At 37.2% G+C, this 115,343-nt stretch carries 110 protein-coding genes and 1 pseudogene (1 of these 111 only partly in view); 36 read left to right on the top strand and 75 right to left on the bottom strand.

From position 1 onward, the window contains the following. Positions 1–1,054, bottom strand: the 5' portion of a protein-coding gene (locus Q0794_RS00850; RefSeq protein ID WP_298939485.1) for a diguanylate cyclase. 1,223 nt of this gene lie to the left of the window's left edge; 1,054 of the gene's 2,277 nt are visible here — the first part of the coding sequence; the start codon lies at positions 1,052–1,054; its stop codon lies beyond the left edge, outside the window. 124 nt (positions 1,055–1,178) lie between these two features. Here Q0794_RS00850 and lpxL point away from each other — a divergent pair, with 124 nt between their 5' ends. Further along, on the top strand, positions 1,179–2,111 hold the full coding sequence (gene lpxL, locus Q0794_RS00845; protein WP_298939484.1) for an LpxL/LpxP family Kdo(2)-lipid IV(A) lauroyl/palmitoleoyl acyltransferase: 933 nt from the start codon (positions 1,179–1,181) through the stop codon (positions 2,109–2,111). Positions 2,112–2,222: 111 nt separating this feature from the next. Here lpxL and glnE read toward each other — a convergent pair whose 3' ends face one another. Continuing rightward, positions 2,223–5,078, bottom strand: coding sequence for a bifunctional [glutamate--ammonia ligase]-adenylyl-L-tyrosine phosphorylase/[glutamate--ammonia-ligase] adenylyltransferase (gene glnE, locus Q0794_RS00840; RefSeq protein WP_298939483.1), 2,856 nt, complete (start codon positions 5,076–5,078; stop codon positions 2,223–2,225). 306 nt (positions 5,079–5,384) lie between these two features. On the opposite strand from glnE, the gene Q0794_RS00835 reads away from it, so the two are divergent. From Q0794_RS00835 to Q0794_RS00820, 4 genes are all read left to right on the top strand, one after another. Further along, positions 5,385–5,798, top strand: a complete 414-nt coding sequence (locus Q0794_RS00835) for a YjfI family protein (RefSeq protein WP_160064548.1) — start codon at positions 5,385–5,387, stop codon at positions 5,796–5,798. 13 nt (positions 5,799–5,811) lie between these two features. After that, positions 5,812–6,495: a PspA/IM30 family protein gene (locus Q0794_RS00830; protein WP_298939482.1), complete on the top strand. Its 684-nt coding sequence runs from the start codon at positions 5,812–5,814 to the stop codon at positions 6,493–6,495. A gap of 190 nt (positions 6,496–6,685) precedes the next feature. Continuing rightward, on the top strand, positions 6,686–7,333 hold the full coding sequence (locus Q0794_RS00825) for a hypothetical protein (RefSeq protein WP_298939481.1): 648 nt from the start codon (positions 6,686–6,688) through the stop codon (positions 7,331–7,333). A gap of 2 nt (positions 7,334–7,335) precedes the next feature. Then, positions 7,336–7,677, top strand: coding sequence for a hypothetical protein (locus Q0794_RS00820; RefSeq protein ID WP_201288131.1), 342 nt, complete (start codon positions 7,336–7,338; stop codon positions 7,675–7,677). Between the two features lie 137 nt (positions 7,678–7,814). On the opposite strand, the gene Q0794_RS00815 is transcribed toward Q0794_RS00820, so the two are convergent. Next, positions 7,815–8,963: a methyl-accepting chemotaxis protein gene (locus Q0794_RS00815; protein WP_298939480.1), complete on the bottom strand. Its 1,149-nt coding sequence runs from the start codon at positions 8,961–8,963 to the stop codon at positions 7,815–7,817. 204 nt (positions 8,964–9,167) lie between these two features. Continuing rightward, positions 9,168–10,679: a CYTH and CHAD domain-containing protein gene (locus Q0794_RS00810; RefSeq protein ID WP_298939479.1), complete on the bottom strand. Its 1,512-nt coding sequence runs from the start codon at positions 10,677–10,679 to the stop codon at positions 9,168–9,170. A gap of 179 nt (positions 10,680–10,858) precedes the next feature. Between Q0794_RS00810 and Q0794_RS00805 the strand changes: the two genes are divergently transcribed. The 3 genes from Q0794_RS00805 (at position 10,859) to Q0794_RS00795 (ending at position 13,534) form a co-directional block, all read left to right on the top strand. After that, on the top strand, positions 10,859–11,539 hold the full coding sequence (locus Q0794_RS00805) for a TIGR00153 family protein (RefSeq protein WP_298939478.1): 681 nt from the start codon (positions 10,859–10,861) through the stop codon (positions 11,537–11,539). Positions 11,540–11,555: 16 nt separating this feature from the next. Beyond that, the gene (locus Q0794_RS00800; protein ID WP_298939477.1) at positions 11,556–12,821 is read left to right on the top strand and encodes an inorganic phosphate transporter; all 1,266 of its coding nucleotides are present in this window, start codon (positions 11,556–11,558) and stop codon (positions 12,819–12,821) included. 110 nt (positions 12,822–12,931) lie between these two features. Next, a complete protein-coding gene (locus Q0794_RS00795) occupies positions 12,932–13,534 on the top strand; it encodes a TIGR04211 family SH3 domain-containing protein (protein ID WP_298939476.1) in 603 nt (200 codons plus the stop codon). Between the two features lie 147 nt (positions 13,535–13,681). On the opposite strand, the gene Q0794_RS00790 is transcribed toward Q0794_RS00795, so the two are convergent. Further along, a complete protein-coding gene (locus tag Q0794_RS00790; RefSeq protein ID WP_298939475.1) occupies positions 13,682–14,473 on the bottom strand; it encodes a general secretion pathway protein GspB in 792 nt (263 codons plus the stop codon). A 7-nt stretch (positions 14,474–14,480) separates the two neighbouring features. Then, a complete protein-coding gene (locus tag Q0794_RS00785) occupies positions 14,481–16,097 on the bottom strand; it encodes an ExeA family protein (RefSeq protein WP_298939474.1) in 1,617 nt (538 codons plus the stop codon). A gap of 183 nt (positions 16,098–16,280) precedes the next feature. Between Q0794_RS00785 and Q0794_RS00780 the strand changes: the two genes are divergently transcribed. Further along, positions 16,281–17,519: a multifunctional CCA addition/repair protein gene (locus Q0794_RS00780; protein WP_298939473.1), complete on the top strand. Its 1,239-nt coding sequence runs from the start codon at positions 16,281–16,283 to the stop codon at positions 17,517–17,519. An 84-nt stretch (positions 17,520–17,603) separates the two neighbouring features. Here Q0794_RS00780 and Q0794_RS00775 read toward each other — a convergent pair whose 3' ends face one another. The 3 genes from Q0794_RS00775 to folB are packed head-to-tail and all read right to left on the bottom strand — an operon-like array spanning position 17,604 to position 19,279. Then, positions 17,604–18,404, bottom strand: a complete 801-nt coding sequence (locus tag Q0794_RS00775; protein ID WP_298939472.1) for an undecaprenyl-diphosphate phosphatase — start codon at positions 18,402–18,404, stop codon at positions 17,604–17,606. Between the two features lie 33 nt (positions 18,405–18,437). After that, entirely contained in the window at positions 18,438–18,926 is a 489-nt protein-coding gene (folK, locus tag Q0794_RS00770; protein ID WP_298939471.1) for a 2-amino-4-hydroxy-6-hydroxymethyldihydropteridine diphosphokinase, read from the bottom strand. Continuing rightward, the gene (gene folB / locus Q0794_RS00765; RefSeq protein WP_298939470.1) at positions 18,926–19,279 is read right to left on the bottom strand and encodes a dihydroneopterin aldolase; all 354 of its coding nucleotides are present in this window, start codon (positions 19,277–19,279) and stop codon (positions 18,926–18,928) included. The genes folK and folB overlap by 1 nt, the downstream gene beginning before the upstream one ends. Positions 19,280–19,450: 171 nt before the next feature. Between folB and plsY the strand changes: the two genes are divergently transcribed. The 3 genes from plsY (at position 19,451) to gloA (ending at position 21,115) form a co-directional block, all read left to right on the top strand. Beyond that, on the top strand, positions 19,451–20,047 hold the full coding sequence (gene plsY, locus Q0794_RS00760) for a glycerol-3-phosphate 1-O-acyltransferase PlsY (protein ID WP_298939469.1): 597 nt from the start codon (positions 19,451–19,453) through the stop codon (positions 20,045–20,047). A gap of 124 nt (positions 20,048–20,171) precedes the next feature. After that, a complete protein-coding gene (locus tag Q0794_RS00755) occupies positions 20,172–20,597 on the top strand; it encodes a cytochrome c5 family protein (protein WP_298939468.1) in 426 nt (141 codons plus the stop codon). Between the two features lie 107 nt (positions 20,598–20,704). Next, on the top strand, positions 20,705–21,115 hold the full coding sequence (gene gloA / locus Q0794_RS00750) for a lactoylglutathione lyase (RefSeq protein ID WP_298939467.1): 411 nt from the start codon (positions 20,705–20,707) through the stop codon (positions 21,113–21,115). Positions 21,116–21,254: 139 nt separating this feature from the next. Here the strand turns inward: gloA and trpS are convergent, their stop codons facing one another. The 12 genes from trpS to pilM form a co-directional block, all read right to left on the bottom strand. Then, on the bottom strand, positions 21,255–22,256 hold the full coding sequence (trpS, locus tag Q0794_RS00745; RefSeq protein ID WP_298939466.1) for a tryptophan--tRNA ligase: 1,002 nt from the start codon (positions 22,254–22,256) through the stop codon (positions 21,255–21,257). Positions 22,257–22,277: 21 nt separating this feature from the next. Next, entirely contained in the window at positions 22,278–22,949 is a 672-nt protein-coding gene (locus Q0794_RS00740; RefSeq protein WP_298939465.1) for a phosphoglycolate phosphatase, read from the bottom strand. 12 nt (positions 22,950–22,961) lie between these two features. After that, complete coding sequence (gene rpe, locus Q0794_RS00735) at positions 22,962–23,633, bottom strand: ribulose-phosphate 3-epimerase (RefSeq protein WP_137297370.1); 672 nt, start codon at positions 23,631–23,633, stop codon at positions 22,962–22,964. 96 nt (positions 23,634–23,729) lie between these two features. Continuing rightward, on the bottom strand, positions 23,730–24,548 hold the full coding sequence (locus Q0794_RS00730) for a Dam family site-specific DNA-(adenine-N6)-methyltransferase (RefSeq protein WP_298939464.1): 819 nt from the start codon (positions 24,546–24,548) through the stop codon (positions 23,730–23,732). After that, positions 24,541–26,199 carry an AAA family ATPase gene (locus Q0794_RS00725; RefSeq protein WP_298939463.1) on the bottom strand — a complete coding sequence of 553 codons (1,659 nt, stop codon included), beginning with the start codon at positions 26,197–26,199 and terminating at the stop codon, positions 24,541–24,543. The genes Q0794_RS00730 and Q0794_RS00725 overlap by 8 nt, the downstream gene beginning before the upstream one ends. 6 nt (positions 26,200–26,205) lie before the next feature. Then, the gene (gene aroB, locus Q0794_RS00720; RefSeq protein WP_298939462.1) at positions 26,206–27,276 is read right to left on the bottom strand and encodes a 3-dehydroquinate synthase; all 1,071 of its coding nucleotides are present in this window, start codon (positions 27,274–27,276) and stop codon (positions 26,206–26,208) included. Beyond that, complete coding sequence (aroK, locus tag Q0794_RS00715) at positions 27,276–27,791, bottom strand: shikimate kinase AroK (RefSeq protein WP_298939461.1); 516 nt, start codon at positions 27,789–27,791, stop codon at positions 27,276–27,278. The genes aroB and aroK overlap by 1 nt, the downstream gene beginning before the upstream one ends. A gap of 157 nt (positions 27,792–27,948) precedes the next feature. Beyond that, positions 27,949–30,027 carry a type IV pilus secretin PilQ gene (pilQ, locus tag Q0794_RS00710; RefSeq protein WP_298939460.1) on the bottom strand — a complete coding sequence of 693 codons (2,079 nt, stop codon included), beginning with the start codon at positions 30,025–30,027 and terminating at the stop codon, positions 27,949–27,951. Positions 30,028–30,053: 26 nt separating this feature from the next. Continuing rightward, positions 30,054–30,572, bottom strand: a complete 519-nt coding sequence (locus Q0794_RS00705) for a pilus assembly protein PilP (protein ID WP_298939459.1) — start codon at positions 30,570–30,572, stop codon at positions 30,054–30,056. Further along, complete coding sequence (locus Q0794_RS00700) at positions 30,572–31,141, bottom strand: type 4a pilus biogenesis protein PilO (protein ID WP_298939458.1); 570 nt, start codon at positions 31,139–31,141, stop codon at positions 30,572–30,574. Before Q0794_RS00700 ends, Q0794_RS00705 begins: the two co-directional genes overlap by 1 nt. Before the next feature lie 2 nt (positions 31,142–31,143). Next, positions 31,144–31,695, bottom strand: a complete 552-nt coding sequence (locus Q0794_RS00695) for a PilN domain-containing protein (RefSeq protein ID WP_298939457.1) — start codon at positions 31,693–31,695, stop codon at positions 31,144–31,146. Next, positions 31,695–32,753 (bottom strand): type IV pilus assembly protein PilM, encoded by a 1,059-nt coding sequence (pilM, locus tag Q0794_RS00690; RefSeq protein ID WP_298939456.1) that lies wholly within the window; start codon positions 32,751–32,753, stop codon positions 31,695–31,697. Before pilM ends, Q0794_RS00695 begins: the two co-directional genes overlap by 1 nt. Before the next feature lie 192 nt (positions 32,754–32,945). Here pilM and Q0794_RS00685 point away from each other — a divergent pair, with 192 nt between their 5' ends. Beyond that, on the top strand, positions 32,946–35,519 hold the full coding sequence (locus Q0794_RS00685) for a PBP1A family penicillin-binding protein (RefSeq protein ID WP_298939455.1): 2,574 nt from the start codon (positions 32,946–32,948) through the stop codon (positions 35,517–35,519). Here the strand turns inward: Q0794_RS00685 and yrfG are convergent. Beyond that, entirely contained in the window at positions 35,516–36,181 is a 666-nt protein-coding gene (gene yrfG, locus Q0794_RS00680; protein WP_298939454.1) for a GMP/IMP nucleotidase, read from the bottom strand. The genes Q0794_RS00685 and yrfG overlap by 4 nt on opposite strands. A gap of 264 nt (positions 36,182–36,445) precedes the next feature. On the opposite strand from yrfG, the gene nudE reads away from it, so the two are divergent. Beyond that, the gene (gene nudE, locus Q0794_RS00675) at positions 36,446–36,997 is read left to right on the top strand and encodes an ADP compounds hydrolase NudE (protein ID WP_298939453.1); all 552 of its coding nucleotides are present in this window, start codon (positions 36,446–36,448) and stop codon (positions 36,995–36,997) included. 288 nt (positions 36,998–37,285) lie between these two features. Here the strand turns inward: nudE and sthA are convergent, their stop codons facing one another. Then, complete coding sequence (sthA, locus tag Q0794_RS00670) at positions 37,286–38,716, bottom strand: Si-specific NAD(P)(+) transhydrogenase (RefSeq protein ID WP_298939452.1); 1,431 nt, start codon at positions 38,714–38,716, stop codon at positions 37,286–37,288. 215 nt (positions 38,717–38,931) lie between these two features. On the opposite strand from sthA, the gene Q0794_RS00665 reads away from it, so the two are divergent. Genes Q0794_RS00665 through Q0794_RS00655 form a run of 3 tightly spaced genes read left to right on the top strand, consistent with a single transcriptional unit; the run spans position 38,932 to position 40,912 of the window. Beyond that, entirely contained in the window at positions 38,932–39,315 is a 384-nt protein-coding gene (locus Q0794_RS00665) for a YijD family membrane protein (RefSeq protein WP_298939451.1), read from the top strand. 22 nt (positions 39,316–39,337) lie between these two features. Then, positions 39,338–39,796 carry a methylglyoxal synthase gene (locus Q0794_RS00660; RefSeq protein WP_298939450.1) on the top strand — a complete coding sequence of 153 codons (459 nt, stop codon included), beginning with the start codon at positions 39,338–39,340 and terminating at the stop codon, positions 39,794–39,796. A gap of 15 nt (positions 39,797–39,811) precedes the next feature. Further along, a complete protein-coding gene (locus tag Q0794_RS00655) occupies positions 39,812–40,912 on the top strand; it encodes a YcbX family protein (RefSeq protein ID WP_298939449.1) in 1,101 nt (366 codons plus the stop codon). Between the two features lie 68 nt (positions 40,913–40,980). Here the strand turns inward: Q0794_RS00655 and miaE are convergent, their stop codons facing one another. Both miaE and Q0794_RS00645 read right to left on the bottom strand, forming a co-directional pair. After that, on the bottom strand, positions 40,981–41,739 hold the full coding sequence (miaE, locus tag Q0794_RS00650) for a tRNA isopentenyl-2-thiomethyl-A-37 hydroxylase MiaE (protein ID WP_298939448.1): 759 nt from the start codon (positions 41,737–41,739) through the stop codon (positions 40,981–40,983). After that, positions 41,740–44,982 carry a DEAD/DEAH box helicase gene (locus tag Q0794_RS00645; RefSeq protein WP_298939447.1) on the bottom strand — a complete coding sequence of 1,081 codons (3,243 nt, stop codon included), beginning with the start codon at positions 44,980–44,982 and terminating at the stop codon, positions 41,740–41,742. 270 nt (positions 44,983–45,252) lie between these two features. On the opposite strand from Q0794_RS00645, the gene Q0794_RS00640 reads away from it, so the two are divergent. Next, positions 45,253–46,074: a GGDEF domain-containing protein gene (locus Q0794_RS00640; RefSeq protein ID WP_298939446.1), complete on the top strand. Its 822-nt coding sequence runs from the start codon at positions 45,253–45,255 to the stop codon at positions 46,072–46,074. Positions 46,075–46,282: 208 nt separating this feature from the next. On the opposite strand, the gene galE is transcribed toward Q0794_RS00640, so the two are convergent. Beyond that, a complete protein-coding gene (gene galE / locus Q0794_RS00635; protein ID WP_298939445.1) occupies positions 46,283–47,299 on the bottom strand; it encodes a UDP-glucose 4-epimerase GalE in 1,017 nt (338 codons plus the stop codon). A 212-nt stretch (positions 47,300–47,511) separates the two neighbouring features. Further along, positions 47,512–47,877, bottom strand: coding sequence for a helix-hairpin-helix domain-containing protein (locus tag Q0794_RS00630; protein ID WP_298939444.1), 366 nt, complete (start codon positions 47,875–47,877; stop codon positions 47,512–47,514). Positions 47,878–48,388: 511 nt separating this feature from the next. On the opposite strand from Q0794_RS00630, the gene glpG reads away from it, so the two are divergent. Then, positions 48,389–49,225 (top strand): rhomboid family intramembrane serine protease GlpG, encoded by an 837-nt coding sequence (gene glpG / locus Q0794_RS00625; protein WP_298939443.1) that lies wholly within the window; start codon positions 48,389–48,391, stop codon positions 49,223–49,225. Between the two features lie 14 nt (positions 49,226–49,239). Here the strand turns inward: glpG and Q0794_RS00620 are convergent, their stop codons facing one another. Beyond that, positions 49,240–49,656 carry a flagellar basal body-associated FliL family protein gene (locus Q0794_RS00620; protein ID WP_298939442.1) on the bottom strand — a complete coding sequence of 139 codons (417 nt, stop codon included), beginning with the start codon at positions 49,654–49,656 and terminating at the stop codon, positions 49,240–49,242. A gap of 266 nt (positions 49,657–49,922) precedes the next feature. On the opposite strand from Q0794_RS00620, the gene Q0794_RS00615 reads away from it, so the two are divergent. Both Q0794_RS00615 and ubiA read left to right on the top strand, forming a co-directional pair. Beyond that, entirely contained in the window at positions 49,923–50,480 is a 558-nt protein-coding gene (locus tag Q0794_RS00615) for a chorismate lyase (protein ID WP_298939441.1), read from the top strand. Further along, the gene (ubiA, locus tag Q0794_RS00610) at positions 50,480–51,343 is read left to right on the top strand and encodes a 4-hydroxybenzoate octaprenyltransferase (protein ID WP_298939440.1); all 864 of its coding nucleotides are present in this window, start codon (positions 50,480–50,482) and stop codon (positions 51,341–51,343) included. Before Q0794_RS00615 ends, ubiA begins: the two co-directional genes overlap by 1 nt. Before the next feature lie 341 nt (positions 51,344–51,684). On the opposite strand, the gene Q0794_RS00605 is transcribed toward ubiA, so the two are convergent. Next, a complete protein-coding gene (locus Q0794_RS00605; RefSeq protein ID WP_298939439.1) occupies positions 51,685–52,416 on the bottom strand; it encodes a glutathione peroxidase in 732 nt (243 codons plus the stop codon). Between the two features lie 167 nt (positions 52,417–52,583). Continuing rightward, a complete protein-coding gene (gene rep / locus Q0794_RS00600; RefSeq protein ID WP_298939438.1) occupies positions 52,584–54,593 on the bottom strand; it encodes a DNA helicase Rep in 2,010 nt (669 codons plus the stop codon). A 246-nt stretch (positions 54,594–54,839) separates the two neighbouring features. Here rep and Q0794_RS00595 point away from each other — a divergent pair, with 246 nt between their 5' ends. From Q0794_RS00595 to Q0794_RS00585, 3 genes are read left to right on the top strand one after another with little or no spacing between them, the layout of a single operon-like run. Further along, positions 54,840–55,430 (top strand): TetR/AcrR family transcriptional regulator, encoded by a 591-nt coding sequence (locus Q0794_RS00595; RefSeq protein WP_298939437.1) that lies wholly within the window; start codon positions 54,840–54,842, stop codon positions 55,428–55,430. Further along, positions 55,427–56,548 carry an efflux RND transporter periplasmic adaptor subunit gene (locus tag Q0794_RS00590; protein ID WP_298939436.1) on the top strand — a complete coding sequence of 374 codons (1,122 nt, stop codon included), beginning with the start codon at positions 55,427–55,429 and terminating at the stop codon, positions 56,546–56,548. Before Q0794_RS00595 ends, Q0794_RS00590 begins: the two co-directional genes overlap by 4 nt. Positions 56,549–56,556: 8 nt before the next feature. After that, positions 56,557–59,643: a multidrug efflux RND transporter permease subunit gene (locus Q0794_RS00585; protein WP_298939435.1), complete on the top strand. Its 3,087-nt coding sequence runs from the start codon at positions 56,557–56,559 to the stop codon at positions 59,641–59,643. A 199-nt stretch (positions 59,644–59,842) separates the two neighbouring features. Here Q0794_RS00585 and pyrE read toward each other — a convergent pair whose 3' ends face one another. The 5 genes from pyrE to Q0794_RS00560 all read right to left on the bottom strand — a co-directional run bounded on the left by pyrE (position 59,843) and on the right by Q0794_RS00560 (position 68,009). Further along, entirely contained in the window at positions 59,843–60,484 is a 642-nt protein-coding gene (gene pyrE / locus Q0794_RS00580) for an orotate phosphoribosyltransferase (RefSeq protein ID WP_298939433.1), read from the bottom strand. A 3-nt stretch (positions 60,485–60,487) separates the two neighbouring features. Then, positions 60,488–61,207, bottom strand: coding sequence for a ribonuclease PH (rph, locus tag Q0794_RS00575; protein ID WP_298939432.1), 720 nt, complete (start codon positions 61,205–61,207; stop codon positions 60,488–60,490). 249 nt (positions 61,208–61,456) lie between these two features. Then, positions 61,457–63,697, bottom strand: a complete 2,241-nt coding sequence (locus tag Q0794_RS00570) for a transporter substrate-binding domain-containing protein (RefSeq protein ID WP_298939431.1) — start codon at positions 63,695–63,697, stop codon at positions 61,457–61,459. A gap of 414 nt (positions 63,698–64,111) precedes the next feature. After that, positions 64,112–64,852, bottom strand: a complete 741-nt coding sequence (locus Q0794_RS00565) for a DUF481 domain-containing protein (RefSeq protein WP_298939430.1) — start codon at positions 64,850–64,852, stop codon at positions 64,112–64,114. Positions 64,853–65,117: 265 nt separating this feature from the next. Continuing rightward, entirely contained in the window at positions 65,118–68,009 is a 2,892-nt protein-coding gene (locus tag Q0794_RS00560; RefSeq protein WP_298939429.1) for an insulinase family protein, read from the bottom strand. A gap of 248 nt (positions 68,010–68,257) precedes the next feature. Here Q0794_RS00560 and Q0794_RS18260 point away from each other — a divergent pair. Beyond that, a pseudogene (locus Q0794_RS18260) lies at positions 68,258–68,473 on the top strand (type IV pilin protein); the annotation flags it as partial. Between the two features lie 21 nt (positions 68,474–68,494). Next, positions 68,495–68,938, top strand: a complete 444-nt coding sequence (locus tag Q0794_RS00555) for a hypothetical protein (RefSeq protein ID WP_298939428.1) — start codon at positions 68,495–68,497, stop codon at positions 68,936–68,938. A 76-nt stretch (positions 68,939–69,014) separates the two neighbouring features. Here Q0794_RS00555 and dtd read toward each other — a convergent pair whose 3' ends face one another. The 3 genes from dtd to typA all read right to left on the bottom strand — a co-directional run bounded on the left by dtd (position 69,015) and on the right by typA (position 72,510). Further along, on the bottom strand, positions 69,015–69,452 hold the full coding sequence (dtd, locus tag Q0794_RS00550) for a D-aminoacyl-tRNA deacylase (RefSeq protein WP_298939427.1): 438 nt from the start codon (positions 69,450–69,452) through the stop codon (positions 69,015–69,017). Next, positions 69,449–70,339 (bottom strand): virulence factor BrkB family protein, encoded by an 891-nt coding sequence (locus Q0794_RS00545; RefSeq protein ID WP_298939426.1) that lies wholly within the window; start codon positions 70,337–70,339, stop codon positions 69,449–69,451. The genes dtd and Q0794_RS00545 overlap by 4 nt, the downstream gene beginning before the upstream one ends. A 347-nt stretch (positions 70,340–70,686) precedes the next feature. After that, positions 70,687–72,510 (bottom strand): translational GTPase TypA, encoded by a 1,824-nt coding sequence (gene typA, locus Q0794_RS00540; RefSeq protein ID WP_298939425.1) that lies wholly within the window; start codon positions 72,508–72,510, stop codon positions 70,687–70,689. A 452-nt stretch (positions 72,511–72,962) separates the two neighbouring features. On the opposite strand from typA, the gene glnA reads away from it, so the two are divergent. From glnA to glnG, 5 genes are all read left to right on the top strand, one after another. Next, positions 72,963–74,381: a glutamate--ammonia ligase gene (gene glnA / locus Q0794_RS00535; RefSeq protein ID WP_298939424.1), complete on the top strand. Its 1,419-nt coding sequence runs from the start codon at positions 72,963–72,965 to the stop codon at positions 74,379–74,381. Between the two features lie 202 nt (positions 74,382–74,583). Continuing rightward, entirely contained in the window at positions 74,584–76,755 is a 2,172-nt protein-coding gene (locus Q0794_RS00530) for a glutamine synthetase III (protein ID WP_298939423.1), read from the top strand. 246 nt (positions 76,756–77,001) lie between these two features. After that, positions 77,002–77,523 (top strand): DUF4124 domain-containing protein, encoded by a 522-nt coding sequence (locus tag Q0794_RS00525; protein ID WP_298939422.1) that lies wholly within the window; start codon positions 77,002–77,004, stop codon positions 77,521–77,523. A 12-nt stretch (positions 77,524–77,535) separates the two neighbouring features. Then, positions 77,536–78,597, top strand: a complete 1,062-nt coding sequence (glnL, locus tag Q0794_RS00520) for a nitrogen regulation protein NR(II) (protein ID WP_298939421.1) — start codon at positions 77,536–77,538, stop codon at positions 78,595–78,597. 34 nt (positions 78,598–78,631) lie between these two features. After that, a complete protein-coding gene (gene glnG, locus Q0794_RS00515) occupies positions 78,632–80,035 on the top strand; it encodes a nitrogen regulation protein NR(I) (RefSeq protein ID WP_298939420.1) in 1,404 nt (467 codons plus the stop codon). A 69-nt stretch (positions 80,036–80,104) separates the two neighbouring features. Here the strand turns inward: glnG and recG are convergent, their stop codons facing one another. Further along, positions 80,105–82,177, bottom strand: a complete 2,073-nt coding sequence (gene recG / locus Q0794_RS00510) for an ATP-dependent DNA helicase RecG (protein WP_298939419.1) — start codon at positions 82,175–82,177, stop codon at positions 80,105–80,107. Positions 82,178–82,305: 128 nt separating this feature from the next. Between recG and Q0794_RS00505 the strand changes: the two genes are divergently transcribed. Continuing rightward, the gene (locus Q0794_RS00505; RefSeq protein ID WP_298939418.1) at positions 82,306–83,169 is read left to right on the top strand and encodes a phospholipase A; all 864 of its coding nucleotides are present in this window, start codon (positions 82,306–82,308) and stop codon (positions 83,167–83,169) included. Between the two features lie 9 nt (positions 83,170–83,178). Here Q0794_RS00505 and Q0794_RS00500 read toward each other — a convergent pair whose 3' ends face one another. The 5 genes from Q0794_RS00500 to Q0794_RS00480 form a co-directional block, all read right to left on the bottom strand. Next, positions 83,179–84,582 (bottom strand): GTPase/DUF3482 domain-containing protein, encoded by a 1,404-nt coding sequence (locus Q0794_RS00500; RefSeq protein WP_298939417.1) that lies wholly within the window; start codon positions 84,580–84,582, stop codon positions 83,179–83,181. After that, on the bottom strand, positions 84,575–86,047 hold the full coding sequence (locus Q0794_RS00495) for a DUF2868 domain-containing protein (RefSeq protein WP_298939416.1): 1,473 nt from the start codon (positions 86,045–86,047) through the stop codon (positions 84,575–84,577). Before Q0794_RS00495 ends, Q0794_RS00500 begins: the two co-directional genes overlap by 8 nt. A gap of 17 nt (positions 86,048–86,064) precedes the next feature. After that, the gene (trmH, locus tag Q0794_RS00490; RefSeq protein ID WP_298939415.1) at positions 86,065–86,751 is read right to left on the bottom strand and encodes a tRNA (guanosine(18)-2'-O)-methyltransferase TrmH; all 687 of its coding nucleotides are present in this window, start codon (positions 86,749–86,751) and stop codon (positions 86,065–86,067) included. Positions 86,752–86,937: 186 nt separating this feature from the next. Continuing rightward, the gene (locus Q0794_RS00485; protein WP_298939413.1) at positions 86,938–87,525 is read right to left on the bottom strand and encodes a superinfection exclusion B family protein; all 588 of its coding nucleotides are present in this window, start codon (positions 87,523–87,525) and stop codon (positions 86,938–86,940) included. Positions 87,526–87,664: 139 nt separating this feature from the next. Further along, a complete protein-coding gene (locus tag Q0794_RS00480) occupies positions 87,665–90,664 on the bottom strand; it encodes a hypothetical protein (protein WP_298939412.1) in 3,000 nt (999 codons plus the stop codon). A 393-nt stretch (positions 90,665–91,057) separates the two neighbouring features. Between Q0794_RS00480 and oxyR the strand changes: the two genes are divergently transcribed. Continuing rightward, positions 91,058–91,963 carry a DNA-binding transcriptional regulator OxyR gene (gene oxyR / locus Q0794_RS00475; RefSeq protein WP_298939411.1) on the top strand — a complete coding sequence of 302 codons (906 nt, stop codon included), beginning with the start codon at positions 91,058–91,060 and terminating at the stop codon, positions 91,961–91,963. Between the two features lie 602 nt (positions 91,964–92,565). On the opposite strand, the gene rplQ is transcribed toward oxyR, so the two are convergent. From rplQ to rpsJ, 28 genes are all read right to left on the bottom strand, one after another. Then, a complete protein-coding gene (rplQ, locus tag Q0794_RS00470; protein WP_137297931.1) occupies positions 92,566–92,946 on the bottom strand; it encodes a 50S ribosomal protein L17 in 381 nt (126 codons plus the stop codon). Positions 92,947–92,981: 35 nt separating this feature from the next. Further along, positions 92,982–93,968: a DNA-directed RNA polymerase subunit alpha gene (gene rpoA / locus Q0794_RS00465; protein WP_025565960.1), complete on the bottom strand. Its 987-nt coding sequence runs from the start codon at positions 93,966–93,968 to the stop codon at positions 92,982–92,984. A 25-nt stretch (positions 93,969–93,993) separates the two neighbouring features. Then, positions 93,994–94,614, bottom strand: a complete 621-nt coding sequence (gene rpsD, locus Q0794_RS00460; protein WP_025565959.1) for a 30S ribosomal protein S4 — start codon at positions 94,612–94,614, stop codon at positions 93,994–93,996. 33 nt (positions 94,615–94,647) lie between these two features. Then, positions 94,648–95,037 (bottom strand): 30S ribosomal protein S11, encoded by a 390-nt coding sequence (rpsK, locus tag Q0794_RS00455; RefSeq protein WP_019613697.1) that lies wholly within the window; start codon positions 95,035–95,037, stop codon positions 94,648–94,650. A gap of 11 nt (positions 95,038–95,048) precedes the next feature. Next, positions 95,049–95,405: a 30S ribosomal protein S13 gene (gene rpsM, locus Q0794_RS00450; protein WP_025565958.1), complete on the bottom strand. Its 357-nt coding sequence runs from the start codon at positions 95,403–95,405 to the stop codon at positions 95,049–95,051. A 136-nt stretch (positions 95,406–95,541) separates the two neighbouring features. Continuing rightward, the gene (gene rpmJ, locus Q0794_RS00445; RefSeq protein ID WP_011770886.1) at positions 95,542–95,655 is read right to left on the bottom strand and encodes a 50S ribosomal protein L36; all 114 of its coding nucleotides are present in this window, start codon (positions 95,653–95,655) and stop codon (positions 95,542–95,544) included. Positions 95,656–95,690: 35 nt separating this feature from the next. Beyond that, positions 95,691–97,019 (bottom strand): preprotein translocase subunit SecY, encoded by a 1,329-nt coding sequence (gene secY / locus Q0794_RS00440; RefSeq protein WP_298939407.1) that lies wholly within the window; start codon positions 97,017–97,019, stop codon positions 95,691–95,693. Positions 97,020–97,025: 6 nt separating this feature from the next. Beyond that, complete coding sequence (rplO, locus tag Q0794_RS00435) at positions 97,026–97,460, bottom strand: 50S ribosomal protein L15 (RefSeq protein ID WP_025563065.1); 435 nt, start codon at positions 97,458–97,460, stop codon at positions 97,026–97,028. A gap of 2 nt (positions 97,461–97,462) precedes the next feature. Then, complete coding sequence (gene rpmD / locus Q0794_RS00430; RefSeq protein WP_025563066.1) at positions 97,463–97,645, bottom strand: 50S ribosomal protein L30; 183 nt, start codon at positions 97,643–97,645, stop codon at positions 97,463–97,465. 6 nt (positions 97,646–97,651) lie between these two features. Then, positions 97,652–98,152: a 30S ribosomal protein S5 gene (gene rpsE / locus Q0794_RS00425; RefSeq protein WP_025563067.1), complete on the bottom strand. Its 501-nt coding sequence runs from the start codon at positions 98,150–98,152 to the stop codon at positions 97,652–97,654. Positions 98,153–98,163: 11 nt separating this feature from the next. After that, positions 98,164–98,514 carry a 50S ribosomal protein L18 gene (gene rplR, locus Q0794_RS00420; RefSeq protein WP_025563068.1) on the bottom strand — a complete coding sequence of 117 codons (351 nt, stop codon included), beginning with the start codon at positions 98,512–98,514 and terminating at the stop codon, positions 98,164–98,166. An 11-nt stretch (positions 98,515–98,525) separates the two neighbouring features. Then, the gene (gene rplF / locus Q0794_RS00415) at positions 98,526–99,059 is read right to left on the bottom strand and encodes a 50S ribosomal protein L6 (protein WP_298939406.1); all 534 of its coding nucleotides are present in this window, start codon (positions 99,057–99,059) and stop codon (positions 98,526–98,528) included. 10 nt (positions 99,060–99,069) lie between these two features. Then, entirely contained in the window at positions 99,070–99,462 is a 393-nt protein-coding gene (gene rpsH / locus Q0794_RS00410; protein ID WP_025563070.1) for a 30S ribosomal protein S8, read from the bottom strand. A gap of 25 nt (positions 99,463–99,487) precedes the next feature. Beyond that, complete coding sequence (rpsN, locus tag Q0794_RS00405) at positions 99,488–99,793, bottom strand: 30S ribosomal protein S14 (protein WP_160064690.1); 306 nt, start codon at positions 99,791–99,793, stop codon at positions 99,488–99,490. 10 nt (positions 99,794–99,803) lie between these two features. Then, a complete protein-coding gene (gene rplE, locus Q0794_RS00400) occupies positions 99,804–100,343 on the bottom strand; it encodes a 50S ribosomal protein L5 (RefSeq protein WP_025563072.1) in 540 nt (179 codons plus the stop codon). A 12-nt stretch (positions 100,344–100,355) separates the two neighbouring features. Further along, positions 100,356–100,670, bottom strand: coding sequence for a 50S ribosomal protein L24 (gene rplX / locus Q0794_RS00395; RefSeq protein ID WP_025563073.1), 315 nt, complete (start codon positions 100,668–100,670; stop codon positions 100,356–100,358). 10 nt (positions 100,671–100,680) lie between these two features. After that, positions 100,681–101,049, bottom strand: coding sequence for a 50S ribosomal protein L14 (gene rplN, locus Q0794_RS00390; protein WP_025563074.1), 369 nt, complete (start codon positions 101,047–101,049; stop codon positions 100,681–100,683). 175 nt (positions 101,050–101,224) lie between these two features. Continuing rightward, complete coding sequence (gene rpsQ / locus Q0794_RS00385; protein WP_160064692.1) at positions 101,225–101,476, bottom strand: 30S ribosomal protein S17; 252 nt, start codon at positions 101,474–101,476, stop codon at positions 101,225–101,227. After that, positions 101,476–101,667 carry a 50S ribosomal protein L29 gene (gene rpmC / locus Q0794_RS00380; RefSeq protein WP_025563076.1) on the bottom strand — a complete coding sequence of 64 codons (192 nt, stop codon included), beginning with the start codon at positions 101,665–101,667 and terminating at the stop codon, positions 101,476–101,478. The genes rpsQ and rpmC overlap by 1 nt, the downstream gene beginning before the upstream one ends. Next, positions 101,667–102,077: a 50S ribosomal protein L16 gene (rplP, locus tag Q0794_RS00375; protein WP_025563077.1), complete on the bottom strand. Its 411-nt coding sequence runs from the start codon at positions 102,075–102,077 to the stop codon at positions 101,667–101,669. Before rplP ends, rpmC begins: the two co-directional genes overlap by 1 nt. Positions 102,078–102,089: 12 nt before the next feature. Further along, positions 102,090–102,779 (bottom strand): 30S ribosomal protein S3, encoded by a 690-nt coding sequence (gene rpsC, locus Q0794_RS00370; RefSeq protein WP_025563078.1) that lies wholly within the window; start codon positions 102,777–102,779, stop codon positions 102,090–102,092. A gap of 3 nt (positions 102,780–102,782) precedes the next feature. Next, positions 102,783–103,118, bottom strand: coding sequence for a 50S ribosomal protein L22 (rplV, locus tag Q0794_RS00365; protein ID WP_025563079.1), 336 nt, complete (start codon positions 103,116–103,118; stop codon positions 102,783–102,785). An 8-nt stretch (positions 103,119–103,126) separates the two neighbouring features. Next, positions 103,127–103,402, bottom strand: coding sequence for a 30S ribosomal protein S19 (gene rpsS / locus Q0794_RS00360; RefSeq protein ID WP_025563080.1), 276 nt, complete (start codon positions 103,400–103,402; stop codon positions 103,127–103,129). A gap of 14 nt (positions 103,403–103,416) precedes the next feature. After that, the gene (gene rplB, locus Q0794_RS00355) at positions 103,417–104,244 is read right to left on the bottom strand and encodes a 50S ribosomal protein L2 (protein ID WP_025563081.1); all 828 of its coding nucleotides are present in this window, start codon (positions 104,242–104,244) and stop codon (positions 103,417–103,419) included. Between the two features lie 11 nt (positions 104,245–104,255). After that, complete coding sequence (gene rplW / locus Q0794_RS00350) at positions 104,256–104,555, bottom strand: 50S ribosomal protein L23 (protein WP_025563082.1); 300 nt, start codon at positions 104,553–104,555, stop codon at positions 104,256–104,258. Beyond that, complete coding sequence (gene rplD / locus Q0794_RS00345) at positions 104,552–105,157, bottom strand: 50S ribosomal protein L4 (protein WP_025563083.1); 606 nt, start codon at positions 105,155–105,157, stop codon at positions 104,552–104,554. Before rplD ends, rplW begins: the two co-directional genes overlap by 4 nt. Positions 105,158–105,171: 14 nt before the next feature. Next, positions 105,172–105,810: a 50S ribosomal protein L3 gene (gene rplC, locus Q0794_RS00340; RefSeq protein WP_166372635.1), complete on the bottom strand. Its 639-nt coding sequence runs from the start codon at positions 105,808–105,810 to the stop codon at positions 105,172–105,174. 15 nt (positions 105,811–105,825) lie between these two features. After that, positions 105,826–106,137 carry a 30S ribosomal protein S10 gene (rpsJ, locus tag Q0794_RS00335; protein WP_025563085.1) on the bottom strand — a complete coding sequence of 104 codons (312 nt, stop codon included), beginning with the start codon at positions 106,135–106,137 and terminating at the stop codon, positions 105,826–105,828. 308 nt (positions 106,138–106,445) lie between these two features. On the opposite strand from rpsJ, the gene Q0794_RS00330 reads away from it, so the two are divergent. Genes Q0794_RS00330 through Q0794_RS00320 form a run of 3 tightly spaced genes read left to right on the top strand, consistent with a single transcriptional unit; the run spans position 106,446 to position 109,532 of the window. Then, positions 106,446–108,530 carry a GNAT family N-acetyltransferase gene (locus Q0794_RS00330; RefSeq protein WP_366522472.1) on the top strand — a complete coding sequence of 695 codons (2,085 nt, stop codon included), beginning with the start codon at positions 106,446–106,448 and terminating at the stop codon, positions 108,528–108,530. Further along, complete coding sequence (locus Q0794_RS00325; protein WP_298939401.1) at positions 108,530–109,222, top strand: pseudouridine synthase; 693 nt, start codon at positions 108,530–108,532, stop codon at positions 109,220–109,222. The genes Q0794_RS00330 and Q0794_RS00325 overlap by 1 nt, the downstream gene beginning before the upstream one ends. Beyond that, positions 109,209–109,532 carry an MGMT family protein gene (locus Q0794_RS00320; protein WP_298939400.1) on the top strand — a complete coding sequence of 108 codons (324 nt, stop codon included), beginning with the start codon at positions 109,209–109,211 and terminating at the stop codon, positions 109,530–109,532. The genes Q0794_RS00325 and Q0794_RS00320 overlap by 14 nt, the downstream gene beginning before the upstream one ends. Positions 109,533–109,691: 159 nt before the next feature. Here Q0794_RS00320 and Q0794_RS00315 read toward each other — a convergent pair whose 3' ends face one another. The 3 genes from Q0794_RS00315 to Q0794_RS00305 are packed head-to-tail and all read right to left on the bottom strand — an operon-like array spanning position 109,692 to position 115,056. Next, positions 109,692–111,581, bottom strand: coding sequence for an acyl-CoA dehydrogenase family protein (locus Q0794_RS00315; RefSeq protein ID WP_298939399.1), 1,890 nt, complete (start codon positions 111,579–111,581; stop codon positions 109,692–109,694). Positions 111,582–111,637: 56 nt separating this feature from the next. Continuing rightward, on the bottom strand, positions 111,638–113,767 hold the full coding sequence (locus tag Q0794_RS00310; protein WP_298939398.1) for a 3-hydroxyacyl-CoA dehydrogenase NAD-binding domain-containing protein: 2,130 nt from the start codon (positions 113,765–113,767) through the stop codon (positions 111,638–111,640). Further along, entirely contained in the window at positions 113,767–115,056 is a 1,290-nt protein-coding gene (locus Q0794_RS00305) for a thiolase family protein (protein WP_298939397.1), read from the bottom strand. The genes Q0794_RS00310 and Q0794_RS00305 overlap by 1 nt, the downstream gene beginning before the upstream one ends. Positions 115,057–115,343 lie beyond the last annotated feature (287 nt).

The following is a 115,343-nucleotide window of genomic DNA, read 5'->3' as shown; positions in this document are numbered from 1 at the left end:
TCATTTTATATATAGCAGTAGATTTCATAATGGCATATAACAGAACTAAACCTAACATCAGTAATAGCATGATGGTAATCGTCTTAAATTCAGCACTTGAAACATACCATTTGATCGCAGGAATAAAAGTTAATATCCCACCAACATTATATCCTTCAACATCATGGATAGGCATGAAAACAGCAATACCGTCTTGCCCTTCGACTTGAGCATTAATTGAGAATCGTTTAAGTTGCATTAATCTAGATTCTTCTGTTGGACTAAAGTTTTTTTTCAACTCTCCTAAATCGGTATCGCTTAAATTCGCTTCAATTAAATTAATATTTTTATTAACAAAGAAACTGCTTGAAAACTCTGTTTCTTGATAAAACTTATTCTTGTGTGCTGATGCCAATAAAGGTCGTTTCGCTAACAAATATTGAGACTTTACATTGCTAATATTACTTAATGCATATTGCACATTCGCTAATGGTATTGCGATTTCTACAATGGCAATAAATTCATTGGAAGCATTAAAAACAGGAAAGAAATAACGATATAAATAACGGCCATTTTTTAATGATAAGCCAAATGAAGCAGACTGACCTTTAAGTACTTTATCCAACCCAGCAGTAAGCTCAGTCTTTCGAGTCTGATCAACTTGTTTGCCATCATAGGCATATTGACCATTATTTAATAAAACGTCACCATTGATTAAATATATTTTCTGCGAGGGAAAGTCTTTGCTACTTATCCTAAATTGGGATTGTAATTGGTCGTGAAGTTGTTGTTGAATTAGTTGTAAACTTTCAGGAGATTTTTTTACTTTATTCGCTTCATCTAACAAAGATAAAATTGATTCATTAGTATATTGAAGCTCGAATAATAAAATAGCATTTGATTTCACTTGGGCTAATGTAGACACAAAACTGTTATATACCGTTCGCTCAGCTACATTACGCTGCTGCTGTTGATTGTCATCATCAGATATCAAAAAAAAGGTTGATAAAATTAACGCGGTAATAGCAATAAAAAACACAAGATCAACTGAATAAAAACGCTTTGCTCTTAACATTTAAAACCTAAATAAACCAAATAATATAGAGAATATAACAGGTACTAGAAAAGATTTAACTACAAAATAGTCATTTTCAGGAATAGTCGGTAGAATAATGCTTCCAAAATATAGAGAGCAATTTATGGATGCATACAAATTAAAATCTAGTTTTATCCACCCGAAGTATTGGCTTGCTTGGCTAGGTATTTTAACACTTTTTTTAACGTCATTATTACCTTATTCAACCTTACTTAAATTAGGTAAGTTACTTGGGCGCTTATCGACCCCTTTTGCTAAAAATCGTTTTGAGACCGCTCGTCGTAACCTTGAGCTTTGTTTTCCAGAACTGACATCTGAGCAGATAGATCAAAAAGTAAAAACTAACTTTGAAAATACTGGTATTGCATTACTAGAAATGGGCATGGCATGGTTTTGGCCAACGTGGCGTGTACGTGGATTATTAAAAGTGCGTGGACTTGAGCATTTACAACAAGCAACACGACAAGATAAAGGCATTATTTTTTTAGGAGCACACTTTCTAACACTAGAAATGGGCGCTCGAACCTTAGGATTAACGCATCCTAGCCATGCCGTCTATCGTAAAAATAGTAACGAAGTATTAGATTATTGGTTTTATCGAGGAAGAATGCGAGAGCATAAATCAATGTTAGACCGTAAAGACTTCAAAGCAATGTTACGCGTATTAAAAACAGGCCAAGCATTATGGTATGCACCAGATCATGATTACGGAAGACATAAAAGTAGTGTTTTTGCCCCGTTCTTTAATGTTGAACAAGCAAATACAGTATCAGGCACCAGTACATTGGCTCGTGTTAAGAATAGTGCTGTTATACCCGTTTTTTTGAAGCGTTTACCAGGTAATGAAGGCTATGAATTGGTTTTTTATGAACCACTCAACGACTTTCCAAGCAATGATTTAATAGCCGATACAACGCGTACAAATCAACAAGTAGAGCGAATGGTAAAAGAATGTGATGACCAATACATGTGGTTGCATCGCCGTTTTAAAACTCGCCCAGCAGGTGAACCCTCACTTTATGCATTTCAAGAATAGCGCAAGAACAGCTTATTGAATCAATATTTCTAATAATAAAGGATGAGTACCTGTAATTTACTCATCCTTTATTATTTCATCGGTCATGCTTTATTGCTTCATCCGGCATATTTATTCACTAAACAACTGTTCCCAAACGTTAATAACAACTTTACGTTCTTCAGTAAACTGCTCTATCGCAGCAATTCGTGTTTCTTTACCTAAAGATAAACGATGTCCCGCATCTCGAATATGGCAATAAGCATTAATTAATTCAGTGGCTTGTTGCGATGTTAATAACCCAGCTTCCTGACATGCAGCAAAAATACGTAAGTTATCTGACCATTTTGTTAATAACTCTGGAAATTTATTAGCATTAGCGAGTACTAAATATTGTGCTATAAACTCAATATCAACCATTCCACCGGGTGATTGCTTAAGATCAAATTCTCCACTAGCAGCTCGATTTAAATGCTGTCGCATTTTCAACCGCATTTCTGATACATCAGTACGTAACTTATCAAGGTCACGTTGTTGGCTTAACACTTGTGAACGTATTTGGGCAAATTCTTCAGCCATTATTGAATCTATAAATACCGGACGCGTTCTAACTAATGCCTGATGCTCCCATGTCCACGCATTCTCTTTTAAATAACGATTAAATCCCGCTAAACTAGCCACTAAAGGGCCGGAATCTCCTGAGGGACGCAAACGCATATCGATTTCATACAAAATCCCAGAATTCGTGCGAGTACTAAATAAATGAATAATGCGCTGCGCTAAACGAAAGTAAAATAGCTGGTTGTCAATAGATCGCTCACCATTCGTAACACCTAATATATTATTTTCATGTAAAAAAACCACATCTAAATCTGAGTCATAACCTAGCTCTAATCCGCCCATTTTTCCGTAACCAATGACCGCGAAGCCTTTTTTGTCTGTTCCTATCACGTTGCTAGGCAAACCAAATTTATAGGTTATTTGTGCCCACGCTATCTGCACCACATAATCTAGGATAGCTTCACTGAGACAAGTTAAATGGTCGCTCACTTGTGGTAATTTGATACCTTTCGCGATATCGGCAGTCGCAATATGTAAAAACTGCATTTGTTTAAACTGACGTAACGCTTCCATTTGTTGTTCCATATCGTCTTCAGGGATACGTAACATAAACAGTTGTAACTCACTTCTATAACTACCTAACGCTGTCGGGTGATAAAGCTTTTGAGGGTCTAGTAGTTCATCAAGTAAAATAGGGTGACGTGCTAACTGAGCAGAGACTCGAGGACTTTCAGCACATAATTTTAATAGTTGCTTCAACGCACCTTCATTTTCATTTAGTAACTCTAAGTACGCAGTACGACTAACGATATTAAGTAATAAATGATGAATACGCTCAAATAATTTGTCAGGCTGTGGATAACCACAAATCAATGAAATTAATCGTGGTAGTAACTTATCAATCGTTTCTTGTCCTCGAGGCCCTATAGGGCGTCGAGTTAGATCCGATTTTAATGACACAATCATTTTTGCAAACGCACTGACTTGCTCTGGATTGACTTCATTATTATCAATATTTTCAGTTAAAAGTGGTTCGATTTCATCGCCACTTAATTGTAATTCCCACATTTCTATAAATGTTTCTTCAGCTTCATTTTGTTGTTCTTCAGACTCACCAATAACCCAATTAAATTCATCATGCACATTAACCATGACTTGGCTCAAACGTGTATAAAAATGTTCCCAATCATCAAACTTCATGACTTTAGTTAAACGCAATTTATCGAGTTCATTGTCTGGTAATGTTTGAGTTTGTTGATCTCCAATTTGCTGTAATACATTTTCAACAGTACGAAGGAAGTGATAAGAATTTAATAAACAATCAACACGCTCTTGGGGTAAGACATTAATATCAGCAATAACCTGCAATGTCTCTTGCAACCCTTTACATTGAAGTTCTACATGACGACCGCCATGAATGAGTTGAAATGCTTGAGCAACAAACTCAATTTCACGAATCCCCCCCATCCCTAATTTAATATTATCTTTAAGTCCTTTACGGCGAACTTCGGCGCTGATCATCGCTTTCATTTTTCGTAATGAATCAATCGCGCTGAAGTCAATATAGCGTCTAAAAACAAAGGGTTTTAGCATGTTTTTTAGCTCTTCTTTATCATTCCCCTCTTGCCCTAACACCCGCGCTTTAACCATTGCATATCGTTCCCACTCTCGCCCTTGGGTTTGGTAATAATCTTCTATGGAATTAAACGTTGTCACTAAGGGGCCAGATTCGCCAAAAGGTCGTAAACGCATATCCACTCGATAAACAAAACCATCAACGGTAATCTGGTGCAAAGCGGCAATTAGGCGCTGACCTAATTTAGTGAAAAAAGCTGAGTTTTCAATAACACGACGTCCACCTTGGGTTACGCCACGCTCAGGATAGGAAAAAATAAGATCGATATCAGAAGAAAAGTTAAGCTCTTTACCGCCTAATTTACCCATCGCAAAAATAAACATCGTTTGCTGTTTACCTGACTCTCCAAAGGGTGTGCCCTGTTCTTTACATTGCAGTTGATATAACCAATCTAGGCCTTGTAGAATTAATTGATCAGCTAATAGTGAAATATGCTCAAAACTTTCTTTTAAAGAGCTTAGATTTAATAGCTCACGCCATGCAATCACGACCATATGTTTACGTCTAAAAAGGCGTAAAGAATGGTGTAATTGAGTCTCGGTTTCGGTACCTGCTAATACTGCTTTTAATTCATCGATTAAATTACTTTTACGATCAGCGCTAATTAATAAGTCGCTCTCAAATAAAAGAGGGATAATATCTGGCTGTTTTATTAATGAATTAGCCACAAAATCACTGAGAGAAAAAACTTGAAATAACGTTTCCTGTTGTTGCTCGCTCAGCGTTGATAAATCAAAACGTTCGCTCAATTGTTGAATGTGTTTTTGCGCAGCAGCTTTTAATAAAGACATAAATTATCCATGTTAAAAATTAGACTATTCATTAACTTAACAGGAGTTTTAAATCCGATCAGTAATTTTTAACACTTAATCATTGAAAAGTGATTTAAAGACCGCATTATTGTAATACGAGTAATGAAATAAACACCGATAACTCGTAACCTTAAATATGCGTACTCAGTAAATTTTGATTAAACTATTGCTCCATTGTTAAATTAAGTTCATACAAATAAAAAACACAAACCCATTGACATATAATGCCATGGGGGCTAAATTAACACTCACAAGACATTTAATGTCAAACGGTTAAGGGACAAGATGAATATTCATACTATTGCTACACATCTAAACAAGTTAGCAGACGATACCGAAACGGGCTTTAATTTTGACTGCACACCTATTGATGGTGAGATAGATGTACTACAAGTAGAAATTATTGGTCGTGAAGAGATACCAATTTTTGTTTCTATTAGTGATAACCAAATTTTATGCATTGCCTACTTATGGGGCGAAGATGAAATCAAATCAGAACTAAAAGCAAATATGATGGAAGCGATGTTAGAAATGAACATCCCAATGCCACTATCTGCTTTTGCTAAAGTTGAAGACAAATACGTTGTTTTTGGCGCGCTATCAATCAACTCAAGCCTCGAAGATATTGAGCTTGAACTAGTTACTCTAAGCGATAACAGCCTTGAAGTGATCAGTGAAATGGATAGTTACTTAAATTAATTCGGAGTTTACAATGAGCATATTTAAAAAAATTATTACTGCAGTACGTGGTGGTGCAACTGAAGCTGGTGAAGCAATTGTAGATGCCAATTCAACAAGAATTTTTGAACAAGAAATCCGTGATTCAGAAAAGCACGTTACGATTGCAAAACGCGACCTAACAGAAGTGATGGCGAAGCAAATGCAAGCAGCACGTGAGTTAGCACAGTTACAAGCAAGTATTAAAGAGCACGAAGGTTACGCAATGCAAGCCCTAAACCAGGGTAATGAAGCATTAGCGATTGAAGTTGCTGAGAAAATTTCTGAATTAGAAACGACAGCGGCTGAGCAACAACAAGCAAATGAAAGCTTCTTAAAAAGTGCCGATCGCTTAAAAGAACTGATCAAAAAGAGCGAGCGTCAATTAACTGAATATAAACGTCAGTTAACCATGGTAAAAACAACTGAAAGCGTACAGAAAGCAACATCTGCGATTACAGATAACTTTACGGCAAGTAACTCTAAGTTGTTAAATGCAAAAGATTCTCTTGAGCGTATTAAGAAAAAACAAGCGATGTTTGACGATAAATTAAAAGCGGCTGAGCAATTAGAATCTGAAACACCAGAGCAAACATTAAAAAATAAATTACAAGAAGCTGGCATTGGCGAACAAAAAAATAGTGCGCAATCAGTATTAGATCGTTTAAAAAATAAATAATCTATCTTCACGTAATTAAAATACAAACACGACCAGCGGATGCTCGTCGTGTTTTTTACGTTAATGACTATAAATAATCGTCTGCCATCATTACGATACGGTCATATCCATTAAAATATGTTATTTTTCTACCTAATATTTCTATGTAGTATTAACTCAAGTAGTTAATACGGTTAGTTTAAGGATCCCTATGCGCTTTTTAAAATCGTTATTTAATAAAAAACCTGCCGTACCTACTCGTGTTTTAAGTGAACCTAATCAATTGTTAAACGGTGATATATTCTGTTTCGGTGATAGTTTTGCATTACCAGAAGCGATGCGTAAGCAACAATTACAAGTTAATGACATCGTCACGATTGAATTTAGCCATGAACATTACATACAACTTATTAGCCAAGGCACAAGTGAGAAGCTAGTTTATGTCAGCTTCCCTAAAAACCCTAAAAATCTGATTAAATGTAGTTTGTTATTAAGTCGCGCTGAAGTTGAAACCTTATTTAATTTAGACGATTTTTCAGAAATTTTTGAAGCGCCTGGAAAAGCACGGTTAACACCATTAACTGAACAACACAGTTATGGGGATATGTTAGCGACCGAGTATATCCAACAAGATTTTGAAACATCAGGCTACATCCACCAAGCAGATTACCGAGATAGCAAACCGCCAGAGTTTACCGACCAAGAGCATGGTCGTGAGTTTCAATACTTCTCATTAGAAGGCAATAAAGGTTTACGTTTAATAGAAATATTTATTTTTGAAAATGGTGATACCGATGTTTATTTATCTAGCTTACGCCCAGCTAGTGACATTGCGGAATTATGGATAAAAGGAGAGTAATCATGCCCAATGGTGAATTACCTAAAAAATGGCAGCAATCAGCAAAAGTAGTCAAAGCGGTACAAATTGCTTTTGATATGGATAGTAAGCTGCAATATAGCATTCGCCGTAGTGCATTAGATGAAGGTATTAGCCCTTCAGAGAAAATTCGTGACTTATTAGAGTTACCAACACATAAAAAACCCAAACGCCCTCGTTTAACCGTTAGTTTAAGTACCGATGACTATATTCAATTGGGCCTTCGTTATAATATTGCGGCAGAAAACCAGCTTGATATTAAAAAGTGTGTGATCGAAGAGCTCACTAAGTTTGCAACTTACAGTGAATACTTTGAAGAAGAGTAATGATTAATTACATGATAGAGATGATTAGCTTTTCATTCTCATAATAAAAAGCACTGATTATCAGTGCTTTTTATTAATATATCGTATTAAGTTTCATACATGACGTTTTAATCATAATCACTTTAATAACTTGATGGCTACGATGCTTTAGTGAGTTGCATAGAATAACCTAGAATTTCTTCTGTCATTTCTGTCACTTCTTTCAATACAACCACCGAACCTTCAACGGTTTCTTTCACTTGTACCAGGTTACTATTAATATCATCAGCCACTGTCGCTTGTTCTTTTGAAGCTGAAGCTATTTGGTAATTAAGATCTGAGATATGATTTACTTTGCCCACAATATCGGACAATTTAATACCCGCTTTAGTCACTTCAGTTACGCCTATTTCAGCTTCTTTAACGCTACTATCCATTAAACCAACCGCTTGTTGTGCACTTTGTTGTAGCAACTCAATCATTCCTTGAATCTCAACGGTAGCATCCTGGGTGCGTTTAGCCAGATTTCGAACTTCATCAGCGACCACTGCAAAACCACGTCCAGCTTCCCCTGCACGAGCGGCTTCAATCGCGGCATTTAATGCTAATAAGTTAGTTTGGTCGGAAATACTGCGAATGGTATCAACGACACTGCCAATACTTTCAACTTTCATTTCTACGTTATTAACAGCAGTTGCAGAGTCATCAATATTTCTTGATAGTGTATTAATAGAAGAGATAGTTGCATCAACGGCATTACGTCCCTCTTCAGCAACATTTGTCGCTTCTAAAGTAGAAACGGATGCACTTTCCGCATTCCCTTCTACTTCTTTTACAGCCGCTGTCATTTCATTCATGGCCGTTGCTAACGATCCTATTTGGTCGAACTCCTCAGCAATTGATTCATTAACGATTTCCATACAACTACTGAATTGCTCTATGACTTCATGGAGCTTGGCCATTGCATTCGCATTTTGCTCAGTTTTATTTTTTGCGTTAGCCGCTTCTTGAATCGCACATAAATACAATTCAGAAAATGCACCTTTCAATTGATCTGGTTTAGATGATTGAGGCTCTTCAATATATTGCTTTAAGACTAGTACTTGTTTTTGATGGCAATAATTTTGCCAAACAACGGTTAAGCTTAACAAAGTAATAAGAATGAATGCCGGGGCTAAATTAAAAGGAAAAAATTGATTAAGTAATAATGTAAATATCGCTCCAATAATGAATAAAATAAAACCTTTCCCTAAAGCAGAAGTGTTGACTAATTTTTGTTCTAAACCGTTCAGTTGTATTTGCACCATAAATTCACTCAAAAGAAGAAAATAAGAAAAGATAAATAGACGTTACTTAACTTATCGACAAGGTGAAAGAAAACATTAGTAATAACAACGATAAATATACCTATTTAAGGTTAAATGTAGAGAATTTGTGATCTATTACTCTCTACATTATTTTCTTTTGATCGCTTGCTTCTTCTTTTTTGTGTGCTTTAGAAAAAATATCCGTTAACTCTCTGAATCAAGCCAATACATTTCATTAGCAATAGCACGTTGTTTGGATTGTTCAATCGCACTTAGTAAAGAGAATTGTTTACGTTTCACCCATTTAAAGTATTCAGCCTGTACGACAATGTCTTCTTCATCAACAGCGAGCTCAGAAATAGCACCAAGCATCGAAAGCTCTTGAATACCTTGATAAATATCTAGCCACGGGTAACAGTACTCTGCACTTTTTTCTGCATCAAATAAGTTACCAAGACTAAAACCAGTCATTAAGTTTGCCGTTAATAAGCCTTGATTCTGTAATAAATTATCCGTTGTTAACAGCGGCTCAGAAGATAAAGCCATTTTTAATTTCGACCACCCTTCTGTTAAAACCATATCGGAAAATGTCAGCAGAGACGATGAATCACTTTCAGTATCGGCCATTTTTTCTAACGAAATTAGCCATTGGGTTAACCCTAAAACAAAGTGACAATAGCGAGAGCTGTGTAAAATATTAAAAATATCCTCTTCACTTGGCAGCGCCTGATCAGCTAAACGTAAATCTTTTTGTAATTGTTTTAATCGAGGTAGTTTACGAATGTAATAGGCTTTATTTTCTAATAATTTTCTAAAAACCAAGCGTTCGTCAACCCATGAAAAGCTTCTTGCTAGCCATTGTAGGTCTTCAACCCACGCATAACCGACAAATGAAGTGCCTGCCTCCTTAAAAAGATGAATATTTTGATGCAAAAACATAATGCTTTTCTGCACTTCAACTAAAGCGTCAAAATCCCCTCCTTCAAGGTAACAATGCTCATGATATTGAAGGTGCTTTAAACCATGTTGAAAATTAACAGACAATGCTTCACGTAAAACCATCTCTGGATTTAAGGTAGAAAAGTCAATCGGTTTAACTGAGAAATGAGCCCCTTCTGTGAGCATATAACCACGTTGTGCTTTACTGACATTACCTAAACGAACTTGCGGTAAAGAGGCAATATCTTGCGCTAAAATAAATAATTGAGCTTCATCTCCCTTCACCAACTCTAATTCAATTTCACAAATATCTGTCTCACCTTGATTGGCTATAATTTTTCCGCAATCATAAGCGACTTCGATTAATGTGCCTTCTTGCATTTCTAACAACCAGTGTAAGCGTCTGAAATCTGTACTAAATAATGGTGAAATTTGTTCTTGTAACTCATTTAAATTACAACCTTTGGGCCAAATTTTATTATTGAATCGAGTTAACTCAGGCTCTAAGCCTTCAATAGGTTCATTATATTCAGGGCGTTGATGTAAGCCTCCGATAACGCGACCAGATGTTTTAATGGTTTGAGTGTATTGGTCATCAATACGACGCACTCTTAAGCCCATGTCCATCATTCTCAGTGCACGTGAAGCAGTCTCAAAATAGACGTTGTACATCATTTGATCTTTATGAGAAATAACCGTGTGTTGGCTTATTTTATTCAGCAGTTCGTCGGCGAAGTGTGCATTAAAAAAAAACTTAATTTCTATCTCTGTTTCCATAATATATACCGAAAATTACCCTTAATTTAATAGCCTGGATCATTTTTAATCGTAAAATTTTCTCAATTATACTAAATTGATGTTCTATTGTGTGCAAAAGAAAGTTAACATGCGCCGCATATTAGATGTTCAACTGAACTAGAATGTGGTTACCCAACCATCAAAACCTAAGGTGAATCATGCCAGTTAATTCGATATTTGGAGTGTTTGCAAAATCTCCAATCAAACCGATCCAATTACACATGGACAAAGTAGCAGTATGTAGTGAGTTGTTATTACCTTTCTTTGAAGCCAGTTCAAAAAATGACTGGGTTGAAGCAGAGAAAATACGTAAGCAAATATCTCAATATGAAAAACAAGCTGATGAACTTAAACGTGAATTACGTTTAACGCTTCCAAAAGGTTTGTTTATGCCGATTGACCGAGCTGATTTATTAGAGCTTGTTAATCGTCAAGATAAAATTGCTAATACAGCAAAAGATATAGCAGGACGTATTTTTGGCCGTCAGCTACAAATACCAAGCGAAATTTTTGTTGATTTTATGGCATACGTACAACGTAGTTTAGATGCTATCCAACAAGCAAAACACGCAATTAATGGGTTAGATGAATTACTAGAAGCAGGCTTTAAAGGCCGTGAAGTAGACATCGTCACTAAAATGATTGAAGTACTTGAAACGATTGAAGATGATACAGATTCATTACAAATCAAACTTCGTCGCAATTTATTAGCCATTGAAGATAATTACAAACCTGTAGATGTAATGTTTTTGTATAAAATTCTAGAATGGGTTGGCAGTCTTGCAGATCACTCAGAATTAATCGGCACCCAGTTAGAACTTATTCTAGCTAGATCGTAGCTCTAAGGACTTAAAGATGGATATTATAAATACATACGGCAGCATGTTAGTTATGTTTGCTGGCGCAGTAGGCTTTTTAATGGCTTGGGGTATTGGTGCAAATGACGTTGCTAATGCAATGGGAACCTCTGTTGGTTCAAAAGCACTAACGATCAAACAAGCTATTATTATTGCAATGATTTTTGAATTTGCAGGCGCTTATTTAGCGGGTGGCGAAGTAACCTCAACAATACGCAAAGGTATTATTGATGCTTCATATTTTATAGAGCAACCTGAATTACTTGTTTACGGTATGACAGCAGCTTTGTTAGCGGCTGGTTTATGGTTAATTATTGCGTCTTACTTCGGTTGGCCAGTTTCTACAACACACTCGATTGTAGGTGCTATTGTAGGCTTCTCTGCGGTAGGTGTGGGTGTAGATAGTGTGACATGGAGTAAAGTAGGAGGCATTATTGGTAGTTGGATAGTGACACCGCTTATTTCCGGCATTATTGCTTACTTTATTTTTATGAGCTCACAAAAGCTGATATTTAATACTAAAGATCCAATAACGAATGCAAAACGCTATGTTCCTTTTTACATGTTTTTAGCGGGCTTCATATTATCTTTAGTGACGATCACTAAGGGTCTTAAACACGTTGGTTTACACTTTAGTACGATGGAAGCGATTATATTAGCTGTTATAGTGGGTGCGCTAGTCTCTATTGTCGGTAAAATATTTGTTAATCGAGTTAAAATTGACCCTAAAGCAGACAAGCAAATGCATTTTGCTAATGTAGAAAAAATATTCTCTGTTTTAATGATTGTCACTGCATGTGCGATGGCATTTGCACATGGTTCAAACGATGTTGCCAATGCAATTGGTCCACTAGCAGCAGTGGTCAGCATTGTTGAGCATGGCGGTCAAATTACAGCTAAAGCTGAATTAGCTTGGTGGATTTTACCATTAGGCGGTGTTGGTATTGTATTAGGCTTAGCGATATTCGGTAAGCGTGTAATGGCAACAATTGGCCATGGTATTACGCATTTAACACCTAGTCGTGGTTTTGCAGCGGAATTAGCTGCCGCTTCTACCGTTGTTATTGCATCTGGTACTGGTTTACCTATTTCAACAACACAAACATTAGTGGGTGCGGTATTAGGTGTTGGCATGGCGAGAGGTATTGCAGCCTTGAATTTAGGTGTCGTACGTAATATCGTTATTTCATGGGTAGTGACATTACCTATCGGTGCCGGTTTATCGATTATATTCTTCTATATATTAAAGAGTATTTTTTCTTAAAATTAATACTTCAAATCGAAAAAAGAGAGCTTAGGCTCTCTTTTTGCTTTTACTGAGCTTCAATAACTTTTAGAATGATTGCTCAATTTATTTGCTAAAAGGTCTTTCTTTTGAAATCAATCAAATTACTTTTACTGTGTTTTTTATTCCCATTCAGTAGTTTTGCTGCGACACAATACGTCAGTGATGAGCTATCTATCTACATGCACTCTGGTCCAAGTTTACAATATCGTATTATTGGTACTATCGAAGTAGGTACATCCGTTAATACTTTAAAATACAATGAGAAAACAAACTTTACGCAAGTAAAAACACCAACGGGTAGAGTGGGTTGGGTTAAAACATCTGAAATTCAAAAACAACCACCAGCAAAATCATTACTACCTGAAATACAAAAGAAATTTCAAGCAAGTCAAGATAAGTTAAACACCATCAATAGTGATAATGCAAAAGCTAACTCAGATAAAGAGCAAGCTATTATTGATAAAGACAGCCTCATTGCGCAACTTGATAGTGAAAAAAGAGCGCTACGCGATACCATCGAAGATTTAAAAGAACGTAATATGGAATTAGATTTATTACAATCAACTAAAGATGAGCGTATTAAAATGGAATGGTTAATGTATGGCGGCAGTGTTTTATTCTTTGGTATGTTAGTGGGTTTAATTCTTCCATTCTTACCTCGTCGTAAAAAGCGTACTGACAACTGGTAAAGAGCAAAAATTAAGTAATATCTACCTGTATTAACAGGTCATTGCTTAAAGATGAAAAACGCACATTAGTGCGTTTTTTATAACTTTATTTTAGACTTTAACTTTCTAGCTTAAAAAACACTTTAAAGTAATTACCTAGATTAGAAACTACCCTTTCCAATCCTGCAAGGATTCTAATGTAAAGCTTTGATTACCAAGACGGAATATACTTTGCTGAGGTAATATATCGACTAATTCTATTTCGCCAAGAGATTCTCCAACACGTAAATCAACGCCATTAATGCGTATCCAACGATCTTTCGCTTCGGTCGAATAAACATGTGAATCATAGCGCATCACAGGTACTCTATATTGAAATCGAGCAGGCATTGATGCAATATCAGAAGTGACTAGCTCTTCATCTTTATCGACATATTCAGTAAAAGTAGTATTTTTTTCTTCTTCTACCGCTAACGCAAAACGCTGTTGCAAATCATCAGGCACATCATCAAGAGAGATATGATTAGTATCTTTTTGACTAGAAATGGATCTTTTTGGAACAGAACCGTCGATAATTAATTGATCTGATTCTGCACTTTTTGCAACTGAATTCTTTACCGTCGCTTTTACCGCAGGTGTCCATTCCATTTCAACCTTTTTCAATACGGTAGGCAAAGGCTTAGTATTAAAATCAACGTCACTTACTAAACTATCATAGTATGGATTTTGTTTTTCAGGCGCAGCATGTATTAACTCAGCGACTGAAGGTACATAAGGTATTGGCTTAACTGTTTCAACGGTTGGTTTAAATAACAAAAACACCACTATCGCTAATAATATAACAATCACTAGCAACGCAGCAGCCATCATTAATTTCCAAGTCGAATCCACTGATTTATCAATAATAATAGCTTTATTTTTTTCTTTATTTTTCTCTAATGCTTTTAATATGGTGGACATACTGCCTCTATAATAATGATGGTATTTTTGTATCTAATTGTTGTACTAACGGCATCAATGTTTGTCGGCCAACAATACCATCAGCGACTAAATTATTATTCATCTGGAACTCAGTGACTTTGTCTTTTACTTTCCAATCAAAGCGACTTTTAGGACTTTCAGACGTGCCATACAAACGCTTTAATTGTGTGGTTAACCATAAAACTCTATCGCCTTTTTCACCAAACCTTAATGGTTTAGTAATATCAAAAGGAACTTGCCATAATAGTGTTAGTTCACCGGTCCAATACTCTGTTAACCATGCTCGATTTACTTTTATTTTTTGGGTTCCAATCAATAACTCATATTTTTCATTTATTTTATAAAGTACCGCATAAATAGAATCCTCATCACTGACTAACTCAATAACAGCGGGATAATTTAATTGTTCTAATTTTTGCAGTGAAGTATTCTCTGAAAAGCACTGTAATGCAGCCGTCTCGCCCTCGGTACAACTTGCTTTATCCAAGCTAACCTCGTAACCCCATACGGCATAAAGCGTTTTTAACGCATGTGAAAACTCACCATTACTTAAATCTAATTCAGGGTAATTATCAAACCAAGATAAGTTATTGAAAGAAGAAGTGCTAACCGCTCTAGACTGTACAGGAACAGTATTAGATAAATTAAATTCACTTATTGTTTCAATTGATTCTCTTGGCTGATTAAAATTATGGAATATTTTAGGGGCTTGAATAGCAGTAAACGCAGTTAACACTAATAGTAGTAGAATGCGCCAACCTGATTTAAATGATTTACCTTCATTTTTATCATTAAGGCTTAAATCAATCTCTTTTACCGCTAAATCAATCATTTTAGCCGTTACTTTAGGTGAGTTTTGACTATAAGCACAAAGCATACTACGGTCACATATCAAGTTGATTAACCTCGGTACACCGCGACTATATTTAAAAATTCGCTTAAGTAACTTGGTTTCAAAGATAGGTGTACTTGCTCCCGCCACATTTAACCGATGCTGAATATAAAATTCACTTTCTTGTAAGGTTAGCGGTAATAGGTGGTAACGAGCAGTAATGCGTTGCGCTAATTGGCGTAATTCATTTTCTTTGAGCTTTTGTTGTAATTCAGTTTGCCCAATTAAAATAACTTGTAATGGCTTTTTGTTGTTTGATTCTATATTAGTTAATAATCTTAATTGTTCGAGAACAGAAAAACTAAGATGCTGAGCTTCATCGATCAATACGATCGCACTGCGCCCTTTTTCTAGGTTATCAAGCATCCAACCACTAATAGCATCAAATAACGTTTTTAAGCTCGCTCTATCAACATCATAAGCAATTTTTAGCTGATCACAAATGGTCGCTAATAACTCAATCTCTGTTTGAGCAGGGTTAAGTATATAAGCAATATCTGTATCTTCAGAGATATCTTGTAAGAGAGCACGGCATACGGTGGTTTTACCTGTTCCAACTTCGCCCGTTAGTAACACAAAACCACCATTACCTAACAATCCATACATTAGGTGAGCTAACGCTTCTTTATGGCGATCACTTAAAAATAAGAAATCAGGATCAGGTGAAATCGAGAATGGTTGTTCTTTCAAAGAAAAAAATTCTTGGTACATTATAAACCTTAGACAAAATGTTGAGCCATATTAGTAACAATGGACATAAATAACCGATAAAGATTATTAACCATCATATTAGATCACATATTGATGACAATTGTTATTAATGAAACAGACAAGCTTCTGCATATTTAACTAGTTTCGGTATAATAACTAAATTATTCATTAAGGGGGGAAACAATGCGTGTATTTTTAGTCGGCGGCGCAGTTAGAGATAAATTATTAGGCCTCGAAGTCAAAGACCATGATTTTGTTGTCATTAATAGCACCCCAGAAGAAATGTTAAACAATGGTTTTACTCAAGTTGGTAAAGACTTTCCCGTCTTTCTTCACCCTAATACTGGTGAAGAGTATGCATTAGCTAGAACTGAACGTAAACAAGGTATCGGATATACTGGGTTTAGTTGTTATGCAGGGCAAGATGTCAGTTTAGAAGATGATTTAGCCAGACGCGATCTCACTATCAATGCCATTGCCCAATCTGAAGACAAGCAACTGGTCGATCCTTATTTCGGACAACAAGACTTAAAAAACAAAATATTACGTCACATTAGCCCAGCATTCAGCGAAGATCCCTTAAGAGTGTTAAGGGTTGCTCGTTTTGCCGCTCGCTTCGCCAAACTTGGTTTTTATATTGCCCCAGAGACTCTCACTCTAATGAAAGAGATTTCGCTAAGTGGAGAGTTACAAAGTTTAACGCCTGAGCGAGTCTGGGTGGAAACAGAAAAAGCCTTACAAACAGATAGCCCACAGGTTTATTTTCAAGTATTACGAGACTGTGGTGCATTAGCCGCTTTATTTCCTGAAATTGATAATTTATATGGTGTACCAGCCCCTAAACGTTGGCATCCAGAAATTGATACTGGTATTCATACTTTAATGGTGGTGGAACAAGCTTGTTTATTGTCAGACTCCGTTGCCTTTCGTTTTGCTTGTTTAGTACATGACTTAGGGAAAGCATTAACACCAGAAAGCGAATGGCCAAGTCATAAAGGGCATGGTTTTAAAGGTTTATCAGTGATTAAGAAATTCTGTAAACGCCTTAAAGTACCAAATGAATGTCGAGACTTAGCATTATTAGTCAGTGAACATCACACCAATATTCACAGTGCTTTTGAGCTTAGAGCCAGTACGGCAGTCGGTATTATGGATAAATGTGATGCATGGCGAAAACCACATCGCTTTCAACAAATGTTGCAATGTTGCGTAGCTGATTCTAAAGGTAGAACAGGTTTTGAATTATTACCCTACCCTACCGCAGATTATATGTGGGAGGCATTTCAAAACGCGTTGAAAGTAGATATTCAAGAAATTATAGCGCAAGGCTTTCAAGGAGCAGATATTAGAAAAAAACTGAATGAGCAACGAATTTCATTGGTACAAAAATTCAAAGATTCTCAGAAGCGGGATGAACAATAAGCTATCATCACACTCAATATCTTGATCGATAAAAAACGGCACTAAAACCGTTTTTTCGTTGAGTTTATCGTAAAATACCTTGCTTTAGCCTGCTAAAATATAAAACAGAGACGCTCCTAATATTAATCGATAAATAACAAACGGTAGCATACCGACTTTATTTAATAAGATTAAAAATACATGAATACATAAAATCGCGCTAATAAATGAAACGCCAGCGCCTAAGAACAAAGATGGCCAATCAACATATTCATCGGATAAAACAAACTTTAATAAATCATACCCCGATGCCATGGCAATAATTGGAATTGACATTAAAAAAGAAAAGCGAGCAGCAGCATTACGTGTTAAACCAAGCATTAGTCCGGCAGTAATAGTAATACCAGAACGAGATGTGCCAGGTATTAAAGCCAATGCTTGCGCAAAACCTAAAATAATAGCCCCTTTTAATCCTGTTTGATATTCAGTTTTTACTTGTGTTGCTTTTGCATCTGCCCACCAAAGTAATAAACCAAATAAAACAGTCGTAACAGCAATGACGTAGCCACTACGTAAATACGCTTCAATATAATCTTTGCCTAAAAAACCAACTGCAGCTGCAGGAATAGTTGACCATATGATCCACCATGCTAACTTGCTGTCTTGAGTCTGTTTTTTATTTTTTACTGACCCCACCCAGGCAACCGACATATTAGTCACTTCACGATAGAAATAGATTAATACTGCCGCTAAGGTGCCAATATTCAACATTAAATCAAAAGCTAAACCTTGATCTTGCCAACCTAATAATACTGACGGTAAAATTAAATGTGCTGAACTGGAAATAGGTAAAAACTCAGTTAATCCTTGAATCAAAGCTAATACAACAATCTCTAAAATACTCATTTTTATCTCATCTGCTTATGTAAAATCACTGTATTAACTTAATATTGGCGATGCTACTTTCCATAACTTTTGTTTACCCGTCGGATACTGCGACCATAAAGACTGGTAACTAACCCCTAAAATAGGATGGATTAATGTTGGCGCTAACTCAGCTAAAGGTTGAAGCACAAAAGCATTTTTGGTGATCTCTGCACGAGGAAGATCCAATGCATGATCTATTTCTTGATCATATAACAATAAATCTAAATCCAGCGTTCTTGGCGCATATTTAATGGCTTTTTCAGGGCGACCTAATTGCACTTCTATTTGCTTGAGTTTTTGTATAACCAGTGAGATTGATAACTCGCTATTTAGTTCCACGACTAAATTATAAAAAAGCCCCCCTTTAAAACCCACTGACTCACTTTCAAAAATACTGGATAACTTGAGCTCACCAAAGTTATCTGTTAATAACAGTATCCCTTCTCGAATATTGTCTTGTCGATTGATACTAGAGCCGACACCAACAAAAATATGAGCCACTACTTTCTTCCACGCTCAATTTGTACACCTAAACTCTGCGCATTAGCTAATGCACCAGGTTTATGTAATGTTAATTTTATCCATGTCACTGAAAACTCTTCCATAATCAATGCGGCAACACGTTCTGCCATGGTTTCAATTAATTCAAATTGGTTCTGTTGTGCAAACTGATTGACGCGCTCAGAAACACTAAAATAATTCAATGCAAGATTAATCTCATCGCTATCAGCTGCCGGTTTATTATCAAAAGCCATTTCTAGGTCAAAATACAACTTTTGTTGCACTCCTTTTTCCCAACCATAAACACCAATTTTGCTAATTACTTGTAACTGTTTGATAAAAACAATATCCATTTTTTAAATCCCTTAACTATTGTTATTTTTATACAACGGTGCTTTTTTTTGTACTTGTTAGCGAGTAAACTCGACCGCTAAACTGAATATTATAATGGGTTGATAAAAAATTTACCTAAGTATCTATTATAATCGCGCCGTATTTTACCTTAATAGGACGAAATAAGTACCATGATAATACTGGCAACACTTATTTTTAGTATATTGTCTTACTTCTTAGGCGCTTTAAATGGCGCTATTTTATTGTGTAAGTTCAAAGGATGGCCAGATCCAAGATTGCATGGTTCAAAAAACCCTGGTGCAACTAATATATTACGAATACATCATGCCCAAGCAGCCAGTTTAGTGCTGTTATTTGACCTATTAAAAGGCACTTTGCCCGTTTATTTAGCTTACTTTATTGGTATTCCACCTATTGGCATTGGGCTAATCGGCATCGCAACTTGCTTAGGGCATATATTCCCGCCTTACTTTGACTTCAAAGGCGGAAAAGCTGTCGCTACTGGATTAGGTACATTACTGCCTTTGGGAATGGATATGACAGGGCTAGTTGTTATTACATGGTTATTAACTGTAGCGATCAGTGGATATGCTTCTTTGGCTGCCATTGTCACTGCCATTGCAGCTCCCGTTTTTGTAAACTACATCAAACCAGAGTTCACTTTGCCTGTATTAATGCTTTCATGTTTAATCATTCTGAGACATATCAGTAATATTCGACGTTTATTAACAGGTAAAGAAAAGAAAATAGTGAACTGGAAACAATAATATCCATAAAGAGATTGGTAGTTAAAGGCAATCTCGTTATAATTGAAAAAATCACAGCAAATACACAATAATTACCAGGATTGGTAAAAATATTGGCATTTTATTAACACTTACAGGAGTTCATGTGACCCTTATTAAACGTCTCAGCCTATTTATCACTCTTTCAATGAGCTTGTTCAGCGTATCAAGCTTTGCACAAGATTTCTCTGATGAAGCGATTGCCAGTCGTATCGCTCCTATTAGTGATGTATATATAGATGGTGAAATTGTCACTGCTAATACCGCTAGTGCATCAGATGAGCCTGCAGAACCACGCACTGGTGAGCAAGTTTACGGTACATTTTGTATAGCCTGCCATGGCACTGGTGCTGCTGGAGCGCCAATCAAAGGAGATGCTGCAGCATGGGGACCTCGTATAGCACAAGGTGAAGAAACGTTAATTAAACATGCTCTTTCAGGCTTTAATGCAATGCCAGCTAAAGGAACTTGTAGTAATTGTAGCGACGATGAAATTATTGCCACAGTTAAGTTCTTAACTGAGGGTTTATAATAAACGCTAAAGCCTTTATTATTGAACTTGTGCATTATAAAAAATGATAAAAAGACGAATTGATATTCGTCTTTTTTTATAGCTATTTTCGACAAAGGACAAGTATTATGCGTTTATTACACACTATGTTACGTGTTACTGATTTACAAAAATCATTAGATTTTTACCAAAATGTACTGGATATGAAATTGTTACGCCAGTCAGAAAATGCTGAATATAAGTATACACTTGCATTTTTAGGTTACGGCGATGAACTTGACACAACAGTTATTGAATTAACTTATAACTGGGGTACAGACGCTTATGACCTAGGTAATGCTTATGGCCATATCGCGATTGAAACAGATGATATTTACCAAACTTGTGAAAAAATAAAAAGCTTAGGTGGCATTATCACGCGTGAAGCAGGACCAGTAAAAGGCGGTACTACCGTGATTGCGTTTGTAAAAGACCCTGATGGTTATATGATTGAATTAATTAACAAGAAAGATGCTGGCAAAGGATTAGGCGAAAGTTAATTAATAGACTCATTATTTAGCTTGATGAGTCAGTATTGAATGGAAAACGACATATAAATGTTCAAATAAAAAAGGCTGATTCAATATCAGCCTTTTTTTATCTATTTATTACGTCTTATTATTGGTGTAATAAATGGTTTTATTTAGGTAGGAAACCCACACGATCATACACTTTAGCAAGTGTCTCCGCTGCTCGTTCACGTGCTTTATATGCCCCTACTCTTGCCATCGCCTGCAATGCAGCTTCATCAGCACGTAACGCTTTAAAACGAGCTTGAATTGGCTCTAAAAGTGTAACAACAGCATCTGCTGTATCTGATTTTAAGTGCCCATACATTTTATCTTCATATTCAGGAATCAAGCTTTCGATTGATTTACCAGTAGAGCATGAAAGCAATGTTAGCAGATTAGAAACACCTGGTTTTTCCGCCGTATCAAAATAGATGCGCGCTTGTTCATCAGAGTCTGTTGCTGCACTTTTAATTTTCTTCGCTATCTTCTTAGGGTCTTCCAATAACGCAATGAAGTTCTTTTCGTTATCATCAGATTTAGACATTTTCTTGGTTGGCTCTTGCAAGCTCATAATACGTGCACCATGCTCTGGGATAGCAGGTTCTGGCACAACAAAAGTATCACCGTAAGCATTATTGAAACGCGTTGCAATATCTCGTGCTAATTCAAGATGCTGCTTCTGATCGCTACCAACAGGTACACTTTGTGGACCGTATAATAAAATATCTGCCGCCATTAATACTGGGTAGCTATATAACCCTGCATTAATATTCGTCACGTTCTTTTGTGATTTATCTTTAAACTGCGTCATACGGTTTAATTCACCCATTTGTGTATGACAATTTAAAATCCAAGATAATTCAGCATGCTCAGGCACTTGAGATTGAATAAACATAGTACTTTTTTGTGGGTCAATACCCACAGCTTGATACATCGCTAAACCATCATAAATAGCACTGCGTAAGGCTTTTGGATCTTGACGCACTGTGATCGCATGTAAATCAACAAGACAGAATAAACAGTCGTGTGTTTCTTGCATTACAACCCATTGACGCAATGCGCCCATATAGTTACCGATAGTTAAGCCACCTGATGGTTGGCAGCCACTTAATACAACTGGTTTAGTCATTGTTTCTTTCCTTCACTGCTTTTAAAGCAATGTTAATAATTCGTCGAAATGATTAATAAGATAATCTGGGTTCATATCCGCAATCGGATCACCGAAGTTATACCCATAAGTTAACGCGATAGTTTTTACCTGTGCATTTTTACCCGCTAAAATATCGTTACGAGAATCCCCTACCATCACGGTTTGAGATTGACTGATATTGAAATGCTCACAGGCGTGATTAACTTGCATTGCATCAGGTTTATTTTTAACTAACGTATCACCGCCAATTAATAAATCAAAACAACGATTTATTCCAAAATACTTTAGTAATTTAGGGAGGAATTTTTCTGATTTATTAGTGATCAAAGCAATTTTATAGCCTTTATCTTGTAATGAAAATAAAGTACTTTTTACTGCGGGGTATAAACCAGACTCAGTATTTAGAAATTGTTGGTAATAACCTTCAAATATCGTCACGGCTTGCGTTAATTCGGCATCAGATATCGTCTTATCTTGAACGTGCAATAAACAACGTTCAACCATTTTTGGGATACCATCACCTACCCATGTTTTAACAATTAGACCATTCACATTGGGTAATGATAAATCGTCTAGCATTGAATTTAATGCCAGACGTAAGTCTGGTACGCTATTAACTAACGTACCATCAAGGTCAAAACAAATTAGTTTAATATCAGTAATTGGGGACATATCAACTCATCTCTATTTTACTTGAGCTAGCTGTTCGCGCATATCGTCAATAACCGCTTTATAGTCTGGCTGATTAAAGATAGCTGAACCTGCAACAAACATATCTGCACCTGCTTCTGCAATCTCTTTAATATTGTCAGTTTTAACGCCGCCATCTACTTGTAGGCGAATATCTCGGCCACTATCATCGATTAATTTACGTACTTGGCGTAGTTTTTCAAGTGTATGAGGAATGAATGATTGACCACCAAAACCAGGGTTTACCGACATTAATAACACCACATCAAGTCTATCCATAACATGTGTTAATTCTTCTAATGAAGAGGCAGGATTTAATACCAATCCAGCTTTACAACCATGGTCTTTAATTAACTGTAATGAACGATCGACATGTTTTGAAGCATCTGGGTGGAAAGTAATAATTGATGCACCAGCATTAGCAAACTCAACAATCATAGTATCGACAGGCTCTACCATTAGATGTACGTCGATTGGTGCTGTAATACCGAAGTCACGTAATGCTTTACAAACCATTGGACCGATCGTTAGGTTAGGTACGTAATGATTGTCCATTACATCAAAATGCACTACATCGGCACCATCGTCTAATACTTTTTGAACATCTTCGCCTAAACGAGCAAAGTCTGCAGAGAGGATCGAAGGTGCAATTAAATAATCAGTCATGGTAGTTTGTCCCTGGATAGAAATAAGCTAAATAATGAATGTATTATTCTACCTAAGCCATGCCTAACACACTAATTTTTATTTCCGATGTTTGCTCTAGATTGATTTTTTCGCAGGGAAAAATGCAAATAATTCGGCAACAGGTTTACGATCAGTTGATTTACTACTAATGGTACGTGATACAAAAATTTTATCGCAATCCGCATCACGATATAACTCTTGGGTTAACGTTGTATCATGATTGCTTAACAGAACAGCCGCTTTACTCTCACGCGCCAATTTTGCTAATTGTGCTTGATCATCCAAACTAAATCCTTGCGTGGCATAACTCGTAAAAGAAGCACTCTTACTTAATGGTACATAAGGAGGATCGCAGTAAAGCACATCATTATCACGCAAGTATAAAAACAGCTTTTGATAAGGTTTACAGGTAAATGTTGCTTTTTTGGCTTTTTCAGAAAAATATAATAATTCATTTTCTGGAAAATAAGGTTGTTTATAACGACCAAAAGGCACATTAAAACCACCACTTTTATTATAACGACACAAACCGTTATAACCATGACGGTTCATATATAAAAACAATAATGAACGTAAATAAACATCTTCACTTTTATTAAACTTTTCACGCAGCTGATAATAAACATCTTCTTGATTATATTCAGGTTGAAAATAAACCTTCGCGTCACGAATAAATTGCTTAGGCTTACGCTTAATAATTTTATACATCTCAATTAGATCAGGATTGATATCATTGAGTATGTACTCGTCAAAGTCACTATTTAAAAACACTGATCCAGCGCCTACAAAAGGTTCTATTAAACGCTTTGCTTCAGGTAAACGCGCATTAATTTGCTCTGTTAGTGTGTATTTACCACCAGCCCACTTTAAAAAGGCTCTATTTTTTTTATTCATTATTCAACCGCAAATCATTATGTACCGCTTGCCATGTTTTTATCCAAGTCGGTCTACCTTTAAATGCTTCAGGTAAACTTTTAATTGCCAAATTTGCAGATTCTACCGAAGAATACTCACCATAAATGACGACAAACCAAGGCTTATTATTTCGAATTGTTTTATAGGAAAACACATTTTCTGTATTTGATTCATATTTTTGTTGAAAAATAGCTAAATAACGACGAGATGCCATTCCAGAAATTTGTACTGTGAAATTATTAGGGTTTTTAGACAGTAAAATGTAAGAAGCCGTCAGTAAACTATCTTCTTTTTCCGTAGAGATTAAAGGTTTATCTTTTTTCACAACAGAAGATGAAACATTCGTCAGTAATTCGTCTGCAACACTCAATACTTCTTCATCATTACTGTCACTTGTTGCCCCGTTATCGCTATCAGCGATTGTCGTCACTTTTTGTTTTGTATTTATTAACTCACTTTCAGAAAATGAATCATCTTCGCTAATGACGTTATCATTAATAACAACAGGGAGTTGTAATAATAAAGGGACTTGATATTGTTCAGTATTTTTATTCGCTAATGGATTGGGAATATCGTTACTTGATGTATCACTTAATACTGTCAACTCAAGTAACTGATTGTCTGAAATGACAGTACGTTGTTCCGTTTTATCAGATAAACCAACCATTGACTGATTATTTTCAACTTCAAGGTCCAAAGTAGCCCATGAACTAGCAAGAGACTCTTGTTTTATCGATTCAGTAGGAGCGACTCCTGTAATTGTACGTTCTGTCAGTAAATCGTTATCTGACTCATCTATTTTTGTCGAATTTGGTACAAACTTAGGATAAAGATAAGCGGCTAATAAACTAACAATAATGACCAATATAAGCATTAATAAGACAGCAGGAAGCTTTGTTTTAACCCAAGAAGGTGGCACAGTTTCAAGTAGACCTTGGTTTAAGCCTTCTGCGAGTGCAATTATTTTTTGTGGGTTACCATTGCATAAAGCTAACTGACGGTTTAATGCGTCTTGGTGTTGTAATTTTGCCTGATAGCCTATTTGTTGAAAATTATGCAATAGGAGTTCGTTCGCTTCTTGTCCATCTAATGCAGGTAATGTTAACTCAAGATGATTCAAAGTAGATTGGAGGCGACTCACTAAGTGAGTATCAATATAATGTATATAATCTTTTGTCGTTTTTTCATCAGTCAGCAACAAAATATTAAAGTTATTATCTTGCGTAAAATTAGGTTCAGAAAATAACTCACACAATTCAATGATAAAACCAGCCGGTAAATATTGGGCGTTATCAATAATGATTAATTTTTTTTTGGTTTGCTGCTCTGACTGTTGTAATCGAAAAATCGTATCTAATAGCTTATCTTCAGCATTAAATAATGCCTTATTATAAAACTGCGCCACAATTTTTTGGCGTAATGCGTTTTCTGTCTGCTCATTAACTAATGAGATATAAACTTGCTGTAAATCACCCGGTAAAGCATTAGAAAGGTTTTCAATCAGTGTAGTTTTACCTGATCCAGCTTCTCCTGAAACGAAAGTAAGTGAAGAAGATAAATAGATAAGATGTTGTAGTCGTTCTATTAACTGCAACTGAGAAGGGAGAGTAATTAATGTTCTTTCGACCATAATCGATTACGATTCTATGACGTCACGAAGTACTTTCTCGCTAACATTATCGAATAATGCACTTGTACCTACTGAAGTCGGTAGCACCAAGCGTAATTGACCATTAAGTACTTTTTTATCTAATTGCATATGCTCAGCAAAATGCTTGTACTGCATATCAGCAGGGGCAGTCAACGGTAGATCAAATGCTTCAATTAAATCAATTATTTGTTCTACGTCACTATGATCTACTAACCCTAGGATATAAGACGTTTCAGCAGCTAAGACCATTCCTACAGCAACTGCTTCGCCATGTAACCAGTTACCATAACCTTGCTCAGCTTCAATAGCGTGACCAAAAGTATGACCTAAATTTAATAGAGCACGAATGCCATGTTCTTTTTCATCTAACGCGACCACTTCAGCTTTAATAGCACAGCAACGTTTAAGCATATAAACAATTGCCGTTGGATCAAGTGATTTAATCGCTTCTATATTTGACTCTAACCAGCTAAAAAAGTCTTTATCATAAATGATACCGTACTTAATCACTTCAGCCATACCAGCAGCAAACTCACGATCAGGAAGTGTTTTTAAACACTCAATATCAATGATAACTGCCTGTGGTTGATAAAACGCACCAATCATATTTTTGCCAAGAGGATGATTTACGGCCGTTTTACCACCAACCGAGGAATCGACTTGTGATAATAAGGTTGTTGGTATTTGTACAAAAGCAATACCACGTTGATAACAAGCAGCAGCAAAGCCTGCCATATCACCAATAACACCACCACCGAGAGCAATAATAGTTGTATCTCGACCATGTTTTTTGGCTAGTAATTCACTTAAAATTATTTCGAATGTGCTTAATGTTTTATGTTGCTCGCCATCAGGTAAAATAACCTCATCGATTTGATAGTCTTTTAATGTCTTTTTACAAGCCTCTAAATATAGAGGTGCAACAACATCATTAGTCACAACCATGACTTTTTTGCCTTTGATCGCACTACTAAAAAGAGAGGTATCAGACAATAAGTTTGAACCAATAGAGATTGGGTAACTACGATCACCTAGATCAACGAGTAATTTTTCCATTAGAAATCCAGTAGAGCAATAATTTGACTCGCAACAACTTTTGCACTTTGCTCGTCAGTTTCAATAGTATAATCCGCAGCTTCTTCATAAAGTGCGTTGCGTTTTTCTGCTAGCGTTTCTAGTACTGATTGAGGATCATCAGTCTGTAGAAGTGGTCTGCGTTTATCTTTTAATGTTCTTGCAAGTTGCTTTTGAACACTTGTTTTTAAATAAACAACAATACCTCGAGCTGACAAATGAGTTCTATTTTCTTGTCGAATAACGGCTCCGCCGCCTGTCGCTAAAACGATACCATGTTTCTTGGTTAGCTCATCTACCATCTCTTGTTCGCGATTTCTAAAGCCCTCTTCGCCTTCGACGTCGAAAACCCAAGCGATGTCTGCGCCAGTTTTGCGTTCAATTTCACTATCTGAATCAAGGAAATCTAAATGCAGCATTTGTGCAAGTTGACGACCAATTGTGCTTTTACCAGCCCCCATTGGGCCAATTAAAAATATATTACGCTGTTCTGCCATGTTGAATTTTTACTCAAGTGGTTGATTACTGGGAAACCCCTTAAAAATTAAAGAGAAGTGCCTTATTATCGCAATTGTTAACAATATATTGCAAGCCATAAAAAAATAAGCCTGAAGGTAAACTTCAGGCTTATTCAATACTAAATGAATTTAAGACTTAATATTTTGTTTGCATAACAATACGCGGTGTAACAAAAATTAATAATTCTGATTTAGTATTGTCGGTAACTGAGTTTCTAAAAAAGAAACCAAGATAAGGAATATCACCTAAGAATGGTACCTTACTAACCGTATCTGTAATTTGCTGTTGGTAAATACCACCTAAAACTAATGTCTCACCGTTATCGACCAATACCTGAGTTTGAATCTCTTGTGTATCAATAGAAACTGACTCTCCATCACTTGTTGTAACAGTTTCACCAACAGAGTCTTGAGTAATCACTAAATCTAAAATCAGTTTATTATCAGGTGTAATTTGTGGTGTTACTTGTAAGCTTAATACTGCTTTTTTAAAGCTAACTGATGTAGCGCCAGACGATGATGATTCTACATAAGGTATTTCAGTACCCTGCTCAATATAAGCCGTTTGTTGATTCAATGTTGTAATACGAGGACTTGCAATAATTTCTGCTTTGCTTTCTTGTTCTAAAGCAGATAACTCTAAGTCTAGGATATTACCATTAGCTAACTTAGCAACTTGAAATCCAAGTGTACCAGCAGAGGTAGAGATAGGTAAGTTAACATCTAACGTGTTTAATGTAGAGTCAGAAGAGGCTGAAGACGTATCAAGTCCCCATGTAATACCCAAATCTTCACCAACAGAGTCACTAACAGTTACCATTCTCGCTTCAATAACCACCTGTCGAACCGCAACATCTAAAACATCAATAATTTCTTTAACTGAATCAATAACAGCCGCCGTATCTTTAATTAACAAGGTATTCGTACGTGTATCAACCGTTACATTACCACGTTCCGACAATAAACTTGCGCTTTGGCTTGATAGCATAGTTGCAATCGTCGCTGCTTTTGCATAATTAATTTGAATAAACTCAGAATATAATGGGGCTAAAGCAGCAACTTCATTATTAGATTCTAATTGCTCACGTTCTTTTGCAGCAAGTTCAGTAGCAGGAGCAATCATAAGCACATTTCCATCCATGCGCTTACCTAAACCTCTTACCTTAAGAATAATATCTAACGCTTGTTCCCAAGGAACATCATCAAGACGTAATGTAATATTACCGCTTACTGAGTCAGTAATAACCAAGTTAAAGCCATTAAAATCAGCGATTAACTGTAATACTGTACGGACAGGAATATCTTGAAAATTAAGTGAAATAGCTTTCCCTTCATAAGGAGTGTCAGCTTCATCTTTTGGTTTTTTAGATACTTCAACCATAAATAAAGTATCTAATTGATCATAACGATAGTTATATTCATCTTTTATATTAAATACGAAACGTGTTTTTCCATTTTCTCGAAATGTTTCTATCTTTTCTACCGTAGTAGCAAAATCGACAACATCCATGATGTATAAGAAATCATCTGGAATATAAGTACTTTGAAATTCAACGATGAGTTGTTGGTCACGACGCTGTATATCAACAGCAACGCTTGAGTTATCTAAGTAAACAAACAGTTTACCTTGACCTTCCGTTCCTCGTTTAAAATCGATATCAGAAATAGTATTAACATAACCTTTAGGTCTATCAATCAAAGCCGCTTTACGTGCTTTTTCAGCCGCTTCATTTAATGTTTTCTGTGCAGTTTGATCACCTGTATTTTGAATAATTGCAGCCGCTACTGCAGATTCAGCTTCAGTTGCAACAGATCTTTTTTCAGTGTCTCCGAAACGAACGATTAAATTTTCACCTTGATCAGAAACATAATAAGGCATCAATTCATCAATCATAATAACTAAACGTAAGCCGCCGTTCATGCGTATTGCTTCAACACTCTCGACACCATTTTTATTGATTCCGATAGGGTTTAATTCAAGTAATGAACTTGCATCTTTAACATCAATGACCAGTTTATTAGGACGATAATGTAATTTCTCAGTGTAAGTATCAATGTCATCATTGAATTCAAAATTCAATTCAAACTTCCCTTCCGAAAGAGGGTTTACATTAAGCTTTATTAATTGCGATTCAGCAACTGAGAAAGAAGATACAAATAACAAAGCGACACCCACACTCAGCAATATTATTTGTTTAAGATTTCTAAATTTCATGTTTTCCATTTCATCCCTGATTAACTTTATTCCGATACTAATGTCATTTGAGTAACACGCTCTACCCAACAACCATTTCTATCTGGTGCTAACTCTAATAAATCTATTTTATCTTTATTTATTTTTAGTACTTTCCCATAATTTAAACCAAGGTAATTACCTGGTCTCACTTTATGGACTTCACTACCAGAAACTTGGACAAGCGCCCATAGTTCACCGTCAATCAATAGCGTTCCTTTCATTTGCATTAACCCGAGCGAGTACAATTCCAGCGCTTGCTTTTTTCGCTCAAAATTAGGCTGTGGACAACTTTTAGGAATATCCTTTACTTGAGTAATAACTTCAAGTTGTGGTTGTGAAAAAGGATTTCTTTCACCTTCTTGAGTAAAGTTAAGGGTATCAATTTTTTTCAGTGTAGGTACTTCATTTTTTACAGGATAAACTTTAGATTCAGTATCATCAACAAATACATGTAAATCATCAAGGTTTGCTTCCGCACAAGAAAATAATAAAAACACCAATGATAAAGGCAATAATTGCTTCATTATTTTTTCCCTTTATAACGATATGTTTTAGCAACAATGTCTAACATTAACGTATTTTCATCGTTATGCTTTAAACGCAAATTATCTAATATAACAATACGAGGTAAAGCGGCAATATCAGCAGAGAACTTGCCTAGTTGCTCATAGGTACCAATGACTTTAATACTAATAGGGACTTCTTCAGCAAGTTCTAATTGTTTTTTTACACCCCAATTAAGACTTTTAAACTGCAAACCATTATTAGCACCAATAAAACCAACATCATCTAACAAGCTAGCGAGTTCTTTTTTACTTGGTAATTTATTCACTAAACCATCTAATATTACTGCAATTTCAGTCATTTGTTCGCGATAAGCTTCAAGATTTGAAGACAATGCAGCTTTTACTTTAAATTCATTTTTGAGGGTTAATTCTTGTGCTTCTACTTTATCTAATTGCTTAAGTTGATCTTCAATAATGTAATAGTAGAAACCACCAATCAAAAGACAGCACGTGATTATCACCACAATAGACTTATGAAGTTTCGGCCAGCTACCTATATTTTCTAGATCCATATCATTAATATGCATGACTATTTCCTATCTTCAGGAAGAACAATAAAGTTCATAGAGAAATTATATAACTTGATTGGTTTTGTTGGACCGCTAACGATAGAAGGTAATGAAGCATCGCCTAACCAACCAGAGCCATCAACATTTCTGACCATGTTACTAACTTGTCCTGTCGAATCGGATAAACCTTTAACACTCACTTTGTCATTATTAAAGTTAATTGAATTAACATAAACACCTGGAGGTGTTACAACTGGTAATGTATTGAAAAAACGAGTGATAATATTACGCTGTAATTCCAATTCCTGAATAAGGTTTATTCGGCGTACTAGTTCAGCTTTTTCTTTTTTAATATTTTTTATTTCTGCAATGCGTCGGTCTAAAATGATAGTTCTAGTCTGTAAAAACTCATTTCGTTCATTTTGTGCGCTAATCAAAGAATCCACATACATTTTTCCTGCAAAAGAAAAACCTAATGCAACTAAGCAACTACAGCCTAACAAAATAAAGAAAGCAATTTTTTTCTTCTTTTTATGATTTTCACGCCAAGGTAATAAGTTAATATTCGACATTACGAAAAACTCCTCAATGCCAAACCTAATGCCATCATATATTTAGGCCCAGATTGTTTTAATAATTTTTTGTCTACTTCATTTTTACATTCCAGACTTAGAGAAGGATTGGCAACCTCAACTTGTACATCTAACTCTTCTTGTAATTGCTTCGCTAACTCATCCATTAAGACTCCTCCACCCGTTAATATCAGCTTACTGATATCAACTTTGTTAGGGGCATTAGTAAACATGCGTAAGTCAAAACGTAAATGATTAATAGTCATATTAACAAATGGCGTAATAACATCGACATCGCAATCAATAGGTAAATCATTCTCAACTTTTACTCTTTCTGCTTCCGGTGCTGGTAAACCGTAACGCTCAGCAATCATTTGGCTGCATACAGCACCACCATGACTCTTGCTTCGAGTAAAAATAACGTTACCTTGATGCAGAATATTGAGCATCATTTGAGAAGCGCCAATATCGACAATAGCAATGCCTTTATCGTAATCATCAGAGCTAATAACAAGCTCTGCAGAACGAGCCAATGCATGACTAGCAATATCCACGATAGTTGTCTTTAAGCCACTTTCATCGACACACTGAGCTTGAGATAAGACACGTTCTTTCCGCGCTGCGCTCACAAGAATGTCATTTAATGACGGGTCATTACTATTGGGCCCCATTATTTCGAAATCAATAAAAATTTCATCTAATGGAAAAGGAATACTATTTTCAGCTTCAATTTCGACGCGCGATTCTAAATCTAACTCACCAAGAGAAGCGTTCATTGTCATTACTTTTGTAATGACATCAGAACCGGTGACAGCGATAGCGACATTTTTATAATTTGAAGGGAAACTTTTACGTATTTGTTTTATAATCGCAGTGATTTTATCAATATCTTCAAATCGATTGTCGACAATAAGCCCTTTTGCTAAAGGGGCTTCTGCAATACCATCAACGTGGTATGCTCCTTGTCCTTTTGAGATTGCAATTGCTTTGATTGAATTCGAACCAAAATCAATACCAATAACACCACTCGAACCTAATTTTTTAAATCCAAAAAACATAATTTCCTTGCTGCATTAAGCGTTAATAAGTTTTTTTTAAATTAATATACAATAATAAGTTTAAATTCGACAATTTCCAAGCTGATAAGTCACAGTTCACTCTTTAACTCATGATTTATAACTATATACTACAGACTCAATATATCGAACATAAAAGTGACTTAGTCACTCTATCAATGGAATTATTTAAATATGATGAAATGGATCAAGCGACTTTTTATAGTAGCTATTATTTTTTTATTATTAGGTGTAGCAACAGTAGCAGTAATTTATTATCAGCTAAAATCTGACTTGCCTGATGTAACTAGTATTCAAGATATACCGTTACAAGTTCCAATGAAAGTATTAAGCAAAGATGGTGAGCTAATTTCACAATTTGGTGAAAAAAGACGTATTCCATTGGTACGCGAAGATATACCAGACCAATTAGCTAATGCATTTATTGCAACAGAAGATAGCCGATTTTATCAGCATGTTGGCATGGACCCTATTGGTATACTTCGTGCAGCCAGTGTTTACATAATGTCTGGTAGTGCTAAACAAGGCGCAAGTACAATCACACAGCAGGTCGCTAGAAATTTCTTTTTAACCAATGAAAAAACAATGCTTCGTAAAGTACGAGAAATTTTCATTGCAATTCAGATTGAGCAAATTTTAACGAAAGATGAAATATTAATGCTTTATCTTAATAAAATTTCACTGGGGCATCGTTCTTATGGTGTTGGTGCAGCAGCACAAGTTTATTTTGGTAAAGCAGTTTCAGACCTCACATTATCAGAAATGGCGGTGTTAGCCGGGCTTCCAAAAGCCCCATCACGCCTAAACCCTATTTACTCTGTAGAAAATGCAACAGAACGTCGTAATATTGTATTAGTACGAATGTTAGACGAAGGTTATATTACTGATAAAGAGTATCAAGATGCGCGCGATGAAGTCGTCATAAGTAATTACCACGGTGCTGAAATAACGCTGTCCGCACATTACGTAGCAGAGATAGCACGTAATAAATTAATCGAACTATACGGTGAAGATAGAAGTTATAACGAAGGCTTCAACGTTTACACCACCATTACAAAAAAAACCCAAGAAGCGGCAAATCAAGCGGTTATTGAAAATCTTTATAATTACGATATGCGACATGGCTACCGTGGTGCTAGCAAAGTACTGTGGGAAGAAAGTGAAACACCATGGACAACAGAGAAAATAGCTAAAACGTTATCAAAAGAAAAAGATATTGCAGATTTACATGCTGCTGTAGTGGTTGCCGTTAATAAAAAAAGCATTGATGTCATCATTAAAGGTCAGCAACAGAAAAAATCAACTATCGACTGGGATGGTTTGAGCTGGGCTCGTCCTTTTAAAACAGATTCAAGGCAGGGATACCCACCTAAAGAAGCAAAAAATATTGTGAAAGTAGGAGAGCAAATTTGGATTCGAGAAATAGAAGTAGAAGATAAAGAAAAATCGACTACCAACAAACAATTGCAATTATCTCAATACCCAGCAGTAAGTGCCGCGTTTATATCTTTAAATCCACAGGATGGTGCGATTACATCAATGGTTGGTGGTTTTAATTTTGCACAAAGTAAATTTAATCGAGCCACTCAAGCAAAGCGTCAAGTTGGCTCTAATATAAAACCTTTTATTTATTCTGCCGCACTTGATAACGGCTATACACTGGCAACTTTAGTCAGTGATACACCGATTAGTCAATGGAGTGGCGATGAAGCTTGGCGACCTAAAAACTCGCCAGCAGTATACGCTGGCCCAATTCGTTTACGTCAGGCATTAGGTCAGTCTAAAAATGTCGTTTCTGTGCGTTTAGTAGAAGACATAGGGCTTACTAAAGTCATAGACCAGCTCGTTAAATTTGGTTTTAATGAAGATGATATGCCAAGAAGTAACTCTCTTGCATTGGGTTCTGCATCAATGACGCCTATTGAATTAGCAACAGGCTATGCCATTCTTGCAAATGGCGGATATAAAGTAGAACCTTACATTATTGAACGCATTGAGGATGCTTATGGCACGGTACTGTATCAAGCAGAACCTAAAATTGCGTGTCCTGAATGTGTTAGTACTTATAAACAACAAGAAGCAGAAACTGACCCATTAGCAACCACCACCATCATTGACGGTAAAGCTGAAGTTTGTGCTATTTCACCTATTGATAAAGCGCAAATCGCACCGTCAGCAATATCTCCAGAAACAGCGTTTTTAACGCGAGAGCTTCTGCGAACAGCGGTTTGGGGTGGCGGAAATCGAAAAAACAAAACCAATTGGAACGGAACAGGTTGGAGAGCAGCTCGCGCTATCGGTCGACAAGATATGGGCGGAAAAACAGGTACGACGAATGATTCTAAAGATGCTTGGTTCTCAGGTTTTGTAGGTAATATGGTCGCGACTTCATGGGTTGGCTTTGATGATTTTAGTCGAGAACTCGGTCGTGCAACTTACAATAATAATTTAGGTAAAAACCAAGTAGCTGGCGGTGAATTTGGTGCCCGAACAGCATTACCAGCTTGGAATTACTTCATGAATAAAACCATGGCTGACCAACCCGTTTATAAGCCTGCTCGTCCACGCTCAATTTCTAGTGTGCGTATTGATGCTGCAACCGGCTTATTAACCACAGCACGAGATGAAACAACACGATTTGAGTTCTTCAGAGCCGGTACGATACCGACTAACTATGTGCCAGAGCCAATGTTCAGTGGGTCGGATTCGCAAGAAGGCGGCTCTATTTTTGGTGACGAATTGTTTTAACTAACAATATCCACACTAAAAAACTCATTAAATTGACAAATAGATGAAAAGTCCTGCATTAATTGTGCAGGCTTTTTACTATCAGGCTTATTGATACCAACGACATATTCAACACCAGCAGATTGAGCGGATAGTAATATTTTTTCACTATCATCAATAAAAATTGATCTTGAAAAATCAGTATTTAACTGTTTTTTTACTGCAGACCAAAAGTCGCTACTCTCTTTAGCATGACCAATATCATGACTAGAAATAACTAAGTCTACATGTGATAACAATTGGGTTTGCTGATCTTTTAGTTTAATACCACTAGGATGGGCGTTTGTTAAAATAACAATTTTCTTATTAAGCTCTTTTAATGTCTTTAAAAACCATACCGTATCTTCTCGCCACTGAATTTTATCTTTACATTGATGTTGTAATTGATGGATATCTAAACCTAAGGTTTTTGTCCAATAATCATAACAATACCAAGATAACGTTCCAGATACTTTTTTACATTCTTCAAATACAACTTCAATGGCTCGCTCAAGAGAAACTCCATGAATAATTGCATAGTGTTCTGGAACCAATTCTATCCAAAAATGAGAGTCATAATGTAGATCTAATAAGGTTCCATCCATATCTAACAGTACTAAATCGATATCTTTTTCTATTAACATAATTCACCTAAAAAGAGTTAAAATTGAATAATGGGCAGTAAATAAATCATTTCAAACAGCTTTAAAGTATTCAAAACTCACCTAACTACGCCCATTAAATCGGTGTAAAGCCGGCTCACTTGACAGCACTACTCCTTAAAAATAAGTGTTCTTAATACTCACGATGACTCAGATATCCATTTGGATTAATATAATACAGTATCGTAGAGACAATAAGCATTGTAAGATAACCTTTATATATACTAATAAAGTCATGAGGCACCTATGAGTAGTTCTTCACAAACCTTACCCGAAATTTTAAATAAAAGTGTGGCGGCTTGTAGTCGATTTTTCAAAATTGAAACATTACAACTGAAGTTTAGTAATGGTGAACAACGTGAATTTGAACGTATGCAAGGTGGCAATCAAGGAGCTGTACTTATCGTTCCTTTTTATGACAAAGAAACGATTTTATTGATACGAGAATACGCAGCAGGGACACACAGTTACGAATTAGGCTTTCCAAAAGGGTTAATTGATCCTGGTGAAACGCCTGTAGAAGCGGCTAATCGTGAATTAAAAGAAGAGGTTGGCTTTGGTGCAAAAGAGCTTACTGAACTAAAAAAAGTGGTAATGGCACCAAGTTACTTTAGCAGTGAAATGACGCTTTTTATGGCCCATGATTTATATCCTGAAAGCTTAATAGGTGACGAACCAGAACCATTAGAAGTCATTAAATGGCCATTAAGCAAAGCAGATGAATTACTAAATCGAGATGACTTCCAAGAAGCGCGTAGCATTAGCGCTTTATTATGGGTAATGAAAAACTACCAATAAAATATGCTTCATATTATCAGTAGGCAGTATTGGTATGTTGCCTACTGTTTTGCAAGTTAGCTTATACCAATCACACTAATTAACTGATCTATTTTATTTGTTAAAATAACTTATTTCTTCGTTGTAAATTTCATAAAACGAACAACGTCTCATGAATTAACATTTTCTAGTTAATTCCCCGACAGACGATTAACGAAGTTAATCGTCGAAAGACCTTAATTTACGCCTTAAACTAACCCCTTTTTCCTACGCAAAATTTAGATCTATTATTTAACGTCATCGGTATTATTAAAATAAACGATTTAAACCATTAAGTGCAGCAACTCGATATGCTTCGGCCATGGTTGGATAGTTAAAGGTCGTGTTGGCAAAATATTCAATCGTATTACCTGGGCCTTCTTGCTCCATGATCGCTTGTCCGATATGAATAATCTCCGCGGCACGCTCTCCAAAACAATGAATGCCTAATATTTCTTTCGTCTCACGATGGAATAATATTTTCAAACTACCCACATCTGATCCTAAAATTTGTGAACGGGCTAAATCTTTAAATTGTGCACGCCCTACTTCATAAGGCACTTGTTGTTGGGTTAACATTTGTTCTGTTTTACCTACCGAACTAATCTCAGGAATAGTATAAATACCAGTAGGAATATCTTTAATAAGTTTTCTTTTACCTTCACCCGTAATAATCAAGTTTGCCGCAATTCGACCTTGATCATACGCGGCACTTGCAAGGCTCGGATAACCAATAACATCGCCTACTGCATAAATATTATCAACAGATGTTTGGTAATGTTCATTAATCGCTAATTGACCACGGCTATCTGGTTTCAAGCCTACTGTTTGTAAATTCAATAAATCAGTATTACCTGTTCGACCGTTGGCATAAAGCAAACAATCCGCTTTCATTTTTTTGCCTGACTTAAAATGGATCACAACACCATCAGACGACGACTCTACTTTTTCATATTCTTCATCATGACGTAAAATCATGCCTGAATTTCTAAAATGGTAAGATAAAGCATCTGACATTTCTGCATCTAAAAATGATAATAATCGATCTCGTGTATTTACTAAGTCAGTCTTAACACCTAACCCTCTAAAAATTGAAGCATATTCACAACCAATAACACCGGCACCATAAATAACAATATGCTGTGGTTGGTAATCTAACGATAAAATCGTATCACTGTCGTAAACATTAGCTGAATTAAAATCGATATCATCAGGATGATAAGGGCGAGATCCCGTTGCAATAACAATATCTTTTGCCGTGATAACTTCTACAGAACCATCTGCATTTTTTATTTTTACTGAGTGATTATCAACAAAAGATGCTTCACCAAAATGTAAAGTGCAGTTATTACGGTTATAAAAACTACTGCGCATTTTAACTTGTTTACCGATTACTTGTGCTGTGTGACGAAGTACGTCTGCAAAAGTGAACTCTTGTTTTTGAGGGTAATTATTTGTAAATAATGCATTATTTTTCAGTTCAATCAACTGTGTAACACTATGGCGAAGTGCTTTTGAAGGAATGGTTCCCCAGTGAGTACAACCGCCGCCTATATCACGATACTTTTCAACTACTGCAACACGTTTGCCTGCTTTTGCAAGCTTCATCGCCGAACCTTCTCCGCCTGGGCCAGTACCAATAACAATGACATCATAATCGTAATTTACAGGAACAGTTTTTTGATTCTTTGGAGTTGACATTAGACGACCTCAAGTTGGAAAGTAACTTATATTAACAATTTGATAGCATTTGTCACACATTCTTACAACAAAGTTAGCGGTAAACCTTTTATAAATAGTCTATTGTTATTGTTTAAGTATCTTTAACTTCTCACATACACTATAAATGTAAGAAATAGGTATTAGTTCATGTTATTTTTAAGTTTTAAAACAGTCAAACTACAGGAGTAATGACAATGCAAGACAGCAACACATCTGTACAGCAAGATAGCAACATATCAGTAAAATGGTTAATTTACGCTTTCTTAATAGGATTATCGACAAATGCATGTTTTTCTATTTTAACCATTTCTCAAGTGACCTTTTCTCTTTTCCCCTTTTTCACGTTATTTTTTGCAATCAGTCACTTTTACCGTTTATACATTCACGAAGCGAATAATGAAGGAAGTATCAGACCTGCATGGGCTGCATTTTTCATTGGATTATTTTCTTATTCAGCCTTCACTAGTGCTTTATACCCAGAGCTAGGCTCAAATTTTATATCTATCACTATCGCACTTATTTTAGCTATTTGGTTAATGTATAAGTTGATGTTTGGCGACAAACATTACTCTGCGTAATTGTTCTATAAAAGGTAAAAAAATGGATTATATTACTCGCAATATACCAAAATCTAAAAAGATCGCTTTAGTTGCACATGATCATATGAAAGAGTTATTAATTGACTGGGCTTCAAAAAGAACAGCACAATTAAAACAACATGAACTATTTGCAACAGGCACAACAGGTGTTTTATTAACAAAGCAAACAGGCTTACCTATAGAATGCCTTTTATCAGGTCCAATGGGCGGAGATCAACAACTTGGCTCCAAAATAGCAGAGGGGAAACTCGATGCATTGATTTTTTTCTGGGACCCAATGAATGCAGTGCCGCATGACACTGATGTGAAAGCGCTTTTGCGCTTAGCGGCTGTATGGAATATTCCTATTGCGACTAATATAGCAACAGCCGACTTTATCATGGACTCAGTTCATATTGATAAAGACTACGCTACACGTATTCCTGATTACCAAGGTTACTTGCTCGAACGTACACAATAGGCCTTGGAGATTAACGTGCAAAGCTTAACAGATATTTATATTTACCCAATAAAGTCCACCAAAGGTGTTCAATTACCTCAAACTTTTGTTGAAGAGAAAGGTTTGAAAGATGATAGACGTTATATGTTAGTCGATCTTGATGGCCAATTTATCACTGGACGTACTCACCCTCAATTAACTCAGGTGAGTATAGAGTTTTCCAGAAAAGGCTTATTTGTTAGTGCGCCTAATCAAACAAGTTTTTACATCCAACAAGAAGACTTTACAGACCAAATATTAACCGTTGATATTTGGTCTGACACATTACAAGCGCAACATTGTCATTCAGATTATGATCGTTGGTTTTCAACGTTTCTAAAGCAAGATTGTAAACTTGTTTATTTTTCTGATAGCAGTATGCGTTGCGTTAAAAACAAACAAACTCAAGTTAGTTTTGCTGATGGTTACCCACTATTAATCATTAACCAAGCATCAGTTGATCAACTGAACACTCACTTAGAAACGCCTGTTAGTGCCTTACATTTCCGACCTAATTTAATCGTCAAAGGAGATGCTCCTTTTATTGAAGATAATTGGGCTCGTATTAAGATAGGAGAAGTAGAGTTTGACGTTAGTAAACCTTGTTCTCGTTGTACTTTTACTAATGTTGACCCTAAGACAGGCATTGCAGATCTCGAGCAGCCGCTTAAAACGTTAGCAAAATTTAGATTCCATGAAGGTGAAATCGATTTTGGACAAAATTTAATACCGCTCAATGAAGGTATTATACGTAGCGGCGATCCGATACAAGTACTTGAGACTAAAGAAGCGCCTGTATATAACTCAATGATCAACGATCTAGAAAGCAATAAAAAAGAAGTGAAAATACACTTTTCAGTGACTGATATTGAAGTGACTGGAAACAATCAACAACCTTTATTAGACCAAGCTGAGCTTGCAGGTGTTAACATTCCATTTTCATGCAGAGGTGGTAAATGTGGTCGTTGTAAAACGAAACTATTGTCCGGTGAAGTTGATGTGTTAAATAACCAAGGTTTGTTTGCAGAAGATATTGCAGCGGGTTATGTATTAGCTTGCAGTTGTATTCCAACGTCAGATATTAGCATCGAACATTAATATTTAAAAAAGGCTTTAATCACTCTTTAATGCTTATATTAATGAGAGAGTGATTAAACTTTATCCCCTTATTCTGGGCATCCACTATGAAACTTAAAATCATCATCATAACTACTGATTAACTCCCCTTCCAATTCCCCAAAAAATTGAATTCGCTCAGAGATATCCTTACCCGCTATTTGCTCTGCTAATGATAAATAATCTTGATAATGACGAGCTTCAGAACGCAATAACGAGAGGTAAAATTTATTTAAAATGGGATCTAAATGTGGTGCTATTTTAGCAAATCGTTCACAAGATCTCGCTTCAATATAGGCACTACAAATAAGCTTATCGATTAATGTATTTGGCTCATGAGTGGTGACATGCTTCAAGAGCTCTCGCGCATAACGGCTTGAGCCAACAAAATGAAAAGTAATATCACGAGCTTGCATAATTTCTACGACTTGATAAAAATGATGTAATTCTTCCTTGATTAATAGAACCATTTTATCAATCAAATCTTGGCCGTAATCAGTGTTTGCTTTTGCGACTATTTTTTTAGATAAACTATTACTCGCTAACGCTTTCCAGTCACCTTGCTTACGATAAACAAAGTCATTATAAGGCGTTAACCAAGCCATCAGCGCTTCACCACTTTCTTTATCTACAGCATAACGACGAACTAATAGCATCGCCGTTTGTGCTGCTTTTAACTCACAGATCATATGATCAATTAATAACGCAGATTGATTCTCAACAAGCTTGGCTTTGTCTACCCAAGCTTGTGGTGTTTCTACATGAAGAAACTGTTTAATCGGTACTAATAATTGATCATCTGCGTGCATTTAATAACGCTCAAATAATTTTAAGAGTGCATCACTGTTATCAGGAGCAAAGTTTTCTTCTTGTTCTTTACCATACACGCTGTCAGCTAATTTTTGCTTACGAGATTGTAATGCTAAAACACGTTCTTCAACCGTTTCTTCACAAATCAATTTATAAACAAACACAGGTTTATCTTGTCCAATTCGATACGCACGGTCAGTCGCTTGATTTTCAACCGCAGGATTCCACCATGGGTCGTAATGAATAACGGTGTCCGCAGCGGTTAAGTTAAGCCCTACACCACCCGCTTTTAATGAGATTAAGAAGACAGGCACATTGCCTCCTTGGAACTTCTCAATCACTTCGCTTCGATTACGAGTTTGCCCTGTTAATTTAACAAAATCGATTCCTTTTTCCAGTAACGCTTCTTCAATTAACCCTAGCATTTGGGCAAATTGAGAGAAGATAAGAATACGTCGTCCTTCTTCGACCATCTCTGGCACAATGTCCATTAAAAAGTCTAATTTAGCAGAACTCTTAATTTGCTGTGCATGTTCTAGCTTCACTAAACGTGGATCACAACAAGCTTGACGTAATTTTAATAGTGCATCTAAAAACTCAATACGACTTCTTGCCATGCCTTTTTCACGTAATAAATCACGCACTTTTGCTTCCATCGTAATACGGATGCTTTCATATAATGTACGTTGATCATTTTGCAGTGCAATTTTATGGATAATTTCAGTTTTAGCCGGTAACTCTTTTGCCACATCATCTTTTGTACGACGTAATAAGAAAGGTTTGGTTTTTTGAATTAACCATTGTTGAATTTGTTGGTTACCCTCACCTTCAATCCCCTTACGGTAAACGCGGTTGAAGGTGCTATATGAACCTAAGAATCCAGGCATTAAGAAATCAAACAAAGACCATAGTTCACCTAGATGGTTTTCCATCGGTGTACCTGTTAAACACAAACGCTGTTTAGCATCGATCAACTTGATACTTTTAGTCATTTTTGCCAGTGGATTTTTGATCGTTTGTGCTTCATCCAATATAAGATCAGAGAAAGAAAAATCAGCAAACTCCTTAAAATCACGAGCAATCAGAGGATAAGTCGTTATAACAAGATCGTAGTCATTAATATCTTTAAAGAATTGATGGCGACTAACACCATGCAACACTAATACTTTTAAGTCAGGCGTAAACTTAATTGCTTCGTTTAACCAGTTCCCCACCAACGAGGTAGGACAAATAACCATTGCAGGTAACGTTAATAATTGCTGCTGCTTTTTATATAGTAAATAAGCTAAGGTTTGTACTGTTTTACCTAGTCCCATATCATCCGCAAGTACACCTGAGAAACCATATTCATTTAAGAACATTAACCAATTAAGGCCTTCTTTTTGATAGTCTCGTAACTCGGCTGCAAGCCCTTCAGGTGCGGGTATTTCTTGGATACCACTAAAACTAGCTAGCTTTTTAGCTAAGTTTTGTACGTGTTCACCACCAACCCAACGATTAATATCAGGTAGCTGAGCTAATAATGCAGCTTGGTTTTGTGGTAAATTAATCTTACTTTCATTAACCTCTCCAAGTTCCTGCAAAATAGATAAGATTGGTTGAATAGATTCACGTTTAACACGTAATGGACGCCCATTACCCTGTGCTAACAAGATATCGTAATTATTCTGTTGCCAGTCTTCATTACTACGTAACCACTCTAATAACAGCGGTAACAGTTCAATACGTTTACCTTCAACTTCAATCGACACACCTAAATCAAACCAGTTGCCTTTTTCATCGATAGCAATATCGATACTGTCAACCTGCTGACTCTGTAAGGCTAAGTCTTTAGCAATATCAAACTGCCAACCTAATACTTCTAAACGCGCTTTATGTGCGGTTAATAAAGACAACCATTGAAACTCTTGAGAGCCACCTAACTCAGGCGGTAAAATACCTTGTACATCTTTACTGACCGTGTATTTTGGATCATACATATAGACATCAAGTAAGCATAAGTCGTTAAACTCGTTAAGCGCTAACACTTCAGCCTCAATATCACGAGTAATACTCACGATTTGGCTTTTATGCATGTATTGATTACGTTGTTTATCTTCAAGAATATTTGGTGTTAATAGCAGATCACCATATTTAAAATATAAACGACCTAAAAATAACGGCTGAGATTTTATTGTCTGTATATCTAACTTAAAAATCACCTGTAGTTTTTCGTCTATAGGTTGAATATCGTAATGTTGTGGATTAGGTAAAACATCTTGTGAAAAGCCTAATGACACTTCTTGAGTGAAATGTGCACATTGCTCTTCACCTAATGGTGGCGTTTGTAATAGAGAAAGTAACCAATCACGATTAAAGTGTGTTTCAATTTCACCGACCTGATGACGTGATAAATCATAAAAATAAGGTTTAGGCGTAGGAATTAATAACCATTCCTCACAATCTTCTAAATTGACTGTTAATTGTTTTAGGTCATCTTCAATTGACTGCCATTCAAGCTTCACTGGGCGAGACTCAGAAACTGTTATTTTCTGTTCTAAATGCTCCCAAAAACAACGTCCCGTCTCCAGTATTTTTTGTAACGCGAGTAAATCAAGCTCAGTTTTTATATAAGTCTTACCTAACTTAGCCGCTCGCCCTTCTTTAGTTAATAAAAGACGTAGTATTTCTACATCTACATCTTCAACCCACTTGAAGCTCTCCATCCAGCTTTCATTGTCTGCGACGGAGACTAAATCTTTTTCACTAAACACATGTGTATTTTCACTTTTCAAAAAACGCACGGTGCCATATTCAACTTTTATATAACGATGCTCATGATTCAATACTTTCTTGTCAAAAGAAAAGCGGAAATGACCTTGGTAAGCAGATGCTCTTATTTTGGTAGGGGCGGCAGCTTTTCCATTTAACATCTCATACCAAGTTTGATAACTATTTTCGACGTTATAATTGGGAGTATCTGCTTGATAAGCTAATAATAAAGCCACAGCATGCTTACAGTTCCATCCCACAGGGCAAGAACAAGTACTATGAATTATAAAACCACCTTTATTAGAGGGCTTTATTGACGCTTTAGTTTTATAAGGAGTTTCATGACTCCCTTTCACTAGCCCAACAAGAGCGTTACTCGATTCATCGTAATCGCACGCTAATACACGACTTTCTTTAAAATAAAGGGTGCCTCGATCAATAATGTTACGACCAAAACTTGTAGAAATATCTTGCTGAGTTACTTTAGGCATCGGAAAAAACCATCTAAAAAACGGATCGTTAATGATAAAGAGATAGTAAGCATAAATAAAGCATTAATCACATAATTCAAAAATGATCTATTTAGCTGTTCATTTATTTACTCAGAAATATAATTGTAGTAAGTTGTAGTTAAATATTTATTTGTCATCATGTTCACATAAAATTGACGAAAATTCAGTTAATAGAGATAAAACCACTTGATTAGAAGCACAGCAACTAGCTCACTTTACTTTTTTGTCATTGCATACACAGCACTACAGATGTGGTTATTTCCAATTACTTATCAAATAGACCTTTATAGTCTGTTTTTTGGCGTATTAATTACTGCAACTTTGTTATTTTCGCTTATTAACATGCAAAAGGTGAAATATAACCCTCATGTATATAAATATTTAATGAATGGGTTTTTCTTTCTATTTTTAGCCATGCTCACTGACACATTAGATGAAGTGTTTATCCAACCTTGGCTGTTAGGCGTACTATTTGAAGATATTGGGCAATTAATTGGTTTTATTTTAGTCATTTATGGAATCAGTAAATGGATAGCACAGAATAATGCAAACACGACTAAATTAAAAAAAATCTCTGAAACTGATGAATTAACGCAATTATCCACACGTACCCACTTTAACTATCAACTCACTAACTTACTCGTCTCGCCACACATTGAAACATTTTCTATTTTATTAATTAACATTGATAACTTTAAACTCACCAATGAACGTTACAGCCAAGCAGCCGGTGACATTGTTTTAAAACGACTTGCTAATAAACTCATTGATTGTGTACGTAAAACCGATACGGTTGCTCGCTGGGGCGGTGAAGAGTTTATTATATTACTTAACAATAGTAATGATGATATTGCCAAACAAGTTGCAGAGACAATAAGAACAAATGCAGAATTATTATGTGTAGAGTTCGATCAAGATATTATTAATGTAACGGTCAGCATTGGCGCAGTTACTTACAAAGATGAATTAAAAAGTAGTGAGCTGATTAACAGCGCAGAACAATGCTTATCTACAGCAAAACAACAAGGTAAAAATCAAGTATACGTGCGAGTAGAGGCTGAAATAGTATAATTTATTGATGTATACCAATTAACATTTGTATAGGATATCTTTTTTATATTTAGACTTTTGATATGTAGAGAAGACATTAAAAAATTTTATTACCGCCTCATTTTTAGTTATCTCAATAAATCTATTCGTTATCGCGATAAATCTATAAAACCCTCTATGAGCCTTATAGATTTACGTATTAGCATTTTAAAATAAAATCGATGTGCTTCTAACTTTTATAACCATTAGGGTTATTTGACTGCCAACGCCAAGTATCCTGCATCATATCTTCTAATCCACGTTCCGCTTTCCAATCTAATTCAGTTAACGCTTTTTCTGGCGCAGCGTAACAAGCGGCAATGTCTCCCTCACGACGCGGAGAAACATTGTAAGGGATGGCTTGTTTGCTAGCGACCTCAAATGCCTTGATCATGTCTAACACGGAATAACCATTACCTGTGCCTAAATTATAAATAAACACTCCCTTATCATCCTCAATCCTTTTTAAGGCTTTTAAATGACCAAGCGCTAAATCCACTACGTGTATATAATCACGTACGCCAGTTCCATCAGGCGTATCATAATCATCACCAAAAACAGCCAATGCTTTTAGCTTACCAACACTGACTTGAGCAATATACGGTAATAAATTATTCGGAATACCATTAGGATCTTCACCGATTAAGCCAGACAGGTGCGCGCCAACCGGGTTGAAATAACGTAAAATAACAAACGCCCAACGAGGATCTGACTTAGCAACATCTTCTAAGACCATTTCCACCATTAGTTTCGACGTACCATAAGGGTTTGTTGTACCGCCGACAGGGAAGTCTTCACGAATAGGTAACGCAGCAGGATCACCATAAACCGTTGCAGAAGAACTAAAAACAAGCTTAAAAACACCTGCGTCTTTCATTGCCTCGAGTAATGTTAATGTTCCTTGAACATTATTTTGATAGTAAGAAATAGGTTTAGCGACCGACTCGCCTACTGCTTTTAAACCTGCAAAATGAATAACAGAATCAATTTTATGTTGTTTAAATACCGAGTCTAAAAAGCTTTTTTCTAAAATATCACCCTGATAAAAAATAGGCATTTTACCTGTTATTTTTTCAACTCGAGAAAGCGACTCTAATGAAGCATTACATAAATTATCAATAACAATAACTTGCTGATCTATATCTAAAAGCTCTACTACCGTATGAGAGCCGATATAACCCGCACCACCTGTTACCAAAATTGTCATAAATTACCCACTACGTTGTCTATTTTAAAAATATAAAGGAAAAATAAAGAAATTAAATTCGTGATAAACATTTTAACGTTTAAAGAGAGGTAATAACAAGTATCGAAGTAAGTGCAGAACAGCGGATTTTAAAGGATTAAACAGATTAGAAAAATTAATGTGTAAGAAATAGCCAAATAAGTCCCAACATTATCGTGGGGACTTAGCAAAAATCACAAACTCAAGTAAGGCATTATTTTCTCTAACGTACTCGCTCCAATACCTTTAACATTCACGAGATCTTTTAAATCTGTGAAATCACCATATTGGTCTCGATAGTCAATAATAGATTGTGCGGTTTTAGGGCCAACGCCTGAAATAGAAGTCAGTTGGTCTAGACTCGCACTATTAACATCAATACTCGACATTTTTGTAGCAGCAGCGGCTGTCGTACTGGCTTTTTTAACGCTAGTAGTTGCTGAGCTAACTTTTTCAACACTAGAGGAAGTGAGACTGTTAAGATCTGCAGCAAATAAACTAGTCGGTAGTAACACTAAAGATGCAGCCAGGGTTAATCCTCGTATAAATTTATTAATCATATAACATTCCTTTCTTTGATTATTCGGAATATTAAATTTAGTTTACTCCGCTACTATGTCAATAAAATATCATAAATAAAATTTATGGAATAAATAGTTAACCTCAATGTTGGTTAATGAAAGCGGAATTATATTTAAAATTATAAGATTAAATTTTTTGACTATTTTTTTGATTATACAGCGCCATTATTTTTGCGTAATTCAAGGCGAATGATTAAAGCAAGAACAAGATATTGGAAGATAATTTAACGCAGAAATCCGTAAAAATAGCGGTGTTGTATCGCTTCGCATATCGAGAACTGAGATTAGTTAACTTATTTAATTCGATTCACCTTTAGTTATTCATTACACTACAAGATTGTTATCTATCGCATTTTCATACCGTGCTACATAACATAAAACAACAAGGTGACTTCAAAGTTGAATAACGTTATATAGAAAAAACAACAAAACACTAACTCATCGATAAGATGACTTTTAATACAATGGCATAAGGTTTCAGAGGTATATTATGACAGTATTACACAGCTTTGAGCATTTACGTTTAGCACAAGCATTCTCAGATTATTTAAACAGTAAAAAGATTAATAATATTATTCAGCAAAGTGAATTTCACCATCAAATAATTATTAAAGACCAAGCACAGTTAATACAAGCAGAATCAGAACTCGTTCAATTTTTAGCAAATCCCACTAAAAGTGAATATCTCTCTGCCAGTTGGGAGTCAGGAAGCATTGAAAAAAACTCAACAAGCTTCGCCTATGCAGATTCAAATTTATTAAGTAACTTCAAACAACATGGCGGATTAATAACGCATAGCGTGTTTATTATTTGTTTATTGATTTACGGTGGGTCAGAACTAGGATTTTTCAATCCAATCAACTCTATATTTTCATTTTTTAGAACGCAGCCTTTTGATTACCTTCAAAGCTGGCGCTTTATTACCCCTGCTTTTTTGCATTTTAGTCTATTACATATCGTATTCAATTCATTATGGTGGTGGCAATTAGGAGGAATAGTTGAAAAGAAACAAGGTAAGCAACGATTATTAATACTGTTCTTATTTTCTGCTATTGCATCCAATTTAGCACAGTATTTTTTAGTGGGGCCTTATTTTGGCGGTTTGAGTGGCGTCGTTTATGGATTAGTAGGGTACTGTTGGTTATATGGATTAATGAATAAAGGCAGCCAAGTACACTTACCTAATAGCATGTTTGCTTTTCTATTAGGTTGGCTAGTATTAGGTTTTATAGATATATTGCCCGTCAATGTGGCCAACTATGCACACTTAGTTGGTTTATTAGCAGGACTTGTATTAGCGGCCGCTTGCAGTAAGTTGAAGTTATAAAGCCACTAAATAAGTTATTGATCTAAATATTTAGTAAAGAGCAAATCTTCAATAGGTCTGGTGCCAGTAATATCAAAAATGGCATCATTCGCTGCTTCTAAACAACGTGCTTTAATCACTTTACGTTCAGTAATAGACTTTATTTGTAACTCATTTTGCTCACCAAGAATGGTAATAATACGATCGCGAATAATTGGCTCATGAATTTCTACCGCTTGATAAGCTGCTGCTGATTTAACCATTAAATCAATGCCTAATCGAATATATCCAAGATGTTTACCTGGTTTAATATAGTTAGTAATAATATCCGGTTCTAATGCATAATATTGATAATCAGCCGCTAACTCGGTACTTTCTTCTTCAGCAGAAACGAAATTAAGGGGCGAAAGCAGCGTAAGATAAAACATACAAAAGAGTATTTTTTTGAGCATCGTTTATTATTCCTTCAACTAAGACGTTAATATTTTTGGATGGTATAATATCAATCTCTGCCCAAGATTGTGGATAAAAAAGTATTTCTTAATAAAAAACTTAATAAAAAACTTTATAAAAGCATCAATGCCAGCGATGTTTTTAGGCTGTTCCAAGGTTTGCTAATGAACATAAAATAATAAATTGAGTGGTATTGGCAAGGTAAATTCACAAGCATCAATCACTTGATAACCATAAATAAAACGATTTAAAAGAAAAGGTTTGTATGTTTAATCAGTTACTGAACATTGTTTCATCTACGCATTGGCAAGAAAATAGTCATCCGAAAAATTGCACTAAGCAAGTACTCTCTTGGTTATTAGATGAAGCCTCCTTAACTAAGAAACTTGAACAACAATGTGAAAAATTTACTGTAGAAGTTAAACAACAGCTAAATACAAATACGAGTGAATCGACGCTCTCTCAGTTATTTCCATCACCAGAACAAGTATTAGTACGAGAAGTTCTTTTGCATTGTGATGGCATTGCTAACATATTCGCACAAACAGAAATCCCATTTCAAACTCTTTCTGACAAACAACAAAAACTCGCCAATATCGGTTCTGAATCATTAGGTAAGTTTTTATTTCAAGATAAAACATTACAACGCGGAAAAATTGAAGTCGCAGAGTTTGTTGTTGGCTCTGAATTACATCAACTGTGTGATTCATTACAGCAATCTTGTGACCATTCCCTTTGGGCAAGACGCTCATTATTTCACATTAAAAACAAACCTTTACTGGTCAGTGAAGTTTTTTTACCTGCCTCTGGAATTTATAAATAATGGTTTATTTAAATGCCCCTAAACGCCAAGCATTGATGGAATTAATGCGCGTCGACAAGCCCATTGGTACGCTTTTATTATTGTGGCCGACCTTGTGGGCATTATGGATAGCTGCCAGAGGCTTACCAGATATAAGCGTGTTAATCGTTTTTTGCTTAGGGGTATTTTTAATGCGTAGCGCAGGTTGTGTAATCAATGACTTTGCAGATAGAAAAGTAGACGGCTTTGTTACTCGCACTAAAAATAGACCTTTGCCATCAGGTCGAGCCACCAGCAAAGAAGCGGTTTATCTATTTTTAGTCTTAGCACTGTCATCGTTTTTATTAGTCTTGACGCAGAATATTCTTACCATTCAGCTTTCAGTTATCGGTTTACTACTCGCCTTTGCTTATCCGTTTATGAAGCGCTTTACTCACTTGCCTCAATTTGTATTAGGTCTAGCTTTTTCTTGGTCTATTCCGATGGCATACGCAGCAGAAGCGAACATGCTTTCTAATTCTATATGGTTGTTATTTATTGCGAATATCACATGGACTGTAGCCTACGACACTATGTACGGCATGGTTGATAAAGAGGACGACCTTAAAATAGGCATTAAATCGACGGCTATTCTATTTGGAAAAAACGATAAATTAATTATCGGACTATTGCAGCTAGCCACATTACTTTTATTAAGTATTGTAGGGATATTAGAGCATTTAACATGGGTGTATTATGTAGGGTTAGCCATTGCAGGGTTATTATTTTTACAACAGCAACATCGTATTAAAAGTCGTGAGAAAGCTGCTTGTTTTAAAGCTTTTTTAGATAATAATTATGTCGGGTTAATCGTTTTTGTCGGTTTGTTATTAACTTACCTGTAAGTAAGCTAACTTTAATTGATGACATAAAAGAACGATACAATGGCGCTGTTAAGAGGCTTAATAAAAATGATATGTACCCTATTACTTATCATTCCTCTAACATTAAAATAGCTTTAAAATAAAAGTAAGCACTTACTTACTAACTAAAACGACCTACCTGCATAAAAATCGCTGAACCTATTACTTTTCTTTAGTGATAGCCCCTTCCCTACGTCCAAGAATAATGTACATATCAACTTACTTTATATTCATTCTTTATCTGTTTTTAGAGTTTTTAAACAAAAAAAGCGTATGTTTCATTATAAAAACATACGCTTCAAGTAGGATTTAGTTAGTTATTACTAACTATTTGCATAAGCAACAGCAGCATCGCTATCACCAATATGTTTACCATCTACAAAAAGTTGCGGCACAGTTGTTTGACCTGTCATTGCTTTCAAACTAACACTTGTTGCATCTTTACCCAGCACAATCTCTTCAAAACTAATATTGTTATCTTTTAATGCCGCTTTCGCTTTATCACAAAAAGGACAACCAGGCTTAGTTAACAACGCAACTGCAGCAGGCGCTTTAGCATTTGGGTTGACATAATTTAGCATTGTATCTGCATCAGACACTTCAAACGGGTCACCTGGTTGGTTTGGCTCGATGAACATTTTTTCAATCACACCGTCTTTAACCAACATACTGTAACGCCAGCTGCGCTTACCAAAGCCGATGTCATTTTTATTAACTAACATGCCCATACCTTCAGTAAATTCACCACTACCATCAGGTACCACAGTGATATTTTCAGCTTCTTGATCGGCAAGCCATGCATTCATAACAAACGTATCATTGACACTTAAACAAATGATTTCATCAACGCCATTTTCTTTTAATACACCCGCTAATTGGTTATAACGAGGTAAATGTGTAGAAGAACAAGTTGGTGTAAATGCGCCTGGTAGCGCGAATACAACCACTGTTTTACCTTTGAATAACTCGTCGGTTGTTACATTAACCCATTCATCGCCTTGGCGAGTTGGGAACACTGCTGATGGTACGCTTTGACCTTCGATATTATCTAACATGTATTGCTCCTAAAAATTTTCAATTATTTATGTTAAGTTTGCTAACAAACACGCGTTTGTTGCGGTGGCGTTATTATACAAAATCACGAACGATAATGAATTGGAATTAACATTGTCTATCACTTCTAGAAATAGACCTTAGCGATTGATTCACATTATTTTTATTATTAATCAAATAGTGCTTTCAAGTTTGCAATGCCTTTATCTGCTAATTGTTTCTTTTGATCTTCAGTGCGCTTTTTAGGACCACTTTCCCATTCCACATCTTCCTGTGGTAATTCATTTAAAAAGCGACTTGGAGTTGGCTTAATTGTCTCTCCATATTGGCTACGCTCTTTAGCTAAAGTAAACGTTAATTCTTTTTGTGCACGTGTAATACCAACATAGGCTAAACGTCGTTCTTCTTCGACATTATCTTCGTCAATACTGACTTGATGCGGCAATAAACCTTCTTCCATACCAATCATATAAACGTAAGGGAACTCTAGCCCTTTCGATGCATGCAATGTCATTAGTTGCACTTGATCTAACTCTTCTTCACTTTCATTACGAGATAACATATCACGTAATGTTAATCGTGCAACTACCTGCTCTAATGTCATTTCCTCATCTAAGTCGTCACCTTTAAGCATTTCAGTCACCCACTTAAAAAGTGTCGAAACGTTCTTCATTTGCATCTCTGCTGCTTTAGGGCTTGGACTATTTTCGTATAACCAATCTTCATAACCAATATCACGAATTAAGTCTCTTACTACATCGATATCGTCTTCTGTCTTTAAACGGTCATTTAGCTCAACTAACCAACGAGTGAAGGCTTGCAGTGTATGCAAAGACTTACCATTTAATGTTTGTTCTAGGCCAAGTTCAAAACTAGCGGCAAACATACTGATATGGCGTAAATTTGCGTAATTCCCTAACTTCTCACGGCTTACTGCACCAATTCCCCTAGGGGGCTTATTAACGACACGAATAAAAGCATTCTCATCATCGTGATTCACTAATAATTTCAAGTAAGCCATGATGTCTTTAACTTCACTACGTGCAAAAAATGATGTTCCCCCACTTATTTTGTAGGGGATTCTATTTTCCATCATCACTTTTTCTAGCAAGCGACTTTGATGGTTACCGCGGTAGAGAACAGCATAATCTTTAAAATTAGTACCATTCATAAACTTATGTCCAGAAATCTCCATGACTACTCTTTCCGCTTCATTTTGCTCATTTTTAGCAAACAATACTTTAAGAGAATCACCGTAAGCGAGCTCACTAAACAAACGTTTATCGAATTCATGAGGGTTGTTCGCAATCAATACATTGGCTGCTTTTAAGACTCGTTGACTAGAACGGTAATTTTGCTCTAACTTAATCACTTTAAGCTGTGGAAAATCTCGCTGTAATAACACTAAATTTTCAGGTCGAGCACCACGCCAAGAATAAATGGATTGGTCATCATCACCTACCACTGTGAAACGCGCTCTTTCCCCTACTAAGGATTTAATCAATTCGTACTGACTAGTATTAGTATCTTGATATTCATCCACTAATAAGTAACGAATTTTCTTCTGCCAGCGTAAACGTACTTCTTCTTTAAACTTCAATAATAAGGTAGGTAAAACAATTAAATCGTCGAAATCTAAGGCGTTATAAGCTTTTAGTTGGCGTTGGTATAAATCATAACAATGCGCAAAGATAACGTCTCGTTCGTCTTTGGCTTGCTTAATTGCTTGAGGTGGAAGAATAAGTGCATTTTTCCAATTAGAAATTTGTGTCACTAGGGCTTTTAATAAATCAGTATCTTCTTTTAATTGTTTCTCAGTTAACTCTTTTAATAATGCTAAAGTATCTTGATCATCAAAGAGCGTAAATCCAGCTTTCATGCCTAACGTTTTTATTTCTCGTTTAATAATTTCTAAGCCTAATGAATGAAAGGTAGAAACCATTAAACCGCGAGATTCTTTTCTACCCAAGGTTTCACTCACGCGCTCTTTCATTTCACGTGCTGCTTTATTAGTAAATGTTACTGCGACAATATTTTTCGCCAAATAATCACAATGCTGTATTAAATAAGCGATTTTATTAGTGATTACGCGTGTTTTACCACTACCAGCACCAGCCAGCACTAAACAAGGGCCAGAAATCGTTTTAACCGCGGCGTCTTGTCCAGGATTTAGTTTCATATTGTTTCCTAAATTTAAAAAGAAAAAGCCATTCGATTTTACTGATCTTTTAATTGAAAGCTAGCGTAGAAAGAGAGATAGAGTTGATTAAAGAATTAACTTATTCACTTGAAGATATTTTTATCCGTTAATATCAAAAAAGCATATATTGTAGATCACAATAATATTTATAAAAATTGTCGTTTTAAGATTGCAATCACCTCACATTAAACGATAATGAATGTTCATTCATTTTAAAGTGGCCTTATGGATAAGCGAACACAAATTTTAATTGCGGCAGAATCTGTCTTAGCAGAACGAGGTTTTTACGCCTTCTCTATGCAAAATTTAGCCAATACCGCCGGTGTAGCAGCAGGCACTCTTTACCGTTACTTTGATAGTAAAGAAGCATTGATGAATGAATTGCAAAAATTCATCAGAGAGCAATCAGCCAATATTATCTTAGCTGGTTTTAGCGAATGCCCCACGATAAAAGAAAAATACAATTTAGTTTGGCAGAATATATTTGATTGTGTAATAGCAAACCCTAGACGCTTAACCTTAATCGAAATACTTCATTGCATCCCTAATGTAGGCAGAGAAAATATCACCTTGTTTGAAAATGAGGCCTTTAAACCGCTTATTTCCTTTTATCAACAAGGCATCGATACAAAACAATTTTTAAACTGGCAATTATTCGCATTAATAGCCGTCAGTATAGATACCGCTATTTCATTAGCGAAACAAGTAATACGAGAACGTGTAACACCTGATCAAAAACAGTTACAACAGGTACGAGATGCATCATGGAACATCATTCAAAACCCACATTTTAAATCAACAGGAATAATTCAATGAAAAAATGGATAGCGTCGGCAATCATCTTAGCAATACTTGTATTTGGTACTGTGATTGGCTTTAACATGTTTAAAGCTAAAAAAATAAACGAATATCTTTCATCGCGTCCTATTCCTGAATTCCCAGTGACAGCAATGACGGTCAAACTCGAAGATTGGACTCCTCACCTACGTGCAATTGGTTTTATTGAACCAATGCAAGGCGTTACTATTACCAATGAAGTTGCCGGTAAAGTATCTAAAATAAACTTTGTATCTGGTCAAAAGTTACAGAAAGGTGATGCTATTGTTTATCAAGATAGCGCAGTTGAACAAGCAAACTTAAAAGCAGCTAAAGCACGTTTACCGTCTATTGAACGTAACTATAAACGTTTAAATTCATTGCTTAAAAAAGGCTCTGTTTCTCAGGGTGATGTTGATGATGCGCAAGCTGAGTATTTAGCACTTAAAGGCGAAATCGAAGGCTACCAAGCAACGATTAGCTTACGTACTATTCGTGCGCCATTTTCTGGTGTAACGGGTTTACGAAATGTATTTTTAGGTCAATATTTAGCAAATGGTACTGACATTGTTCGTTTAGAAGATATTAGTCGTATGCAAATGCGTTTTACTATTGCACAAAACGATCTTAATAAAGTACACGTAAATCAAGCGATGGATGTATTTATTGACGCGCAGCCTGATACTATTTTTACAGGAGAGATTACTGCAATTGAACCTGCTGTAAATTCAGAAAGTGGACTTATCCTCATTCAAGCGTCTATTCCCAATGAATCTCAGCTGTTGCGTTCAGGTATGTTTGCTAAAGCAAATATCATTTTGCCGACGATTGAAAAACAAATCACTATTCCTGTCACGGCAGTTAACTACACACTTTACGGTGAAACAGTTTATGTTTTAAATGAACAAAAAAACGATGATGATAAAACGTTTTTAGAAGCGAAACAAAGAATCGTTACGTTAGGTAAAACAAAAGACGATCGTGTTCATGTGTTATCGGGTTTAGATGAAAATGATGTCATTGCCACCAGCGGACAAGTTCGATTAAGTAATGGTTCTCACGTTAAAATCGTTGAATCAAATGCGCTTGATACTCCTTCTGTTCTTCCAGCACTGTAGGCGACGTTATGAAATTTACAGATATCTTTATAAAGCGCCCCATTTTAGCAATCTCATTGAGTTTGCTGATTGTATTATTAGGGATACAAGCGCTTACAAAAATGCAGGTACGTGAGTACCCAACGATGACCAATACTGTGGTCACGGTCACCACCAGCTACTACGGAGCAAGTGCAGATTTAATTCAAGGTTTTATTACTCAACCGATTGAGCAAGCGATTGCACAAGCCGATAATATCGACTTTATCAGTTCACAAAGCTTTATGGGTAGCTCAACCATTACGGTGAATATGAAGCTAAACACAGACCCAAGTGGTGCTGTCGCCGATATTCTTGCAAAAGTAAACAGCGTAAGCTCTCAGCTGCCAAGTGATGCAGAGGATCCTACCATTGATGTGAGTACAGGCTCAACGACGTCTGTTATCTACATTGCCTTTTCAAGTGACCAGCTAAACTCTAGTCAAATTACCGACTATTTAGAGCGCGTTATTAAACCACAGCTGTTTAGCATTAATGGTGTTGCAAAAGTAAACCTGTACGGTGGTACTAAATTTGCGATGCGTATTTGGTTAGATCCAGAAAGAATGGCTGCTTTTGGCCTTAATACCGCTGATGTTATTACTATTTTACAAGCCAACAATATTCAATCTGCTTCTGGTCAAGCGATGGGTTATTACACTCTGTTTAATGGCAGCGCACAAACTCAAGTTAAAAATGCAAGTGAGTTAGAAAATCTAATCATTGCAACACGTGATGACGGTAGAACAATCCACTTACAAGATATTGCACGTGTCTCGCTTGAAAAAAGCCACGACATCTACCGAGCAATGGCAAATGGTGATGATGCAGTTGTTGTAGCCATTGATGCAACAGCCAGCGCTAATCCACTAGATATAACGTCAGATGTAAGAAAAATGCTACCTGACTTAGAAAAAAACAACCCTAGCTCAATTAAAATGAAAGTGCTTTATGACTCTACTATTGCGATTGAAGAGTCTATTTATGAAGTAGTTAAAACCATTGCTGAGGCAGGTTTAATTGTACTCATTGTAATGATTCTATTTTTAGGATCATGGCGTGCTGTTCTTATTCCAATCATTACTATTCCACTATCACTGATCGGTGTAGCCGTTGTGATGCAAATGTTTGGATTTACTATCAACCTAATGACGCTATTAGCCATGGTATTAGCCATTGGTTTAGTGGTAGATGATGCGATTGTGGTAGTAGAGAATATCGACCGACATATTAAAGCTGGTGAAGAGCCTTTTCGTGCTGCGATTATTGGTACACGTGAAATTGCAGTACCGGTTATTTCAATGACCATCACGTTAGCCGCTGTTTATGCACCTATTGCATTGATGGGGGGTATTACAGGCTCACTGTTTACCGAATTTGCTCTCACACTCGCTGGCGCAGTATTTGTATCGGGCATTGTTGCATTAACATTGTCCCCGATGATGTGTAGTAAAATGTTAGTGAATAACCATCAACCTAATAGATTTGAACGTACTGTTGATAACACACTCACTGGCTTAACGAATAAATATCACAATGCGCTTGATATTATAATGTTGAGGCGCCCTGCGGTTATTATCTTCGCTCTATTGGTATTTATTTCATTACCATTCTTATTTAAATTTATACCAACAGAACTAGCGCCTAAAGAAGATAAAGGTGTACTAATGATGTTGTCAAAAGCCCCTGCTAATGCCAACTTAGATTTTGTTGAAAATAGCATGCGCTTAGTCACTAACGAAATAGCGAAGCAACCAGAAGTAGAAAGTAGCTTGGCGATGTCTGGTATTCCGAATGCGAATCAAGCCTTCGGTATCGCGATCATGAAACCATGGAGCCAACGTGAAAAAAGTCCAGATGAATTATCTAAAACATTAACACCAGCTTTTAGCATGATCCCTTCTGTGGCGACAGTGACCTTCCAAAGACCTGAGTTACCAGGTTCATCGGGTGGTTTACCAGTACAATTTGTTATTACTACTTCTAATCCATTTCAGAGTTTAGTGAGTATCGCTGCCGATGTATTAACAGAAACACAGGCTAATCCAAGCTTTGTTTATTCAGAACTAGACTTAGCCTTTGATTCTGCCACCATGAATATCAGCATTGATCGTGATAAAGCAGGTGCTTATGGTGTGACCATGCAGGATATTGGTATTACGCTAGGTACATTGTTAAGTGATGGTTATTTAAATCGTATTAATTTAAATGGTCGTAGTTATGAAGTCATTGCACAAGTAGAGCGTAAATATCGTTTGTCGCCAGAGCAATTAGGGGATTTTTATGTACGCGCTAAAAACAATGACATGGTGCCATTAAGCGAACTCATTACAGTCAATGTGGTCGCTGAACCTCGTGCATTACCACACTTTAATCAGCTTAATAGTGCAACGATAGGCGCAGTACTTTCGCCTGGTGTCACGATGGGTACCGCAATTACCTTCTTTGAAGGGTTATCAACGACTAAATTGCCACAAGGTTATAGCCATGACTACTTAGGCGAAGCGCGTCAATTTGTAACGGAAGGCGGCGCGTTATATGTGACCTTTATTCTTGCGTTATTTATTATATTTTTAGTACTCGCAAGTCAATTTGAAAGTATTCGAGACCCATTAGTGATTATCATGACCGTACCCTTAGCGATTAGTGGCGCATTACTCGCACTCGCTTGGGGTTTTGCCACCATGAATATCTACACGCAAGTCGGTTTGATTACCTTGGTTGGATTGATCACTAAACATGGTATTTTGATTGCAGAAGTAGCAAAAGAAGAGCAGTTACAGCATGGTCTAGATAAAATTGCAGCCGTTAAAAAAGCAGCAACCGTCCGTTTACGTCCAATATTGATGACAACAGCAGCAATGGTAGCTGGTCTTATTCCGCTATTATTTGCAACCGGTGCCGGCGCAGTAAGTCGTTTTGGTATTGGTATTGTTATTGTAGCTGGCTTATCAATTGGTACGTTATTTACGTTGTTCATTTTACCGGTTATCTATTCATTCATCGCCAGTGAGCATAAAAAACTGCCTGAATTTGATGAAGAGCAGGCATTGAAGGTAAATAGTAATAAACAATAAAATACAGAAGATAAATAAAAGTAGCGTAGCATTAAAGCTAACTTAATAAGCGCTACTTTATGATTCTCAACATTGATTGATTAATTAAATGCTTATAGCAATACACAGTATTATTAATGCATACAAAAAAGCCAAAGACGTTAATTCGTCTTTGGCTTTTTTATTTTACGGTCTTTTATTTCAACAAATGAATGAAAGCTTAAACGCCGTATTGCTGACGATACGCTTGTACAGACTCAAGATGTTGTTGCATTTCTGGTAACGTTTCAAGATAACTAACAACATCAGCAAGTTCTACAATTGAAATTACTTTTGCATCATAGTCACGTTCAACTTCTTGAATCGCTGACAATTCTGCTTTACCTTTTTCTTGACGATCTAATGCGATTAACACGCCTGCAAGCTCAGCTTTATGTACATTAATGATATCCATCGATTCACGAATAGCCGTTCCTGCCGTGATAACATCATCAACTAACATAATTTTACCCGTTAGCTCTGAACCCACTAAGCTACCACCTTCTCCGTGTGTTTTTGCTTCTTTACGATTAAAGCAATACGGTACATCTAAATCATAGTCATTAGATAAGGCAACAGCCGTGGTGGTTGCAATTGGAATACCTTTATACGCTGGACCAAATAAAAGGTCATAAGCAATACCCGAATCTTGTAATGCAGCAGCATAAAAACGCCCTAAGCGCGCAAGATCTCGACCTGTATTAAATAAACCTGCATTGAAAAAGTAAGGGCTAATACGCCCTGATTTCAAAGTAAACTCGCCAAATTTTAAAACCTGTTTTTCAATCGCAAATTCAATAAACTCTTTTTGATACGCTTTCATTTCTTACTCCACATTTAATGCTTTTTTTTGTTCTGCTACTAAGTTATTAATACCGGTATTGGCTAAGACTAACATCGCTAATAATTCTTGATGACTAAAAGCACCTTCTTCAGCTGTACCTTGAATTTCAATTAAACCGCCACTTTCTGTCATAACAACATTCATGTCGGTTTCTGCATTTGAATCTTCTGCGTAATCCAAATCACAAACTGGTATTCCTTTATAAATACCAACAGAAACAGCCGCTATCATTTGCTTTAATGGGCTTTTTTTCAATTTACCTTTAGCCACCATCCAGTTCAATGCATCAGCTAAAGCAATACAAGCACCTGTAATAGATGCGGTACGAGTACCTCCATCGGCTTGTATCACATCGCAGTCAATAGTAATGGTATTCTCTCCAAAGGCCTTTAAATTAACTGCTGCCCGTAAAGAGCGTGCAATTAAACGTTGAATTTCTAACGTACGACCACCCTGTTGACCTTTTGCAGCTTCACGCTGGTTACGTTTATGTGTCGCACGCGGTAACATCGAATATTCTGCCGTTACCCAGCCTTTACCTTTACCCTTTAAAAAACGTGGTACAGACTCTGATACAGTCGCATTGCAAAGGACTTTAGTATTGCCGACTTCAATCAGCACAGAGCCTTCTGCATAGTCAGTATAATGCCGAGTAATTTTGATCTCACGGAGTTGTTCGGGTGTTCGATTACTTGGGCGCATAAGTTAAAAAACCTTGTCAATAAATGAGCGGCAATTATACCCATTAACCCACAAGGCGCAAAACGTGGCAGAAAATCAATAGGTTTATTGTACCTCAGTACCGAATAAGCAAAGCGATACTGACTTGACGATTAAAAATATAACTAATCAATTTTGATTTAAATGACGCTTTCATTAATCAAAATTGAGGCTATGTACTAAAAAATCACAGGTTAACGGTAATCATAATAAAAAATTGAAGTATTAGCATTAATGTTCAGAATGCTGATCATGACTATTTTTATAAATAACGAGCTGACTAAAGCCTTTATCTTGTGCTTGATACAACGCTTGCTCTGCACGTCTATTAAGCTCTTCTTCCATATGTGAGTGATTAGGGACCATACAAGCAGCACCAATACTTACCGAGACTGTATCTCCTGCTGGTGCATTTTCGAACTTCAGCCCCCATCCATTGACCATATAAAATATTTCAGCGGCTAAGGTTTTAAGCCCTTCCTCGGAGGTATTCGGTAAAAGTATAATAAAGTCATCTGCATCGAGACGGGCTAATAAATCCGCAGGACGTTGAACAATATGTTGTAAACGACGCGCTAGTTCCATAAAACAATCATCGCCAGCATTTCTTCCATATTGCTCATTAAATAATTTAGCATTATCAACATCGATAATTAATAAAGATAAGCTTTCCCCAGAGCGTCTACCGCGCACCCATTCTTTTTTAAATTGCTCATTAAAATAATGCTTGTTAGGTAACCCCGTTAAATAATCGCGCATTGCTAATTTTTCAAGATTGTTATTTTTTAAACGTAATTGTCGATTGTGTTTTTTTGAAAAATATAACAATAAGCACGCTAATGTTAATGCAACAGATATCAATGAGATGATGATCCAATAACCAGTGGCCGTTTCATGTCTTTCATAAACAACAGGTAACCAACGATTAAGTATTTTTTGCTTTTGTTGTAAATCGATTGATGTAACGACTTTATCGAAAATCTCCAATAACATCACATTCTCTTTTGATACAGCAAGAGAAAATGGATATTCATGTTCAAATTTATCAACAATTTTTAATTCAGGGTAAAGTGTTTGAATTTGATTAACCATCACAGGTAACACATCGATAAAGCCATAAATCTCGCCACTGGTTACCGCATCCAGTCCGGATTTTAACGCGTCATATTCGTATAAATCAGCGTCGGGATACAAGGCGCTCAAAAACGTCATATACGAACCTGATTTCAGCATCCCCAATGGTTTATGTAACACTTGGTCTAATTTATAGGCTTGATTATTTTCTGAAATAACCAATGCTAATGGAAAATCTAAATAAGCAGAGGTAAACGAAAGATATTGATTGCGTCGAGCTGTTTTGTGAATCACAGGAATAAAATCACAACGTCCTTCTTTTATTGAAGCAATTGTTTCAGACCACGTTGTTGTTTCAATTAAAATAATAGGATTGCGAATGCGTTGAGAAAATAAATTAACGAACTCAGAGGCAATACCCACATATTTACCATTTTGAATGGCCTCTATAGGTAACCAGTCTGGATCAACACACATGTAAAGTGGACCATGAATTTGTAAATACTGTTGTTGTATATCAGATAAAATAGGCATTCTATCTTGATAAGCTAGGTCTTCATTGGCCTTTGCAGCGCCTATCTGAGTGATCCATTTTTTATGTAAGTTATCCGTCTCTTTTTTATTTAAGGCTAATAGCCCTTTATCTAAAATATTACGTAAAATAATATTGTCTTTATTAACTCCCATGAATCTCGGTAAATAATGAAAAACCTTATTGTGGATTAATGGCGTATTAATAAAGCCTTGCTCTAATGAGCGTTGTAAATGATAGTTAATAGCGTCATAAGCATCTAAAACGGCGTCTACATTACCTAAACGTAATTGCTTAATTGATGCTTCAGTATCAGTAGTTAACGTTAATTCTATATTAGGAAAGCTCTTCTCAAGCAATTCTTGATAGAAAAAACCTTTAATAACAGCAATGGATTTAATATCACTAAAATCATCAGCAAAAACCTCTCCTTCTCGAGTAAGTAACCCGTCCATTGAGGTTAAAGACTGATAGTGAGTAAAAGCGGTAAATTTCTGTCGTTCAGGCGTGATCTTCATATTTGAAATAATATCTATTTCATTATTTTTTAACTTTTCTAAATACTCGTACCATTGATAACCAATAACAAATTCAATATTGAGTCCGACTTTCTCTGCCACTAATCGCATTAAATCATTACTATAACCCGACGCCTCACCATTTTGGACAAAGTTAAAAGGTGGCCAATTCTGTTCAGCGTGTACTTTTATAAGAGGATGTTGTTGGATGTATTCTTTTTCTTGTACGGTAAGATCAACTTCAGCCGCAGTTGTAGCAAAAACGAAAGTGTTACTGGCAAAAAGTATCACCGCCACATAAAACATGCGAAAGACAATAACCAATGAGAAGGGCGTAAATAGCCACATAAATTCTAACCCTTTATTTAAGAATGAGAGACTTTATCAAACGAACTTGGTTAAAGTAATGATTAAAAAAAAAAGATAAATCATAACCAACTTACTGTGATCAACTTATCACTAGACACATCAATATAGGCCAATAAAATCGCCTTCGTTAAAGAAAAAAGAGAGAAAGAGTGAACTTGATATCAATAAGAAACCAACATTAAACTGTATGTTATTTAAACTCTTTAAGATAGGCATCGAAACGTTAAAATAACTAACATTACGATTTTAGATAATCATGAAATACGTAGCGAGTAATGTATTAGTAACTGAACTTAGTTTATTTAAGTTAGAATAATAAAAAGCTGGAGACTCCAGCTTTTTCATACCATGCTAAAATAGAATATCGTGCTAACAACTATGATTTAACAGACTTTAGAAAGCGTAAAGTAATGTCACATTTGTTGCCGTATCGGTACTTTTCTTATCATCAAGCGGTTTGTTGTCATAACTCACAACAACAGCAAATTTCATCGATAACGCGCCAATAATATTGGTTGATAATGACGTTTCAGAACGACCATCGAATTTACTCCCCCAATCACCAACAAACTTTTGCTGAAATTTAGCTGAGTCACTGATCTTAGTTTCAAAATTAATAACAAAGTGAGCGACGACACTTGAGTCATAATCTTCACCTTCTGTTTCAGCAGACTCATCATCAAGCTTTTGATAAATATAACCAGGACCTAACTCTGCATTTAAAGTCATCGTTTCATTGTCAATAAAGTGATGACCATAACCAGCAGCAGTTATTGAAGTGTAATCATAACCAGTAAACGGGTCTATTTCGTAACTCGTATTTACAAACAAATAACTTATATCATTAAGTTGATAGTTACCTTGTAATTCCGTATAAAAACGTTTCGCAGTAACTTCATCCTCGTCTTTTGTATAAACACCTGAAAATGTGTATTCATTTTCCCAATCACCTAATTCTTGTTGGAATGCAAGACTTCCTCTCAATGATGATGTATCTGTATTACCGGTAGTGAGAGAGGCACCTAATTCAGCTTCACCAGCAAGTGTTGCATCTCCTTTTACGAATTCGCTTTTCGCATGCGCAGCCATTGGCACAGTCAGTGCTATAGCAGCAGTGAGTAGCAATTTATTCATAATATTTTTCCTTTTTTTGCAATTTATGAAAGTCTAATGTGGTGATATGCTTTCTTAGCTTCACTTAAAATACCATTTCGTTAATAATTTTAAAGAAATGAGAACTAAGTAACATTAATATCCTAACTTTTAACTTAAGAAAAATAAAGAGAATGGAATAAGCTGATAGGTACTACGTTGAAGAGAAGGAATAGGATCAGAAAAATTAAAATAAAAAAGCATTGATATTTTCTTCAATATCAATGCTTAACAATTAATTACTTTTTTATTGTTTAGGAAGTTCATCTACATTTGAAATGGATACCTGAGGGGTTAATTCTAAAGGCTTCTCTTCGCTGAACTTTTTACCCTTCACTTGCACTATTATTTGCTGTGTTTCCTGTGCATCAAAAAATAAATCAGTGTAATACTGCTGTACTTGTTTTAATGAAACAGATTTTAATCTAGCAACATGTTGTAATTTAGTATCAATGTTTTCTTTATTACTCATCCATTCGTCTGTTAAGTAAGAAAACTCAGTACCCAAGTTACTTGGTTTAGCTAAATAATTCGCAATATGTGCTTTTTTTATTTCTTCAAAATCACTTTCTTTTGTTTCCATTAAAGTCGTTTTAAAATTTTCTAAGAACACTTGAAAGCGTTCATATAATGTTGCACTGCCAACCGCAGGACTTTGCGTAAAGAGACCAAACCCAACACTTTCATCTACTTGTACTGTTGCTGTAAAGGGAGAATATGTTAATTGCTCTTGTGTACGAATTTGGTCATAGAAAGCAGGCTTAAGGAGTTTATTAAGTAACTCCGCTTTAGCTAATGAAATAATGTCTTGGTTTTTGGCTAAATAAAGACTCACCAACGCATCATCTTCTAACTCAGATTCACGAACGTAATTTAAAGCCCCCTGCTGAGGGTCTGCTTTCAAACGTTTCGTCGTATAAAAGGCATTAGGTTGAATTTTCACTTTAAGTTTAAGTTTTGCTGTTAATTGCAAAACATCTAACGTGGAAAAATTACCTAAAGCTAATAAGCGTAAACTCGATGTTGACAATATCTGTTTGATTAACTCACTTAAATCATCACTTGTTACACCATCAATCTGCGCTAATAACGCTTGATCAGACCAAGATGGCTGGCGAATGATTTTTCTAAAACCATCTAAACCTAAATCCATCGCTTTACTTTTAGATTGATTATTTAAACGGCGTGTTAATTCTTGTTTCGCTAGTCTCAACGATTGCTCATCAAACTTCATATTCTCAATGTGTGTCAATAACATCAACAATAACTTACTCTGCTTATCACTATAGCCACTCGTGCTAATCAGTAACCCATCACTACTACTAATGGAGAAACCTAACCCTGCTTCTTGAGTGACAAAACTTAGTTCTGCTAATTGCTTTTGTAAAATATTTAATAACAAATTCATTTTAACTCTAGCGGCAGGAGTTTGATCATTAAGATCATTATTAAGCTGTAACTTATAAATGCCTTTAGGTTCTTTTAGTTGGCTTTGTTTAAACCAAACAGAGAGACCTGATTCCTTCACAAGTTGTATCGCTTTTTTATTTTTCTCTTGTTCAACCAATACTAAATTCTCAGGTAACCACTCATTACGAACAGGTAGGATCAATTCAGGTTGTATTGTTGCTGCCTTGTTAAGCCACAGCTGTAAACGTGACTTTTTAATTTTTGCTTGTGAATACTTCCCTTTATAATAGGGGATATCTTTATTAACCACTGCGTTTGGCGATACAACAAATAATCGACTATTTTCTGGTGTTAAATAACCGATTAACTGTGTGATAAACGTAGGGTTAAATTCATCTAAACGATATGGATAAACTAAGAGATCTTGTAAAGGGTAATGTTGCATATTAGCAGCCAAAGACATCACATTGTTAAAACTGGCTTGCTTAGGTAGAAATTGAAAATAGTTATCCAAACTTTTCTTTTGTTCAGAATATTGTAATTGGTTGATACCTTGCTCTTTAATTAAATGGATATAAGCAAATAAGCTCCCAATAACCGTATCTTGTTTGCTTAACCCTTTATTCGTTAGTTTAAACGTCATACTAAACTGTGAATACTGTTCACTGTGTGCACCATAAAATCCAGCAGAAACTGATTCTGCTAATCCAAGCTTTTGTAAGTAATCAGATAAACCACCTTTATGATCAGATCCTAATAAGCGACTAATATAACCACCAGGTTGATACATATATTCATCTTTGACACTCGGCACTAAAAAGTTAACTTGTAATAACTTGAGCTCTGCAGTGGGCTTCATTTGTACTTCTAATGCTAACTGCTCATCTGTTAAAAGCGGCGTCATTATGATCGGTTTAGTGACATTATTATTTGGAATTTGCGTTAAGTATTTCACCGCGATTTTTTGCATATTCTCAATTGAACGAGGGCTTGTTAAGGCCACTTTCATTGTGTTAGCGGAATAGTTTTGTTTAAAGAACAACTCCAGCTCTTCCTGTAAAACACTCCCAGGCTTATCAACAAGAGTTGTTAAATCACCCGTACTAAAACGGGCCATTGGGTGTTCAGGGTTTAATGAGTAGCGTTGTAATGCATATAATTTACGCATGTCGTTATCCACATACGTTTCATTTTCAGCATTAACGGTATGACGCTCTTTATCAGCATATTTTTCATCTAATAAAGGCGCATGCATTACATCGCCTAATCTGTCTAATGCTTCACCAAATACATTATCATTCACTTCAAAGCCATATACAGTTGCATCTTGTGCAGTGTAAGCATTGGTATACCCACCATTTTGACTCATAAATTGACTGTATTCATTGATGACAGGATACTTTTTTGAACCAAGAAATAACATATGCTCTAAATAGTGTGCTAACCCCAATTGAGAATCAGGATTATGCATGCTACCAACAGGAACAGATAAAGAAGCGGCACTATTTTGTAAATCTGGATCAGAGATTAATAAGACTTCCAACTCATTTTTAAGACGAATTACTTGATACTCACGTTTATCATTTGGACTCTGTTTCATAGCACTATTAATTATTTCGAATTTTTTCATAGAAGACTCAGGTTGTGTATTAGTCGCGGCATGCAAAAAGGTAGAAAAACATAAAAAGAAACAGTTAAATAATAGATAGATAGGCTTAATAGACAGCATTAGATGAGCTCTTTAAATTGTAGGTGGAAGTCAATAATTAAGACTGAGCACTATGCTACAAGTTCCCCAAAAATAATACTACTCATCTCTTAATAAAATCAATGAGGGCTGTGTATATTTATCATACTAAGCTAATATACCTACAAGGTATATCTTGTAATATTTAATTAATAATAAGCTAAAGTACGATAAAGTGAATCGGTATATAAATATGATTAAATTTTCCCTGTCTAACATTCTACAAGCCAATAATAGCGCAAGTTGCCTATGCATCGTATGTAAAATCAATACAACAAAACTATCGTTATGAAACACAACAATCGATAGTTAAGTTAAGTCAAAAATTAGAGCGTTATTACTCTCGCAATGGCATCTATTCAGGAGCAGGCGCAACGGCTGGAGATTATAGCAATACCCATTACACACTAAGTTTCAGCACATTAGAAGATGATGAATATGAAGTCACTGTAGAAAGCGATAGTAATGTGACGATTTATTTAAGCACAGATACTTTTATAGGTGGCAGTATTAAAGTAGAAGAAGGTGCAACATTAACTATTCTTACAGAGAGTTCTTTTAAAGTACGAATTAATGGAAATATCACCAACCTAAATGATGATGGCACTACATCTTCATCAGTAGTCAATAGTAATGGAAACATTGGAACTACTTTATATTCAGATTACCAATCGGCTAGTAACTCTGATTACGGTGTAACCTTGTTAGGTAATACAGATTCATATATGGCTACTTATGCAACGGAAGCATCAGTTAAAAAGAAGCCTCTGGTGATCAATATGGCTCTATACCGTAACTATGTAGATGTGACAAATACTAGTATAGGTTTACACTACGACGAACAAATAGCTATTGCAAATATAGGTGATAACACAGGTGATAGCACAGTGGAAATCACCCGCAGGTTCTAAACCTCAATAAATTAGACAAGGTATGATTGAAATACCTTGTCTAGCTATATATCTTCTTACTTTCTTCAACTAAAAACTAAACCTGTAACCAAAAAGTAGTCGGTCCATCATTCGTAGAAGTCACTTGCATATCTGCTGCAAAAATTCCATTTTCAACATGGCAACCTAGCTTAATGCATTGATCATTGAAGAGCTGATACAAGCGTTTTGCTTCCGTTGGATCTGCACCATTACTAAAGCCTGGACGATTACCTTTTTTAGTATCCGCCGCGAGCGTAAACTGTGAAATAACGAGTAAATCCCCTTCCGCTTGTTTCACATTCAAATTCATTTTGCCATTGTCATCTGCAAAAATACGATATGCTAAGACTTTTTCAGCCAAGCGTTGGCATTGCTTGTCTGTATCCCCTTGTTCAACACACAATAACACTAATAAGCCCTGTGTTATTGCACCGACTACTTCATTTTCTACCGTTACTGACGCATTTGTTACTCGTTGAATCATTGCAATCATGTGTTTTTCTCAAGTGCTTCTAATGCATTTTCTTCTTCATCTATTTCTTTTTCAGAGGCATCTAAAAATTCTTCTAAGGTCGCTGTCACTTCAGCCCCGATTAAGACAATTATCCAGCTGAAATAGATCCAAACAAACATGATAGGGATAACGGCAAGCGCACCATAAATGATTTGTTGAGAAGGAAAGTTAGTAATATAAAGGCTAAAAAGATCTGTCGCTAGATTAAATAAAAGCGCGGCAACAAATCCGCCAATTAACGCATAACGAAAAGTAACACGCTGGTGAGGAACTAAAGTATAAACACCCGCAAATGCTAACCAAGCGAAGATAAAAGGCATAAAGCTCAGTAATTGTTGCCCTACGGATAAAAAACCATCCGTTTTTACAATAGAAACAAGATATGAGCTTAGTGCAATACTGCCACCAATGATGATGGGACCTAAGCTTAAAATAGTCCAATAGATAGTAAAGGCATGTACTGTAGAACGTTTTCTATCACAACGCCAAATACGATTAAGAGTTTGATCAATAGTAGAGATCAATAGTAAAGCAATCACCACGAGCGAGGCGATACCTACCATACTCATTTGTTTAGTATTTTCTATAAACCCTGTCATATGCTCTTTAACCGCACTGCCGGCAGTGGGTACAAAGTTATTGTAAATAAGATCTTCTATAATTTTATTTAATTCAGAAAACATGGGAAAAGCAGACAACATATAAAAAACGACGGCAAGACAAGGTACGATTGAAAGTAAGGTGACATAAGCCAAGTGGCCCGCAGGAACCTTAATATTATCTTCCTGGCTACGTTTCCATAAAAATATACAATAGTTATAAAATAGTTTTATTTTCTGTACTAATACTTGCTGTTGTAATTGCAAAATAGCATCCCTAAATAAGTTTGTTATCGAATGTTTATACCGATTAGATAAATAAGAGCTCTACGTTTTACGCAGAAATAATGGCTTAGTTTAAGGTGTAAGTTAAGGCCTTTCAAAGATTAACTTCGTTAATCGTCTGTCGAGAGTTAACTAAACAATGTTAATTCATTAATGATTGAACCCTGCTTGTACGAAACTTACAAAGAAGAAATAAGTTATTTTAACAAGCAAAATAGAGCCCTTAATTAGTCAGGTAAGTATTACTATACCTGTAAATCGTAAACAAAAAAAAGGCCTTACCGAAGTAAGACCTTAATAATAGGTTATTTATCGTTTAAAGAAACGAATTAACCTTTAGTAGGACGAGCTGCACGCTTACGTTCATTCTCACCCAGTAATTTCTTACGGATACGAATGCTTAACGGCGTTACTTCTACTAATTCATCAACATCAATAAATTCAAGCGCTTGTTCAAGCGTTAGAATGATTGCTGGTGAAAGTGTTTGCGCTTCATCTGTACCAGAAGAACGAACGTTAGTAAGCTGTTTACCACGAATACAGTTAACTGTTAAATCGTTTGAACGGTTATGAATACCGATGATTTGACCTTCGTAAACTTCTGTAGCATGACCTAGGAATAAACGACCACGATCTTGTAAGAAGAATAGTGAGTATGTAACCGCTTTACCAGTTTGATTACAAACCATTACACCATTTTGACGTTGACCAATTGTACCGCCTTTATGTAGACCGTAGTGATCAAAGCTATGGTATAAAAGACCAGAACCAGATGTGATTGTCATGAACTCAGTTTGGAAACCGATTAAACCACGACTTGGAATCATAAAGTCTAAACGTACACGACCTTTACCATCAGGAATCATGTTAGTTAGTTCCGCTTTACGGATACCTAATTGTTCCATGATTGAACCTTGATGTGCTTCTTCACAGTCAACTGTCAATGTTTCCATTGGCTCATGTAACTGACCATCAATCATACGTTCGATAACTTCAGGACGAGATACTGCTAGCTCAAAACCTTCACGACGCATGTTTTCAATTAAGATACCTAAATGTAGCTCACCACGACCAGATACTTTGAATTTATCAGGATCGGCAGTTTCTTCTACTTTAAGTGCAACGTTATGTACAAGCTCTTTATTCAAACGGTCAAGAATGTTACGTGATGTAACGAACTTACCTTCTTTACCACAGAATGGAGAGTTGTTTACTTGGAAAGTCATTGTTACCGTTGGTTCATCAACAGTTAATGGCGTCATTGCTTCAACATTGTTTTGTGCACAGATAGTGTCAGAGATTTTAAGCTCGCCTAAACCACTAATTGCAATAATGTCGCCAGCTTCACCATATTCAATATCATGACGTTCTAGACCTAAGTAACCTAATACTTGACCTACTTTGCCTTTACGTTCTTTACCGTCAGCACCAATAATAGTAACCGCTTGGTTTACTTTAACGTGACCACGTGTAATACGACCAACACCGATAACACCTACGTAAGAGTTGTAATCAAGCTGAGAGATTTGCATTTGGAAGTCGCCATCGCGATCCGCTTCTGGTGGAGCAACAGTATCAACGATAGTTTGGAATAAATCTTCCATGTTATCTTTTTGAGTGTCCATATCAGTACTTGCCCAACCGTTTAATGCAGAAGCATAAACCACTTGGAAGTCTAATTGCTCATCAGTCGCGCCTAGGTTGTCAAATAAATCAAATACTTGATCCATTACCCATTCAGGACGAGCACCAGGCTTATCAATTTTGTTGATAACAACAATTGGCTTAAGACCGTGTGCAAATGCTTTTTGCGTTACAAAGCGAGTTTGTGGCATTGGACCATCAACCGCATCAACGATAAGACATACACTGTCTACCATAGATAGAATACGCTCTACTTCACCACCGAAATCGGCATGTCCAGGCGTGTCTACGATATTGATATGGTAATCGTTCCATACGATTGCTGTATTTTTTGCAAGGATAGTAATACCACGTTCTTTTTCAAGATCGTTAGAATCCATTACACGTTCTTCATTATCACCACGTGAATCCAAAGTACCAGACTGCTCTAACAGTTTATCAACCAATGTTGTTTTACCATGGTCAACGTGAGCAATGATGGCTATATTTCTTAATTTATCTAACGACATGATGCGCCTCAAAAATAACTACTATAAAAATACCAATTAAATAAAAACAGAAGAGTCCTATTTTTATTTAATTGGTACAAAAAGAATTTAGGCTATGAAAGCACTTAAAGTGATATAGCCAAATGTGCGCACATTGTAAACATAATTTCAAAAATAGAAAGTTTTAAGTCGGTCACAGTTACCTTAAATGCCTAAAAGTAAGAAAAAGTAGAGCGAAGTAAGAGGCTCACCACAGAAGGCACCAAAAAGATCCGCTTAAGCACCAAATTGGTGCAAAAAAAGACAAGGTAGCACCATATCGAAAAAGATAAACCTAGGTATAATAGACTTCGTTAACTTGGCATACTATTCGCTAATTTAATGTGTAATAAATCTAGATTGATGGTAAGTTTCATTGATGAGTTCTATTTTATCATCCCTACAAATTTCGATGTCAAATGAGGTTCTACAACATGTCTGTACAAACAATCCAAGACGTTCTAACGCTTATTCAAGAGCAAGACGTAAAATTCGTTGATTTACGCTTTACTGATACACATGGTAAAGAGCAACACGTATCGGTTCCACACCACCAAGTAACTGAAGACTTTTTTGAAGAAGGTAAGATGTTCGATGGCTCTTCAATTGCAGGCTGGAAAGGCATTCAAGATTCTGACATGGTACTTATGCCAGTTCCTTCAACAGCAGTATTGGACCCATTTACAGACGATGCGACGTTAAACTTACGTTGTGACGTATTAGAGCCAAAAACAATGTTAGGTTACGACCGTGACCCTCGTTCAGTTGCTAAACGCGCTGAAGCATACATGCGTTCTACAGGTATCGCTGATACTGTTTTATTTGGCCCAGAACCAGAATTTTTCCTATTTGACGACGTTAAATACGGTAACAGCATTGCAGGTGCATTCTACTCAGTAGATGCAAAAGAAGCAGCGTGGAACTCAGGTACTTCTTATGAAGAAGGTAACACCGGTCACCGTCCTGGCATCAAAGGCGGTTACTTCCCAGTAGCACCTGTTGATTCAGCTCAAAACATCCGTTCAGCTATGTGTTTAATCATGGAAGAAATGGGCTTAGTTGTTGAAGCGCATCACCATGAAGTTGCTACTGCAGGCCAGAATGAAATCGCATGTCGTTTCAACACAATGGTTGAAAAAGCAGACGAAATCCAAATTTACAAATATGTTGTACATAACGTTGCTCACGCATACGGCCAAACAGCAACATTTATGCCTAAGCCTCTTGTTGGCGATAACGGTTCTGGTAACCATTGTCACCAGTCTCTAGGTAAAGATGGCGTTAACTTGTTCTCAGGTGACCAGTACGGCGGTCTATCTGAAATGGCACTTTATTACATCGGTGGTATCATCAAGCATGCTAAAGCGCTTAATGCCTTCACTAATGCGTCAACTAACTCATACAAACGTCTTATCCCTGGTTTTGAAGCGCCAGTAATGCTGGCATACTCTGCTGGTAACCGTTCTGCCTCTATTCGTATTCCAATCGTACCAACTGCACGTGCAGCACGTATCGAAGTACGTTTCCCAGACCCAACAATGAACCCTTACCTAGGTTTCTCTGCAATGTTGATGGCCGGTCTTGACGGTATCAAAAACAAGATCCACCCTGGTGACTCTTTAGATAAAGATTTATACGATCTACCTAAAGAAGAAGCTGATGCGATTCCACAAGTTGCTGTTTCTTTTGAAGAAGCACTTGCGGCACTAGACGCTGACCGTGACTTCCTTATCGAAGGTGGCGTGTTCTCAAATGAAGCTATTGATGCCTTCATTGAGCTTAAAATGGCTGAATGCCAAGCGGTATCACAAGCAACGCATCCAAAAGAGTTTGATTTATACTACAGCGTATAATGTAAAAACTTAATACGACTAATAATCCAAAAGGACCGCATTGCGGTCCTTTTTTCGTTCTACTCCCTTCATTTATACTACTTTTTTCTAAAAAACCAAATTGGTCTGTTTTTTGCTAGCTATAGACTATCTTTTCATATTTGTCGTATGAAATAACTAAATTATTAACAAGCAGTACTAATACTGCTGCAAGGAGCAATACATGAGTGGAAATCAAGTCCGTCTTCAAGCAATTGAACAAATTACTAATCGTGCACCAAAAGAGGTCGCTCAAACTGAGCCACTAAATCAAATCTGGGCAACTGATGTTTTTAATTTGGCAAAAATGGAAGAAGCTGTATCAAAAAATGCATTTAAAGCAATTAAGAAAACAGTTAAAACAGGCGTAGCATTAGATAATGCAACTGCTGATATTATTGCTGCAGCAATGAAAGATTGGGCTTTATCAAAAGGCGCTAAGTTCTTCTCTCATGTATTCTACCCAATGACTAACATCACAGCTGAAAAGCATGATGCATTCATCCTGACCAATTCAGACGGTAACGCTATCAATGAATTCACTGGTAGCTTACTAATTAAAGGCGAACCAGATGGTTCATCTTTCCCTAATGGTAGCCTACGTATGACTAACGCAGCGCGTGGTTATACAGCATGGGATCCAACGAGCCCTGCATACATTCAGCATACTGCGAATGGTGCAACATTAATGATTCCAAGTGTATTCATGTCATGGACGGGTGAAGCGCTAGATAAAAAAATCCCACTTTTACGTTCGAATTCAGCAATGAATGAAGCGGCGCAGAAAGTACTTAAATTAATGGGTGAAACAGACGTAGCAGCATTAGATTCAAGCTGTGGTCCTGAGCAAGAATACTTCTTAATTGATGAAAACTTCGCAAATGCACGTCCAGACCTACTATTAACAGGTCGTACACTATTTGGTGCTGCACCAGCGAAAGGTCAACAATTTGATGATCACTACTTCGGTGCCATCCCAGCACGTGTTCAAGTGTTCATGCAAGATTTTGAAGACAAACTATACAAACTAGGTATCCCAGCTAAAACTCATCATAACGAAGTAGCACCAGGTCAATTTGAAATTGCACCTTACTACGGCGCAGCAAACGTGGGTGCTGATCAACAACAATTGCTAATGACAATGATGAAGCAAACGGCTAAAGAGCACGGCTTCCTATGTCTATTACATGAAAAACCATTTGCTGGTGTTAATGGCTCAGGTAAACACGTTAACTGGTCTGTTGGTAACAGCACACAAGGTAACTTACTTGACCCAGGTAAAACACCACATAAAAACCTACAGTTCTTATTATTCTGTGGTGCGGTAATTCGTGGTGTACATAAATTCGGTCCATTACTACGTGCAGTTATCGCTTCTGCTGGTAATGATCATCGTTTGGGTGCAAATGAAGCGCCACCTGCTATCCTTTCTGTTTACCTAGGTGACCAGTTAGAAAAAGTATATGACGAAATCAAAACAGGTAAATTAACAACGTGTACTGACGGCGGCGAAATGGACTTAGGTCTTGACCAAATACTTAACTTTGACCGTGATCCAGGTGACCGTAACCGTACTTCACCATTTGCCTTCACTGGTAACCGTTTTGAATTCCGCGCAGTAGGTTCTGAGCAATCAGTATCTGGTCCATTAGTTGCGATGAATACAATGCTTGCAGATTCATTAAACTGGATTGCAGAAAAATTAGAAGTTGCTTTAAAAACTGAAGATCAAACTGCGGCTGTTATTACAGTATTAAAAGAGTTGATGGAATTACACGGTAATGCTGTGTTTGGTGGTGACGGATATTCTGAAGAATGGCATAAAGCGGCTGTTGAAGAACGTGGCCTGAAAAACATTCCAACAACTGCAGATGCGCTACCTGCATTTAAATCAGCTGAAGTCATTGAACTATTCGAAAGCACAGGTGTTTTATCACCAGTTGAACTAGAAAGTCGTTACGAAGTTTACGCAGAACAATACAACTTAGCGATTGAAGTTGAAGCTAAATTAGTTATTGATATTGCTAAAACTAAAATCTACCCAGCTGCTATCACTTATGTATCTGAGTTAACACTTGCTTCTGCTTCAACGTTAGATCTAGGCATTGAATTAGATTCAACAATCGCAAAACAGATTGCAGAACATATTAATGGTCTATTAGCGGCAGTTGCAAAACTTGAAACTGAAATCGCTAAACATGACTTCGCAGATACTGAAGCTCACATGCGTCATAGTGCCGATATTATTTGTCCATTAATGGGTGAAGCTCGTGAACATGCTGATGCACTTGAGTTATTAGTCGCTGATGAACTATGGCCACTACCGAAATACTCAGAAATGTTATTTATTAAATAAATATTAATAAAAATAAATAAACAATATAAAAGGAGTGAGTAATAGCTCACTCCTTATTGTTTACTGAATGACAAATCACCTTCTAATATACCTATTATTTTGAATAGAAAATATTAACCTTTGCTCACCTGATATAGTGATAAAAGCTTAATATTTATATACCGACTACGTTTACTGTATGTTTTTTAATTGTCTAAACCTTTTATATGTTCGACAATGAGTTTTTTACTATTAAGGTTTTTGATTATGAAGTGTTCTCTTTTTTTAGTTATATTACTTTGTTTTTATGCGACTTTAACATCTGCAGAAACGAAAATTTATCATTGGGTTGATGCAGACGGTAAGACTCATTTTGCAGATACCGCACCACCTGGCACAGCTGAAATAGTCGTTAAAAATAAAAATTTAGTATCGACACCTGAGCAACAGCCTAAAAAAATAAACAATACAAGCTCCAATAAAGAAGAGATTATTAAATACCAAGCAGAAATAACAACACCTAAAGATGATGTTGCAATAAGAAGTAATAATGGCACGTTAGAAGTTCACGTTAAAACAACACCTGAAAAGAAAAGCACTCAACGCTTACAACTCTTTTTAGATGGTCAGGCATTAGGTTTGCCGCAAATATCACCGACAATTCGAGCATTAAATATTGATCGAGGAACGCACCAAATACAAGCCAAGTTATTAGATGAAGGAAGCAACATATTAGCAACAACACAAGTTGTTACGATACATTTACAACGTATATCCGTTATTAAGTAGATTATAGAAAATATGTCAAAAGAACCTAGTCTCGATCTTATTTTTACTTTTATTGAAGAAGCAAAAACTGCATTTGTAGCGTTAGATGCATCATTAAATCTAATCTACGCGAACCCTGCAAGTGAACAGTTGTTGTCACAAAGCAAACAACGCTTATATGGTCAGAACCTGCAAGTGCTTGCAGAGCAGTTTCACTTCTCACCTGAATCGATTAAAAACCTACTACTAGAAGAGTCATCTTTTACAGAAAATGAGGTCACTTTATTTATTGATGGTCACCCACTATTAATTGATTTAAGTGCCAGTTATATAGATACAAAATTAACAAAATATATCATCATTGAAATGCGTTGTATCGAGCAACAAAAACGTATTAGTCAGGTTCATTATCAAGAGCACCAACAAAAAGCAGCACAAGAGCTAGTGCGAGGCTTAGCCCATGAAATTAAAAACCCATTAGGTGGATTACGTGGTGCCGCTCAGCTATTAGAAGCAGAATTACCTGATCCAGAATTAAAAGAATTTACACAAATTATTATTGAGCAAGCCGACAGATTAAGCGCCTTAGTCAATCGTTTGTTAGGGCCTCAAAAACTAGGTGAAAAGCGCATTCATAATATTCATTCAGTCTTAGAAAGCGTGCGCAAATTAGTGAACTTAGATTTACCTGATAATGTGAAAATCCATATTGATTATGATCCAAGTATTCCAGATTTTGAAATGGAATCAGATCAATTACAGCAAGCATTTTTAAATATTGTTCAGAATGCAGTACAAGCATTACAAAGCCAGCCAGAGCAGCACTCAATTACACTGCGTACTCGCACTGCAAATCAAATAACAATTAATGGGCTACCACAGCGCTTGGCAACCGAAATTAAAATAATCGATACCGGACCAGGTATACCGATGCATATTAGAAACACATTATTTTATCCGATGGTAACAGGACGTAAAGATGGCACTGGTTTAGGGCTATCGATCGCACAAGAATTGATTAAACAGCATCATGGACGTATTGAGTTTAATAGTTGTAAAGGTCATACCGAGTTTTCGGTTTACTTACCCATTTAACTTTTAGTGTACACATAATAATAAATAAGGAACTATGATGGCAGCTTGGATTGTAGATGATGACCACGCCATTCGCTGGGTATTAGAACGCACGTTAAAAGCAGAGAATATCGAATATGCTAGTTTCCCTGATGCAGAATGCTTATGGCAACAATTATTAATTGAGCAGCCTGAAATTATTATTTCAGATGTGCGCATGCCAGGTATTGATGGCTTAGAGTTAATGCAAAAAATCCACCAGCGTTATCCTTTGATTCCAATTATTATCATGACCGCACATTCCGACTTAGACAGTGCCGTTAATGCTTATCAAAGTGGTGCATTTGAATATTTACCAAAACCTTTTGATATTCATGAAGCAACTGACTTAATTAAACGTGCAATTAGTCATAGTAAAGAATTAAAGCAACAAAAAAAGCCAGTTCAACAACCTATTGCAACGCCAGAAATTATTGGTGAAGCACCTGCAATGCAAGAAGTATTCAGAGTTATTGGTCGCTTATCTCGCTCTAGCATGAGTGTCTTGATTAATGGCCAATCAGGTACAGGTAAAGAACTCGTTGCTCAAGCATTGCATAAACATAGCCCACGTAAAAATGAAACATTTATTGCTTTAAATATGGCCGCTATTCCTAAAGAATTGATAGAAGCTGAATTATTTGGTCATGAAAAAGGTGCCTTTACAGGTGCTGCAGCCAATCGACAAGGTCGATTTGAACAAGCTGATGGCGGAACACTTTTTTTAGATGAAATAGGTGATATGCCATTAGACGTACAAACGCGTTTATTGCGCGTATTAGCAGATGGTCAGTTCTATCGTGTTGGTGGTCACCAAGCCATTAAAGTCGATGTCCGTATTATTGCAGCGACCCACCAAAACTTAGAGAAGAAAGTACTCAGCGGTGACTTCCGCGAAGATTTATTTCACCGTTTAAATGTTATTCGCTTACAATTGCCAGCATTAAAAGAGCGCCGTGAAGATATACCATTACTAGCAAATCACTTTTTACACAGCATTGCTAATGAGTTAACCGTTGAAAGTAAGATACTGACTAAAGTAACGATCAATTACCTTAGTGATTTACCGTGGCCTGGTAACGTTAGACAATTAGAGAATATTTGTCGTTGGTTAACTGTTATGTCTAGTGGTCAAGAAGTTCATATTAGCGACTTACCGCCTGAATTAAGTGAACAAGAAACACCGCATCAAGAAGGTGAGCCAGTAATATGGCAAGAAAGTTTAAAAAAATGGGCTGATGCACAACTTAAAAATGGTGAAAGTAATATTTTAGGTCAACTATTACCTGAGTTTGAAAAAATAATGCTACAAAGCGCCTTAAAGCATACCCAAGGCAAAAAGCATGAAGCCGCTAAGCTACTAGGCTGGGGAAGAAACACCCTGACTCGTAAGCTAAAAGAGCTTAATTTATCTGATTAGCTTTATTTGCTGAAAGCAACGACCGCAATAAAAATACTCGTACTCAATATCTACGAGTATTTTTATTATTTAAACCTGCGCATACACTGGTTTATCGCCTAACCAACGCTCAACAAGTGGGCTTATGTATTCGGGATGATGTTGTATCAATGTGTGTGCAAGTTGCTGTACTTGTGGCAATAACGCTTGATCTCTTAACAAATCAGCAATTTTCATATCGGCAATGCCCGTTTGTTTAGTCCCTAACACTTCACCCGGCCCTCGAATAGCCAAATCTTGTTCTGCGATATAAAAACCATCATTACTTTCACGTAATACATTTAAACGTTTTAACGCGGTTTTTGACAAGGGATACTTGTATAATAAAACACAATGACTTGCCACTTTTCCACGCCCTACTCGCCCACGTAGTTGATGTAATTGTGCCAAACCTAAACGTTCAGGGTTTTCGATGATCATCAAGCTTGAATTAGGTACATCTACACCCACTTCAATCACCGTTGTCGCGACTAATAAATCTAATTCTCCCGCTTTAAACGCATCCATCACATATTGTTTTTCAGCGGCTTTCATTCGTCCATGCACTAAACCAATTCTTAAATCCGTTAATGCGAGTTGTAAATCATTAGCCGTATCTTCAGCGGCTTGGCATTCTAAGGCTTCAGATTCTTCGATCAACGTACAAACCCAATAAGCTTGACGACCTTCTTCTTTGCAGGCTTTATAGACGCGTTGAATAATTTCATCACGTCTTGTATCAGCAAGAGCAACGGTTTTAATCGGTGTTCTGCCCGGTGGTAGTTCATCGATCACAGAGACACTTAAGTCAGCGTAAGCTGTCATTGCTAAGGTACGAGGAATCGGTGTGGCCGTCATGGTTAATTGATGAGGTACGAAGCCGTTGTTAATGCCTTTTTCACGTAGAGATAAACGTTGATGAACCCCAAAACGATGTTGTTCATCGACAATAATTAACGCTAAGTTATGAAACTTAACATTGTCTGAAAATAACGCGTGTGTTCCCACCACCATTTTTGATAAGCCTAATGTAATGTTTTCAGCTTGATCGCGTTTCTCTTTTACTTTCATTTTTCCTGATAGCATTCCAACACGAACCCCTAAAGGCTCAAACCAATTTTGAAAATTCAATAGATGCTGTTCAGCTAGCAATTCTGTTGGTGCCATTAACGCGACTTGATACCCTGCTTCAATCGCAGTTAATGCCGCCAAAGCAGCCACTAATGTTTTACCTGATCCTACATCACCCTGTACTAGACGCATCATTGGCACATCAGTCATTAAATCTTGTTGGATCTCAAGATTTACACGTTGTTGAGCGCCCGTTGGTGAAAAAGGTAAGTTTTTTAATAACTGTTTGGATAACTGGTCAGTTTGTTTAAGCACAGGCGAATGATGTTGCTGTGCTTGCTGACGTAATGCCAACATACTAATTTGTTGTGCGAGTAACTCTTCAATAATTAAACGCTGTTGTGCTGGATGAGAGCGATCTTCTAATTGTTCAATACTCGCAGAAGGAGGCGGACGATGAATCGTCATTAATGCATCATACAAACTAATAGGATGTGTTAATAAAGCAGTGGGTATAAGTTCTTCAACTTGATTTTGTTGCAAATGTTGCAACGCTTGATCGGTTAACTGTCGTAAACTATTTTGTTTCAGCCCTTCTGTACTTGGATAGATAGGAGTCAGTGCTTCTTCAACGGATGTCGCCGCGTTTTCACCCACTAAAGAATATTCAGGATGAGTCACCTCTAAACCTTGATAACCTCGTTTAAATTCACCAAAGCATTGTATCCACTGTCCTTCTTTAAAGGCATTTTTTTGCCCGGCATTAAAATGAAAGAAGTTTAATGTGGCAATACCTTCCCCATCGCTGATCTTACACTTTAAAATACGGCGTTTTCCAAATTGCACTTGGCAGCTAACCACTTCGCCTTGCACGCTTACTTGCATTCCATCTTTAATATCCTTGATTGGATATAATCGAGTACGATCTTGATAATGCAACGGTAAATGAAACAGCATGTCTTCGACTGAGTTTAAGCCTATTTTGCTGAGTCTTTCGGCAACTTTAGCACCAACACCTTTAAGTGCTGATAAAGGTATTTTATTTAGCTTCATTTTCTACCTTAATAACTGATCTATTTAATCTTCTGTGCGTATACTGACAATAATTTAGACTTAACCTTTATCAACCATAGTTTATGCGTAAACTACTATCCACTAATAATTTTTTTAAGGCGAAGGACATGCGTTTTATTTTTTTTATGTTAATTTTTTGTAACTCTACAGCATTTTCTGAAACGATAAACGATGAACCTATAATAGATACATCTGAAGAGCCCAGCGCAATTGATGAACGTATAGAGGATGAAGTTAAAAGTGAACGATATAACTTCTCAATTATACCGCATAAACCAAACTATTTATTGCCGTTTTATTTTAATGAAAAACTGCAAGAAAATGACAGCACCTCACAACGCCTAGAAGTGAAGTTTCAAATTAGCTTTAAAGTACCGCTATTCCACCAGATTGGAAGTTTACCTATCTCCGGTTATGTTGCTTATACCCAACTCTCTTATTGGCAAGCTTATAACACTGAATATTCATCGCCTTTTCGTGAAACAAATTATGAACCTGAAGCTTTTTTAATATGGGAGTCTGATCAAGAGTTAGGGTTAGGTTGGCGATTTAAAGCTGCGAGCTTTGGATTTACCCATCAATCCAATGGGAAAACTGAACCAACATCCCGTAGTTGGAACCGCCTTAATGGCAGCTTGATATTTGATAATAATAACTTAGTTATCGCAGTGAATCCTTGGTACCGATTTGAAGATTCGGATGATGATAACCCTGATCTATTAGACTATTACGGGCACGGACAAATTATTGCCGCTTATAAATATAATAAACATGTGTTTTCTATCACTAGTCGTAACAATATTGAAAGTAACTTTAGTAAAGGATCGATAAAAGCGTCGTGGAGTTTTCCACTGTACGGACAAGTAAAAGGTTACGTGCAGGCTTTTTCAGGTTATGGCAACAGCCTAGTCGAATATGATGAATATACTAATACTGTAGGTTTGGGGATATCAATTGCTGACTTTTTATAAAGCCAGCATCTATTCTTTTTCACTTTTTTGATGACTAATAATAGTTAAACCATTAACTATTTGATCAATTAATAGCTGCTTTTTTTCTCGTAAAAGGGGTTGTTCACTCTTGTTTGAAATTAACCATTGGGGATGTTGGCGTGCATTTTTAAGCCACTTACTCCATTGTTTAGGTAAATCAACTTTATCTAACTTTATCTCCGTTAATGACATTTTAGCGACACTTGCATGGCCACGCTGTTGCAATGCAATTAATAAGCTAAGTTGGCGCATCCACAAGACCTGTAACGTTAAATCATCAGCACATAAATAACGATGCCCTTTTACCTTAGCGTGAATTTCATCGTAATAACGTTGTTTAACGCCCCATAAAACCCCCATCACACCACCTGCGACGGCTGCCGCTCCCAGTGTCATGCCTGCCGCTACTAAATCTACGGCGACCCCTATACCAGCCCCTTTCACAAAATTACTGGTCGCTTTAACACCAAATTCTTGCAAATTATCCGATGAAAAAAGATCTAATTCCCATTGGCCTTGTTGAATAGGTAAATCATATTGGTCGATATCATGTTGTTTAAATTGATATAAAGCTAATAATTGATGTAGCGTTTGCTTTTCAAGCTCTCTAATGGCTGATTGTAATTGATCACTAGCAAGGCTAATGCTCTTTTCATCATTATCGGCTTTAAAACGACATGCTGCAGCCTCAACTAACAAAGTCGCGATTAATTGTTGTGCTGCACTTTCTCGTTCTTGCCACTGTTGTTTACGCTGTGTCATTAAAGCGTCAAGTTGCTGTTCTCTATGTGCTAACAAAGTTTGCATTTTTTGATAGATTTTTAGCTCGTCTGAAAACCGAAATACAACACTATCAAAACTAACAAAAGCATGGAGGTTTAAACGTGCTAACTGGGTTTGCCAAGCGCTGATATTGTCCTGCCCTGCTTCAATAAAATTAAGCACTGGAATAATCGGCTTAGCCGCATAACTGAGTATTTTCAATTCATCGCGGTATTTGCCTAAAATAGGTTCTCTTACATCAATAACGTAAAAAAGAATATCATTACTTAATAATGCTTTTAGTACCTTTAATTCTTGGTTTAACTCCGGAAATTCACTCTCGCGTTTAATAAACGCTAATAATCGATCGATACCGTCTTGAGATTCAATAGTAGGGCCACCGTCGAGTACACTTAATAAGTTAATCGAATCTTCTAAACCCGGCGTATCATAAATAACCATGCTTTGGTTATTATCGACGCGAATTTCAGCCCCTTCTACATGGCGCGTAGTGCCGGCTTTGTCTGCAATTTGACCGAAGCTAGCATCACGCAATAAAGTACGAATTAAAGATGTCTTACCGGTATTCGCATGGCCAACAACCGCGACAGATAATAATTGTTTATCCATTTTCCACCTCATTATTTTTTATAGTGGCAAGATCATCGGAGATATAAGTAATATGCTGTTCTGTAATATTCGCTTGCGCTGCTATTTCAAGCCAGTCTTGTAAACGAGATAACAATGGCTCATTTTTTTCTATTAATTTATCGCTTAATAAGACTAAATAAATTTGCACATTGGACTGGTAATAGCACTTTTTAACTAACGTTAGCCAACCACGATCAGGTAAACGCTTTAAATCGACATACAATACAATATTCGATACGTTACCTGATTGTATTTGTAATAAAGCCGTTTGCTGACTGTCACTATCAACTACATTAATTAAACTAGCTACGGCATAGTCTGCTGCATGTTTATTGGCTTGTTGAAAACGTGAATGATTTAATTCGATGGCTAATGGATAAGCATTTTCAGGTATCAGTAAGGTTGATTCATAACCTTTACGGTTTATCATTTGATCGATCGTTTGTGTACTTTGTTTATTATCATGAAGACTGTCAGGATCACTGATAAAGCTGGTATTAACGATCGGGTGTAAAAGGCTTTTTAACTGCACGTAATAAGGTAATGATAAATTAAGGGTAAATTGTTTTTGTTGGCTTTTAACCGCTCGCTGAAAAAACAGCATTAAAATGAAACGCGGTAATAAAGCATAAACCGTTAAACTAAAGATAAGTAAATTAGACCAACTAACTCGGCTATCTTGTGCTAACTGTAACGGGTTCGTTAAACCAATAGTGGCATTACTGACATCACTTGCACTAGGTACATTAATCCCTAAAAGGTGTGGAATGGTAGTTAATATTTGCGTCAGCTGTACAAAAACGTCTTCACTTAAAATGGTTGTTTGCCATATAAAATCAACTTGATGTGTTGCCAAAACCACTAACAAAGACAATGTAGCCCCTAATAAATAACTACTCCACCATAAATGACTAATTAAAGATAATTGTGCGCGCCCTAAATAACTGCCGAATCGATGTTCAAAATAATACTCAAATAACGCAATATAATGAGGATGTTTGTTACTTATTTTATGATGTAATTTATCAAGCAGTGTAATTAACAATAAACTTAAATTAGTTACCCAAGTATTATTAATCGCATTTTTCTTAAAATATAAAAAAAGCCAAATAATCAAAGATAATATATTAGGTGCAATGAATAATACGATAGCCCAAAAGAAGTTAATTTGAGCCCCCGTTTCACTAACTAAAAAGGTTGAAACACTCGTTGCGCCGATCATAAGGAATAGCAAACACATGACACTACAAAATAGTTTCACTAATTTTTGAAAATGATTAAAAACAGGTGTTGCTTGATAGCGTAATTCAGCTAATTGAGTACGTTTGAATAATGCATCCTGAAAAGTTAACGCACTATAATTCGCATTAAAGCTATTCGATGGAGCATTTTTTTCAATGATACGTATGCCTTCCGTCAATAAACGGTCTTGGTATAGGCTCATTAAACGCTCTCCTTTAATTATTTACGACCACGAATAGCATTCCACCAATCATCGGAAGCAGCGATTTGCCCTTCGTCGTCCAATGGTGGATAAGGTAAGCTTTTTTCACGACATAATTGACGATAAATAGGATGACCGCCTTCGAATAAAATACGATGTTGCTCTTCTTCAGGTAAACGACAAACTTGATCATACATCCCCGCAAGTTCACGTTGACGTTGTGCTTCATACATAATCAATGCAGAAGCGACAGAAACATTTAAAGACTGACACATACCAACCATAGGAATGATGACATCTTGATCTGCTAATGCCAATGCTTCATCACTAATACCAAATTTCTCTTGTCCCATGATAATCGCAGTCGGCTTTGTATAGTCAACTTCTCGAAAATCAATTGCGGTAGCAGAAAGATTCGTGGCAATAATTTGCATCCCTTGATCTCGTAACACAGCTATCGCTTCTTGAGTTGTCTCATGAGAATGCAGATTAACCCACTTCTGGCTCCCTGAAGCAACGTTACGAGAAATTCGTGTTGTATCCTCATCCCAAGTTGCATGTACGTTATTAATGCCCATAGCATCTGCTGTGCGAACAATTGCCGCTAAATTATGTTGTAAGTGCACATGTTCCATAAAAATAGTGAGATCGGGTTGGCGACGATTCAACATAGAAGTAATTCGGGCAAAACGTTCAGGAGTCATACTCTCTCACTCAGGGAAGTTATAAAAGAGGTTATTATATATAATTATTGGCGGAGGCTAAAGCAGTGTCAAAAAAATGGAATAATTTATTATCTGCTAAAAAAGGGTTAAAACACATGATCTTAAGTATTCATTTAAATAATTAAGATCATAAGCTAATGCTGAGAAGTTATTAACAAGTAAAGCTTATAAAGCAATATAGTTATTACGTGCGTATTTTGGTCTAGCAGCCTTTAATACTTCAGCCTCAGCTTCCGTTAATTTTCCAACAGGCAAACCAATCACTCTATGCGTGAGCTGTTCACGTGCATCAATAGCGATAGATAACTTAATAATACGACTACTACCTTTTATTTCCTGAGTTTCAAATGCAGGTGCCAGTACACCCGACGCTAATAAGTTACTCACAGCAGGCTCGTTTAACGGTAAAGAAAGTACTGTTTTACGTTGAATAATAAACTCTCGTAATAAAGCCTTTTCTTCAAAGTCTAATTGACGAATCATTTTATTACGACGAATTAATAAACGTTGGCTCGCATAGTATTCACTCAACCTTGCAAATGAATAAGAAAGTAATCGAGTTAATAGATAAGAACCTGTTAATAACGTCAGCACCCAAAGGTATGGCGCGTAAGTATCAGGAAGCACATCAGAGTTACTCAATGAGAATAATGAACTAGGAATAACTAATAAGACTGCGCAACTAAAACACATCCACATAATAGTGATAGTAATGCTTTGTTGGTCGATAAATCGGTATAAGAATGTTTTCATTGTTAGCTCCTGCCAATAATTTGTTATACAAAGACAATAAAGCAGGAAATGTGCCAAAAAAAACATAAGAGGAGTATTAATAGAACATAAAAAAGGAGCCGAAGCTCCTTAATATGTAGTGTGCTAAATCTAGTAGATATTAACCCGCGTCACGAACGTTCATTTGGAAAGTTAAAGAGCCGCCTTCTGGTGTTACGAGTTCAATAGACAAAGTTCCAAAAGTTTTGTCATTTGGGCTATCTTCTTGAATAAGTGTAAATTCAATCTCATAGGCTCCAAAGTCAACACTACTACCAACGACCCAAGAAGTTTGCCCTGATAGTTGGCCATTTTCGGTTGATACATTAATAGTTGTACCCGTTGGTGGTCTGTTGTTGTAAATATCTGCAAAATAAGCCGTTACATTGTAAGATTCGATAATAATATCTTCGTCAGTATCTTCATCATTAGGGGCTAAATCAACTTCCCCAATATCAGTACTATCATGTTGAACTCGAATATATTGATCAGTAGACGCCATAATTAAAATTTGCTGATCTCGGACGTGTACTAGACCTTTTGAACAATCAGCAAGCGCTTCACTTTCGTCAGAACATAACAGTCCATTATAGATAGGATTTTCAATAGTACTAGTATAGTCTCTGCTTCCATCGATATCTCTATACTCTTCTTCATCTTTTGTATAAAGACCATCTTCATTATAATCAAAAAACACTTCCCCAACATCTGTTGATAAGACAAAAGCATCTCCTTTAGTTAGATTAAACCAACCATCACCGTCATTATCAATAAAGTTTTCTTCTCCTTCAGTATAAGCTGTAATAGTTACTCGACCTCCATGAGGTTGACCCATACCGCTTTTCACTGGAACATCGTCAGTATTAATACAAGGCCCTGTATTATTTTTATCACTTGGTGCAAATTCAAAATAACCACATTGCCCATCAATATTAAAATCAGTTAATTTATTACCTTCAGGTCGAGGGTTCTGAGAAACCCATTCAACCGAACAACCACTACCAGAAGTAGTACAAGCCCCTGTTGTGCCTGTTTCTGTATCGCGAATTGCCCCACCCTCTGTATTAAAAAAGATAGTCGTGCCATCAGGTACCGCATTATTAAATCGGTCTGCAAGCAAAACACTTGCATTAATAGTTACACCATTAATATTAAATGATTCAGGAGAATGATCTTCAAGTGCAAATGAAAAGCTATCTTGGTCTGGTAGGCCTGTAGAAACACTTAATTGATCTGAAATACTTGAAATAACAGATTCGTCGTTATCTATTTCTATTTTAACTCTAACAGTACCCGCTATTTTACCAGATTTAACAACAACGGATACTTCACCATCGTCATCTGTTGTACCTGTTTCACTGTCGAGAGTTGTCCCTACTGGAGCGATTTCAAGAGAAAAAGTAACATCTTGCAATGAACTTGCTACTCCATTTACATCAACAACTTCAAATAGTACAGTTGATGTTTCTTGGCGGCCAGCGCCTCCCGTACCAGCTATAGCAATATCTGTAGGCGTTGCACTAATAAAACGAATACTATCTGCATCAGAGCTTGCAATATTTATTGTTGTACTCATTGATAAGTCATTAATATCAATAGAAGCGGTAATAGTATCTTCACCAACACATCCTTCAGCTTGATACGTTGCTTGTGCAATACCATTAGTCGTTGTAACGGTATCATCTAAACTAGAAGTACCTGCGACTGCACATATAGATGAAAAGCTAACATTTACCGGCGTATTATAAGCTTCACCATCGAGTGTTAAATTCACCGTAATCAATGTTGTTGAGCTTTGTGCTAATAGCTCATCATTCAGTATATTTTCTATTGTCATTGCAAAATCAGCTTCTACAATTTCAAAGTTTAATGTTGTACTAGTCTCTTCATCAAAGGCATCTGTGGTTACAGTAATTCGACCAGCACCTACAGCATCACTTGCAGAAATAGTAAAGTATGCAATACCATCAGTGTTGGTTAATGCTGTCGATGTAGAGAATTCACCTAGAGTGGTCGATGCGGTAATTATTTGTTGGTTATCAGTAACAGCTTCTCCGCCCTGAGTTAATGTTACTGATACGACTCCTTCTTCAACTGCGGAGAAATTAGAGACTGTAGCACAAGAATCTGTTCCATCATTTTTAGACCAGTTGCTTGGGCAGCTGTATAATAATGCACTAAGTTCAACTTCTTCATCTTCGACTACAACCTCATCTGACTCTATCACTTCAAAAGTAACTTCGGTAGACGCATCGCCACCAAAGGCATCGGTTGTAATAGTGGCAATACCAACACCTAAGTCATCATCAATATTAAGTTCAAAATAAGCAGTGCCTGTCGCTTCATCCGTTAAAGCGCTATCAACTTTAAAACTGCCCTTAGTTGTTTCCGTATAGATAGCTTGTCGACTTCCTACTACAGCCTCTCCTTCCAAATAAAGAGTAACCGAGATAATAGCGGTATCGGACTCATCTATTTCAGTCGTTGTTTCACATACAGAGAGATCACTTGAATTATTATCCCATCCATTAGGGCAAATAAATAAAGAAGCAGTTAATTGGAGTTCGTCTGTGTCGACTGGTTCAGAAACAGATAAAAAAGTTAATGTAGTACTTAGTGTCCCATCGTACGCATCAGAAGTAAAAGTAACGATACCTACGCCTAATTGATCATCAGCATTTAATTTGAAATAAGCAATACCTGTGCTTTCATCTGTTAAATTACTATCTATTTCGAATTTACCTGTTGTTGTTGAAGCATAGAGCGCCTCTCTCTCTCCAGTAACAACTTCACCATCTAGAGAAAGTGATACAGCAATATAGCCAGGCTCTGATTCAGATATTTCAGTAGTTTCCGTACATAAAGAGATATCGTCAGATTCGCTATCCCATTCAGTTGGGCATGTAAATAATGAAACACTTAATGTAACCTCTTCTGCATCATCTGAGTCAGTACTGTCATCTGTTGAGTCTGTTGAGTCTGTACTATCATCCGTATCGTCAGTTGAATCGGTAGAGTCTGAACTACTATCATTGAAACTCAACCCTCCATCACTACCTCCGCCACATGCAAAAAGCACTGATGAAAGGAGTGCTACAGATAAGAGTTGATACCATTTCATTGGGAATTCCTTTTCGAAAATAATATTTTAGCGTAAATTCAATCTGAATTTAGCAATGGTTAAAGGGTATAAGCGATCAATAGTTGAATAATTAAAAGATTTTAATCATTTCTAATAAAATAAATGAACTTAAATGATTTGTATGAATTAAACATTAACACAAAATAAATTAATACTAACTAGAATTGACTGTGATTTACACCTTATTTAATCCAAAATAAGATGTTTTAATGATTTTCTGTAATATTAATCTTATAAAGTGAAATATCATTTTTCTTTTACTATAACTGATAGTCCATACTGTTTATCAGGCCCCATTCTTTGTATCAAATAATACCCTGTATTAATATGGTATATTCTATATATGCGATGTATTTCATGTAAGGTTACATAATGAATTTTAGAGATTTAGAATATTTAGTTGCACTTGAAGAACTAAAACATTTTCGTAAAGCGGCTGATAAATGTTTCGTTAGTCAACCGACATTAAGTGGGCAAATAAAAAAGTTAGAGGAAGAGCTAAATGTTCAATTAATGGAACGTTCATCTCGAAAAGTCATTTTCACCCCCGCTGGCATTGATATTGTTGCAAAAGCGAAGACGATATTATTAGAAGCAAAATCTTTAAAAGAAATAGCCAAAAGTCATAATGAGCCTATGTCTGGAACTTTGCATATTGGACTAATCCCGACGATTGCGCCTTATTTGTTACCTTTAATCATTCCAGCAATGAAAGAAGCCTTTCCAGATTTACAACTTTATTTACACGAAAACCAAACTCAAGTACTGATCAAACAGTTAGAAGAAGGTGAATTGGATTGCTTAATATTAGCCTTGCTACCAGGAATGGAGCAGTTTAAAAAATTAGACTTATATGAAGAACCTTTAGAATTAGCATTGTCAGATAAACATGCATGGGCAGAGCAACGTAAAATCAATTTACAAGAGCTCAGCGGTGAACATGTACTGATGTTAGCTGACGGGCATTGTTTAAGGGATCAAGCATTGGGGTTTTGTTTTGCCGCTGGTGCAATTGAAGATAATAGCTTCAAGGCAACTAGCTTGGAAACGTTGCGACATATGATTAGTGCAGAAAACGGCTTAACGCTACTACCACAATTAGCTATTCCATTAAGTCGCTATCAATCTGGTGTAAAATACATACCATTTAAAGCGCCAGCACCATCTCGTAAAGTAACCTTATTAAGCCGAAACAATAGTGCACGTCAGGTATGTTTTGATCAATTAGCAAGCTTAATTCATGCCGCTGTACAAGCTCGCTTAGATGAGTATTTATAAAGTAGTTTAACAAAGTAAAACGACTGATGACTTGCTTAGATTAAAACAGTTACTAACTTGGTTATTGAATCGGTAGTTACAATACTAACGTATTGATAGTAATGCTTAGTGATTGACTGTTTGTCCTACCTTTAAAATAAACCTATTAATAAATATTAAATAATATCAATGATATTGGTGTGTGCTCTAAATATTCACAAGGCTCAGTTTAATGAAGCTCAATTTAAGCATCAATTAAAAGTCTTCGATACGGTACTTATCGTATCCTTCACACTAAATTAACTGTCCAATTTTACTTGTTAAAATAACTTATTGGTTCATTGTCGATTTCGTAAAGGAGATAACTATTAATGAATTAACATTTATTATGTTAATTACTCGACTGACAATTAATCAAGTTAATCTTCGAAAGATCTTAATTTAAACCTTAAATTACTGACTTTTAAACGTAATTGGTATTAATAGAGAAGTGAATATCCTAGTCAAAGATAGGTTGAATATTTATTGTGAAGAAATTAAGGGTTATGAATAGTTTATACGTTTTATAGATACAAAAAAGCCGAACATAAGTTCGGCTTTTTTTATTGCAACTATAAAGAAACTTACGCTTCTTCGTCCGCTACAACTGGACGGTCAACGAACTGGATGTAAGCCATAGGAGCTTTATCGCCAGTACGGAAACCACATTTAATGATACTAGTGTATCCACCAGGACGAGTCGCGTAGCGAGGACCTAGTTCATTAAACAATTTTGCTACTGTTGCATCATCACGAAGACGAGCAAACGCTAAACGACGGTTAGCAACGCTATCCACTTTAGCTAGTGTAATTAATGGCTCAATTACACGACGCAATTCTTTTGCTTTAGGCACGGTAGTTTTAATCACTTCGTGCGTAGCAATAGAGATTGCCATATTACGAAACATAGCCTGACGGTGGCTGCTGTTTCGGTTAAGTTGACGTCCACTTTGACGATGGCGCATAACCTAATCCTTATTATTCGTAAGTCGGTTTTAGACTAATCTTCGATTAAACTTGCTGGTGGCCAGTTTTCTAAGCGCATGCCTAGAGACAGTCCACGTGATGCAAGTACATCTTTGATTTCAGTTAGAGACTTCTTACCTAAATTAGGCGTTTTTAGAAGTTCAACTTCAGTACGTTGTACTAAATCACCGATATAATGAATCGACTCTGCTTTCAAACAATTAGCAGAACGAACAGTTAGTTCTAAATCATCTACTGGGCGTAAAAGAATTGGATCAAACTCAGGTTTCGCATCAACTACAGGTACTTCATAAGTAGTGCGTAAATCAACAAATGCGTCTAATTGTTCAGCTAAAATTGTAGCTGCACGACGAATTGCTTCTTCAGGCTCTAAAGTACCATCTGTTTCCATATCGATAACAAGCTTGTCTAAATCGGTACGTTGTTCAACACGAGCTGATTCAACACTGTAAGCTATACGCTCAACAGGGCTGAAAGTCGCATCTACTAATAGACGACCAATTGGACGCTCATCTTCTTCGCTATGAATACGAGATGAAGCTGGAACATAACCACGACCTGATTCAATTTTAATACGCATGCTGATTTCAGCATTGCCCGTTAAATTACAGATCACGTGTTCTGGGTTGACTATCTCTACATCACCATCATGAATGATGTCGCCTGCAGTAACAGGACCAGCGCCAGATTTAGTTAAACTAACTAAAACTTCGTTTTTACCTTCAAGTTTTACAGCTAGACCTTTAAGGTTAAGAAGAATCTCTAGGATATCTTCTTGAACGCCTTCTTTCGTGCTGTACTCATGTTGTACACCATCAATTTCGACTTCAGTTACGGCTGTGCCAGGCATAGACGATAACAGAATACGACGAAGAGCATTACCTAAAGTGTGGCCAAAACCACGTTCTAGTGGCTCAAGAACCACTTTTGCTCTAGTTGTTGAAATTTGCTCGATATCAACTAATCTTGGTTTTAGAAAATCAATTACAGAACCCTGCATTTGTGTCCTCTCTTAGCAGTTAACTTTACTTAGAGTAAAGCTCGATGATTAACTGTTCGTTAATCTCAGCAGATAAATCTGAACGTTCAGGTTGACGCTTAAACTCGCCTTCCATCTTCGTTGTATCAACTTCAACCCAAGCAAGGGCTTCACGTTGACCAGCGATTTCTAATGCAGCGCCAATACGTGTTTGCTTTTTAGCTTTTTCACGGATTGCGATAACATCGCTAGGTTTAACGTTGAATGAAGGGATATTTACAACTTTACCGTTCACTAGGATAGCTTTATGGCTAACTAGTTGACGTGATTCAGCACGTGTAGCGCCAAAGCCCATACGGTATACAACATTGTCTAAACGACCTTCTAAAAGAAGAAGTAAGTTTTCGCCAGTGTTGCCCTGTAAACGAGCAGCTTCTTTATAGTAGTTACGGAATTGCTTTTCTAATACACCGTACATACGACGTACTTTTTGCTTTTCACGTAATTGTAAACCGTAGTCTGATAGACGTGGTTTACGCGCACCGTGTACACCTGGTGCGTTATCAATTTTACACTTAGATTCGATCGGACGGACGCCTGATTTTAAGAATAAATCAGTACCTTCACGACGGCTAAGCTTAAGCTTAGGACCTAAATATCTTGCCATTGTTCTTTCTCCAATTACCTTAGAAAGTTGCGATTAAACGCGACGTTTCTTTGGTGGACGACAACCATTATGTGGGATCGGTGTAACGTCAGTAATATTAGTTACACGGAAACCCGCCGCGTTTAGTGCGCGAATCGAAGATTCACGACCAGGTCCTGGTCCATTTACAAAAACTTCTACGTTTTTAAGGCCATACTCTTTTGCTGCTTCAGCAGCACGTTCAGCAGCAACCTGTGCAGCGAACGGAGTAGATTTACGAGAACCACGGAAACCAGAACCACCTGCAGTAGCCCAAGAAAGAGCATTACCTTGACGGTCTGTAATAGTGACGATTGTGTTGTTGAAAGAAGCATGGATATGAGCCATACCATCGGCAACTTGCTTTTTAACGCGCTTGCGAGCACGAGTTGGTGTTTTAGCCATGATCTCTTACCCTATTTCTTAATTGCTTTGCGCGGACCTTTACGGGTACGAGCATTCGTTTTAGAACGCTGCCCACGTACAGGCAAGCTGCGACGATGACGAAGTCCACGGTAACAACCAAGGTCCATTAGACGCTTGATGCTCATAGATACTTCACGACGTAAATCACCTTCAACGGCGAATTTAGCTACTTCTGTACGAAGAGCTTCGATTTGTGTTTCATCCAGATCTTTAAGCTTAGTATTTTCAGCAATACCTGACTCAGCACAAATAATTTGTGAACGAGTCTTGCCAATGCCAAAAATAGCAGTTAATGCGATAACTGCATGCTTGTGATCAGGAACGTTAATGCCAGCGATACGGGCCACTATGCACTCCTTAAAGTTAACGATTCATTTGCGAAAAGCCCGGTAGGATACTCGACAAATGATAAATTAGCAAACAAAACACAGCTTAGATGGAATTAACCACCTAAGCTGCTGATATATCCAAAATCTCTGTGGATTAGCCTTGGCGTTGTTTATGCTTTGGCTCTACGCAGATAACTCGCACCACACCGTGGCGTTTGATAACTTTGCAGTTACGACAGATTTTTTTAACGGATGCACGAACTTTCATTGCAACACTCCGTGATTATAACTATTAGACTCGGTTTATTTTCCGTAATCTTTCAAGTTAGCTTTTTTCAAGACAGAATCATATTGATTAGACATCAAATGAGTCTGCACCTGTGCCATAAAGTCCATGATAACAACAACAATAATTAATAACGACGTACCACCGAAGTAGAACTGTGTATTCATTGCAACCATCATAAACTCGGGAATCAAACAGATAAAGGTAATATACAACGCACCAGCTAATGTTAGACGCGTCATTACTTTATCAATGTAACGTGATGTTTGTTCTCCTGGACGAATTCCTGGGATAAAGGCACCGCTTTTCTTCAGATTATCTGCAGTTTCACGTGGATTAAACGTAAGTGCAGTATAAAAGAAGCAAAAGAAGATAATAGCAGCTGCATATAACATCATATGCAACGGTTGTCCCGGCTGTAAAGCCAATGAAACATCCGATAACCAGCTTAAACCTTCAGTCTGACCAAACCACTGGGCAATAGTACCAGGGAATAAGATAACACTTGAGGCAAAAATTGCAGGGATTACACCAGCCATATTTAATTTCAATGGCAAATGAGTACTTTGAGCAGCAAAAACCTTACGGCCTTGTTGACGTTTAGCGTAGTTAACAACAATACGTCGTTGACCACGTTCAACAAATACTACAAAAGCAGTAGTTGCAAAAACGATAACAATTAATGCTAATAACACTAGAAGATGAATTTCACCTTGTCGTGCTTGCTCAGCAGTTTGCCCGATTGCCGATGGCAACCCAGCAATAATACCTACAAAGATAATGATAGAAATACCATTACCAATACCGCGCTCAGTTATTTGCTCACCTAGCCACATAAGGAACATAGTTCCTGTCACTAAACTTACAACTGCCGTGATGTAGAAGCTTAGACCTGCATTTTCAACAAGTCCAGGCATCATCGTTGGCAAACCGGTTGCAATACCAATTGCTTGGAACGTACCTAATACCAAAGTACCGTAACGTGTGTACTGGTTTATCTTACGACGACCAGACTCACCCTCTTTCTTTAGCTCAGCTAAAGGAGGATGAACTACCGTTAACAATTGAATAATAATAGACGCAGAAATATACGGCATTATACCCAATGCAAAGATAGAAGCACGCTCAAGCGCACCACCAGAGAACATGTTAAACATTTCTATGATGGTACCCTTTTGCTGTTGGAATAAATCAGCTAGGACAGCGGCGTCAATACCAGGAATTGGAACAAAAGAACCTGCACGGAACACTAATATAGCGCCTAAAACAAACAACAAACGTGTTTTAAGTTCGCTCAATTTGCTTCCTTGTGCCGCTTTTGGATCTAATCCTGGTTTCTTAGCCATTGCCTATTATTCCTCGATTTTTCCGCCCGCCGCTTCAATCGCAGCACGAGCACCTTTGGTTACACCAAGGCCTTGTACTGTTACTGAGCGAGAGATTTCACCAGATAGAACTACTTTAGCAAACTTAGTTGTGTTTGTTAGTAGACCTGCCTGCTTCAACGTTTCTAGTGTTACGATGTCGCCTTCTACTTTAGCAATTTCGTTCAAACGAACTTCACCGCTAACTAGAGATTTACGAGACGTAAAACCAAATTTTGGTAAACGTTGTTTTAATGGCATTTGACCGCCTTCAAAACCAGGACGTACAGTACCGCCTGAACGAGATTTTTGACCTTTGTGACCGCGGCCACCTGTCTTACCTAGTCCAGAACCGATACCACGACCGACACGTTTACGTACTGGTTTAGAACCAGCAGCTGGAGATAGAGTATTTAGTTTCATAATTACCCCTCAACCTTAACCATATAGTAAACTTTATTAACCATACCACGTACAGCAGGAGTATCTTGCAACTCTACTGTGTGACCGATGCGACGCAGGCCTAGACCTGTTAATGTTGCACGGTGCTTTGGTAAACGGCCAATTGCACTTTTGGTTTGAGTTACTTTAATCGTTTTAGTAGCCATGCTGAATTACCCCAGAATATCACTAACGTTTAAGCCACGCTTAGCTGCGATTTGCTCTGGAGAGTTCATGCTCTCTAGTGCATCCATCGTAGCGCGGACAACGTTAATTGGGTTAGTTGAGCCGTAAGCTTTTGATAATACGTTCTGTACACCAACAACTTCTAACACGGCACGCATTGCACCACCTGCTATGATACCAGTACCTTCCGATGCTGGTTGCATGTACACCTTAGAACCAGAATGACGGCCCTTAACTGGGTGTTGCAGAGTGTTACCTTTTAATTGAATTTCGCTGATATTGCGACGTGCTTTTTCCATAGCTTTTTGAATAGCTGCTGGAACTTCACGAGCCTTACCATAGCCGAAACCAACACGACCATTACCATCACCAACAACTGTTAGTGCTGTGAAGCTAAAGATGCGACCACCTTTAACTACTTTTGAAACACGGTTTACTGCGATTAGCTTTTCGTTCAGATCACCGGTTTGAGATTCTACTTTTGACATAATCTTTACCCTTAGAACTGTAGACCAGCTTCACGAGCTGCGTCAGCTAGTGCTGCAACACGACCGTGGTATTGGAAACCGCTACGGTCAAAAGAAATTTTAGAAATTCCTTTCTCTACCGCGCGTTCTGCAACTAATTTACCAATTAGTTGAGCTGCTTCTTTATTACCACCGTTCTTAACTAGTGCAATCACTTCTTTTTCTAATGTAGAAGCGCTTGCTACGACTTGTGCGTCTGCTGTAATTACCTGCGCGTAAGTATGGCGAGGTGTACGGTTGATCACAAGACGAGTTGCACCAAGATCTTGCAATTTCTTACGTGTGCGGGTAGCACGACGAAGACGAGATGCTTTCTTATCCATAGTGTCTTACCTTACTTTTTCTTCGCTTCTTTACGACGCACATTTTCATCAGCGTAACGAACACCTTTACCTTTATAAGGCTCTGGCGGACGGAAAGCACGAATCTCTGCAGCTACTTGGCCAACTTGTTGTTTATCAGAACCTTCAATGATGATTTCTGTTTGGCTTGGAGCCGTAGCAGAAATACCTTGAGGTAATGTATATACAACAGGGTGAGAGAAACCTAAAGTTAGGTTTACATCTTGACCTTTAACTTGTGCACGGTAACCGACACCTTGAAGAAGAAGAGTCTTCTTAAAGCCTTCAGTTACACCTACAACCATATTGTTAACGTTAGCACGTGCAGTACCTGCTTGTGCCCATGCGTCTTTAACACCTTCAACAGGTGCGAAAGTTAATACGCCATCTTCTAAATTAACAATAACAGCATCATTAAGAGTACGAACTAATTCGCTTTTACCACTTTTAACAGTGATCTCTTGACCATTTACTTTTACTTCTACGCCAGCAGAAACAGTAATCGGTGCCTTAGCTATACGAGACATAGATTACTCCTTAAGATACGTAACAGATGATCTCACCGCCGATGCTTGCATTACGCGCAGCTCGGTCAGTCATAACACCTTGAGAAGTTGAAACAATCGCAATACCTAAACCAGCCATAACCTTAGGAAGATCATTTGCACCTTTATAGATACGAAGACCTGGGCGGCTTACTCGTTTGATAGTATCGATTACTTTTTTGCCTTCGAAGTACTTTAAAGTAACTTCTAATTCAGGCTTTGTGTCACCAGCAACAGCGAAATCTGAAACATAACCTTCTGCTTTAAGCACAGCTGCAATTGCAACTTTTTGCTTAGAAGAAGGCATCTTAACAGATACTTTGCTTGCTGCTTGACCGTTACGAATACGCGTTAGCATATCCGAAATAGGATCTTGCATGCTCATAACTATTTACTCCGTGATTAATTGATTACCAGCTGGCTTTTTTCAGGCCAGGGATTTCTCCGCGCATCATATGCTCACGAACCTTAATACGGCTCATGCCAAATTTACGAAGATAACCATGTGGACGGCCAGTTACATTACAACGGTTACGTTGACGTACTGGACTTGAATCACGAGGTAGCGATTGAAGCTCTAAAACTGCATTCCAACGATCTTCGTCAGCAGTGTTTAGATTATTAATAGTTGCTTTTAATGCTGTACGCTTTTCAGCGAACTTTGCAACTAGCTTCTCACGTTTTACTTCACGCGCTTTCATTGATTGCTTAGCCATTTTTTAGTCCTTACTTACGGAATGGGAAGTTGAACGCAGACAAAAGTGCACGTGCTTCTTCGTCAGACTTAGCTGAAGTAGTAATTGTGATATCTAAACCACGTACTTTATCAACTTTATCGTAATCGATTTCAGGGAAAATGATTTGCTCACGAACACCCATAGAGTAGTTACCACGACCATCGAATGACTTAGCATTCAGGCCACGGAAATCTCGTACACGTGGGATAGCGATTGTTACCAAACGCTCAAAGAAATCCCACATACGTGCTCCACGTAGTGTTACTTTACAACCAATCGGGTAGCCTTCACGAATTTTGAAGCCTGCCACAGAGCGGCGTGCTTTAGTGATCATTGGCTTTTGACCTGAGATTGCTGCCATATCTGACGCAGCGTGCTCTAGGACTTTTTTATCAGCCAGTGCTTCACCAACACCCATGTTAAGGGTGATTTTCTCTATTCGAGGGACTTGCATGACAGACGTATAGTCGAATTGCTTTTGCAAATCAGACACCACGTTGTCTTTATAGAAATCATGCAGTTTCGCCATCGTAAACTCCAGTTACTTCACAAGTTCGTTATTAGATTTGAAGAAACGTACTTTTTGTCCGTCTTCTAATCTAAATCCAACACGATCTGCTTTACTCGTTGCCGAGTTGTAGATCGCAACATTTGATACTTCGATCGGTGCATTTTGTTCAATGATTCCGCCAGCTACGCCCGCTTGTGGGTTTGGCTTTTGGTGTTTCTTTTGAATGTTTACACCTTCAATAATTACTTTACCGTTAGCTAAAACTTGAGAAATTTTCCCAGTTTTACCTTTATCTTTTCCGGCAATAACAATTACTTCATCGTCACGTTTTATTTTTGCTGCCATTTTCGGTTCCTTACAGTACTTCTGGCGCCAGCGAGACTATCTTCATGAAATTTTCATTTCGAAGCTCACGGGTTACAGGGCCAAAGATACGTGTACCGACAGGCTGGTTGTTTGCATTCAAGATAACCGCAGCGTTGCGATCAAAACGAATTACAGAACCATCGGGACGACGTACACCTTTTCTGGTACGCACTACCACAGCTGAATGAACATCACCTTTTTTAATTTTTCCACGAGGAATTGCTTCCTTCACAGAAACTTTGATGATGTCACCGATTGCTGCATAACGGCGATGCGAGCCACCAAGGACCTTAATACACATTACGCGTCGAGCGCCACTATTGTCGGCGACATCTAGCACACTTTGCATTTGGATCATTATAGTGCTCCGCTATTTACTATTAATACTCTCTAAACGAGTCGTGTTCCCCATATTTTCAGGGAGCGGCATCATACCACCAACTTTATTAGAAAGATAGTCTAAAAAAACGGCACTCAAAAAATGAGTACCGCTTCGCTTATGTAATCAAATTAAATTATCTAAAATCAGATAACTATGCTTTGGTTACGATTTTTGCCAATGTCCAAGATTTATTCTTAGATAAAGGACGACACTCACTAATTTCTACGTAGTCGCCTTCATTACACTGGTTTGTTTCATCATGTGCATGTAGCTTAGTAGTACGCTTCATGAATTTACCGTATAACGGGTGCTTCACTTTACGTTCAATAGCTACAACGATAGATTTTTCCATCTTTGCACTGATTACTTTACCTTGAAGAGTACGAGTATTTTTTTCGCTCATTACGCACCTGCCTTCTGATTTAATACTGTCTTAACACGGGCGATGTCACGACGCACTTGTTTAACTGAGTGCGGCTTTTCTAACTGACCTGTGTTTAACTGCATACGTAAGTTAAATTGCTCACGTAATAAGTTTAGAAGTTCAGCATTAAGCTCTTCAACGCTTTTTTCTTTAAGTTCGTTAGCTTTCATTACATCACCTTACGAGTTACGAAAGTTGTTGCCACTGGCAATTTAGCTGCTGCAAGAGCAAATGCTTCACGAGCCAATGCTTCTGGAACACCTTCCATTTCATAAAGAACTTTACCTGGTTGAGTTTGAGCAACCCAATATTCCACGTTACCTTTACCTTTACCTTGGCGCACTTCTAACGGTTTGCTGGTAATCGGTTTATCAGGAAACACACGGATCCAGATCTTACCTTGACGTTTAACATGACGAGTCATTGCACGACGTGCTGCTTCGATTTGACGAGCAGTAATTCGACCACGACCAGTTGCTTTTAAGCCAAATTCGCCAAAGCTTACTTCCGCGCCTTTAGAAAGACCACGGTTGCGGCCTTTCATCATTTTGCGGAACTTCATACGTTTTGGTTGCATCATTAGATTTTACTCCTACTTACCGCGACCTTTGCGTTTTGGTTTAGCTGGCGCTTCTTCTTGTTGAAGTGGTAAACCACCAAGAATCTCGCCTTTAAATATCCAAACCTTAACACCAATGATACCGTAAACAGTCAATGCTTCTGATGTTGAGTAATCAATATCGGCACGAAGAGTATGCAGAGGTACACGACCTTCACGATACCATTCGTCACGAGCGATTTCTGCACCACCAAGACGACCACTAACTTGAACTTTGATACCTTTAGCGCCTAGACGCATAGCATTTTGTACCGCACGCTTCATAGCACGACGGAACATAACACGACGCTCTAACTGAGAAGAGATTGAATCTGCTACTAGTTTTGCGTCAAGTTCAGGTTTACGAACTTCTGAGATATTGATTTGAGCTGGAACGCCGGCCATTTTAGCAATAGCTGTACGTAGTAACTCAACATCTTCACCTTTCTTACCAATTACAACACCAGGACGAGCTGTGTGAATAGTCACACGTACGCTTTTCGCTGGACGTTCAATAGTAATTTTAGACAAAGAAGCGTTTTTCAATTTCTCTGTTAAGAATTTACGGATTTGAAAATCACTGTATAAGTTATCTGCAAAATCTTTTTTGCCTGCATACCAAGTAGAGCTAAATGCTTTAGTGATACCTAGGCGAATACCGTTAGGATGAACTTTCTGTCCCATTGTTTAACCCCTGTCTGATACCACTACTGTGATATGGCAAGAACGCTTCATTATGCGATCGGCACGACCTTTCGCACGCGGCATGATACGCTTCATTGTTGGACCTTCGTCAACACAAATTTTTGTGATAACTAGTTCATCAACATCAGCGCCTTCATTATGCTCGGCGTTTGCAATTGCAGAATCTACAACTTTCTTGATCAAAACAGCGGCTTTCTTAGGGCTGTATGATAAAAGTTCTAGTGCTTTTTCTACTGGAAGACCACGTACTTGATCTGCTACCAGGCGCGCTTTCTGAGCCGAAGAACGAGCGTATAAATGTTTAGCTAAAGCTTCCATAATTACCTCTATTTCTTCGCTTTCTTATCCGCGACATGGCCACGGTAAGTACGAGTTGGTGCAAATTCACCCAGTTTGTGACCGATCATTTCATCAGTTACGAATACTGGCACGTGTTGACGCCCGTTATGGACAGCGATAGTTAGACCAATCATATCAGGAATGATCATAGAGCGACGAGACCAAGTCTTAATAGGCTTTTTCTCGTTACTGTCAACCGCTTTCTCTACCTTCTTCAGCAAGTGTAGGTCAATAAAAGGACCCTTCTTGAGAGAACGTGGCATGGCGATACCTCTACTTATTTCTTATTGCGACGACGAACAATATACTGATCAGTTTTCTTGTTCTTACGAGTTTTGTAACCCTTAGTTGGAACACCCCAAGGAGACACAGGATGACGACCACCCGATGACTTACCTTCACCACCACCATGTGGGTGATCTACTGGGTTCATTACAACACCACGAACGGTAGGACGAACACCACGCCAACGCGTAGCACCAGCTTTACCTAGTTGACGTAGCATATGTTCTGCATTACCAACTTCACCGATTGTTGCACGACACTCAGCAGGGATTTTACGCATTTCACCACTACGTAAACGTAGAGTAACGTAAGCACCATCACGAGCTATAATTTGGCTGTATGAGCCAGCTGAACGTGCAATTTGTGCACCTTTAGCAGGTTTCATTTCTACAGCGTGTACTGTTGTACCTACTGGGATGTTACGCATCGGCAAACAGTTACCTGCTTTGATTGATGCATCTTCACCAGATTGGATCATATCACCAGCAACCAGGCCTTTAGGGGCAAGGATGTAGCGACGTTCACCATCAGCATAAAGTACTAGTGCGATATTTGCACTACGGTTTGGATCATATTCCAAACGCTCAACTTTTGCCGGGATACCATCTTTATTACGTTTAAAATCAACTAAACGATAGTGTTGTTTGTGACCACCACCGATATGTCGAACCGTAATGCGACCGCCATTATTACGACCACCAGATTTAGATTTTGACTCTAAAAGTGGAGCGTATGGCTTGCCTTTATGCAGATCGTTGTTTACCACTTTAACTAAGTGGCGACGACCTGGAGACGTAGGCTTACATTTTACAATAGCCATCTATAATTCCTCTACTCAGCGCCATCGAAACTAATGTCTGCACCTTCAGCCAGAGAAACGTATGCTTTTTTCCAGTCGCTACGGCGACCCATACGTTGACCTGAACGCTTGGTTTTACCCTTCACGTTAAGTGTGCGAACACCAGTTACTTCAACATCAAATAACTTCTGAACTGCCGCTTTGACTTCTGCTTTAGTCGCAGTACCTGCAACTTTGAATACCATAGTGTTATGGTTTTCAGCAGATAAAGTTCCCTTTTCAGAGATATGCGGGGCTAGAATAACTTGCAGTAAACGTGCTTCACTGATCATGCTAGGCTCTCCTCAATCTTTTTCACTGCATCAGCAGTTACTAAAACTTTATCAAACGCGATTAGGCTTACTGGATCAATACCTTGAACATCACGAACGTCAACTTTATACAAGTTACGCGCTGCTAAGAATAGATTTTCATCTAATTCTTCAGTGATAATCAAAACATCTTTAAGATCCATGTCTTTTAATTTAGCTGCAAGCTCTTTAGTTTTAGGAGCCTCTACAGTAAATTTTTCGACAACGATTAGACGATCCTGGCGAACTAACTCAGACAGAATACTTCTTACAGCACCGCGATACATTTTTTTGTTAACTTTTTGGCTATGGTCCTGAGGACGAGCTGCAAAAGTTACACCACCACCTACCCAGATTGGGCTTCGGATTGTACCTGCACGTGCGCGACCAGTACCCTTTTGACGCCATGGCTTCTTACCACCACCGCGAACATCACTACGGGTTTTCTGAGCACGAGTACCTTGACGAGCACCGGCTGCATATGCAACGACTACCTGATGTACAAGGGCTTCGTTGTATTCACGTCCAAAGGTAGTGTCAGAAACTTCAAGAGCACTTTGTGCATCTTTCAATACCAATTCCATTACTAACTCCTCGGCTATGCTTTAACAGCAGGTTTGATGAATACGTTGCCATTTTTCGCACCAGCTACTGCACCTTTAACGAGCAGTAAATTGCGTTCAATGTCTACGCGAACAACTTCAAGGTTTTGAGTCGTAACACGCTCAGCACCCATATGACCAGCCATTTTCTTGCCTTTAAATACGCGTCCCGGTGTTTGACATTGGCCAATTGAACCTGGAGCACGATGGCTAATAGAGTTACCGTGAGTCGCATCTTGCATAGAGAAATTCCAACGCTTAACAGCACCTTGGAAACCTTTACCTTTAGATTGACCAGTAACATCTACTTTATTTATTTCGTTGAACAACTCAACGCTTAGCTCAGCACCAACTTGAATATCTGCACCTTCGTCTTGACCAAGGCGGAATTCCCATAAACCACGACCTGCTTCTACACCTGCTTTCGCAAAGTGACCAGCTTCAGGTTTGTTTACACGGCTTGCTTTTTTAGAGCCAGCTGTTACTTGAATAGCTTGGTAGCCATCAGTATCAAGTGATTTAACTTGAGTAACACGGTTTGGTGAACATTCTAGAACTGTAACTGGAATAGAGACACCATCTTCAGTGAAGATGCGAGTCATACCAACTTTACGACCTACTAGACCGATTGTCATTACGATAACTCCTCTCTAACCCAAACTGATTTGAACATCAACGCCAGCAGCTAAATCTAGCTTCATTAGTGCGTCAACAGTCTTTTCAGTTGGTTCTACGATATCAATCAAGCGCTTGTGAGTACGAATCTCATACTGATCACGCGCATCTTTATTAACATGCGGTGAAGTTAGTACTGTGAAACGCTCTTTACGAGTAGGTAGTGGGATAGGACCACGTACCTGAGCACCTGTGCGCTTTGCAGTTTCAACGATCTCCGCCGTTGATTGATCGATCAATTTATGATCAAAAGCTTTAAGGCGGATACGGATTCTTTGGTTCTGCATGGACCAAAACTCCAATAGTTAAAAATACAACATACAAATATACACCTGACCACCTATTATAAATAGATCTCAAGTGTATATTCAAACTAGTAGCTCCCCAATTGGGAGACATTTTTGATAGCCAATATTAAAATCTGGCTATGGGGTTAAAAAACCCACCCGCCATATTGGCAAGTGGGCGTATAATACATTATCTATAAACTAAGGCAAGTATTTATTGTAAGTTTGTTTAAAAAACATTCAAAAGGATCTGCTTGGTTCTATAACCACAAGGATCCCTTCGTTACTGATATTAGCGATCCTTTTTTATGTTACATTTTATACTTATTCGATGTTTATTATTCATTTTATCACCACTAGGATCTCTTGTGTCTGTCGTCACTCAATTTTACCAACAACTTAAACATTTAGCCGAGCAATCTAACCATCGACAGCTGTGTTGTATTCAAGGAACGCTACAATGGTGTTTTGAGCAAGCTTCAGCAATTATTGAATTTGAAAATAATGATTATAAATGGTGCGGTGAAAGCCCTACTTCTGTTGAAGCTTGTCATTATCTATCTTTACTAGGGCAAGATGTTCATTTGTTATTTATGAATATGCATCAACAATTCGATGCCAATATGTTTGCAGCAGCAGAAGGTGCTGTATGTGGTGGTTCGGTTATTGTTTTACTGCTACCTGAACAAAACACGGCAAATGATAATTTTTCACTATATATGCAGAAACAACTTATTACGCATCAAATCCCGATATTGAATGACACTCAACAACCTTCATTAAGAGATAAACAGCTAGCCTCCCCTACTTCTCATCAATACTTATATATAGAAGAGCAACAACAGGCGATTAAACAAATCATTAACACGGTTAAAGGGCATCGACGCCGACCGTTAGTTCTTACTGCTAATAGAGGAAGAGGAAAATCAGCAAGTTTAGGTATTGCTGCGGCAACCTTGATTAACCAAGGTTTAACTAAAATTATAATTTGTGCGCCAAGTAAGCAAGCCACTATTACTATATATAAACATGCAAAACTAATATTAATGGATGAGGAAAATTTGCAACGGCTTATTTTCATACCTCCCGATGCATTAAACAATGAGCAACCAGAGTGTGACTTGCTAATAATTGATGAGGCCGCTGCGATCCCTCTTAAATTGTTAATTTCGTTTACAAAGCGTTATTCACGAATTGTCTTTGCAACAACACAGTTTGGTTATGAAGGCTCAGGACGAGGATTTGCTTTACGTTTTCAACAGCAGCTAAATAATATAGCCCCAGAATGGCGGCCTTTTCAGCTTACTCACCCAATACGTTGGGCTCAAAATGATCCTGTTGAAACATTTACTCTTTCAAGTTTATGCTTAATTGAGCAATCGACGCAAACTGCAATCAATGATAATGACCTTAAACCAACTATTTCGATCATTGAACAAACGGCGTTACTTGAAAATCCTGAGCTATTGAACCAATTATTCTCACTTTTAGTTAATGCCCATTATCAAACTAAACCTTCAGACTTAGCTTCTTTATTAAACGATCAAAATTTAACGATTATTGCTATGCAACAAGATCAGGAAATAATAGCGGTTTCATTAATAAACCATGAAGGAAGATTTGATCAAACAATAAGTGAACAAATCTATCAAGGTAAACGCAGACCTAACGGCCACTTAATTGCTCAATCACTGACTTTCCATAGTGGATTTAAGAATGCAGCAACTCATTCATTTGCTCGTATTCAACGTATTGCAGTACAACCAATGCTACAAAGAAAACAATTAGGCAGTAAATTACTACAATGGATCATTAATTGGGCGGCTACACAGCAATTTGATCATTTAAGTGCTAGCTTTGCAGCAAGCGGACATTTATTACAATTTTGGTTACGCCACCAATTACAAGTTGTACGTATTGGAATCCGTAAAGATAAAAGCAGCGGACAACATTCATTTATGGTTAACTTACCTTTAAGTCCACAAGGTAAAGAATTACACCATCAAATACAGACTGACTTCCATAAACAGGTTAAAGTACAGGTTAGCCGACAACTTAGACAATTAGACTCGTCATTAATTATCACATTATGGCCAAATATTGCATTCGAACCATTGAAAGCGTCAACACAACAAGCACTATCAGGTTACGTAAATGCGAATCGTAGTTACGACAATGTTGAGTATTTATTAATTGAATTATTATATAGCTCATCATTAGCGAGTTTAAACAATCAACAACAACGATGTTTAATAGAAAAAGTAATTCAAAACCATAGTTGGCAAGAAATAATACAAGAACACCATTTTACTGGACAAAAACAAGCACAGGCATTTATAAAAAAATGCATTGATGACTTACTTACGCAACAAATAAGAGAACACACAACATAATGAGACTCGACAAATTTATCTGTGAATCAACAGAATTGACACGTAGCGAAGCAAAAAGTGCTATTCGTAAAGGCTTAATCAGCAATCAGGCTGGCACATTACGTAGTGGTTCTTACAAAATCGTTGCCGACGATATTATTGAATTTAAAGGACAGGTAATTACAACGCGAGGGTTTCGCTACATTATGCTTAATAAACCGGCTGGCTTTATTAGCTCAAACGTTGATGAGCAAATGCCTAGTTTATTAAACCTTATCGATATAGAGAAAAAACAAAACGTATTCATTGCGGGTCGTTTAGATGCTGATACAACAGGGTTAATTTTAATCACTGATGATGGTCAATGGTCGCATCAGGTAACCAGTCCTCGTAAGAAATGTGAAAAGCGTTACCGTATCTCATTGCAAGATCCAATCAGTGACGATGCTATCTCACTTTTTGCTGAAGGCATTCAACTTAAAAGTGAAAGCCAAGCTTGTTTACCAGCAAAATTAGAAGTACTCAGTGAAAAAGAAGTACTGTTAACGATTAGTGAAGGTAAATACCACCAAGTTAAACGTATGTTTGCAGCAGTAGGTAACTATGTAACTAAACTACACAGAGAGCAAATAGGTGAAGTCGAATTAGATCATAACTTAGCGTTAGGAGAGTCGCGCTTTTTAACGGAGCAAGAGGTCAATGGATTCAAATAAATCTTTTAATCAACAATGTTACGACTTACTGCGTCAAATACCAGCAGGTAAAGTGGTAACCTATGCAGATATTGCTCATCAGCTTGGCGGTAAAGCTTATCAAGCGGTGGGCAATGCGATGGCAAAAAATCCAGATGTAATCGTCGTTCCATGCCACCGAGTGGTCAATAGTAACGGCAACATCGGCAAGTTTGCATTAGGCACGGATAAGAAAATAGCGCTTCTAAAACAAGAAGGCATTATTATTAATACAGATACAGAGAATCCGAAAGTAGTTAACTTAAATAAACAACGTCATACATTTAAGTAAGTCTCGGCATTCACCTATATTAGTAAATTTAGCTATATTAGTAATATTTAACAGCATTAATGATAAAGCACAGCAATAACGTTAAAAGGAAGAGCTTGTGTTTAATAGCCATGCCTTCCTTTAAACGTCTTCTAACAATAATACCTTATTCTGTAAATACTACTGTTCTGGTGCAACTGGATAAATCCCCTCTTCCAACCATTGATACTGATTACTCAAAATATCGTCGGCAATTGCTTTTGCAGTCTCTCGTTGAGGAGTCGATAACGCTTTAAAATGCTCTTCTATTCTTTCTGATGCTAATACACAATGATGATCTGCCAATGAAATGGCATTAGTATTACCGGCTTTTGCTTGGCTTTTCGCATAAGAGCAAGTCACGGCCATCGCAAAGATTTCACAGCCGATGGTCATAAGGTGCCCCAACGTTTCTTGGCGTAACTCTAGCTTTTCTCGGTGCACTAACATTTGCTCAAACAACACCCTTGCTAAGCGATGTGAAGTACGCTGACAATAATTAATGTGTTCAACTAGTTTTCCACTATGCGTAAATTGCTCAATAAACTCTTTATTGATAATTTGCGAAGGATACCAAGCAGCATATTCTTTAAATAACTTAAAAGCCGCATCTCGTTTAGTCGTGAAATCAGCATTAGGTTTAATTAAATCAGAAGCCAAAGATAAATGAGTATCTAACGCTTCCCTGCTTAAAAATAATTCCATTACATCCGTTGTACCTTCAATAATGCGATTAATACGGCAGTCACGTAACATGCGCTCTACCGGAAAAGGTAATTCACCACGGGCTTTTAATGAACTGGCTTTTTCATAACCTCGACCACCAAACATTTGTACGGTTTCATCCATCACATTCCATGCCATCTCACTACAAAATAACTTGGCCATGGCGGCTTCCATACGAATATCAACATCGCCTTTGTCCGCCATAAAACTCGTTACCCAGGTAACGGCTTCCATGGCAAAGGTTGTTGATGCGATATAAGCAATACGATTTGAGCCTTTTTCATGTTTTGCAATCGGCAATCCCCATTGCACACGTTTCCCACCCCAACGGCGAGTCATATTAAGGCATTGCTTTGCCATACCGGTGCTAGCCGCGGGAATCGTTAAACGACCTGTGTTTAGCGTCGCTAATGCTATTTTTAAACCTTGGCCTTCTTCTAAAATTCTATCTTCAATAGGCACTTCTACATCTTTGAACTCAATCAAACCATTTTGAATGCCACGTATCCCCATAAAATCACAACGATGCTTAATGTTAATCCCGGGACTTTGGCCTTTCACTATAAAAGCTGAAATTTGCTTAACTTCTTTATCACCAATAACTTTAGGGGCGGTGCAAGCCATCACCACTAAATAATCTGCGATGAGGCCATTAGTGCACCAAAGCTTTTCGCCATTAATAAGGTAATGTGTACCAGCTGCATTTAAAGTTGCAGTGGTTTCCATTTGAGCGGGATCGGAGCCAACACTTGGTTCTGTCAATGCAAAGGCAGAAATAGCACCATCTTTAAATAATGGTAAAAATCGTTGTTTTTGATCGTCTGTACCAAATAACTTAATAGGCTGCGGCACACCAATGCTTTGATGAGCAGAAACAAGCACCGCAGTTGAGCCACAATGACTGGCGATCGCCATAAGGACACGATTATAGTTAACTTGTGATAATCCTAAGCCACCATATTCTTTAGCTATTTTCATCGAAAAAACACCGACTTTAGCGAGAGCTTGCATTGCTTCAGTGGGGATAGTGCGAGTTTCATCTACTAAATCAGCATCTAAGGTCTCAGCGAGTACAACTCCCACTTCTTTTACTAATTGATCTCCTACTAGCTTGTCTTCTTTGCTTTGCTCAGGAAAAGGGAAAATAGCATCAGATTTAAACTCCCCCATGAAGAGAGATTTTGCAAAACTTGGGTGCTCCCACACTGAATCACGGGCAGCTTCGGTAAGGTTTAGCGATGACGCTTTTTCATCACTCATTTTAGACGTATCAATCACTACTTTTTTGTCTTCAGGAAAACTCATAACAGCTCCTTATTTAAATAGCTAAATAGTTAAATTAGTCACTCTTTCAATTCTTATTAATAAAAACCACGCTGTTCGTCTGCACACTTCTGTAAATAAGGCGAAACTTGATAACGAATACCAACTTGTTGTTGTAACTTATCTAATCGTTGCACTATTTCCTGACAACCAATGCTATCGGCCCAGCGACACAATCCGCCTCGCCAAGCAGGGAATCCTGTCCCCATGATCATCGCTAAATCAAGCTGTCCAGCATTTTCGACAATACCTTCATCAATACAATGTGCCGCTTCATTGATCATCACTAGCATTAAACGATCAATAATATCTTGCTCACTAAAGTCCTTACTACTTGCAACACAACCTGCTTGATACAACAACTGGTTCACCTCGACTTCTTTATTCTTATAATGATAAAAGCCGCGTCCACCTTTCTTACCTGATAGTTTTAAGGAACCATGAATATGCTCTAATATAGGTGCAACCGCCATCCGCTCTCCAAAACCAGCTTCTAAAATGACAGCGACTTTATAACCAACATCTATGCCCACTTCGTCTGCTAACTGGAAAGGTCCCATCGGCATTCCGAATGTAGTGATCGCAGAATCCACTTTTTCAATGTCAGCCCCTTCTTGTAATAAATAAGCAGCTTCATTTAAATAAGGCAATAAAATACGATTAACTAAAAAACCAGGGCAATCATTAACCACAATAGGCACTTTTCCCCAGGCTTTACTGATCGCAACAGCTTTAGCGATGGTTTCTTCACTGCTTTGCTCACCTCTAACAATTTCTACCAATGGCATACGATTAACAGGATTAAAAAAATGCATACCACAAAATTGTGAAGGGCGCGCTAACACAGAGGCCATCTCGGTAACTGATAATGCGGACGTATTGGTACACAGCAAACTATCATCTGGTAAAGCAGCTTCAGCTTCTTTTAACACTTGCTTTTTAACCTGCATAACTTCAACAACGGCTTCAATGGCAATTTGCGCATGGTTAAATCCCGTATAGTCGAGAGAAGCCCCGATGCGATTAATAGCAGTATCAATTCCTGCTTGTTTAATACGACGGCGTTTTTTAAGTTGATTAAAATAATCAGCTGCTTGTTGATAACCTAGTTGAATAGATTCCCAGTTAATATCTTTTATACGAACCGATAATCCCTTAGAACTCATTAACCAAGCAATACCTCCTCCCATTACGCCAGCACCTAAAACAGCGCCAGAGGTGGGTAACATTTTAGGCTGTGGATAACGTTCTTTTTGCTCTTTTTTAATTTGCTCGTTAAGGAAAAATAACGAAATAAGATTTTTACAAACATCCGTAGATGCTAAGTTAGAAAAAGCATGAAGCTCTCGTTGAATGCCCTCTTCAAAATTGCATTTTTTACGATAAACCTCCAGAACAGCTAATGGTGCAGGGTATAAACCTTTAGTCGTTTTCATGACATTCTGATGGGCTTTTTTCAAAATATATAAACGCGCTAAATGCGAGTCCATTGCAGCAGCCATTGTCTTGTGTGTCACACTTTTAGGTTCTCTCCTGCTAATCAGACTTTCTTGAAAACGAGTCTCCTTTAAGTCTTCTAAGAATTGCGCTATTTGTTGTTCAAGCTGTATCGATGAAATAACTTTATCGACCAACTTAATACGATAAGCTTTTGCAGCAGGTAATAATTTACCAGGAAGTATCATGGCTAACGCTTCAGGCAACCCAACTAAACGAGGCAAGCGCTGTGTACCGCCCCACCCAGGAATAATCCCTAACTTAACTTCAGGCAAACCTATTTTAGTTTTTGGATTATCGGTGGCTAAGCGGAAATTACACGCTAATGCGAGTTCACAACCACCGCCAACGCAAGCACCATCAATCACTGCGACGGTGGTTTGTGGTAATTGCTCAAGAGCGTTAAAGATGCTTAATCCTTGTTGTGCTTTCTCTTTTGCCATTTCAACACTATCTATTTGTTGTAGCTCTTCGATAGCCGCCCCCGCAATAAAGATATCTTTTTTAGCACTCTCAAAACTCACCACTTTTTGTGGGACAGTTTCGATATCTTTAATTACTTCAAACAGCTCTTTCATTAGTTCAGCTGACAGTTTATTGATAGCTTGATCTTGATAATCAAACGTAACGCGAATTAACCAATCATTCTTTTGTATTTGAATGTGTTTCATTATTCGACCTCCAATACTAATGCAGCACCTTGACCACCGCCGATACATAGAGTCGCTAAGCCACGCTGTAAACCTTGCCGTCTTAATTCATGTAATAAGGTTAATATTAAACGACCGCCTGTTGCACCAACAGGGTGACCCAAGGCAATCGCACCACCATTAACATTTAACTTACTCGGGTCTAATTCACCGATTGCTTGCGATGATTGTAAATACTGTTGAGCAAATGATTTACTCGCAAAGGCATGTTGATTAGCAATCACTTGTGCTGCAAACGCTTCATTCAATTCTATTAGGTCAAAATCACTTATTGCTAAACCTGACTTTTGTAATAGCTTGGTTGTTGCATAAACAGGACCTAATCCCATTCGACTGCCTTCCAAACCTGCATAGCTGTAATCAGTTAAATAACCTAATGGTGTTAACCCCATTTCTTTTGCTTTAGATTCCGACATAACCGTCAAGGCAACGGCGCCGTCAGTAATTGGACATGCATTTCCAACGGTCACACTACCCGCTAAACGGTCAAAATAAGGGCGAAGCTTCGCCAAACTAGCGAACGTTTGATCTTCTCGAGGTCCATTATCTACATGTTGAATATGTTGATAGTGAGGACCAACAGCAATGCTCATTATTTCATCTTCAAACTTCCCTGCTTGCTGTGCTTTAATCGCTTGTTGGTGACTGTTTAAAGCAAACTGATCTTGCTGCTCTCGTGTAATTCCAAACTCGCGAGTTAACACCTCAGCTGTTTCCCCCATATTTAAACCACAAACGGGATCAGTTAAGCCCAGCTCAATACCAATAATTGGTTTTAGAAAAGGTAAACGGAATTGAGAAAGTACTTTGAGTTTGGCGATAGGTGTTTTAGCTTGCATCATACGTAGAAAAAACTGCGTCATTTGCGAAGAGTATAGTAAAGGAATGCTGGACATCGACTCGCTACCGCCCACTAATGCAGTCTCAATTTCTCCTGCCAATATTTTGTTCGCAGCGGTTGTCATGGCTTCCATACCCGACGCACAGTTTCGGTTTACTGTATAAGCACAAGTACTAGTAGGAAAACCGCCTTGTAATGCAATTACTCGAGCGATATTAGCGGCATGACCAGGCTGTGCAACATTGCCCATAATCACTTCATCTATATCATGATAATCGAGCACAGAACGCGCCATTAGTTCTCGAACGACAACAGCGCCTAATTGATCTGCTTGCATCGTTTTTAACGCGGAACCTGCTTTACAGAATGGACTACGGCCACCGTCTATTATTGCTAGTCTTTCTTTCATTAACCACCTCCAACATCGTAACGATGTCCATTAGTAATGAGCAAAAAAATAAAAATCATCCCTAAAAAAGCTTATTAAACTAATACTTAAATTAAGCGTACGGGGAAAGATTAATTATTTACAGTGAGTTTAAAAATGCGAAAGAAAATGAACATCATAATGTGGTGAGAACTGAGTATTCTATGATTCTATTTCTATATCACTTAAAAATACACACTCTAATCAGTATAGAGTTGCTTCATTTTTGAGCAAGTTAAATAAAAATAACCCTATTGGATTCGCGATGA

The sequence above is a fragment of the uncultured Psychromonas sp. genome, from assembly GCF_947489755.1.
Classification (GTDB): Bacteria; Pseudomonadota; Gammaproteobacteria; order Enterobacterales; family Psychromonadaceae; genus Psychromonas.
The sequence above is the reverse complement of the archived record's forward strand: the minus strand, read 5'-3'. Positions and strand labels throughout refer to the sequence as shown.

Excerpts from the sequence above, each read along its gene's own strand:
- lpxL (WP_298939484.1), top strand. The coding sequence starts at position 1,179 with ATGGATGCATACAAATTAAAATCTAGTTTTATCCACCCGAAGTATTGG.
- glnE (WP_298939483.1), bottom strand. The coding sequence starts at position 5,078 with ATGTCTTTATTAAAAGCTGCTGCGCAAAAACACATTCAACAATTGAGC.
- Q0794_RS00835 (WP_160064548.1), top strand. The coding sequence starts at position 5,385 with ATGAATATTCATACTATTGCTACACATCTAAACAAGTTAGCAGACGAT.
- Q0794_RS00830 (WP_298939482.1), top strand. The coding sequence starts at position 5,812 with ATGAGCATATTTAAAAAAATTATTACTGCAGTACGTGGTGGTGCAACT.
- Q0794_RS00825 (WP_298939481.1), top strand. The coding sequence starts at position 6,686 with ATGCGCTTTTTAAAATCGTTATTTAATAAAAAACCTGCCGTACCTACT.
- Q0794_RS00820 (WP_201288131.1), top strand. The coding sequence starts at position 7,336 with ATGCCCAATGGTGAATTACCTAAAAAATGGCAGCAATCAGCAAAAGTA.
- Q0794_RS00815 (WP_298939480.1), bottom strand. The coding sequence starts at position 8,963 with ATGGTGCAAATACAACTGAACGGTTTAGAACAAAAATTAGTCAACACT.
- Q0794_RS00810 (WP_298939479.1), bottom strand. The coding sequence starts at position 10,679 with ATGGAAACAGAGATAGAAATTAAGTTTTTTTTTAATGCACACTTCGCC.
- Q0794_RS00805 (WP_298939478.1), top strand. The coding sequence starts at position 10,859 with ATGCCAGTTAATTCGATATTTGGAGTGTTTGCAAAATCTCCAATCAAA.
- Q0794_RS00800 (WP_298939477.1), top strand. The coding sequence starts at position 11,556 with ATGGATATTATAAATACATACGGCAGCATGTTAGTTATGTTTGCTGGC.
- Q0794_RS00790 (WP_298939475.1), bottom strand. The coding sequence starts at position 14,473 with ATGTCCACCATATTAAAAGCATTAGAGAAAAATAAAGAAAAAAATAAA.
- Q0794_RS00785 (WP_298939474.1), bottom strand. The coding sequence starts at position 16,097 with ATGTACCAAGAATTTTTTTCTTTGAAAGAACAACCATTCTCGATTTCA.
- Q0794_RS00780 (WP_298939473.1), top strand. The coding sequence starts at position 16,281 with ATGCGTGTATTTTTAGTCGGCGGCGCAGTTAGAGATAAATTATTAGGC.
- Q0794_RS00775 (WP_298939472.1), bottom strand. The coding sequence starts at position 18,404 with ATGAGTATTTTAGAGATTGTTGTATTAGCTTTGATTCAAGGATTAACT.
- folB (WP_298939470.1), bottom strand. The coding sequence starts at position 19,279 with ATGGATATTGTTTTTATCAAACAGTTACAAGTAATTAGCAAAATTGGT.
- plsY (WP_298939469.1), top strand. The coding sequence starts at position 19,451 with ATGATAATACTGGCAACACTTATTTTTAGTATATTGTCTTACTTCTTA.
- gloA (WP_298939467.1), top strand. The coding sequence starts at position 20,705 with ATGCGTTTATTACACACTATGTTACGTGTTACTGATTTACAAAAATCA.
- trpS (WP_298939466.1), bottom strand. The coding sequence starts at position 22,256 with ATGACTAAACCAGTTGTATTAAGTGGCTGCCAACCATCAGGTGGCTTA.
- Q0794_RS00740 (WP_298939465.1), bottom strand. The coding sequence starts at position 22,949 with ATGTCCCCAATTACTGATATTAAACTAATTTGTTTTGACCTTGATGGT.
- rpe (WP_137297370.1), bottom strand. The coding sequence starts at position 23,633 with ATGACTGATTATTTAATTGCACCTTCGATCCTCTCTGCAGACTTTGCT.
- Q0794_RS00730 (WP_298939464.1), bottom strand. The coding sequence starts at position 24,548 with ATGAATAAAAAAAATAGAGCCTTTTTAAAGTGGGCTGGTGGTAAATAC.
- Q0794_RS00725 (WP_298939463.1), bottom strand. The coding sequence starts at position 26,199 with ATGGTCGAAAGAACATTAATTACTCTCCCTTCTCAGTTGCAGTTAATA.
- aroB (WP_298939462.1), bottom strand. The coding sequence starts at position 27,276 with ATGGAAAAATTACTCGTTGATCTAGGTGATCGTAGTTACCCAATCTCT.
- aroK (WP_298939461.1), bottom strand. The coding sequence starts at position 27,791 with ATGGCAGAACAGCGTAATATATTTTTAATTGGCCCAATGGGGGCTGGT.
- pilQ (WP_298939460.1), bottom strand. The coding sequence starts at position 30,027 with ATGAAATTTAGAAATCTTAAACAAATAATATTGCTGAGTGTGGGTGTC.
- Q0794_RS00705 (WP_298939459.1), bottom strand. The coding sequence starts at position 30,572 with ATGAAGCAATTATTGCCTTTATCATTGGTGTTTTTATTATTTTCTTGT.
- Q0794_RS00700 (WP_298939458.1), bottom strand. The coding sequence starts at position 31,141 with ATGCATATTAATGATATGGATCTAGAAAATATAGGTAGCTGGCCGAAA.
- Q0794_RS00695 (WP_298939457.1), bottom strand. The coding sequence starts at position 31,695 with ATGTCGAATATTAACTTATTACCTTGGCGTGAAAATCATAAAAAGAAG.
- pilM (WP_298939456.1), bottom strand. The coding sequence starts at position 32,753 with ATGTTTTTTGGATTTAAAAAATTAGGTTCGAGTGGTGTTATTGGTATT.
- Q0794_RS00685 (WP_298939455.1), top strand. The coding sequence starts at position 32,946 with ATGATGAAATGGATCAAGCGACTTTTTATAGTAGCTATTATTTTTTTA.
- yrfG (WP_298939454.1), bottom strand. The coding sequence starts at position 36,181 with ATGTTAATAGAAAAAGATATCGATTTAGTACTGTTAGATATGGATGGA.
- nudE (WP_298939453.1), top strand. The coding sequence starts at position 36,446 with ATGAGTAGTTCTTCACAAACCTTACCCGAAATTTTAAATAAAAGTGTG.
- sthA (WP_298939452.1), bottom strand. The coding sequence starts at position 38,716 with ATGTCAACTCCAAAGAATCAAAAAACTGTTCCTGTAAATTACGATTAT.
- Q0794_RS00665 (WP_298939451.1), top strand. The coding sequence starts at position 38,932 with ATGCAAGACAGCAACACATCTGTACAGCAAGATAGCAACATATCAGTA.
- Q0794_RS00660 (WP_298939450.1), top strand. The coding sequence starts at position 39,338 with ATGGATTATATTACTCGCAATATACCAAAATCTAAAAAGATCGCTTTA.
- miaE (WP_298939448.1), bottom strand. The coding sequence starts at position 41,739 with ATGCACGCAGATGATCAATTATTAGTACCGATTAAACAGTTTCTTCAT.
- Q0794_RS00645 (WP_298939447.1), bottom strand. The coding sequence starts at position 44,982 with ATGCCTAAAGTAACTCAGCAAGATATTTCTACAAGTTTTGGTCGTAAC.
- Q0794_RS00640 (WP_298939446.1), top strand. The coding sequence starts at position 45,253 with ATGTGGTTATTTCCAATTACTTATCAAATAGACCTTTATAGTCTGTTT.
- galE (WP_298939445.1), bottom strand. The coding sequence starts at position 47,299 with ATGACAATTTTGGTAACAGGTGGTGCGGGTTATATCGGCTCTCATACG.
- Q0794_RS00630 (WP_298939444.1), bottom strand. The coding sequence starts at position 47,877 with ATGATTAATAAATTTATACGAGGATTAACCCTGGCTGCATCTTTAGTG.
- glpG (WP_298939443.1), top strand. The coding sequence starts at position 48,389 with ATGACAGTATTACACAGCTTTGAGCATTTACGTTTAGCACAAGCATTC.
- Q0794_RS00620 (WP_298939442.1), bottom strand. The coding sequence starts at position 49,656 with ATGCTCAAAAAAATACTCTTTTGTATGTTTTATCTTACGCTGCTTTCG.
- Q0794_RS00615 (WP_298939441.1), top strand. The coding sequence starts at position 49,923 with ATGTTTAATCAGTTACTGAACATTGTTTCATCTACGCATTGGCAAGAA.
- ubiA (WP_298939440.1), top strand. The coding sequence starts at position 50,480 with ATGGTTTATTTAAATGCCCCTAAACGCCAAGCATTGATGGAATTAATG.
- Q0794_RS00605 (WP_298939439.1), bottom strand. The coding sequence starts at position 52,416 with ATGTTAGATAATATCGAAGGTCAAAGCGTACCATCAGCAGTGTTCCCA.
- rep (WP_298939438.1), bottom strand. The coding sequence starts at position 54,593 with ATGAAACTAAATCCTGGACAAGACGCCGCGGTTAAAACGATTTCTGGC.
- Q0794_RS00595 (WP_298939437.1), top strand. The coding sequence starts at position 54,840 with ATGGATAAGCGAACACAAATTTTAATTGCGGCAGAATCTGTCTTAGCA.
- Q0794_RS00590 (WP_298939436.1), top strand. The coding sequence starts at position 55,427 with ATGAAAAAATGGATAGCGTCGGCAATCATCTTAGCAATACTTGTATTT.
- Q0794_RS00585 (WP_298939435.1), top strand. The coding sequence starts at position 56,557 with ATGAAATTTACAGATATCTTTATAAAGCGCCCCATTTTAGCAATCTCA.
- pyrE (WP_298939433.1), bottom strand. The coding sequence starts at position 60,484 with ATGAAAGCGTATCAAAAAGAGTTTATTGAATTTGCGATTGAAAAACAG.
- rph (WP_298939432.1), bottom strand. The coding sequence starts at position 61,207 with ATGCGCCCAAGTAATCGAACACCCGAACAACTCCGTGAGATCAAAATT.
- Q0794_RS00570 (WP_298939431.1), bottom strand. The coding sequence starts at position 63,697 with ATGTGGCTATTTACGCCCTTCTCATTGGTTATTGTCTTTCGCATGTTT.
- Q0794_RS00565 (WP_298939430.1), bottom strand. The coding sequence starts at position 64,852 with ATGAATAAATTGCTACTCACTGCTGCTATAGCACTGACTGTGCCAATG.
- Q0794_RS00560 (WP_298939429.1), bottom strand. The coding sequence starts at position 68,009 with ATGCTGTCTATTAAGCCTATCTATCTATTATTTAACTGTTTCTTTTTA.
- dtd (WP_298939427.1), bottom strand. The coding sequence starts at position 69,452 with ATGATTGCAATGATTCAACGAGTAACAAATGCGTCAGTAACGGTAGAA.
- typA (WP_298939425.1), bottom strand. The coding sequence starts at position 72,510 with ATGTCGTTAGATAAATTAAGAAATATAGCCATCATTGCTCACGTTGAC.
- glnA (WP_298939424.1), top strand. The coding sequence starts at position 72,963 with ATGTCTGTACAAACAATCCAAGACGTTCTAACGCTTATTCAAGAGCAA.
- Q0794_RS00530 (WP_298939423.1), top strand. The coding sequence starts at position 74,584 with ATGAGTGGAAATCAAGTCCGTCTTCAAGCAATTGAACAAATTACTAAT.
- Q0794_RS00525 (WP_298939422.1), top strand. The coding sequence starts at position 77,002 with ATGAAGTGTTCTCTTTTTTTAGTTATATTACTTTGTTTTTATGCGACT.
- glnL (WP_298939421.1), top strand. The coding sequence starts at position 77,536 with ATGTCAAAAGAACCTAGTCTCGATCTTATTTTTACTTTTATTGAAGAA.
- glnG (WP_298939420.1), top strand. The coding sequence starts at position 78,632 with ATGATGGCAGCTTGGATTGTAGATGATGACCACGCCATTCGCTGGGTA.
- recG (WP_298939419.1), bottom strand. The coding sequence starts at position 82,177 with ATGAAGCTAAATAAAATACCTTTATCAGCACTTAAAGGTGTTGGTGCT.
- Q0794_RS00505 (WP_298939418.1), top strand. The coding sequence starts at position 82,306 with ATGCGTTTTATTTTTTTTATGTTAATTTTTTGTAACTCTACAGCATTT.
- Q0794_RS00500 (WP_298939417.1), bottom strand. The coding sequence starts at position 84,582 with ATGGATAAACAATTATTATCTGTCGCGGTTGTTGGCCATGCGAATACC.
- Q0794_RS00495 (WP_298939416.1), bottom strand. The coding sequence starts at position 86,047 with ATGAGCCTATACCAAGACCGTTTATTGACGGAAGGCATACGTATCATT.
- trmH (WP_298939415.1), bottom strand. The coding sequence starts at position 86,751 with ATGACTCCTGAACGTTTTGCCCGAATTACTTCTATGTTGAATCGTCGC.
- Q0794_RS00485 (WP_298939413.1), bottom strand. The coding sequence starts at position 87,525 with ATGAAAACATTCTTATACCGATTTATCGACCAACAAAGCATTACTATC.
- Q0794_RS00480 (WP_298939412.1), bottom strand. The coding sequence starts at position 90,664 with ATGAAATGGTATCAACTCTTATCTGTAGCACTCCTTTCATCAGTGCTT.
- oxyR (WP_298939411.1), top strand. The coding sequence starts at position 91,058 with ATGAATTTTAGAGATTTAGAATATTTAGTTGCACTTGAAGAACTAAAA.
- rplQ (WP_137297931.1), bottom strand. The coding sequence starts at position 92,946 with ATGCGCCATCGTCAAAGTGGACGTCAACTTAACCGAAACAGCAGCCAC.
- rpoA (WP_025565960.1), bottom strand. The coding sequence starts at position 93,968 with ATGCAGGGTTCTGTAATTGATTTTCTAAAACCAAGATTAGTTGATATC.
- rpsD (WP_025565959.1), bottom strand. The coding sequence starts at position 94,614 with ATGGCAAGATATTTAGGTCCTAAGCTTAAGCTTAGCCGTCGTGAAGGT.
- rpsK (WP_019613697.1), bottom strand. The coding sequence starts at position 95,037 with ATGGCTAAAACACCAACTCGTGCTCGCAAGCGCGTTAAAAAGCAAGTT.
- rpmJ (WP_011770886.1), bottom strand. The coding sequence starts at position 95,655 with ATGAAAGTTCGTGCATCCGTTAAAAAAATCTGTCGTAACTGCAAAGTT.
- secY (WP_298939407.1), bottom strand. The coding sequence starts at position 97,019 with ATGGCTAAGAAACCAGGATTAGATCCAAAAGCGGCACAAGGAAGCAAA.
- rplO (WP_025563065.1), bottom strand. The coding sequence starts at position 97,460 with ATGAAACTAAATACTCTATCTCCAGCTGCTGGTTCTAAACCAGTACGT.
- rpmD (WP_025563066.1), bottom strand. The coding sequence starts at position 97,645 with ATGGCTACTAAAACGATTAAAGTAACTCAAACCAAAAGTGCAATTGGC.
- rpsE (WP_025563067.1), bottom strand. The coding sequence starts at position 98,152 with ATGTCAAAAGTAGAATCTCAAACCGGTGATCTGAACGAAAAGCTAATC.
- rplR (WP_025563068.1), bottom strand. The coding sequence starts at position 98,514 with ATGGATAAGAAAGCATCTCGTCTTCGTCGTGCTACCCGCACACGTAAG.
- rplF (WP_298939406.1), bottom strand. The coding sequence starts at position 99,059 with ATGTCTCGTATAGCTAAGGCACCGATTACTGTTTCTGCTGGCGTAGAA.
- rpsH (WP_025563070.1), bottom strand. The coding sequence starts at position 99,462 with ATGAGCATGCAAGATCCTATTTCGGATATGCTAACGCGTATTCGTAAC.
- rpsN (WP_160064690.1), bottom strand. The coding sequence starts at position 99,793 with ATGGCTAAGCAATCAATGAAAGCGCGTGAAGTAAAACGTGAGAAGCTA.
- rplE (WP_025563072.1), bottom strand. The coding sequence starts at position 100,343 with ATGGCGAAACTGCATGATTTCTATAAAGACAACGTGGTGTCTGATTTG.
- rplX (WP_025563073.1), bottom strand. The coding sequence starts at position 100,670 with ATGGCAGCAAAAATAAAACGTGACGATGAAGTAATTGTTATTGCCGGA.
- rplN (WP_025563074.1), bottom strand. The coding sequence starts at position 101,049 with ATGATCCAAATGCAAAGTGTGCTAGATGTCGCCGACAATAGTGGCGCT.
- rpsQ (WP_160064692.1), bottom strand. The coding sequence starts at position 101,476 with ATGAGCGAAAAAAATACTCGTACTCTTCAAGGTAAAGTAATCAGTGCA.
- rpmC (WP_025563076.1), bottom strand. The coding sequence starts at position 101,667 with ATGAAAGCTAACGAACTTAAAGAAAAAAGCGTTGAAGAGCTTAATGCT.
- rplP (WP_025563077.1), bottom strand. The coding sequence starts at position 102,077 with ATGATGCAACCAAAACGTATGAAGTTCCGCAAAATGATGAAAGGCCGC.
- rpsC (WP_025563078.1), bottom strand. The coding sequence starts at position 102,779 with ATGGGACAGAAAGTTCATCCTAACGGTATTCGCCTAGGTATCACTAAA.
- rplV (WP_025563079.1), bottom strand. The coding sequence starts at position 103,118 with ATGGAAGCTTTAGCTAAACATTTATACGCTCGTTCTTCGGCTCAGAAA.
- rpsS (WP_025563080.1), bottom strand. The coding sequence starts at position 103,402 with ATGCCACGTTCTCTCAAGAAGGGTCCTTTTATTGACCTACACTTGCTG.
- rplB (WP_025563081.1), bottom strand. The coding sequence starts at position 104,244 with ATGGCTATTGTAAAATGTAAGCCTACGTCTCCAGGTCGTCGCCACTTA.
- rplW (WP_025563082.1), bottom strand. The coding sequence starts at position 104,555 with ATGATCAGTGAAGCACGTTTACTGCAAGTTATTCTAGCCCCGCATATC.
- rplD (WP_025563083.1), bottom strand. The coding sequence starts at position 105,157 with ATGGAATTGGTATTGAAAGATGCACAAAGTGCTCTTGAAGTTTCTGAC.
- rplC (WP_166372635.1), bottom strand. The coding sequence starts at position 105,810 with ATGACAATCGGTCTAGTAGGTCGTAAAGTTGGTATGACTCGCATCTTC.
- rpsJ (WP_025563085.1), bottom strand. The coding sequence starts at position 106,137 with ATGCAGAACCAAAGAATCCGTATCCGCCTTAAAGCTTTTGATCATAAA.
- Q0794_RS00330 (WP_366522472.1), top strand. The coding sequence starts at position 106,446 with ATGTTACATTTTATACTTATTCGATGTTTATTATTCATTTTATCACCA.
- Q0794_RS00325 (WP_298939401.1), top strand. The coding sequence starts at position 108,530 with ATGAGACTCGACAAATTTATCTGTGAATCAACAGAATTGACACGTAGC.
- Q0794_RS00320 (WP_298939400.1), top strand. The coding sequence starts at position 109,209 with ATGGATTCAAATAAATCTTTTAATCAACAATGTTACGACTTACTGCGT.
- Q0794_RS00315 (WP_298939399.1), bottom strand. The coding sequence starts at position 111,581 with ATGAGTTTTCCTGAAGACAAAAAAGTAGTGATTGATACGTCTAAAATG.
- Q0794_RS00310 (WP_298939398.1), bottom strand. The coding sequence starts at position 113,767 with ATGAAACACATTCAAATACAAAAGAATGATTGGTTAATTCGCGTTACG.
- Q0794_RS00305 (WP_298939397.1), bottom strand. The coding sequence starts at position 115,056 with ATGAAAGAAAGACTAGCAATAATAGACGGTGGCCGTAGTCCATTCTGT.